Genomic DNA, 115343 nt, shown 5'->3' with positions numbered 1-115343 from the left:
AATATACGACCGCTTTTTTCGATAGATAGGGACAATTTATAAATCGTTGCGTTGTTTTTATATCCGCGATTGGCATACGCCCCTCGAACGTACCACTTGCCTGGGCTATCCTGATGGGATCTTTCAGCTTTGGGGATAGTACCGTCCTAGTTTCAAAATAAAAACTTAAAAGCTATAATCTACCCCAAAACTGATATAACCAGGCAAAAGCTTATATTCGGTGCTGGTATTATAAAGGTCTGTCAATTCAGCATTTCTGAAAAAGCGAGTATTGAAAATATTTTTTGCTGTCATGGTAAATCTTGTCCTATGCTGCCGCAATTCATAAGCTAAGGAGAAATCCGAGAAATAATAGGTCTTGGAATCCTGACCAAGGAAACTGCCAAAGCGATAGGATTCATTCTTTAGATTACACTGTATGTTTTTTCCCATATTCAAAAATACATTCAGAAACCCGCGGCTATTATGTAGTGTAGTTTTGCTATCTGAGCGATAAGTAATCGACTGCAGGGCGTAACCTGTGTAAATATTCAACCTGGATTTCCATGCACTTCTAAACGATAGTCCATAATCGTATGTCTCTGTATGGATGCGACGATTGCCCACCCCCACCACCAATGTTTCGTAATCTGCTGTATTTGCGCCTAAGTCCAAACGAAAATTTCCTCCTACAGCCTTCAGGTAGTAATTAAGATCTGCCTTATAATTGCTGCTCTTTTTGTTTTTGAGCAATACCTGTTGCACAAGGCTAAAATTGGGGTCTAAACTGCTTTCCGTACCCACATAATCAAACAAAATCTGATGTCCGACCGAGAGGTTCGCAAAAAAACGATCTGTCATACTGCCATAGGTATACATCAGCGTACCACCAGAACTGCTTAGCGTCGCTAGCTTATCCATTCCTCGAATAAAGTTTCGAACCCCTGTCGTGTAATAATGGGGAACGAGCTCGGTAAGTGAGGTATTCTGTTGCTGAAAATAGAGGTCGGTTTCCAGGCGCCCTTTTGGGTGGATAGCCCATTTCCCCGATAATCCAGGCGAAAGCAAGAGGTTATTTTTAGGTTTGGCTTCCCCAAAATCTGTCAACCTGTTCTGTACGAGACCTACATGCAAGCGAGGTGTTAATTCCAATTTATCTCGTTTAAAAGTGTACTTGGAAATAAAGTTTGTCTGGAACACATTTAAGTCCATCACATTAGAAAATCCCGAGGGAGAGACTGCTTTCCCCCCTAACTCATCTGGATTTGACAGCAAATCTAATTCTGTATTAAGCTGTTGCTGCTGGTAGGCCATATTGAATGCCAACTCAAAGAAGTCACCATTTTTTTTCCGGCTTACATAATGCGTAGTGGCACCCAAATACTGTAGATTATTTTCAATATGTTGTTTTACCGCACGGATATCTTCCCCCCCAAACAAGTCTTTATAATAATATTGATCGATACTGTAATCTACTGGCGATTGCTGGTTTATCCAACGTAGAGAACTGACCAGTACATCCCGCTCCGAAAATTTGTAGCTATAACTCAGATTGTGGTTGGTCAAATACCCCTTGCTTTTGGTCAGTTCCTCACTTTGTACACCATTGAACAATAATGCGCCCAAATCATTTTTCCTCAAAGAACCTAGTGTACCTGAATAGCTCAACAATGTACGCTTATTGGGCTCCAACTGCAGCTCCAGTTTCGTGAAGTAGTTATCGATGTTTCTGGTAAACTGATAATCTTCGATGTTGGTAAATTGGATATCCTCCAAATGATAGTTCTGCACGGTATTTCGGTAAAATGATTTTTTAGTAGGATTTGCAAAACCCAGCCATTTGATTTTTAACTGTGGGGTCGGATTTAAAATGGTATTCAATGACAACAACTTGTCGTTATTGAAATTGGTTCTTTTATAATCAAAACCAGGCAGATTTGGCGTATTATCTATTAAAGTGGGTGTTGTTACCCCCACACCAATCTGACCTGGTTCATCTGGAGAACCAGATTGAATGAGGTGGTTGATGCTGCTTACGGCATCCACTCCGTTATTGTTAGCAGCACCCAATAGATAATATTTGTTTTTCTTCCCAAAATTCATCAGGTTAGCACTCGCCTGATAATATTTTGGGCCTATGGGAACGACCTGTGCATCAACAGAGCCAAGCCACTGTGCCCTGCTTTCCTCCTTAAGTTGCAGATTTAGTGCAATCTTGTCCGAATTTTCAATACCTTTCAGCTGCTTATTATTGGAATACCGCTGCAATATCTGAATTTTTTCCAAGGGACGAACAGACATGCTTTGCGTCAGCAAGCGGTAACCCTTTTCGAAAAAATCATCCCCTTCCACCATCACTTTTTCCACTTCTTTATTACCTATTTTGATACTGCCGTCGGTACCCACCTGAATACCTGGGATCTTTCGAAGTAGATCTTCTACCGTACGCTCGTCGCCCTGTAAAAAGGATTTCACAGCAAGCTCAATGGTATCTCTGCCCCGACGATAAGGCCCTTTGGAGTGGACAATCACTTCCTGCAATTGTTCCATTCCCCCCGCTGATAACTGCACATCAATTAGCGTATCGGCCTGCGTTGCTGTGATGGAAAGGGGAACAGGCTTAAAGCTCAGCGCCTTGAATAGCAACGTAAATGATCCACTTTGGGCTGTTTGCACATGATATTTCCCCTGGCCGTCACTAAACGTATAAGCCAGCATTTTATTATCGCAATCACGCCGTAAATCAATACGTACCCCTCCTAAAGGTTTTCCTTCAGTACTGACGCTTCCATGGATAGCAACCTGTCCATATACGGCCATACACAACAAACAAAAGCTGAGTAAGACCGCTATCCGCTTATTGATGTTCCCATTCATATACTTGCTCTACACTACCCCTAACTTTTTGTTTCTCAACGCTTACGCCTTCCATCATTGGCATTTTGCTGTACATAATGCGCATTTGCTCTTCATTGAATTGGTCGTCTTTTTTAATAAACTCTTCCAGGCTCAATTTGGGCAAAGACTGAATATATTTATCATTTACGGGAATATCGCCAGTATAGGGATAATTTACCTCCTTCAAGTACCAATAGTTCGGATTAGCACTTTCGTTATAGAGCATCACGATAAGGCCTGGCAAGCCGCCAAATTTTGATGGTCCCACAGGTACGGGAATATCATTCGTATAATAAGCTACCAACGTAGTCCCTCGATAAGAGGCCGTTGCCTTATGGCATACATGTTTGCCCAATGTATCCACATCGGTGTAATCCGTATTCCAGACCAGTGCCGGGAATTTGTCCGTCACCAAATAGTTAACACCTTGAATGGAGCGGGTTTCTAACTGTTGGTCAGCCTTATTTTGATGGATCACGACCCTGTTATACCTCTTGCCAGAACCGATTGTTATCGAAAATGAAGATGCTACTTCATCGTCGGCATCGGCATCTTTATTGAGCTCTTGCTTACGAATTGGCATGGAATCTCGAACAGCAATCTTCACTGTTCCATCATAATAGACAGCTTCTTTAAAAGTAGCCATTGCCGATGGAATGTATTCATATACGGCATGAAGCCGCTGTGCAGAAGATAATCTGGAAAGGAACAGAAATAAAAAGAATATATAATATTTACGCATGATAATTTAGTTTAGAAAGACGAGGTGCAAGCCCCGCTTTTGTTTTTTGTGATAATGAATAAAAGTTAGTTGTTTGCAACCCAGTCATGCATTGCAGCAAAGAAACCAGCACAACCACTAGCCGACGATGCATAATCCGTGAAGACTGCGCTACCTAACAAAACGCCATCAAAGCTGTATATACTTACTTTAAAATTACACCGTACGAATACGGCATTCGTTTCCGTAGTTTCCTCGGTTACCCGAACGGTATTGTTCGCAAGGCGCTGGGAAGTTGTTTTCACAGATTTATTTCCGTTGACCATTGTTATCGCGGTCTTGGCCGAAGCAACAGATGATAGCATGACTACTGCTACCAAACTCATCATTAATCTTTTCATTGTTTTTAAATTTACTTGTTAAACCATGGTATGATTTGATGGCATACCCTTGTATATGACGGTAAAAATAAAGACACATTGAATTATTAAAATGATGATTAAATATCTGTAAATGGTCACTTAGAATTCGTAGCTGATCCGTTACTATTCGCAATGGGCTTGTTCACTGAATAACTAAAATTATGGAGCAAATCGTTATGAGATAAAAACGTTCAAAGCCCTACTGGATACCGATTAGGGGTGCAGTATAAACTGGACGTCAACTTCCCGCTTCTGCTTTTTTTGAATACCGTAGATGAATTAGCGAAAAGCTATATCAATCAGATTCGACAACGTGCAGACCGAAAATCTGAAGTGCTTAAATAGGATCCAATGGCCTTGGATGATCTGTTTTTATGAAATTTTCATTTTGGTCAAAAGAATATAGCGCAGAATTCCTGTCACTTAAATACTTGCCTTAAGATAAGTGTTTGAGGTATTTTATGCTTTAGTTTTACAAGATTAATGTTTCTTTAATCATGCAAAATCTTTTTCTAGCTATTACAATAAGTTCTCTTGTCCTATTTTGGTTCGCTGTAAGGCACAAACCTTCGACACGAGTTTATATTTTTTGGTCGCTCTTCATATCATTCGCTGCACTTGCAGGTCTCTTTATACAATTCCCCCCTTCTTTTGCCTTATTGCTATTCGGTACAGTTATAATAATAGCCTGGTGTACGGAGTTATTGACTAACATAAAAATAAATATGCATTTGCTTTTGGCGATCCATATCTTGCGTATTCCCATAGAATTTATTCTCTATTCTTTATTCAAAGAAAAAATGCTGGCGCGAGAAATGACCTTTATTGGCTACAATTATGATATAATTTTCGGAGTTACAGCCTTAGTATTTTTGATAATTGGCATTTTCTTTCGTAAAATTTTCTATTTCCAGATTTTCAGATTATGGAACATATTCGGTATTTGCTCAGTTCTAATCGTTGTTATTCTGGGAATACTATCATCCCCAATTCCCATACAATTGATCGCCTATGATCAGCCAAATATTGCTATGCTACAATTTCCATATGCTTTACTGCCCAATTTGGTAGTACCCTTGGTAATCTTATCCCATATCATACTGTTGAGGAATTCAGTTACATCAACATTTAGATAATACATAGTTGGAAGAGCCTCTTCGGATTTCTATTCCTGCCGACCGCCATCTTTAGGAATTTCAGGCAATTGCGCACTATGCCCATCAATTTTTTGTGCTGCAGCCATTGAAACTACCAAATCATTCAGCATAGTGCTTGCTGCTGTTGGCGAATTTGGAAGCAAGACCAAATTGCTTCTGCTATTGGCTCCAATGGCATTCAGCGTATCATAATGTTGCGTCACCACGATTAACGCAGAAGCTTCCTGTGCATTGATATTGGCCGCATTCAGCATTTTCACCGATTCTTCCAATCCCTTTGCAATCTCTCTTCGCTGGTCTGCAATCCCCTGCCCCTGTAATTTTTTAGATTCTGCTTCAGCTTTTGCAACCGCAACAATTCGTATTCTTTGTGCCTCAGACTCATATTCTGCGGCAGTTTTTTCGCGTTCAGCAGCGTTGATTCTGTTCATAGCATGTTTCACCTGTTCATCAGGATCAATATCTGTCACCAATGCTTTGATAATATCGTAACCGTAGCTTTGCATCGCATCCTGCAATTCACTTTTTACAGCAATGGCGATATCGTCTTTTCTTACGAAAACATCATCTAATTTTGTTTTTGGAACTTCAGCACGTACAACATCAAAAACATACGATGTAATCTGATTTTCGGGATTCTCCAGACGATAATACGCGTCTTTTACATTATCTCTGATTACCTGATACTGAACAGAAACTTTCATCTTAATGAAAACATTATCCAGTGTTTTGGTATCAATTATGACATCCAATTGCTTTATCCGAAGATTCAGCCGCTTAGCGATCTGATCCAAAAATGGAATTTTTAAATGCAAACCGGCATGACTTACTTTTAAAAATTTTCCCAGCCTTTCTATCACGGCCGCAGACTCTTGCTTTACCGTATAAAATGAAGCAAATAATGTAATAAGTCCAAAAAAGACCAAAATTCCTAAATATAGCATAACCTTAAATTTAATATTGGTGATCTACAAACTTACATGTTTACATTGTCATTCTTCTGCTACTTATAATTTTTCGATAAAGTTCCGAAACTCGGTCATCCATCCTAAAGATAGCCTACAGTACATCCTATGAGAGTCAACGGAGATAAATAATCCCAATATCATACACAAATTTCTCATTTTGATAGTATCAGAGGAAAGATTTTCTGTTAGTTTTGATAAGCGCTTGTGGTAGGCGCAAAATGATTAATTTGTTGTTGGGACGATAAATTCGTCCCACTTCACTCGCGCTTACAGCAGCTAACTTCGACCACATTTGTTATTTTCCAAATCGGTCATCCTTTTCTTCGATCATCTAACGGGCTACTTGTCTAAAAGAGGACACCTGCTCGTGGAAAGCGGATAAAAACTGCTCAAATTGATAGCAATAATACCCAAATTAAATGTAACAAAAATATAGACAGTCGGTATCTTAGCTATTATAAAAATAATGTCCTACCTATGATGTTAAAAATGCTGATCGTCGATGACAACAAATTAAATCACTTTATATTGGAATTCCATCTGCGGGAAATTGGATTATTTTCCAGCCTCATATCATTGTATAGCGGATCAGAACTGATTGAAAAACTAGAGGAATTGTGCCCGATTGATGGGAAAATTCTTATTTTCTTAGATATCAACATGCCTACTATGAATGGCTGGCAAGTATTGGATTTTATCGACCAATTTCATCTTAAGACCAATATTAGTATTATTATCTTAACATCGGAATCTTCCCCACAGACACAGGAAAGAGCGTTCACCTATCCTAACGTAATCAATTTTATCGAAAAACCGATCAATAGAGATAAGATCCTAAGTATACTTCCCTGAATTCTGTTGGCGTCTGTTTTGTGACCTTTTTGAAAAAGGTCAAGAAATTATTGGTTTCCGAAAAGCCCAAATTAGCGCTAATTTCTTTTAAAGTTAATTCCGGTCTTGTAAGATATTCTTTTGCTCTTTCAATAATGTAACTATCCAATATCTGCTTGGGACTTTTTCCGAAAACTTCCTTTGTCATTTTCGACAAAGTCCGCTTGCTTACCAAAATCTCATTTGCATAGAAAGCCATCTTCTTGTTGCTATGGTGATAACGTACAATAGCCTCGAAAAACTTATTCGCCCTTTCCTGGTTATAGTTTTTGACGATCTGCTCTTTTCTACTTTTTTTATTAAACACAAGGTTATAGTGTAGCACAACATGCCCCAACATGCTCGAAATAAATTTTTCTCCCAATACGTTATCTTCATTTTTCTGATAGCAACGGATCATATATCCCATATACTTGAGGTATTCCATTTCACTTTGGTCAAATTCAAAGCTAAATTCATTGCTTTTCCGATTATCAAAAAGGATACGTACAGTAGGATCCACGAACAGTACACGATTAAGAAAAAGAATTTCCATATCCCTCAAAATCTCTACTTCAGAATTACTTTTCAATTGAACGACCTTGGCAATTTGCCTATACTTACCTGGTCCAACATTTAAAAACCTCGAAATCGTCATGATCTCAAAACATTTAAAATATGTATCGCATTTCTCTGGTTCATCTAAAAGTTCAGAACCTGATATCATTAAATAATTTCTTTTATGCATAGGCTATCTTTCGTACCGACTTTATTGCAGATGTCCTACGCAAAAATTCACCACTTCTAAGACTTTTAATCTGCAAATTAATACCCATCAAAGTTTCATTGAAAATAAAAAGTAAGATACTTGAAATTACTGTTGAAATTTCAAACATCTTACTAGGGTATTAAACTGATCCCCTATAAGGTCATTACATAATTATCGATCACTTTCACTCTTTGACGCAAAAATGTTTTTAGCTTCGCCTTATTGAGCGCTAAATTGTTATCACCTGTTTTCCAAATATTGAAATCTTTCTTTTGAGAATCCCTAATCTGAGCGGCATAAATCTCGATGAATTGCATTAACTCTTCAAACTTTTGACTGCGATAATCCTTCCAGGTCTGCGTTAGTAATCTTCTTAGGTCCGGATCTTGGAGAAGATGCTGATAGAATTTGGATCCTATACGTTCGTCATCGTCCCTGATCAAGTTCATTTCTAGATAATTGAAATAGGTCCTTCCATGGTCTTCGCTGAAACCAAAACCGAAGTCGAAGTCCCAAATTGGTCCCATCGTATATTTCCCATTAACCTTTTTATGCATGTAAACGCTTTTAGGCTGATTGACCTCATTATTCCAGGCAAGCATATTAACAATTAAAAAATTAACAAATTGCTGTTTATCAAAAATCTCTCCATAATTATTATTTGGAAAACTCTTTTCATACAGCTTATCTTCAAATGACTGAAATTCAGCTTTCCAAGTACTAAATTGCTCCGGAGATTCTGGGTCCGGGTCTTTCAACATTACAGGAAGGTTGGCTTTTGCACTCCTAAATTTATAAGCTTCATCAAAGTAATTGTCTATTTCCCACAAAACGCCCCCATCTCCTAAATCTACCCTGTTTTCTTTCACTTCCACCTGTTGTGTCAAATTATAGTTTCCTCGATACTCGCCATTGACCGTTAAATCAACAGCGATAATATCGTTTGTATAAGGCATGCCTAATTGTTTGCCCATTTTCATTGCTACAGCGTTGCACATTAAGGTATAATCATTATAATTTGCCAATAAAACCCAATCTTTAGCTGCAGGGAGGCCAAGTACAATCGCCTTTTTATCCAATTTTAACCGATACGGTTTTTTAGGTTTGCTCCAGGTAGAGTTTCCTCTTCCTTTAATCTTTGTCTTTACTTTATCCATATTGGCGAATCTGCCATTACCAACAATATGAACCTCCGCATTGAGATAAGTATCTTTATCAACCACTTCGGCACTGCCTTCGATATTAATATAGATATGTGGCACACTTGCTTCAATACTTTTATCCAAGATTGGCAATTCTTCAACTTCTTTTTCCCCCGTTATGTCAGCAGGCTTTTTGGTGCAGCTTGTAATTATGATTGTACCTAGCATAATCCCGTAGATTCCTAACTTTATTCTATGTTTCATTTTCATAACATCATTTTTTTACGTTATACATTTGTTTTTACTATGCAGATCTTGCTGCTTTATTCTATCGATTTTGCCTCAAGGTGTAGCAACTTTGCACGTAATGCAGCTCTTTCACGCTCCAATATATTTTTTTCTTGTTCAAGACGCGCAATCCGTTCATACATCTTCACGCCGATATTCTCAAAATCTGCTCCTCCTGTCACCTTGCTTTCAGTTGCTTCCAGCATTAATTTTGCTTCTGGCAAAAGGGTTCTAATCCACGAAATTATTGTGCTTTTCTTTGCGACATCATATTTTTCTGTCGCTTCCTTCATCGTCATATTACCATAGACTATAGCAAATACGACATCAATTTTGGTTTCCCTATTCACTCTCTTGCTCTTCATTTTAATAATTGTTAGGAATGCTCCAAGCCATCAAAGAGCTCATCCCCATGAGCTAAATGATATGATGGTCTCTTGCGAGCAGTTAGATTTTTCCGACTTCTCATTGGCGCATGTTGGCAAAACTAAGGTTAGAAAATCTCCTGCACAACCTCAACTGAGCACATTTTCGTTTACTCAGAAAACTTTCTGCCAAATAGCAGATCAACATTTCCAACAAACTTGGAGCAATAGCGTCCAATAAACCATTTATCTCAAATGGTTCCAAAAACACTTTCCGGAAATAAATTATTGATTTCTTTTTCTATTTGGTTAACCCTACTGTCCCCCGCTTTCTTCAAGTTCCTTTTTAGTAAAGTGAACGAAGGCCGAAGGCGGAAGTCCAGTTTGATTTTTAAACGCTGTCGAAAATGTGCTTAATGAGGAAAATCCACACATCTCTGCAAGATGCGCCAACTTGAAATCAAGAAGGGTCGGATCGCTTTTGATTCTGCCGATAATATAGTTTATCCGATTTGTCTGCAGATAAGTGTAAAAGTCCATACTTCGATATTTCTGAACGATATAACTGGCATAGCGTTGATTGGTCCCAATACTGCTAGCGAGTTTTGCCAAAGAAGTCGTTTTATCAATAAAAAACAGATCGCGCTCCTCAAACAGAAAACCTTGATACAGCCGATCCTCAGTTTCTTTCGAAATATTAATTTCCTTGGCCTCTTTCTTTAATTCAATTTCCCGCTTGGAAAGGGCTATTGGATGACTGACAGAGGAAGACCCTGCATCAAGGGCCTGATCCTTAACATCGCGCTCCCTTAATTGATGATAACGCTTCTTATAATGGCGCTTTAGCAAGATCAAGTAACCACTAAAAATAATAAAACATAACACGACCAGAACAAGACCGACGATAGCCATCATATATCTATTTTCATAAATCTCTTTATCTGTGCCGATTTCGTCGATTAGACCATCGCTTATCTGCTGGGCTATTTTTGTACTATTATCCTTAATGTGTATCGCTTTAGCAGTATAGTCATTGGATAAAGAAAAATCGCCTCTCATTTTATAGTAAACGGCTTTTGTCTCATAAGTCAACATTTCCAGTTCTTCCACATTCTTCTCTTTCAGATAAGGATCGATTAAATTCAGGCACTGATTTGCCTTCTCTAAATCTTTTTTTGCGAGAGCTGACTCAGCCATTATGCGATAGATATAGGGCTTTAAGTTAGTTTCCATACCTCCCAGCTTTTTCAACGAGGCTTCAAGAAGAGAATCAGTCTTCTTGATATCTCCTATATGGAGTTCGCAAATGGCATTGAGCTGATCGTTTGTTGCTTTTATTAACAAGGCACGCTTATCTTCATTCCCTTCCATCTTAATATTAGAAGCCGCTTGGAGAACATACTTTTTTGCCTTATGGTAATCATTTTCGGCAACAGCATGAAAATACCATTCATGTGCTATATTTATCCTTGTTAAAACTTGTCTTTCCTTATCACTTTGCTTCTCATTTGCTTTCTCGGCCTGCACAAGGTAACGCTCAGAGACCTTCATCAATCCTAACCTTCGAAAAGTTGTTGACAGAAGTCCCGAAGTTACAGCCTGCCAAGAGTAATTAAGTGTCATCTCTGCAAGCGAATTAGCATTAATGGCGCTCTTGATCGACTTACTCATATCACCCTTATTTTCGTAGATCTTGGCCAAAAGCATATAGGATTTAATCTTTTGCTCATCACTTGACGCCACGGCTAACAAGGAATCGGCAACACGCTCAGCTTCTACAACATTGGTTGCAACCAGCGAAACATTCACTTCAATATATCTCTTGTCAAATTCATCTCCCTTGGTCTCCTGACCAAAAGTATAGTACTGACAAAACAATAGAAAAAAACAAATTATTAGTACTTTCTTCATAGGTTTCAAAACTTTGCTCAAATAGATCAACGCTTTGTTTCTCAAAAAGAGCTTGTTAAATAGTAAGTAACAGGATCGCAAGTAGGATGAGAACGCTGGCAACAACCGCCCACCAAAAACTGATCTTCGGAGACTTCTGCTGTCCAGTGGAGCTTTTCATTTGTAGATGGGCGTCGTTTAAGTTCACATAATCATAGTACGCTCGCAACTGGTTAGAATCTACAACAACATCAATAGCCTTCCTTACTTCTCTTTTCAATTGAAGCAGCGTGAGCTGTGAGGATAGATACCCCACTTCATTTCCCTTCAAATCACGACTCCCAAAAAAGTCCGCAAAGGCTTGATCTAAATCGTCAGCAATTGAAAATCCTTCATTTGAAAAATGCTTCTCGATTTCGAGATTTAGGTGCTTCTCGGTATCAATAAGAGTTAAAAGCAAAGCCTTTGGATCGTAGACAGTTGAACGCATCGAAAATTATGTATATACAAAGAGCCGGCAATCTACTAAATATCCTATAGATGACAAATTATATCACGCTGGATTAAAAGAACAAACTTACAATCAATTATTTAAATATCATTATTTTTTAAACTACTAAGATTTAATTAAGGCTACTTATTGTCATGAATACTTTTTTCAAAGTCCTCATCCATGTAATATCCTTTATTATTTTCTTCTCCGTCCACCATACGCTTTACCCCCCCACCGGCATTCATTTCCTCTGTATACAGCTCCTCATAATCCTTTGTATACATGGCGTTGGGAACAACATTGATATCAAAAATAATCTCCCGAAAAGGTGATTTTTCAAAATTACCGTATAAGGTGACATAATGTTTGACATAGCCTATGTTTTTTGCACTATTATAACTTAACGAGAGCAACCGCTCTTTGCCCGGAGGGACAGAAAATGCACCTGATTCACCATTAACTTTCAGGCAACCACAAGAAGTAATAATATCTGTGATTATCAATGGATTTTTCCCTGTATTCTTAATATTAAAAGACAGGTCTTTTTGCTGGCCAGCCAGTAAAGGGTAATAATGTCGCTGACTGTCTTCTACCACTATTGTTGTCTTCTTGTTTTTGACGTCTAAACAACTCGATGACAGGAGACTCATTAAAACACTTAACAAAACACTAAAATAACTGTATCTCATCGCAGGCAATAACCGAATTTCTGATTGTTCTATTTTTGTAGATTTTAATATATAGTTTTTCATTTTCATTGATCCTTAAATCCTTATTTAATATCATTAATCCATTTTCCTTGTCAAGATCGCTTGTGCTGATCCGATCAACAAAACGATCATTTACAAATATTTCTATCGCCTCTGGTGGTAACATTCGATGACGCTCGTTCAGAAGGAAGCGAATACTCAAATGCTGCGTCTGTTTAAAAGGACGAAAAAAAATCTTGTCGATGACAATGTCAGCTGAGCACTGAAACCATCCCTGGTTAAAATCCGACCGGAAGCCAAGTACATTGTCGAATAGGAAATGACTGTTTTCGTGTTCCCCGTCAGCCGATAAAACGCTTAACCCGGCTATTTTATTTATTTTATGAGGTCTCTCCAACTGATCTCGCCATTCATGGCAGTATATGCTCAGCTGCCCCTCTTCTTCCTTGTAGATGGACACACCTCCTTTTCCCTGATTTTTTTCCAGACCTAATAACGCTTCATTAATTGTATTCGCGATGACAAGTTCTTCATCTTTTATTTTCATAAATCCACCGGCCCTAAACCCTTGCTGATAGCAAATCTGCAATGAAGTATAATTCATCGCGGTTATCAGCTTAGCTAGACGTAATTTTTCTACTCCATTTGTCTGTGGCTCCAGACGCTTTATATCCTTGAATAGTTCCAGGAATTTTTCTGAATCAAAATAATTTCTCTTAGCCGTATAAAAACCTGTGTATATGTCAGCAGCGCTGTTTTCCTTTTCGGCTCTTCTTTCCAATTGTAGATAATAAGATGTTAGCAAGCTGGCAGTGACGGGATAAAATCTTTTGAAATAGTTGGTCACCAGCTTCTCTACCGATAGCTGCATATCAATCATCAATGCACTTAACACATAGGTTTTTACATCGTCGAAACTCGAGTAGTCATAACCACTCCCATTCATGAAAATTCCTTGACAACCCAATGATTGAAAAAATCGGAGGTGCGATTTCGTTCTGGATAAGACGGGATATGGGGTAAGGTAGTCATCAAAATTACTTACGTAGTCCCAAAGAAATAGTTGGTGTGATTGTTTCCGCCAATCATTTACCAGACTTGAAAATGCCTGCACATGTGCGTCATTGAGGTCAAGGTCCCCCTGCGTGGGCAGGTCAATCGTACTGATAAAAACGCCGACGTTCTTATTTGTTTGTGTCGAAGGGGCATTTTTTGTAGTCCGATAAGCCATCGTAAAAAAATGATGCGACGGATAGCGTGTTGCCAACCTGTTTAAAAGAGCAACAACTCCAGCAGTTGCCTCGCCAGGTTTATTGCCCAGCTTACGACATTTTGAACAGCTACATACCAGATCATTGTCATTGGGAGCGATCATAAACCATTTGGATTCGCTCACGCCATAATGATCGCTAATAAAGCGCTCCAGGGCTTGAAACATGGTGTTTGAAGAAAAACAATATTGCTGTCTGTTCCGTTTCCCATCGACAAGTGCATAGGCATCGGAAGGCAAATCCTGCGGAAGCACCTTATATAAATTATGTCCCCAGATTCCCCACTCGCGCTCAATACTATGCGTATTCAATATGCCAAGATTATTTTCATCTAGGTTCGGCAAAAAATGTGGCTCTCGGTAACGAAAAGCAAAGGAACCGGTCCTATCCTCAAAATCTATATATGCTGGCGGTAAGTCGGCAACCTCCAGTGGCTGAAATTTGCTGATATGATCGATTAGCATATAACTTAGCCATCTTAATACAGACCTATCTTTTCCGAAAATAGCAAGGCTATGGACTCCGTTTTTTATTTCAAAATCATGATCCATTTCAGGCACTACTTCCAGATAGATCCTTTCGCCATGATAATTGGACAAATTTTCATCTGAACGTATTAAATTCAAGCTTTTGGCTGCACCTGCACGACCGCTCATATGTTGGTAAAGGTAATCTGCCGCCACAGTGCTCTCTTCGTCTCCGTTGGATGTTATCAAAAACTCATCACGCGAAAAGTCTACACCTTTATCCTTACAAGATAGGTAAAGCGGACATAATAGCAAAACGGATAAAAAGAGTTTAAAATGAGACATGAAGCTGAACATAAAGGTTATACAAGTTTTTGTAATTGCTTCCATTGACAGTGCCTGCAGCTTGGAAATTATACCAAGTACCCATCATGCTTGCACTTACATTTTTCGAAAACGACCTGCCCACACCCGCACCGACCATCGCATTAAAAACATTGAAACTATTATATAGCTGATTGTTCAATAGGTCGGCATCCGGCGCGCTACCTATACTTCCAGTCGCTATAAGATAGTTTTTTCGGTTGTTCATAAAATACTGCGCCTTTGCAAGCACACTATATAGGTAAATACGCTCCCCTTCGCTGTCCAGCAAGTAGTTGTTCCATTTAGCTCCCAGACGAAAATCAGCAATTTCTTTCGTCAAGCCCACATTAAGGTTGAAAAGGTGCTGTCCAGTAAAAAATCTTCTATAACCAAGACCAACCTCTGCTTCCCAAGTAGGTTTCCACTCGTAAAGCCCTGCTGCATCAACAGCGATCTTTGCAAAATATTTGTTGGCAAGGGCAGCGTCAATTCGTGTTGAGAATTTAGTAGTCCAGGGTCTGCTCCACTCCACCTGCGCTTGTACCCCTTTACCTTCCTCCCTGCCTGTATAGTGTAAACGTCCCACATAGGAAGAACCATCCGCTAGCAAGCGTCCATATTCGAAAGAGGAAATTGAGGATATTCTATTATCATCACCAAATCTTGCACGTAAATGCGAAATGGCAATATAATTTTCAAAAGTTTTCTGCGCTAAATAATTGAGATGTGCTTTGAAATCATCCAATTCAAGGAGCGACGGTTCGTAGAACTTCTGATAGTAATACGCGGAATCAAAGTTTCGAAGACCTTCGAAAGCGAGACCTTTTAAATGCTTAAGATCTTTGTTGTCTTTACACAGTAATCCTTTGTCAATAACGGATAGCGCGGCCTGGTGATTCTTTTCATTGAGCAGCTGCTTAGCATACACCTGCGTTGTGCTAACAAACGTATTAACCAATGGTTCATGGTAAGGGCGTTTTTCCACCTGTTCATGAAGCATCTTCCAAGAATGAGGAATTTGTTCGGGCTGTTGGTTTAGTGCCTCCGCCAATTTAATTTTGAACTTAGGATCATCGTATTGTTTTTCGGCACGTTGTGCATACAGAAGCATCGCTTCCTGATCCTTTAACATAAAGCTGATATTGATCATATTGAGCAGTGCTTCTTGATTGGTGGGGTCAATAATAAGCCATCCTTTGACCAGTCGCTGCGCTTCAGGAAGCTTATAATCCTCACGCATACTTCTGACTATTGGTGAAATCATTTCGCTGTAACCACCGATATAACGTTGGCGATCTTCGGGCAATGACTTTGTTAGCACCTGCTCATAGGTCTCCAGCGCAAGCTTATATGCGCCCTGTTTCATGTAAATCTCAGATTTCTTTAACAGTAGATCTAGGTTATCCGGCTCAGCAGATAGCAAATCATTCAAGCTCAAAAGTGCTTCGCCGTAGCGTCCCGATGTCATGTAAGCGCCGTAAAGCCCACGTTTTGCAATACGTATAGATTCTGGGTCGCCATAGCGTATTGCTTCCTGCCAGTCCAGGATTGCCTCTGCCACATTACTCTCCAACACATTGTTCTTGGCCTCCTGAAGGCTGATTCCAACAACTGACTCTCTGAGTTCCGTATCTCCGGGATATTTAGTAAAGAGATATTTGGTCAACGCGGTTACCCTGGACTGATTTCCCATTCTTTTGTGAACCATAAGTTCTAGCATATCGATTCGTTTGCTACCGCCCACATGCACCTTGTGCTTCTTCAGCACTGCAAGTGCTTCGTCGTATTGTGATTTCGCTAGAAGGTCGTTGAACACATAATTAAAAGCTTCCTTGTTTTTTGGTGCTTCCTCAAAAATTTTTCCGTAAAGTGTTGCTGGTTCATTATTTTTAGCACTCCGTGCCGTTTCCTTTAGGAAATAGCGATATTGTTTCTGCAGCATAGGGATATTTCCGGCTCCACCTTTGATGCGGGCATTGAGGAGCGATAGAATCTCAGGATAACGTTGATCGTGCTCAAGGATAGCGATTTTCTTCTGAAACAGCGCATCACTTGCAGGAAATTGATGTAACGCTCGTTCAGTATAAACCAGGGCATTGGCATAATCTCCAACCTTAATGTAGCTGTCGATTAAAGGCATATAGTTCCAGTATTGAAGTGGACGCTCATCAATCATTTTCTTAGTCGCTTCAATAGATTGATCCATCTTCCCTTCCTTTTTTACCTGCAGAAGCCGCTGTTCGACCAGATAAGCCTGATCTTTTTTTAGCTGGCTATCCTCCGGATAGATTTGGGAAATCCGCTTGAGCAAGCGGTCTGCCTCCACATGATTACCCAGGTGACGGTAGAGCTCAATTTTCTTACGCCAAAGCCCTTTCCAATAGGGATTAACCTCCAACAATTCATTGACGTAGCAAATTGCACTTGAATATCGACCGGTCTCTGTTTCAACAGCTACCAACATATGCTTAGACTCGACATTTGCGGGCGCCGATTTGAGGGATTTGACAAGCTCATATCTTGCTCGGCTATAGTCCTTGCGGTGAATATAATATTTCCCCACAAGCATACGCATATCTGAATCCTCCGGATTTTTTTCGAGAATAGCATCTGCGATCTTCTTTCCCGTATCCCATTTCCCCTGTTTATATAATTCGTTTATTTCGTAGGCCTTTTCATTTCTATCAATTGTGGTCGATGCCCGCTGCCCGTAAGCAACCGGAGTGAAATAAATTGATGCTGAAAGAGCTAAAAGTAACTTCGTTTTATGGATATTTTTAAACATTATTAATTCATTTAAGCATTTTTTGTCTGAGAAAACCCCTTACGAGTCATATTTCCCCATTTGATATCTTTCCGTGTTAAATATTGTATATAGCCCCGCAAGGTGAAAATGATGACAAACGGGTGATATAATATCGGTTCAAATGCTGAGAATAATACCAGCTTGAGATATTCCCAAAAGTTCCGGTAAAGTTTTCCCAAAACCAGATCGTAGGAAACTGTGATAACAGATACTGAAAATCCAATAAGGTAGGCATACAGCAGCATCATCCAGAATGTATCGAAGTTGATCTGGTGGGTAATCAGCAGAAAAATCATGAATAGAAGACCTGTAAATTCGATAATAGGAGCTAGGAATTCGAACATGATCATATAGGGTAATACAACAAAGCCTAAGCGTCCATAATCCTTATTGAAAATCATTTTCCGGTGATCGACAAGAAACTGAAACAGGCCTCTTCCCCAACGGCTTCTTTGACGGTTCAATATGCTTAAATTTGGCGGTCCCTCAGTCCAACACAAACTGTAAGGACATTGAGCGATCCTATATTCACGATTATTTTCAAGCATATAGGCAGAAATCCGCGTAGTGATATCCATGTCTTCGGCATGCGAAGAAGAGTCAAAACCACCTACTGCAATAATCACTTTAGAATCAAATAGGCCAAATCCTCCAGAAACATTTGGAACAGCATTGATCATATCCCATCCCATTTTTCCTACCAGATAAGATCTTAAATATTCTGTTTCCTGAAATAAAGGAATCAAACTTTTCGGAGGTCTTACCCGTGTGATCTCGCCATTTTCGATCCGGCAGCCATTTGCCATACGCATGGTGGCCCCCACGGCTATGACCTGTTTTTCTGAATCCAAAATAGGGAGGACGATTTTACTGAGGCTGTCTTTAGCAAGAATACAATCAACATCGGTATTGATAAAGTAATCGTTCTGAACCACATTGATCCCGGCATTGATAGCATCCGCTTTTGTTCCGCCATTTTCTTTATCCAACACGATCAGCCGGCTATATGCTGGATTTTTTGACCGAAACACGCGTTTAATAGGTTTACAATTCACTTTATAAACCAGATAATACGGAACTTCTTCCAGCTCAAATTCCGTTAAAAGGATATCCAAGGTTTTGTCTCTGCTACCGTCATTCACGACGACAACTTCAAAGTTGGGGTAATCGAGATTCAACAGCGAATTGACACTATCCAAGATGATGACCTCTTCATTAAACGCAGGTGCGACAATAGAGACTCCTGGCGCCTTATCGGGAAACTCCAGCAAATAGTTCTCTTCCCGCTTCGTGTATCGATAGCGATAACGGAGGGTATTATAATAGCTCATTACCATAAGTACAACATAGGAAATACCCAATGTCGTGGCATAGAAATAAATGAGATAGGTAAAAAAATAGACCATCTTAAATAAATTTTAAACTGATATAACTAATCTTTCTGCAAACACTTGATTTAACAGTAATTTCTCCTTTTCACGCGACTGCAAAATCGCCTCCTCCTGAAGATGGAGAAGTAAAATTTCCCCTTCTTTTCCCTGTGCCTTGATGGAACGGGCGATTAACATTTTTAAATGATCATCGTCAGAAAAGCAATAGGTATCGGTTAAAAACGGGATGACTTTCTTGGATTTCAATTTGCCCATTGCTTTCACAATTGCCTCACGTACAATAGACGATTCAAGGGAAAATCGGTTGATAAGCTCTGAAATACCATCATTGTATTCAAGCTTCCCCAAGGTCAAAACAATTTGTGCGCGGATATCTCTATTTTCCTGCGTTTCCAACATTTCAAGAAGAGCAGGACAAGCTTCTTTTTGCTCAAAAAACTCTATTTCCTGTATAATGAACTGGATATAGTTAACATTTCTGGAATTATTAATCCAACGGAGAAGATTTGGAAGCTTAATTTCCCGCGAACGTTTCAACAATGTAGCATGAAGGCGCAATTTATCCAATTGTGTAAATGCTTCATCGAAATTCTCCTCCATAAAACGAAAGGGATTATAATTTTCCTGACTTGCATATAAATCTCGTGCGGTCTTTCGTAGATCTTTGTCTTTATGAAACATGGATTTGGAAAGAATGCCGCTGTTCACACCAATGTTGAACTCACCCACAACCTGTAAAGCCTCCCTACGTTTGGACAATCCAGGTGTACGCATACGCTTTTCCCAAAAACCCATGAGTCTGAGTGCTTCTAAACAATTTTTGTAATTAAGCTCATTTAGCCGACCGCTTTTGAATGACTCATTTTTTACGTGGAGAACGATATCGGTCAATGCATCCGTTCTCCATTTTTTTGATCTCGAAACATCGTAGTGTAACAGTTCTCGGATTTCATCCACATCATAGTTATTCTTTGCTGTCATAACAAAAGCCAACTTTTCATCGAAATGCTCACGAATTTTCCTCCGCTGTTTTTCCGTCCTGTTAATGCGATAGCCGATATAGAGTAATCGGACAATACCGAACAAGACAAGGCCCAATAGCCCCAATACCATGGCTGCGGTAATCCTTACGACCAATGGGTAACCATTGTACAAAGCTCCTATGTAGCTTAAATAATAGAGGTAGTAATCATAATACATTTTTTGTGTTATTTAAATTTTTAATAGATAATTATTGCTTGTCCTACAGCACAAAAACATCGTGATTGGAACGCTGATACAAAATTGATTATCCACAAAACAAAAAATGTCTCACTTTCAAATAGGTCGATTTTCCATAAAAACAAAGACAAAGCATTAAACAAAAAAACAAAACACAAAAACCACAATATCAATACATTAACTACCAAAATCAGCTTACAAAAAATAAGCAGATTTTCAGTGAAACTAAAATCTTAAATGGTAGAAGATTTCAGATTGGTTGAAAAAGAGACAATCTGAAAAAGACAAAATTTGATCCATGAGAAGAATCTCGACTGATAGCCAGCATATTTCCCATTCACATCGGATGAGACGGATCGTCGTTAGGCTTTTGTAGCTTTCGTTTCAATCCAAACGGTAAGGGACAGCATTGAAAACGGTTCACTTCGCGATCCTTTCAAATACAGCACAATTTTCCCTGAATACATATGGTTAAAGGATAAGGGTAATATAAAGTCTGATACTTGAAATTGCCTACAACCGAAATGACAAAGCCGTCATCTTCAAAGCGGTCGAACAAATAACGACGACATGAAATCCGATAAATTTTAAGAATATTATAAGGGGGTAAAATGGGACCGCTTTACCGGGTGCTCATGGGGACAGCAGTTATACCGAAAAAGCATAATCCTAGCGGCTAGATGCAACTCAAAGTAAAAAGAAAATAGATGGCTAGGAAGCAGTTTTGCAGAACTGTAGGGGTGTACAGCCAAATTCGGCCTGAAAACTTCTGTAGAATGAAGCTCGTGAATTGAATCCGCAGACAAAACTCAAATGATCAACTGTCGTTTGAAGTTCAGTATTTTTCAACTGTTTTGCTGCATAATTCACGCGAAGGTGGTTAATAAAGGCATTAAATCCTCTGCCGAACTCCTTTTTAAGGAACGGAGATATATTGTTCAGCGGTATTCCAAGCTGATGACTGAACTTCTCCTTATTAAGTTCGGTATCCAAATAAGCTTTGGTATGGATAAACTGTTCGAGCTGTCGACGATAAAGCTGTTCCCGTTTATCCAACGATGTTACATTCGAGTCAATATTTTCTATTTTACACAATAATGCATCGCTTACTGCGATGGTTAATGTGAGTTCTTCTGAATTTGTTCCCTCATATTGTCGCAGATAAGTGAAATAAAATATAAACAAAGACGAAAGGAACGTTAAAAAAAATGAAAGCACAAATATCTCATGGATAATGACATTTCTATAGTGACCGATCATAATCAGAATTTCTACAATGAGTAGAAATATAAATACGATAGGAAAATAAACTTTAATCCCATATCTTTTCATCAGCCTAAATAGATCTACACCCGTTTCCTGCTGATTTTTTAACCCCACATACGTCAGATAACTGGAAAAATGCACGAATGACATTAAGTGAACCAACAAGATGTCGTCAACATCAAATCCATCTAAGATCCACCATTTCAATTTTACAATACCAAACAACAATAAGCTACCGACAAATGGTATAAAGTGGAAAATAAACTGCCAACCTATATTTTTGGACTTTAAGCTACTTACCAACAATAAAATAGCGGGCCCAAACAGTAGCCCAAAGGGTAAGCAAAGGACCAAATAGACCTCGTCCGCTGACCAAATCTTTAAACCACAAATTAAAATTTGATGACATGCGGTAATTAGCAAGAAAATCATCAGGAATTTGTTGCATAACATCTGTCTTTTCGAACAATTCAAAAAGAGGAGATAGCCTGCGCAAAATAGCGTTATTATGGTTAGGGTCGTAACAAACATATCTTTTAGCGATCTTCTGAATTCCCTCCCTTTCATGGCGATCAGGCTGGAATTAGAATTGATGGCTAAAATAGAAAAATCAGTCAGTTAAACTTATCAAATATCCTAGACTTGTTTTTTCTGTAGCTATTCAACTACATCGCAACATCGAACATCAAATTTGACCAATAACTATCTTATCACGACCAAGTTTCAATTAATAATAAGATATTTCCTTAATAAATATGGAATTTCACCTGAAACCGCTATTGTTCCATAAATGTCGTATAATTATGGACAGCAATTGGCGCTTGGGTTTGCACATTAATTTCCCGCAATGCATTAATTATGGCTGATTTGCTATTCCAGATACGACCTATCTCATCAGCATCGAGTCCGATTTGAATGTTTGCTTTAAAATTATTCCTTTCCCAATTGGTACGCTGAACGATGGTTGGTATTGATGCTAATTCATAAGCCATAATGGTGAATCCGTTGATGTAGTTCATTGTATCGTTAAACCAATTGTATTTTTCGATTTCTGATGCCCAGCCGATAGCACTCATTTCATCAAACCAAGTTGGAATATCAGCCATTATTTCATCCTTTTCCATCCCATAATGTAGTAAGGTTAGCCTAAGATCTCGGTAGGTATCTTTCAATAAATACAAAAGTTCACGCTTCCTATGTATAGATGCTGCACTCCATTCTTTTAGCTGATGTGGCTCAAGATCCAAATGCAAACCTTGAAGTTTTGCATCTACATCGACGGAAAGATTAAATTTAACGTAATATTCCAGAATATAATCTATCATCATTTGACGATTTTCAGGATATATCCACTGTTCATTTCCGATTAGATAAATAGATTTTATGCCCAGTTGTTTAAGTTTTCTGTTCCATTTGGCAAGATTTTCTTTCTGTATCGGGTGTGCAGGAATTTTCGAATATCCGCCATATACCCGAGTAACTTTATTTTGAATATAGCTGTCAATGGTTTCCCTCATCCTGGCGTCATCCATAATCACATTGTTGATACCATAAGGACGTCTTTCAGAGCCCCAATGCCATATGCTAAGCTCCGGAACTTTGTTTTCCGGGGCCGGTCCCGGGCTAGTCCCATTCTTTCCCTCCTCTCCAGTACCTAAATTATCCTGTGATAAATCATTTTTTCCACAGGATATAATTGCAAAACTAATGAAAGCTATTCCTAAAATTCTATACCCATTCATTGATCGATAATTGAAACGTTTTCCATTCCCTCCTTTGGTAAACTTTCCGAAGTTTATAAAAATTTTTCACTTTACCTATAGCCTACAGTAAAATCACAACAGGCCGTTACGCCCCTTAGCGCGGAATTTTACAGGAATTGAATGAATAGAATTTATTCTGGTTGGATAATGACATAATGGATAAATTGAAATTCGGTTTTAATGCGTGTACGGATGCGGGCAATTGCTTCGGTAATATCTTCTGTATCAAGATCATCCTTAAAATCAATGATAAGCATCAGTATAACGTCTTCAGGAGACTGATAGGTAGACAGCAAGCTCCGACTTTCCCTGGCGAGAATAAACGAAACAAAAACCAACAGCACCCCAACAATTACAGAAGCTAATCCATCCAATTCGGGAATCTGCAGGGAATGGCTTAGCGACATGAGGATCATGACAATCAATAGTCCCGTCACTGCTGCTCCATCCTCAAAAACAACAAGAAAACTGGAGGGGTCTTTGCTTTTAATGATCGCATCCCACCAGCCAACCCCCTTTCGGGCTTTGTTGAATGCTTTTACAGCAATAATAAAAGAAGTACCCTCAAAAATAAGCGAGAGAATCAAGACGATATATTCCAGAAAGGATCTTTCATCAATTCGGGCTCCCGTATATGCATCAATCCCTGATAGATGGACAGCGCTCCACCCAAACCGAATATGAGAATAGAAAACACAAAGGACCAAAAATAAAGCTCTTTTCCATAACCAAAGGGATGAGACTGGTCGGGCGCCTTTTTACTACGTTTCAATCCATATAATATCAACAGCTGATTAGCCGTATCAACTGTGGAATGAATTCCTTCAGAAATCATAGAAGAACTGTTGGTAAAAGATGCGGCGATAAATTTGGTCAGCGCTATCAGTAGATTGACAGCAAGGGCATTATAAATTGATGTTTTATTATTGTCTAGGATATAATAGCCTCTATTTTTTGCTGTCCGCCATAAAATATTATACTTAAAATTATTCGATATTATTATTTTCAAACTGCCGTCACCCAATTTTTGTTTGCTTTAAATAGCTTCAAACATGGTTTAGTGCGATTTTTGTTATTTATCATTAAGATGACCCGTACATTTACCTTTTTTAAAGTAGTTTTATATCCATATAATTGTCTTTATAACACCATACGACATCTTTATGAACAGCTCCGAACAAATAGAACAATTACGAATTGAAAATCTCGAGCTCAACAACCGGATTACTGAACTAACTGACTTTATCGACAGTGCATCATTAGCACTACATTGGGTTAACCGGGAAGGGGTTATTATTTGGGCCAATCAAGCTGAACTTGACCTTCTTGGTTATCGTAAGGAAGAATATATTGGTTTCCCCATTGCAGACTTTCACACAGATCAGGATACCATTTCGATAATCCTACACATGCTTTTGAATAATCAACGTGTGGAGGATTATCCAGCAAGTCTGAGGTGCAAAAATGGAGATATAAAGCATGTTGTTATAAATTCCAGTGCTTTGATGAAGGACGACGAATTTGTCCATTCGATGTGTTTTACCAAAGATGTTACGGAAGCCGTACTTGCAGAAAAAAGAAGAGATAAACTCACAGCAATCCTGCAGGAGAAGGAAGAGCGACTTCGCCTTGCCATCGCCTCTACCGGACTTGGGACCTGGGATTGGGACGCTGCGAAAGGAATAGTTCAACTTTCCCCACAGGCTCAAGAAATTTTGGAACTTTCTGCCCCAATCCAAAAGAAAGAAGCGATGATAACGCTCATCCATCCGGCCGATCAATCCGCTATTTTCCAGCAAATGAAAGGGCTGAGCGAAAATAAAATGGACGGCCATTTTGAGTTTACCTGCCGCATTATAAGACCTATCACACATGGGATTGCCTTTGTAAAAATCACGGGATCGGCTTTCTTTAGCGGCAGCAAAGAATCGCGCAGGATTATCGGAGCGCTTATGGATGTGACAGATCAGAAAAAAGCGACAGAAAAAAGTGCCGAACTCGCAGCCATTGTTAACTCATCCTACGATGCGATTATCGGAAAGACACTAGACGGTATTATAACCAGCTGGAACGACGCTGCGACGAATCTTTTTGGTTATTCAAACGCGGAAATGATCGGTCAGTCCATCCTAAAATTAATTCCACGAGATAGGCATTCTGAAGAAGATTATATCCTGGGGCGAATGCGCATGGGGCATTCCATCAAGCATTTTGAAACTGTTCGGCAGACAAAATCAGGCAAATTGGTCGATTTGTCGCTGACGATATCCCCCATAAAAAACAATCTCGGCGAGATCATTGGTGTATCAAAAATTGCACGGGATATCACCGAAAAAAAGCAGGAAGAGAAGCGAAAAAATACGTTTATATCCGTAGCAAGCCACGAACTCAAAACACCGCTCACCACAGTCTTGATGAGTGCGCAGATGATGCAACAGCATGCAACTATATTTGGTGAAAAAAGTGCCCAGATAGGAACTAAGATCGAATCCCAAGTAAAAAAAATGATGCTCATGATTGCGGATTTTCTAAGTATAACGGAGGTAGACGAAGGTAAATTGCAACTTCACCAAACCACTTTTCAGCTTGACAAATTAATGCGGGACTGTATTAATGATCTGGAAACGAATCGGCACAGCATTGAACTGCGTTGCGATCCTACCGTTCATATTTTAGCTGACTGGCCCAAAATGGATCAGGTTTTTGCCAACTTACTTAACAATGCCATAAAATACTCTCCCCACGGCGGAACGATTATTATTGGCACGCAGATAATAGGCGAAAAAGTACGTATATATGTTCAGGATGAAGGGATTGGGATCGAGCCCAAACATCAAAAGAATATTTTTAAATCATTCTATCGGGTGGATAACCTAAATACTTCTAACATATCTGGATTTGGCATCGGCCTATATTTGGTCGCAGAAATCCTGCGAAAACATGGTTCACAGATACACGTTCAAAGCGCCAAGGATAAGGGATCTATTTTCTATTTTGATTTCCCGTTCACCTACGCTTCAAACTAAATAAATCTATAAGCCTACTGGTCTACATTCCAGCAGATCTACAGTATTAATATAGCGACTAGAGCAGCCCGACCTCACTTTGCCTAATAACTAACTCTTTTTGGGCAAATTGTAATTCGAGTTTTTTCTTGAATTGTTTCCAGTAGGCATGGTCGATTTCAGCAACCATGATTTCATAAACCACATTCTCGTCTTTAATTGGCTGTTTTTTAGGATCGACCCATATACCAATGGCAGGGGCACGCGTATAAGCTGTTATCCCACCAAAGTCTTTAATGAGCTGCTTACTAATATCCTGAAATAGTTGAGCGGAGAAGGGTGTTCCCGACGCATCGTAGAGTGGAAGAAAAAGTTCAATTTTTTTGATGGGCTGGCTGTTACTTTTTGCTTTTTCTATCGCCTTACATGCATCTTTAGCACTTAGAATTTCCAAAGGCTGGAAATTTTTGCCTTCCTGTTTATTATAATTTATGAAGAACTGTTGCAGTTCATCGAGCACGGTTTCAGGCAATTGGGCGACACGATGAATGTGACCAAAGACGGCTGAAGCCTCTGGCACAACCAAAAACCGGTCATTTTCGACAGTGTCGCCATCTTTATCCTGCTGTATCGCCTTTATTGCACCAATGATTCTGCATTTCAATATACAGCCAGGAAACGTCCCTTGTTCCGAAATAACGATAATATCCAAGGGGTCACCATCCTCTCCTACCGTGCCCGGGATAAAACCGAAATCATAGGGGAAAACCGAACCCAAAGGAAGGTATTTTGCTAGAACAAATCCGCCACATTTTGGCTCATAGTTGTATTTGGCATTTGAATTTTTAGGTGTTTCAACCGTGCAGAATATGTATTTCATCGTCATTTCTAAAATGGGTTTCGGCTCAATATCGATTTATTAAAACTAATGAGTTTTATAGTTGAACAGCAGCATCTACAATTTCGTTTACGATTTTATAACAAATTTAAAGCGCCTTGGTCTTTACACCTTTGTCTTTTTGATAACTTGCTCTACCCTTTCCAAACGCTTTCTCCAGGCCATGACTTGCGGTTCTTCATATCTTGGGAGGCCACCCTCCTGCATTAATCCCAGTACTTTGGCCAAACGCTGACTTAAGTCCGCTGTCCCACCGTTCAGCTTCTTCCATTTGCGCTGATCTTTCAACAGATCATTTTCATAGGCGGCGAGCGCCTTCTTTATCGTACTTAGCTCTTTCTTGTACATTTTCTGCCTATGATATACAATCATGAGCCGATTATATGCAGCGGTATGCAGCTTATCCTTTGCGATAACTGTATGATAGTTTTTGACAGCATCCTCCAGTTTGCCTTCGGATTCTAATAATTTAGCCTGTTTCATTAATTCGTTGATAGACAGACGTGCTGTGGATCTTTGATCAGCCATTTCAATTCGATTGTTCGAGACCATAAAACGCGGGTATGAGCCCGGATCATAAAGCGATTGCCTTTCCTAAGGAATCTCGATAGAAGGACAAGATTCAGCAAATAATAGTTTGTCAACTGATTACATCTTCCCTAGAACCTTTTCACACCGCAACTATTCCAGCGTTGCTAGCTGAAATTCTTCAGTACAATGTTAGCATTTTAAACGAATGCACAATTGGTTAAAACTAATTCCTGTATAGTTTGGTTTACTTTCTAAAATCTCAAACTTAATCATTTTAAAACTAAGTCATTATGAGCACTATTCTGATAAAAGATATCATTCAGCAATTAAAGGATGTGGAGCACGCCGATCTATGGATCGATGAAAATTTTGAAAAAAAATTAGCTACGGCGACCGAATCATCTGTTTATGAGCGTCCTATCCCAGAAATGCACAGTGTAGCGGAACTGATGTCGCATCTCATTGAATGGCGTAAGGAGGTTCTGAGCCGTTTGAGGGGAAATCCACGGGGACTCGAAATGAACGAAGCTAGGAATTGGCGAACGAATGACGAACTGAAGACAACAGGTTGGAAAAAGCTGTTGGAAGATTTCTGGGATAGTCAGCGACAAGTTATTCACTTTCTCAACGGCAAAGACGATTCCTTCCTCGAACAACCCTATAAACATGCGAATCCTGATTTCCCGCATAATCTCAAATACCTCCTGACAGGCCTTATCCATCACGATTTTTACCATCTGGGTCAGCTGGGTATCACCATTAAATTTTTGAAGCTAAAAGAGGTGTTAATGTAATATGAAATAGTTGTGTTGGTCATTTTTTTGAAACGATACTGTTTTGACCACTGTTTATCTAGAAATCAAAACTCATAAGATCATGAAAAGAATATTTTTGACCCTAGCAATTGCATTTTCTATTGTTGCTGTCCAAAGTTGCAGCAATGCAAATAACGACAGCAAAAAAACAGCCGACAGTATCAACGAAACAAAAGCACCAAAAAACATAGACGATAATAATACGGCAACGACGCCTGTTGCAGTCAGTGAAGACGATGCAAAATTCGTTACTGAAGCAGCGAACGGTGGCATGGCTGAGGTAGAACTTGGAAAACTGGCAAAGGAAAAAGGCCAGCATCTAGATGTAAAAGCCTTCGGCGAAATGATGGTTAAAGATCATTCCAAAGCAAATGATGAACTTGCCACGCTTGCACAAGCAAAAAATATCACGCTACCAGCCACCTTGGGTACAGATGAGCAAAATTTGAAGGATGAATTGTCCAAAAAGTCGCCCGGAGACTTCGATAAATCGTATATCGAAGATATGGTTAAAGACCATGAAAAGGATATCAAGCTGTTTGAGGACGCTAGTAAAAACCTTAAAGATACCGAGCTGAAAGCGTTTGTAGATAAAACTCTACCAACACTTAGAAACCACTTAGATCATGCTAAAAGTGTAAAAGATAAGTTGAAAGAATAGCAAAACACAGGGGCTGGTGTAGGATATTGGTTCCTGTCTTTCTTAATTACACCTCAACTGCCCCGACGATACGAAATCCTCCCCTCGGTATTATCGCGCTCCGATCTTTTTTTAACGAACTGTCTGCTTGCGTTTCTGACGCAATCGCCCCTATATTTGTCGTATTTCCACAGTATCTTCCTGGGAAATCGTAATGATATTTGTCATGTACATTTTAAATAAATTCGTTATGAACACACGTATCAAAACCAATACTATTTTTAAATCATTACTTTATATCATTATGATGATTACTGTTATGCAATCTTATGCCCAAATTAAACCCTCGGCTCAAGGTTTAGTACACCTTAAGGACAGCAAGGTATATTATGAAGTTTATGGTACTGGAAAACCGATTGTATTATTACACGGCGCTTTTATGACCATCAGCACCAACTGGAGTCAGCTCATACCCGAACTGTCAAAAAACAGGAAAGTCATCGCCATTGAGTTGCAGGGCCATGGCCATTCACCCTATTCTGATAGAAAATTTGACCACGCCATACTTGCAGCTGATGTTGCCAAAGTGATGGATTATCTGAAAATTGAACATGCTGCAGTGCTTGGCTACAGCTTTGGAGGGGCAGTAGCTTACCAATTTGCCATTCAGTATCCGAAGCGCTTAGATGAATTAGTCATTATTTCTGCTACCTATAAAAGTAAGGGATGGATGCCGGAAATTAACAAAGCCTTCCAGAACATGAAACCAGCATTATTTGAAAATAGTCCGATGCAGCAAGCCTATGAAACCGTTGCTCCCGACAAAACAAAGTGGACAAAATTTTTGGAACAGATGATCTCATTGGCACAGCAACCATATGATCTGGGAGACGCAAATATTGCCAAAATATCTTCACCTGTACTCTTGATTGCTGGAGACAACGACGGTCTAGACAAGATCGAGCTGGTAAAAACATATCAATTATTGGGCGGTGCAGTAGTTGGTGACTTTGGACAAATGCCGAAATCCCAATTAGCCATTATCCCAGGACAGGGCCATGTCAGTCTGATGAGCCAGACAAGTGTCATTTTAGGTTTCCTGAATAGCTTTTTAAAATAATCTACACAACAGATACTGTACTTATTGTTTCTCAAACTGCGCCGTCTTACCAATAACATCTGCTAAGGAAACACGAAAATTAAGATAAACAGGTTTTTCATCTGCTTCGGAATATAAGCCTTGAAATCATTTGATTGGCTAATGAATAGTGAATCAAATGATTTTCCCTATATTTAATCACCGTCATGCGACGAACATAATCGTTGACAGTTTGAAGGATAAAGAATGGTTAAACTACCTCAATCTTATTATACTAATACAAATACCATCTTCCTGGCGGAAGATCTGTTAGGAAAAGTTCTCTATACGCAAAAAGATGGCCTGGTAACAGCGGGTAGAATTGTCGAAACCGAAGCTTACTTTGGCATTATGGATAAAGCATCCCATGCATTTAACGGAAAGAGAACATCGAGAACCGAGCCGATGTACAAGGACGGTGGCGTCGCCTATGTATACCTCTGTTATGGTATTCACCATCTGTTGAATATTGTGACTTCTGTAGCAGACGATCCCCAATGCGTTCTAATTAGAGGGATTGAACCGTTGGTTGGCATTGACGTAATGGCATTGCGGAGACCCGTGCGGCCCGAAAAACCCTCCTTCTCCAACGGACCGGGATCTACGGCTAAAGCTTTGGGAATTGACGCTTCATTTAATGGCGTATTATTGACCGGTGATAGCATATGGGTTGAAGATCAGGGAATAAAATACAGTTCAGCACAAATCGGAAAAGCAGCACGAATCGGTATCGCTTATGCTCAGGAGCACGCAGTCCTACCCCTGCGTTTTTTTGTAAAGGACAGTAGATACGCCAGGAAGGGATAACATAATAATGCGGTTTATTGCTGAACTTTCGGGCCAGCCTGCTGTTTTTTGATTATTTTCCGGAATAGGATAAATTCTAAGATGGTGCTGGCTAGATAAATAATGGAGAACAGAAGCAGCATTTTTAACGGGTCAAGAACCATATGATATTTATAAAATCCAACCAAAATATAAATGATCAGTAAGACCAGGCACACAGCCGGTATTCCCGAAAATGTCAAAAACGATAATGCTTTATTACGGCGAATTTTTTCGATATGATTTAGAAAAAATAGTAAGGAACATAAAGTCACCGCGAAAAGATATATTGTTGAAAAACCCAAATTGACAATAATATCCAGAATAACGATGATTGTCTCCAGAAATCCCGTAGCAGCCGTATCCGTCTCTGCGATAACAAGTCGGTACAGTATAAATAGCGCGAAACTTATCAATACATTAACCAACCAAAATCTGAATATAATTTTTCCCATATTACTTCGTATTTTATAATTGCTGTTGCTGATTTCTTGGTTTTATGAATAATATAACCGAGATAACGTTTTGTTTATGCATTGATAACTCCTTCAAGTACGCTTACAAAGATATCAAGTTATTTTCTGGCACTGATACACGAATATAAAGTCAATCTCGGCGAATAGTAATTATTATGCCTTCCAATAAGCCTAACAGCAGATAAAAACGGTGCCAAAATCCCCCCGTCTATTATTCACTTTTAACGAACATCTTGCTAAAATTCAGAGCTTAAAACTAGCCTATTTTTGGAGGCTGTACAGATCAAGCACGGACATAGCACTGTTCAGGTACAAGAGGTGAGTCGCTTACATTCGAGGTCAATAGAGGTAATTTCACAAGCCTTTCCTGCAAATCGCATTTGCAACTAAAATTAGTATATTGCGCTGCAATATGGTGTAAATTTTAAATTATCCGAATCTATTGACTAAATACCCTAAAGCAATTAAATTCAAATATTCACGGCGCAAATACCAATTACGGGTACTTCGAAAATTATTGGAGTATCTTAAAGATGGTCATTTACATGTGGTAGCACCTCCCGGATCCGGTAAGATGGCCTTGGGGCTTGAAGCGAGCAAAAAAAGAGTTCGCTGGCGATAATTCCAAGACGTTATGTCTGGTACAACAAAATATTTTCTAATATAAATAAAATATGAAAATAATTTCTTCACTCCTATTGTTACTAGTATTTTCATCGGGATGCAGTCAAACCAAGCAAGAAGTCATCATAGAAAAATACCTCAAAAACGGTGCTTACCGCTATCACTATGATGCCGTCAATGCCGAAAAAATCATGCGGGAGGCTAAAGTCAATGCTGAACAGGGTTTTACAATAACGGAGGATGACTCATTTTATGAATCCTATCCGTATAAAGTAAATTGGCATATGGCAAAATGGACCATACCGAATTACGTAGAAAATTAGGATTCTACTCAAATTAATACTAATCGATCAGCGCTACAATTGCTGGATCTTCAGGATCTGTTTTTGGAGGAAAATGCTTGATAAGCCTGCCGTTTTCATCGATCAGATATTTCTGAAAATTCCACAGGACAGCAGAACTTTCTACGCCGTTCAAGCTTTTATTGGTTAACCACTGATAAATAGGCGCTTGCCGCTTTCCTTTAACATCAATCTTTGCTGCCATCGGAAAAGTTACGCCGTAATTCCGTTGACAAAAAGCAGCTATTTCGGCATCTTTACCAGGTTCTTGGTCCAAAAAATCATTTGATGGAAAACCTACAATGACCAACTTATCACTGAATCTTTTATACAAACGTTCAAGTCCCTCGTACTGTGGTGTAAACCCACATTTAGAAGCGGTGTTTACAACAAGTATCTTTTTACCTTTAAATTGCGCAAAATCGATGGACGAGCCATCCAACCCCTTCACTTTAAAATCATATAGCGTAGCTGACTTCAAGGCCATATCTACTTTAACATTACCATTGGTGAATAAATAATAGGCTACACCTGCGGCGACTACCGCCACGATGAATAAAATTATAAAGAGCATTTTTTTTATTTTTTTTTGAAACATGACAATCTATAGCTACACGAAACCAGCCCAACATCGTCTGAATTTAGGTCGATGAATACCCTTGGACCTAGGACCAAGGATGGTACATGACAACCTTGCCGACCAACGCTGTACAAGACAAAACGTATGCTGCGAAGTTTTATAAACGGTAAGCGCAACTTTCATTATAGATTAAAGTTACTAAAGAAAGTCTGGATTGAAAATGAAAAGTGCTTTTCTGATCGGATAATAAAACCCTATAAAAAACCGAATCTTCATAACGAAGATTCGGCCGTACTATTAAACTATATAAACCAATTGTGTTCGTTAAAAGTTGACTTATTGTGGGGAGGTTGGTCTATTATTGCAAAACTGTAGATCAGCAATATTACAGCAATTGAATTATAAAGCAGTAATTGATCTAAGCGATCTGACAAGATTTTCTTTCGAAAAAAGAAAACAATACGATCTAAATGCTGTATATTAAAGGAGCTCAATGGTCGATTTTTTTGACTACAACTATTTCTTCTTTAACAGAAGACCAAAAGTTCATTTGAGTAGTCGTTTTTTAACTCGAATAAATTAAACTAATATAAACACCAATCCGATTTTCTATGAAAATTACGTTAACATTAACCCTTATCATGTTTGTACAAGTCCTGTTTGGACAGAAGTCTTTAACGTCTCAATGGCAATCGGACACTACCCTAAGATCTCCAGAGTCCGTGTGGGTAGATGCCAAAAACAAAGTACTCTATGTATCAAATACGATTGCTTTCGAACCTAACACAACGGCATTCATCAGTAAACTGGATATGGACGGAAAATTTATCAAAAAAGATTGGGTGACAGGATTAAATGCTGTTTTGGGCATAGGAATCCACAAAAACCGGCTCTATGCAGCAGAAGCATTCGCTAAATCGATTGCCGTCATCGATATAGATAAAGCAAGCATCGTTAAAAGAATTACCATCGATGGTGCTGAGCTGCTCAATGACATTACAGTTGACTCAAAGGGTATTGTTTATGTGAGTGATACGCGACTTGGAAAAGTCTATCGCATTGAAAATGACGTCCCTATGCTATATGCCGAAAATCTCAAAGGTGCAAACGGACTGCTGGCTGTCGGCAAAGACTTGTATGTGTTATCGGATGGTGCTCTTGTTAAGATAGATCAGGATAAAAAAACCACTGTGATATCGAAAGGCATGGAAGGTGGATTGGACGGTGTCGTACAAATTAAACCCAACGAATTTGTAGTTTCGGGCTGGCAAGGACTGATCTATCATGTCAAACCTGACGGCTCCAATACGGTATTGATTGATACTCGGGACAAGAAGATAAATGCCGCCGATATCGGTTACGACAAATCTTCGGGTATGCTTTATGTGCCTACCGTTAGGTGTAACAGTGTTCAGGCATACAAACTGGACTAAATGATTTAATGGATATACAAGCAGATGAAGCTTTCCACGTTTACTCCTTATACCAAGTCATTTAGAAAGGCTTTTTTGATTATTCCCTTTTTCGTTATAATAGATGTGTTTTGCGAAATTGTACAACCTCGTCTAATGTCTATTATTGTCGATGACGGAATCTTGCATAAAGATATCAATTACATTTTGAAAATTGGATTGGCCATGATCGGGTTAGCTATCGTTGCCATCGTTGCCAATTTGTGCAACATCTATTACTCTGCACATGCATCTGTGGGTTTTGCGACGAATCTCCGGACTGCCCTGTTTCGAAAAATACAATCTTTTGCTTTTGCGGATACCGATTATTTCAGTTCGGCGTCGCTTACTACGCGGCTCACCAACGACACCAATATGATGCAGCAAGTCATGATGATGTGCCTGCGTATGCTCCTCAGGGCACCACTTATGATGGTTTTTGCCATTATCTTTGCGGTTTCTATAAATAAGGATCTGTCCATCGTGATGGCCATTGCGTTGCCTATATTGGCCCTAAGCATTTTCATATTATTACGCAAAGGGCTCCCCTTTTTTATCAAGATGCAGCAGGCGGTCGATCGTGTCAATAGTGTTGTGCAGGAAAATCTACTCAATGTGCGGGTGGTTAAAGCTTTTGTACGTCAAGACTTTGAGAAAAAGAAATTCGACAAAGTCAATTTCGACCTGATGGATGTTGCGACCAAAGCTTCAAGCATCGTTGTCCTTATTATGCCTGTCATGCAATTGGTGATGGGCTTGTCGCTTGTTGCCGTAACCTGGTTTGGCGGACAGAAAGTAATGACCGGAACACTTGCGCTTGGTGGACTGATGTCCTTTCTAAGTTATATCACGCAGATCCTTATTTCTTTGATGTTGCTCTCATTGACTTTCATGATGATTTCAAGGGCAATCGCTTCGGGTGATAGAATTGAAGAAGTTTTAGAGAAACAGCCTTCCTTAACGGATACGGTGGAAGGTCTCCAAAACAAATACGCTATCACAGCAGGACGGATCGCCTTTCAGCAAGTTACTTTTCGGTACAACAAACAAAGTGAGAAACCCAACCTCGACAACATTAGCTTCGACGTGAAGCCTGCGAATACCTTAGCTATCATAGGTGGCACAGGTTCCGGAAAGAGCACGTTGGTACAATTAATCCCACGACTGTATGATGTGTCTGAAGGTAGCGTGCTGGTCGATGGCATCGATGTCAGAAATTACCAGCTACAGGAACTGCGCAGCCAGATTGCGATTGTCTTGCAGCAAAATCAACTTTTTTCAGGAACTATTTTAGAAAATCTCAAATGGGGAAATGAGCAGGCAACGGATGAGGATATTTATGCTGCTGCCAGGATTGCCTGTGCAGACGATTTTATACGCTCCTTCCCCACCGGATATCACACGCTACTAGGACAAGGAGGCGTCAATGTTTCAGGAGGACAAAAACAACGCATATGTATTGCCAGGGCTTTATTGAAGAAACCTAAAATCTTGATTATGGACGACAGCACAAGTGCTGTGGACATCGACACCGACCGGAAAATACGTGAAGGTTTAAAAAATTATCTGCAGGATACCACACAATTGATTATTGCACAGCGTATTTCCAGCGTCATGCACGCCGACCAAATATTGGTCATGGAAGAAGGCCGCATTGTCGGTTCCGGATCACACGAGGTACTTCTGCAAACAAATACCATCTATCAGGAAATTTATCAGTCCCAACACCTGCAAAAAGAAGAAGCCTAATGAGTACATCAAACAAATCCATTCCCGTGAGTTTACCCGGCCCCGGAAGTTCAAGACGCATTAAAAATGAAAAGCCTCAACAGGGATTTAGAGCTCTATGGCGATTGATGCGCTACCTGTCTTCGCAACGGCTGATGCTCCTGCTGATTTTAATTTCACTTTTGCTGGGAACTGCGGGAACACTAGCGGGCAACTACCTTTTACGGCCTGCAATCAACAATTATGTACTTAAAAAAGATATTGTTGGTCTAGGACATATCGCCCTCGTCATGATCGGAATTTATATCGCTACAGGAATTTTCAACATGTTGCAATACCGGCTGACCATAAAAGTTGCGCAGAAAACGATTTCAAACCTCCGAAATGAGCTGTTCGACCGCATGCAGTACCTACCTTTACAGTTTTACGATACCCATCAACATGGTGATCTGATGAGTCGCTTCACCAATGACATGGATACCGTAAGCGACGCCCTAAATAATAGCATTACACAGCTTTTAATCAGCTCAATTACCTTGTTGGGGACACTCGGTCTCATGCTGTATATCAGCCCTATCCTATCTATTATTGCATTGATCATGATCCCACTGATGTTATATCTGGCGAAACTGATCATCAACAAAAGCAAGCGTTTTTTTGCCGCTAACCAAGCTGCACTCGGCAATGCCAATGGCTATGTAGAGGAAATGATCAGCGGACAAAAGGTGGTGAAGGTCTTCGGGCACGAAAACGCCGCCATCGAACAATTTGAACAGCTTAATCAAGTGCTCCGGGAAAAAGCAACAAAGGCACAGTTTTATTCTGGCATGATGATGCCTTTGATGGCGAATATGAGCACCATTAACTACGCGTTGACCACCATCGCAGGTGGTATTCTAGTGATCACACGTGGATTCGATTTAGGGGGATTAACTGCATTTTTACAGTATGCACGGCAATTTGGACGGCCTGTCAATGAGATTTCCAGCCAATACAATAGCCTACAGGCAGCGTTGGCAGGCGCAGAACGTATTTTTGCCGTTATTGATACGGCGCCTGAAAGTGAAACGGTCGATCCGCAGCCAATGCCGGCACCGGTGCAGGGCCAAGTGACACTATCGCATGTAAATTTTGGTTATGTACCGGAAAAACAGGTTTTATTTGATATCGACATCGACGTAAAACCAGGTCAAAAGATCGCTTTTGTGGGTGCAACTGGTGCCGGCAAGTCGACAATTATCAATTTGCTGCCTCGCTTCTACCCTTTGCTATCCGGGGATATTCTGTTAGATAAGACATCGATTTTTAAGCTGGATCGCAATGAACTGCGTAAAAAACTATCTATTGTATTTCAGGACACCCATTTGTTTACCGATTCGGTTATGGAAAACATCCGGTATGGCCGGCTCAACGCAACAGATGATGAAGTGATAGCGGCAGCGAAGCTTGCCGCAGCAGATAGCTTTATCATGCAATTGCCGCAAGGGTATAAAACCGAATTGACCAATGATGGAGCCAATCTGAGTCAGGGACAACGGCAGTTAATTAACATCGCCCGGGCAACTATAGCCAATACGCCAATCTTAATATTGGATGAAGCGACCAGCTCGATCGATACACGAACTGAAATCGCTATTCAGGAAGGTATTGACCGGTTAATGCAAAACAAAACAAGCTTCGTCATTGCCCATAGACTCTCAACCATTAAGAATGCCGACGTCATCTGTCTGATCGAAAAAGGGAGAATCACCGAGTTCGGTTCCCATACAGAATTGTTAAAGCAAAAAGGTAAATACTATCGTTTGTATATGGGACAGTTTGACTGATCATCCCGAAGCTTTAACACCCTACTTATTTCGTGAATACTATATCTATTTCGTGGCAGAGGATCTTTTTTGAAAAGTACCGCGGCTTGCAAAATACGAGATCATCGATTTTCTGAAAGATGGCTACAACATTCTGACATTTGGATACATCTGCCGTCAACCTTACAAAGAACTTTGTCTCAAGAAAAAAAAGATTATGAAAGTATTTATAACTGGAGCTTCGGGCTTCATAGGTTCAGCAGTTGTTCAAGAAATGATCGATGCGGGACATCAAGTAACTGGTTTAGCACGCTCAGAAAAATCAGCAGAGATAATCACCAATTTAGGTGCTCAGGTAATCCGTGGCGATCTTCAACACTTGGATATATTAAAACAAGCAGCTTCAAACGCCGAGGCCGTCATCCATACGGGGTTTTCCCACGATCTGATGTTTGCAAATGAATATGCAAAAGCTGCCGAAATTGATATCAATGCGATCAATGCCATGGGTGAAGAGCTGCTTGGTACACAAAAACCGCTTGTCATTACAGCGGGAACCTTGGGTCTACCACTTATCAACGGGTTCATCACAGAGGAAAGTACACTGCTAAATTCTCCAAGAGGTTCAGAACCTGCGGCAATGTCCCTGGCAGCAAAAGGTGTCCATGCTTCAGTGATTCGCTTACCACCCTCTGCTCATGGCAGCAGTGATCTTGGCTTTATGGCAGGCTTCACATCAAGCCTCATCCAATTTGCGCGCAATCATGGTGTTTCGGCCTATCCCTTAGATGGAAACAATCGTTGGCCAGCGGTTCATCGCTTGGACGCTGCAAAAGTTTTTTGCAAGGCGACCGAGAAGGCCGAAGTTGGGGCATTGTACAATGCTATTGGTGAAACCGGCATTAAAATCAGCGCAATTGCTGAACTGATCGGCACGAAATTAAATCTGCCTGTTACTTCATTACATGGTGAAGATATGGTTAAACATTTCCAATGGCTGAGCCATTTCATCACCTTCGATAGCCCGGCGACAAGTTTTGAGACACAGCAGCAATTAAATTGGTCGCCTACGCAGATCGGTTTATTGGACGATGTTCAGCAAAATTATTTATAAATTTGTTATATGCCACAAAGTCGAACACGGCGTATAAAAACGATCAGTGAATTTCATCAATTAAGAGGTTTGCCACAGCCAGAGCATCCATTGCTGAGTGTTGTGGAATATTCAAAGATGAAACGTTCTCCTTTGGATGATGCTTCGGCCTTATTGTTTGATTTTTATGTCATTTCCAATAAAAGAGGCATCGCAGGCAAAATGCGCTATGGGCAGCAGCTCTTTGATTTTGACAATGGTGTACTCGGCTTTATGTCGCCCAATCAATTGCTGAAACTGGAAGAAAATGACGCTGCTGCCAACGTCAACCGAAGCGGGTGGATGTTGCTTATTCATCCGGACTTTTTATGGAATACCACATTAGCGAAAACTATTAAAGAGCATGAATTCTTCGATTATTCGGCAAATGAAGCTTTATTTCTTTCAGACAGTGAAGAGAAAACACTTAACGATATTATTGAAAATATCCAACGGGAATATCGAGCAAATATGGACAAATTCAGCAAGAACATTATTGTGTCAAACCTTGAAACATTACTGAATTATTCGGAGCGTTTTTACAACCGACAATTCCTGACGCGCGAGAAAGCCAATCATCAGGTTTTAAATCGCCTGGAAGAACTGCTGAATGCTTATTTTTCGACAGAGAGCCTGATCGCACAGGGTCTTCCATCCGTTCAATATATTGCAGATAGCTTAAATATTTCCCCCAAGTATCTGAGCAGTTTGCTTAAGGTACTGACGGGACAAAGCACCCAACAGCATATTCACGAAAAACTAATTGAAAAAGCTAAGGAGAAATTGTCAACAACGGCACTTTCTGTTAGCCAGATCGCTTATGAATTAGGCTTTGAACATTCACAGTCATTCAGCAAATTGTTTAAAACAAAAACCAAACTTTCGCCTCAGGAATTTCGAGCAGGCTTTCACTAAGTTAATGAACGCTAACCGTTACTATCGAATGGCCATTGGATTCAGTAAAACGGTCCATCTGGGCATGGACATTATAATTTTATGGGCGAAGATCAAAAAAAGAAACAGCAGACCAAGCAATAGTTATTATCCGGTCTGCTGTTTGAATCGACAAAGCTTATTTTTCTTTATGATCTTTAATTGTATCTTTAATCGCTTTAGTTTCTTCGGCGGTCTTTTCACTTACTTGATCTTTATACTTATCAAATTCATTTGAGACCTTATCAGCCACATGGCCTGCTGTTTCGCTAATCGAGGATGACAGATGATCATACTCTTCTTTCACTTTATCGGCTACTTCTTCGTATGTGTGTTTTGCCTGTTCTTTGAGGTCCCTTGTTTTTTCCTTGATTTTTTTCCGCGTTTTTTTTCCACTATTCGGTGCCACTAATAGACCGACCAATGTACCAACTGCTGCTCCCGCCACCATTGCGAGAAGTAATCCCGTTGAATTATTTCTTCCGTTGCACATCTTTAATTTTTTTAGACAATCGTAATTAAGCATATATTTTCAAAATGATTATGTTGTTGAACTTCTACAAGAGCAAACAATAAAAGCAAAAAATTAGTTTGTCATATTTTAAATAATGTACAACAGGCTAGATTACAGCACCACATGAATCGAAAGGCGCTAAAGATGAGCGTTCAGAAATGGTCTGGATCAAATAGCTCTACTAGACTTGACTTTTCAGTTCTGACCCCAATCCATTGTTGATTTTCTTTTGTTTGAAGTATTGAAAAATGACTGCAATAATAAAAAGCACAAAAAGGACAAGAAGGGTCTGTCCAATAATTGGATCATTTATATCCTTTGCCAAGGGATGTCCGACCGGAACTCTGGTAAAGGTCTCATTAACAGCAGGCACCAGCGACAAGAAGAAACTAAATGACCATAGAAAATTCTCAAAATACTGAGACTTCGTACTACTTTTCTTCGTTGCGTGCAGCCAATAGGCCACCATTACAAGAACAAAGATGAAGAGCGAAAAAACATGTCCAGCATTGAAGCCGCCTTGTTTCGAAATCCCTAATGCCGTAACAGAAGTGATGGCTGTCGCATAAAAATATAACTTCCCCGATAATACTTTAAGATTGATCTTACCATAGCTGATAAATCCTAATACAGCGCCTAAAAGTGCTGTTACTCCGATAACTGTGTGGAAAACTCCTAAACCTGATAAATTCATTTTTCTATTTTTAACGTTGATAATTTCAAAAAAATGTTCCTGTAAGGTCGTTGTCACGCTTTCACGGCACAATCCATGGAATAACAACCCTTTAAAGGAACACTACAAAGTTGCGATAGAATAAGGAAAATGGTTTTTTGATTTCGTTCAAAGATTTGATGTTTTAGTTCAAAAAACAGGACCACAATCTTATTGGAGAAAAATTGGTCCCCTCGATCAAAATGGAGTACCATATACAAGTGGCCATTGGTTTTTAGTTGCTTTTAAGCTGTCGACGATAATTTGTTGGCGATATATTGTATTTGTCGCTAAAACTCTTTGTAAATGTTGTAAGGTCGTTAAATCCACAGTTAAAGGCAATTTCGGAAACACGCTGATCGGAAACCAAAAGGAGCTCTGCCGCCTTTTCGAGCTTCTTATTTTTGATGTAGCTGGCAGGTGTATCATGATATAATTTGGCAAACTCTCTTTTAAATGAAGAAACACTCAGATTATTCTGTTCCGCAAGCTGCTCAATAGTTAATTGGGAAAACAGATTGGCTTCAATAATCTGTTTAAACGAATAGGTATTTGAAGAAAAAAGCTGTGATAATATCACTCGTATGACCGACGCGTTTCTCGTTTGGGACAGGAGCAATATAATTTCTTTTAATTTGAGCACCAGTATATCTTCATTGATCAATGAAGGATTTTCAAAATAGAACAGCAAGCCTTCCACATATTTCTGGATCAGGAAATCATTGTCAATTTTTTCTTTTGATTGGTTTGAAATAATATTTTCAGGTTCAAGCAGCAACGAGGGCAACTCTCTATCGTAAACTTTCTTCAAGGTATCTGGATAAAAAGTGACGATTAACAGCTGACAATCACGCGTTGGATTCACATCGTGGATTCGCTTTCCAGAATTAATACAATTCAGCAATAAGGAATAATGTTTCGCAATAATTAGCTCTTCGTCATTTGCCTGGTATTGCATTTCCCCTTCCAGTACATAGAGGAAGCAAGCCTGTTCCGCTACTGGAAATTCAAATGTAAATGGTGCCTTCAATGCAATTTTTTGCATCATCGGTCTTCCAAATAGCTCATATTTTTTGTAATCATTTACCATTGTACCGCTCAATTTCTCAAATTTAACGATTGAGTTCCGTATAATTAAAATGACCGATGTGCAATCGAGTCTTATTTTTTAAAATTCCGTTAAAATAGATTCTTCCAATCGATGTATTTTAATTCGTTAAACACCTGTTAATATTAGTCTAAATTTACGTCTATTTTAACACCAAGATCTTTGCTGCTTGCCTTTAAAACATGATCTACCCAAATGCATAACATAGACTGTTTTCCAGGTTTGTTTTGATCCCAGTCTTCTTTCCAAACAATGTCTATTGTTTTCCCGTGATAGGCTAAGTTTCCGAGGTAAAAATAATCCATTTTGCCAGCAGGTATCAGCGGCTGAACCTGAAAGCTGTTGTGATGGGATGCCTTAAATCCAATGAGATCTGCTATGATTATGTCTGGATAGGTTGAATGAAAATAATCCTTCTGCCCACCAAATTGCTCACCGTCACTTGGTATATACCATTCACCGATATTTGGGTGGGCATAACCGTGAAGCCGTGTAAGCTTCATAATTTGTTCGTACAGGGTCTCTTTGTCCTGCGCAGTGATTTGATTTTTATAATTTCTTAAATAGTTGCTGTATGCTTTATAGACGACTGAGTTTTGAAAAGGCCATCCTCTGCCGTTCCAGGCATAAGCCTGCTCATTATAATAGGGATGTTGTCTTTCGGCCGTAGTCATTCCTTTATGGTTATTGAAACCTTTTTCGGAAGTAAACATCGCCCAAGCTACCTCATACTTTTTATTATCCTCACGCGGTATCATATTGAAATACCAAGGGGTGTAACCAACGGATTCCCGCACCCGCGCTTCGTAATCCCGTACACCATAGGCATTGTCTCCGGCTGTCAAGGTATAAAAAAAACCATCATCTGCATTCCAAAGTGTCCTGAGAAGTTTCCGCTGTATTTCCTGGCTTCTGAATTTATAGTAATCTGCTTTCGCCTTATTCTTAATCGAAGGATGATGTTGCTCTTCCTGTCTATAGAGATTGTACAATGCGTTGGTATTCCCAAAGGAATAGCTTCCAACGGATGGGCGCACCAGATAAAAATCAGGATAACCTTTGGTAAAGGCCAATGGAAAGTCTTTCGCCGCAGTCGTATTTGCAGCCTTGTCTGTCGTCCCCCAACCTAAATAAAGATCTCTCCATGTACTATCGCCATAAATAGCATAGGGCCCTTTACTCTCAATCAAGCCAAGCACCGCCGAAAGGCTGAATTCCATACCATCGTACAGATCCAGAATTTTGTACATGCCGTTGGTCTTCGCATCGGGATTTTTCACAGTGAATAGGCTATCCAAAAGGTGCTGGTGAGTCTCCATCGCTGGAAGCATCTTTTGTGTCCAGGCCTGATCGGGATGAATTTTTAAAAATGATTCAATGCCATCGACCATCCAACTGGAAAAATGAACACTTTCGGGCCGGCTCAAATGGGTTAAAAAATTGCCGTTTTCACGTTGATTTATTTTGGAAGCTGATCCAAGCATAAAATATTCTGCATAAGATTGAAGGTATTTGGGATCACGAAGCCAACGTACATCGTAAAACTGATGCGCTGTTGGGCAGGTAATCGCTCCACTCAGGGATCCCCAGGCGGGATAACCAAAAAATTCCGTTATAACCCAATATTTCTTTGAATCATATGGATCGTAATAATCCCGAAGATGCTTGCTGATCATCCACCAACGATAATTATACACGCGACTTAGGGTATCGTTGGAACTCTCAAAATACGGAATGTTATTGACCAAAAAGTCTTTGTTGTTGGATTCGTCAAAAGCTCCGTCCGATTTTGGCCGGTGCTCGAAAGCATTGAACTCCTTTATATTATCTGTTAGATTATTTTTCGCCACTTCCTTTAAACGATCAAGTTCAAGCCGATATATCGACTCCTGCTTTCCCGAAAATCGCCGATTACTGGAACAGGAAAAAAGAATCCCTAGAATCAAAAAGGCTGTGCTGCTTAAAACAATAGAATTTAAAAAAACGGAACGATGTTGTCTTTTCATATGGTTGTGTGGAATAGAACTGGAACGAAGACCTAATCAACAGAATTTTTATGACAATTCAGCATGGTGGAACAAATCGGCGTAAAATTGATACAATGTATCATATTGCAACAACCGTAATTTATATAAAACTCAGATATTCCCATTTTCACATAAAAAAGTATCTTTTTCATATTCTTTCTACTGCTATTCTAAGCTACATTTGTCCATAAGTAAACTTGACTCAAGAGAAGTAATTGCCGAAATGAATGGAGATGCCTATCTCATCATTTTAAATTTCTGAATTGATTCGATAAGAATACTGTAAAAAGAATCCTACAATACTACACTGAAAAACATTTTGTGGAACGACAGCGTCGTTCCACATTTTTAATTTATTAAACCGGTCTTTACCCCACCTTCTACGGTAGCCACTTTAGCTTGCTCACCGGCTTTTTCATGCTTAGTCTCCGGTAGTTCCTTCCGTTGTCATTTTAACTTTATGGATTGTACCATCTGGACGGTAATTTAAGGTATCTATGCATATCGAACGGCTAAAACTGCCTCCATCTGGATTAATTCCCCCATTATGGTAAATGAAATACCATTGATTTTTAAAAGGGACAATTGCTTGATGGTTCGTATTGCTATTGCCTGCTATTTCATTCAGAATTCCTTTATAGACATAGGGACCTTCGATCTTATCGGCCATGGCATAAGCGATCTTCTCCGGAAATTCCGTAGCATAACTCAAATAGTATTTTCCATTGCGCTTGTGAACCCACGGTGCTTCCGTAAAAGCTAGTCCTTCAAAATTCACCTGTTTTATTTCGCCATCAATCTCAACCATATTTTCTTTGAGCTTTGCGTAGTAACACTCGCGATTGCCCCAGAAAATCCAGGCTTGACCATCATCATCAATAAAAACAGCTGGATCGATACAAGCCCAGGAATGGGAAGAAGCAAAACAGTCTTTGTTGGTCAATAAGGGCTTTCCCAATGCATCGCTAAAGGGACCTTCGGGTCTGTCTGCGACAGCAACACCTATTCCGGACCAATTGGAACTGATGTACCAGTAATATTTTCCATTACGTTCGGTAACATGTCCTGCAAACGCATCGCCGCTTTCTGCCCACGTAAAATCACTTATGCGCAAAGACACGGGATATTCCGTCCAATTTTTTAAATCCGTTGTAGAATAAACGATCCAGTCTTTCATCTTATAGCCTTTCTGACCCCCTGCAAAGTCATGACCTGCATACAACCAAAGTGTATCCCCCTTAACTAATGCAGCCGGATCGGCCGTAAAATGATGCTTAATAATCGGATTTCCCTTTGCGGTAAAATGATACCGGTCATCCGCAGCCACAGGAGCTAGCAATTCACCAGGTACACCGCCCCATTTATTGTTCAGAAGACGAGACTCTTCCTTGCTGATTGAAATCACACTTCCATGTCGCGGATTAAAATTCTTATGAAAAGGTTCAGGTTTTGAAGAGAAATTAAAGAGATCGTCTGTGCGCTGAAATTCGTATCTTCCATTCGCATACAAATCGTACATCAAGATATAATCGTTTGTTCCATTCAACTTAAAAAGGCTCGATCCTTCGACAACAACAGAAGTGTCTGCGTAGGCATCGAGATACCGGAAGTCTTCTCTCCATGGTCCTTTTAGGGATTTACTTGTCGCCTGCTGAATTCCATTTTTCACTTCTTTTCCGGCAGCATCTTTTGTATTACCCTTAAAGAAAAAATGATATAGCCCATCTTTATAGACAATGTCGCCATCAATACCGCCAAATTTTGGACTGAACAATAAAGTAGGTTCCTTTTCAAAGCCACTAAAATCTTTATTCGCATAGGCCGCATAAAAATCAAGTTTATCATTCGCATGCGATTTCACCGTAAAATACACCAGGTATTTTTTTTCAGCCGGATCGTAGATCGTCTGTGGTGCCCATACCCATTTTACGTTCTTAAATTTTTTAGGGTATAACTTTGCCAGGTCAACAGAATTGTGTTTCCAGTCCGTCAGATTATCAGATCGCATCAGGATAATACCCGGATTACTTCCCCACCCATTCTTTACCGTAAACATATCAGTTGCGACCATATAAAATGACTTTTTGTCCTCTCCCCTAAGGATGTGCGGATCACGAATCCCTCCCGTTTGGGATATATCCGCCGATGACAAAATAGGTTTATTGTTATTTAATGCAACCCAGTTTTGCGCATCCTGACTGACTGCAAATCGCAATTGTTCTTGTGTATTTTTATCCCCCGAACCTTCAAAATATGCAAAAAGATAACCCGCCGCCTTATCTGCATTGTGTATTTTTTGCGCTACGGCATTGGTAAAACTCATTAATGCAATACTCAATACCCCTATTTGTTTTAGTTTCATGTTTGATCAATTTTTAGGTTTTTCTAAATGCTCATTTGCCAAGCAAACCTTATTTATTACACCTTAACCATGGATTATTTAATGTACAAATTCCAAATTATCTTGATCGAAGGGCTATTCAACACGAATTTAAATTTGCTCAAAAACACTTTTCCACGAAGCTGTAGAAGAATATGATACGAGGCTTACTTTTATTAATGTCAAATATACATTTATTATTTAAATAGGCGATATTTTTATGGTAAGTATCGTTTAAAACGGGACATTTTCCAGGGGTAAAAGTCTTGAATCCGAGATTGCTGCAGTACGATGCCCTATAATCTTCATATACGCTGGATTTTGTTCAAATGAAAAAAAATCGGACACACTTCGCTGTTTGATCAGCAGACAAATATCCCACTGCTCCTGATCGGGGCCTATCAGAAACTGGTCACCATGCCCAACAAAAAGTAGCTCACCGCCGCTTTCTTCCACAAAAGGTTTGGCTAGCTTTATATAATTCATGAAAGCATCGTATCCCGAAATTTCTTTGATTGGCGCAATCTCCGGAAAATTAGTATAGTCCGCGATTTTCCTCAACTGAATTAAATTGAGATTGACAATGGGGCCTTGGATATTTTTCAATGCCAGATTCCTTCCGGCTTCATAACTCGGATACAAATACGTCTTTCTTGCCATATCAATAGATACTTGTTGTTTCTCTCACTTTACTCTTCAACTCAGTTGCTGCATGATGTACGACTCTTTTATAATCAATGATTTTGTCGTTTTCAAATGGAATAATAACTGCATTTTCAAACAGGAAATTTCCCTCGCCCAATTGGTTCCAATCCGCCTGTAAGTTTTTGTTGTCAAATTGCCCCATGTTTAACATAAATCTGATTCTGTTGGAAAGAGCCGTTAAATTCAGGCTATCTGCGATATATGTTTTATTTTCGGCCTTATTGTAAATTGTTAACACTCCCATCAATGGTTTACTGTCCAAGAATTCGGCTTTCAGTTGTTTTTTATCTATTTTGTTCATGTGTTTTTAAATTAAAATTATAAATCTCCGCCCAATGACTTCAATTGCCCAGCAAAAATAAGGAGATCTGTTACGGCCATTCCGTCCAATAGCTTGTTGGCGATGTGCTCAGCTGTAACAGTCGCCTCCTTTAAAATTCGATCACCAACCGCCGTAAGCTTCACATAACTGACCCGGGCATCTCTATCATTGTGCTCTTTTACAACAAGCCCCATCTTTTCCATGGGGGAAATAATCCGTGTAATTCCTGAGGCTGTTAAACCGGTACTTTCAGCCAGATCAATTCGCCGTAGCCGCTTACCGGGAACCTGGCTTAAAATATGTAAGATCATAAAGTCTGTCAGACTTAGTCCATGCAAGCTCAACCCATCAAACTTTTTGGTGATGACAGATTGAACTTTTACAATGTTCAGAATCGTATTAATCGCGTTCATAGTATTATTGTTCTTGTTATTTGCACAATACTTGACAACTCAAGTATTATGCAAATATAATAGTTTTATTTAAATGCCCGAATAGAATAAAAGATTCTGCCAACAGCGCGGTTACACGACAGCGCAATATATCTATTTACCTTACGAGAGAAGTTGGTTGGTATAAAACTACACTTGGGTGTAGCCTTGATTGACATAATCTATAATATTTTTGGACAAATTCTAATCGACAGGAGGCTAAAGCCAACGATTTTCAGAATATGGAAAGGAAAGAATCCTCAAATATTAACAAATTTATTACCTATAACATAGTATAAACATGACAAATTGCAAAAACTGTGGGACAGATATAACGCTGAATTTCTGTCCGAAATGCGGACAGCCAGCGGTCCTTAAAAGAATTGATGTGCATTATATCGTCCACGAGATTGAACATGTCCTTCATTTCGAGCGCGGCATCTTGTACACGATTCGTGAACTCATTACCACACCCGGAAAAAATGTAAAAAAATATATTGCCGAGAACAGGAGTCGCCTGGTAAAACCCATTATTTTTATCATCATCAACTCGCTGATATACTCTGTAGTAAGCCATTTTTTTCATGTAAACGACAAATATGTGAGCTATTACGAATCCCAACATTCTACTACGGGTTCGATATACCTCTGGATCCAGGATCACTATGGTTACGCCAATATCATGATAGGATTGTTTATCGCTTTTTGGGCGAAACTATTTTTTAATAAATACGGTTTTAATTTTTTTGAAATTGTCATCCTGCTGTGTTTTATTTTGGGAATCACGATGTTGATCTATACTATTTTTGCATTAGTTGAAGGTGTAACACATACAGGCGTTATGGTACAGGCTAGCATCGTCGCTATGGTATATAGCGTTTGGGCTATTGGACAATTTTTCGCCCCCTACAAAATACCCAGTTATTTAAAAGCGCTCGCTGTTTATATTTTAGGGTATCTGTCATTTACTGTTGTCGTCGTTATTATTGGTCTATCGATAGACTTAATTTTAATGAAAAGATAGGTTATCCTCCTTTTTCCGTTCTTGTGAGACCTTTTACAATAGCATAACGGGTAAGTTTACGCTGTAAACTTACCCATCCTATTACTCGTTGCCTATTACAGATTATTTCTCAGATATCCCTGAAAATTATCTTGAAACTGAAGGCCGGACCCCAGTCTATATTTACTTAATTTATTGTTGAGGGTAAGTCCCCATAAAACGAATTCAGTCAGAAAATGGAGATCTTCGGGTTTCGTTTCCGGTTGGTATTGCTGAATTAAAGCATGGATAGGCTTCACTTGGTCCAAAACCTGCCCGTACGCCAAATCGTTGAGTTCATCAGATAATTCGATTCCTTCTGATTCCGAAAACCAACGAACAATATCATCGTAGGGATAACGCTCGTTTTCTCTTTCCAGTTTCTCAATTTTTGGGAATAAAATCGGGAAAAGGCTTTTAATCGCGTTTTCTATTAGCTGCACTGCAACGATACCCGCTCCTTCTTGCTCGCCTTCATAAACGAGCTCAACTTTGCCGGTTATCGCAGGCACAATACCCATAAAATCACTCAGCCGTACTGCCGTTGCTTGCGCCCCACTTCTGAGCATGCGTAATTCAGCGGTACTTAATAAGTTTTGAAATGCTGTAATGCTCATACGCGCACTCACGCCACTCTTTTCATCCACATATTCACTATTTCGTGCTTCAAAGCTTATCTGCTCAATCAATTCCCTAGCTAGCTCAGGGACGTATATCTGCTCCTTCTGGGCCGCTTCCAAGTTCGCCTCCTGCGCAGTAATTGCCTTTGCTATCTCAACCGATGCGGGGTAATGTGTAAGTATCTGCGATCCGATGCGATCTTTCAGCGGCGTCACAATACTTCCTCTATTGGTATAATCCTCTGGATTCGCTGTAAATATAAATTGTACGTCTAACGGCAAGCGTAACTTAAAACCGCGAATCTGAATATCTCCCTCCTGTAATATATTGAAGAGGGCTACCTGGATTCTAGCTTGAAGATCAGGTAGCTCATTAATGACAAATATAGAACGGTTTGCTCGAGGAATCATACCAAAATGAATCACCCGATCGTCTGCATAGCTCAGTTTTAAATTTGCGGCTTTGATGGGATCTACATCACCGATCAAATCAGCTACTGTCACATCAGGCGTAGCCAGTTTCTCCGCAAAACGATCGCCTCGACCAAGCCAGCTTATCGGTGTATCGTCGCCTTTCTCCTTCAGCAACTCTATCGCATAACGCGATATGGGGTTAAACGGATCATCATTAATCTCTGAACCTTGAACCACAGGCACATATTCATCCAATAAGTTGACCATGAGCCTAGCTAGACGTGTTTTCGCCTGACCGCGAAGGCCCAAGAAATTAATGTTGTGTTTGGAAAGTATTGCTCTTTCAAGTTCTGGAATTACGGTATCTTCATAACCATGTACCCCATTAAACACGGTTTCACCCGCCTTTATTTTTGTAATCAGATTCTGACGCAATTCTTCTTTTATTGTTTTAGGTTTATAACCCGAAGTTTTTAATGCACCAAATGTTGTAATCTTCGTGTAATCCATATATTCTTATCGTATTCTTTTTTTTCGATTTTCTTCGTAATCCTCAAAGATCATTTCACCCAGATCCCCAAGTCCCGTGTAATAAGCCTTCCCTTGATTTGAAGCTGTAAACTCGTCGACAAATTGCTGTAGATAAGGATCCGAAGCAATCATAAAGGTTGTAATTGGTATTCCCAACTTTCGAGCCTGTGCAGCCATACTATAGCATTTGCTGGTGATAAAAGGATCCAAACCCATAGGATTCTTATAGTAAGTGCCGTCCGGCATATTTAAACAGCTGGGTTTCCCGTCGGTTATCATAAATATTTGCTTATTCGCATGTCGTTTTCGCCTTAGTAAGTCCATCGCTAGCTGTAAGCCCGCGACCGTATTGGTATGAAATGGTCCAACTTGCAAATAAGGCAGGTCTTTTATCGCGATAGGCCATGCATCGTTTCCGAAAACAATGACGTCAAGTGAGTCTTTCGGGTAACGGGTCAAAATAAGTTCTGATAAAGCCATCGCCACTTTTTTTGCAGGAGTGATCCGATCCTCGCCGTATAAAATCATACTGTGGCTGATATCGATCATCAACACTGTACTCATCTGCGACTTAAACTGTGTATCTTCTACGACGAGATCATTTTCTGATAAGGCAAACTCACCTATCCCATGATTGATCTGTGCGTTTTTCAAGCTCTCTGTCAAAACTATTTTCTCCAGGCCATCTCCGTACTGATAGTTTCTGAAATCGCCCATATTTTCGTCACTCCTTCCCTGGTGATTAGTTTTATGATTGCCTGATTTTCCTTTCCTCATTTTCCCAAAAATCTGGTCCAAGGCATGCTGACGCAAAGCTTTCTCCAGCTTTGAGGTAATATCTACGCTACCTTCACCACCAAACTCCACTTTTTCCCTGATATAACCTTTATTCTTCAGATCCGTAATGAAATCGTCTATCGTATAGGCTGGAGTCGTCAGTTTGAACTCTTTATCCAATTGCCTAAGCCAGTCAATGGCTTCATCAAAATCACCAGAGGTATGGGGAATCAATTCTTTGAAAATGTCAAATAATTTATCAAAAGGCGTTTGAAACGGCTCTTCATATTGTTTGAAAAGAAAACCTTTCCTTCGTTTCGTGCTTTTCATGCATTCCTCTTATTAGTATGAAGAAGCTATCCAACTCGTGTATCGGATGCTTCATAGTATGAATTTACGAAATAATAATTTTTGTGAGCACCGTATGTCCATTTAACTTCAAAAACTGGCTATAGTATGACGCATAAAAAATAAGGTACACTAAAATTAATGGCAGTCTTGTTTACTTAGCCCGATTTTTTTGGGTGATAGCATAAAGCGCTATTGGGAAAGCGTAAAAAGCCACAGAGAATTGGCATTCTCTGCGGCTTCTTGATCTGGTTATTCCACAAATAGGATAGAATTACCTGAATAAGTACCAGCTTAATAGAGCAGTTCCAACGTCGGTTTATTGGCGGCAGCTTCCCTACTACTAAAAGACATATCATTTGTAGAAGAGGCCGCAGCTGTATTTAAAAATAGAAAGGATGCTTTACGATCAGTGCCGGTCAGCAATCTATTAATGGCCGAAGTGACGTCGATGGTCTGTAAACCTATCCCAGAAATAGGAATTTTACCGACAAGTACAGTATCCATTGGTGCATTGTTCCAATTAATGCTATTTTCCAACCAAGATGTCGTGGAGGTTGTATAAATATTAATAGTACGTTGTGGTGCTGTATTCACCCCTGCAACATACATTTTTAATTTTGCCGAACTCACTTTAGGTTTAGTAATCATCGCAATATCAAATTTAGCATATGCTTTACGCGCGTAAGATGTAGCGTCGGATTTGATGACAAGATCAGCTGTAGTTCCATAATTTGTACTCGCATAGCTACCGTTGCGGACATAGGCATCGGCAAGAGAGCTTCCAGCATTGGCTACAACAGCATGCTGAAACGCTCCAACATCTGGATTACCCAATGGCAGCGCATTTCCAGCGAAATCCTCTCCTCCATTGTTACTTATAAATACACCGGCATTAATGGCGGCCGAACTGGAACCGACATCATAACCTTTTGCAGCGTCAAGGCCGTTTCCACCAATTGGGTTGACAAACACCGGATCTTCATAGAAATTGTTGTTCCGCACGGTAGTTCCCCAGTTCAATGACGTAAATGTACTTGACGGAAATAAACAATTATTGTTAAACTTCAGCCCATTATCGGCTTGGGTGGATAGACTGCTAATGGTTGAGGTGGTATAAAAAATATTATTTGAAAATGTCGCATAAGGCTTTCCTGAACTCACGCCATTCATGACGTTAAACAGGCTGGCGGTTGGATTTTTAATATAGAATACATTATTATAAATCTCACGGGAATCGTATGTCGTTTTTTCGATCAAAAAGAGTTTTTTTAACCGTGTCGTACCGATATCGTTGACAGAAACGTTATAGCGAACTTTAATATTCTTAGACTGGTTCATAAAAAGCATAAATCCGCCGTTATTATCATGCGAATAATTGTATTCGAAAATATCTCCATCGGTTACTGAATTGGTATCATAGCCATCGGCATCGAACGCGACTCCATCGTTAGCGCCCCCGCCTGTCATACCGTAAACTTCATTATAAGCCACCAGCGTATTCAAGCTACCAATTGTCCAAATACCCGCATAATTTTCAGAGCCTGTGTTCATACATGCCTTATAGACCGTATTGTGTGTGATTTTACTTCCTCCCGTCACGCCGGACATAACGATTCCGTCGCCGTAGATATATTCAATCAAATTGTTATCGATAATAATATCTTTTGATCTTGCTGCCATAGCCCTATCGCCAGTAGTCCTTATCCCTTCAACGGAACAATTGGCTACGTGGCAACTTTGTACCAAAGCACCATATATTTTACCGTCTAAGATAATCCCGCCAGAGCTTTTGTTATAATTGGTCTGTCCATCGATAGCACCATTGACGTCGTGAACATAACAATTTCTAACGGAGACATTGCTAATTGCTGTTCCTGCAGAACTGCCTCCAACCACGCGGATCCCCGTAGCAGCATAACTTGTTCCGCTTGGGATTGTATTTGTCAGTTCGAGGTTATTTACCTCAAAATAAGACACCTTATTGAGGTATAGTGCATTTGATCCGTTTCGCTTTCCACCACCGTTGATAATCGGACGAACATCACCGCCATATTTGTCTATAATAATAGGAGCTTCAGCCGTTCCCGAATTTTTCATATGCAACGTGTCATTCCACACGCCACCACTCTTGAACAAAATACGATCACCAGGACCAAAAACCGAGGCATTAATTTTGGCCAGCGTTCGCCATGCTGCAGTTGTGCTCGTTCCTGTGCTATCATCGTTTCCGTTGGGATCTATATAGTAAGTATTACCTATACTTGCTAGATTCACCTTCGCTTTTGTTTTTAGTGATGTCGGAGAATCTAGTTGAACAGACTTTTGGCAGCTCAATAGCCCAATGATTCCAATAGAAATCACCATCATAAATTTTCTCATAATGCTGTTTTTAGTTTATAAATGTTATAATTCTTGCAGACGTATTCCTTATTCCAACGAATACGAATTGTATAATTTGATTAATAACATTAAATTATAAATAACTTGCCAACCACAGGGGGTAAAATCTGAAATAAAGAGGGGTAAAATTTTAAAGGCAGGTCAACATGTAGCCAAGATAAATCAATGCATCTTTTTATGCTGACCTACATCGATATAGAAGAAAATTTGATACTTTTAGCTAATAACTACAGCCCTTAAGAACAATACGATATTATGGAAATAGATCAGTATATCAATACACTTTCGGAAACGGAGCAAGAGGTCATCCGTCAATTCCGGAAAGCGATAACAGAAAATGACAATACCGTCTCTGAGAGCTTCGGAAAATTCATGTCAAACCCTAATGCGATTAGCTTTAATGAACAGGGCGTATTTAAATACGGGCTAACAGTCGCAAAGAATTACATTTCATTCCATTCCTTGGTTATCTATACTAACCCCGAATTAATGGAAGAACTAAAATTAAAATTACCCAAGGCTAAATTTCAAAAAGGCTGTATTAATTTCAAAACATTGGATGAATTTCCCGTATCCGTATTGGCAGAACATATTCAGGCTTCATCCAAAATAGATTTTAGCCCCATGATAAATCGCTATTTGAAAAAGAAATAAGTACCTGGTCAATTCCCAGCATTCTATTTATTCACTTTTACGCGCAACAATAGCATAGATCATCGGAATTTTATTTCCCAAATGGGCTATTCTGAATTTTTTAGGATCTAGTTCTGTCATGTTTTCAAAAATGGGATAAGGTGAATAGTCAAATTCGTTCAGGTCTTGAATGTTTAGCCCATGATGAAGTAAAGCTCCAACGACCTCACTCATACTATGATTCCAGGTAACATAGGACTGCGAAATAGCTGCATCTTTATCGGCATAGGTTCCCTGCTCGGTTTCAACAATTGGAGCAATGTTAAAATAATTATAGCCAATTTTATCAAAATTATCATCGAACATCCAGACAACTGGATGAAACTCGACAAAAACAAACTTCCCTTTCGGTTTCAAGAAACGTGAAATTATTTTCCCCCATTTATCTAAATCCGGTAACCAAGTAATCGTTCCATAGCTGGTAAAGACCAGATCAAATTGTCCGTCAAGATGATTCTCAAGCTCATACAAATCACAACAGATAAACTGTACATCTGCATTCGTTTCTTTCGCAATTTCTCGGGCACTTTCAATAGCCTTGTCGGATAGATCAACACCAGTAACTTTGGCACCAAGTCTACTCAAGGAAATTGTATCCTGTCCGAAATGACATTGTAGGTGTAATATTTTTTTTCCGCTGATATCACCCAATAACGCCAATTCGATTGAATTTAGCGAAGTCTCCCCTTTTAAAAATCCTGCTAGATTGTAAAAGTCTGATTTTAGATGTTTATCTGTTCTATTATTCCACGAGTGTTTGTTTATTGCGATGTAATTTTCTTCTGGATTCAAATCGTTCATTTGGTTTTTTATTAAACGGTTAATTACCGACTAAAGTACACTAAAAATTGAATACTATCGGATTCATCTTTTCCCCAATTTAAAAATAAGTGTTTTAAGAAATTAAGCTTGGTAAAAATTATCATAAAGGTTCTCTATATTTAAATCGATTATCCAATACATCCAAGTTTAAAAGGATGATGTATGAATAACACCTATTTACATGAAGAATAAATGACGATAAAAATATATAGACCAAAGAGCTTACTTCTAAAAAAATATATTGAATGCTTCTATGTACTTGAGAAAACTCACGAAGAAAAAGCGACGGCATATTTTACGTTTCCGAGCATTTACACCATAGTGACGATAAGTGAGCAGACCAAAACTAAGGTAAGCCCAAATGAGGTCATTACGAAGCATTGTCCGTCCAATTCGATAGAAACAAACCTTGTATGCAATTTTAATGAACCTGTTTTAGTGAGTTATGAGGGAAAAATAAATGAAATTACCACTTACTTCAAACCTCTTGGGATAAATGCTTTTATACCCAATGATTTAAGCTATTATAACAGCGGAACATTTCCTGATTTTAATCCGCACCTGGATTATAAAAACGCGATGAGATCTATCCTTTCCATTGATGACCAACACGAGCGAATCAAGGCCTTAGAAAATTATTGGATATCAAAATTTCGGGCATTTGAAAATGCATTGCTCGAAAACATAATCACCGAAATGCTAGATACAAGTAACCTCAATCAATCGATGTCAGAATTTTCGCTAAAAACAGGAAGATCGAGAACAACCATAAATAAGCAATTCGATCAACATATCTGTAAAACACCTTCCCAATTCAAAAAAATCATTAGATTTCGAGCTGCGATTCAAAGTCACCTCGAAGATGGCAACAAAATAGGTCTGTCTTATAACCTGGATTATTTCGATCAGTCCCACATGATCAGAGATTTTAAAAAATTAACAGGGTTTACACCAAAAACTTTCTTTTCCAAAATAGCTGATCTTGAACGGGAACAAATAAAATGGATTTTTATTTAGCAGGTTTACAAAAATACAATCACACTATTTTATTAAACAGTAACATTGCTCCATAATTATTTATACCATACGCTATGAAGCTTTTAATGTTACTTATGTTTTGTCCAATTTTTCTTGTGGCACAAGAAAAAACATCAGCCAAGCTTGCCACCTATATGCAGGCACAAGCCGATGTAAATAATTTTAGTGGAACAGTTCTTGTCACGAAAAACGGCGCGATTTTATTAAAAAAGGCCTACGGTTTAGCAGATTATGAATGGAGGATCAAAAATACGATCGATACGAAGTTTCAGTTGGCATCGGTCACAAAACAATTTACCGCGGCTGCTATTTTACAGCTCGTAGACAGCGGAAGATTATCGCTAAACGATAAACTCAGTAAGTTTTTCCCCGATTATCCAAAAGCCGATAGTATCAGTATCCACATGTTGCTGTCACACACCTCAGGACTTGCTATGGGTTTTAAAGAAATCGCATTAAGTAGTATAAGTAGCGATTCTGCTTATGCCGCCATCAAGAAAATTCCTTTCGAATTCTCACCGGGAACGAAAAGCGCCTATAGTAATATCGGTTATTATTTGTTAGCAAAGATTATTGAAAAGGTCTCAGGTGAGCATTACGCTACTTTCTTAAAGAAAAACATATTTGATAAAGCTGGCATGAGTAACACCGGAGTCAGTAATAATGATTCCATCGTCACGAAAAAGGCAAAAGTATATTATCCTAATGCAGAAGGTTTTATCCATAATCCCCATATCAACTGGGAGATCAACTTGGGCCACGACGGTATTTATTCAACCGTTGAAGATTTAGCCATTTGGGACAAAGCACTCTATGGAACGACGATTCTATCGGCAGCGATGAAAGGAAAAATGTTTACACCGTATAGCGCTGAAAATTGGGGCTATGGATTTATCATCAATCCATTTTACAATCACGGACATTATTTGATTGCACATGATGGCGGATTCTTTGGTACAATGACTTCTTTTAATCGATTTACTGACGACAAACTCTTTGTCACTGTCCTTTCCAACAACGGCTCCCCCGCCCATATCATCGGGTATGGACTGTCTGCGATTGCGCTGGGTAAAGAAGTAGAGCTTCCCTATAAACATTATCCCACCAAAATAGATACGACGCTGTACGATAACTATGCAGGTGAATATGGGAAAATACATATATTAAAAATTGCAGGCAAACTCTACTATAACGATGCGGATACTGAACTCATTCCCGAGTCTAAAACAAAATTTTTCAGGGCAGACGACAACGACAGAACAATCGAGTTTGTTAGAGACAAAACAGGAATTTACAATTCCCTTATTTTAACAAAAGGTGGCGTTAAGGAAGTTTTCCCAAGGACCAATAAAAATTAATGAACCCATATGCATGCTTTTAGCATCAAATGTGTAATCGACTCTTTGAAACCTTAAAGAAAAAAATTAAATTACGCCCTTATCAGTCCAGTGTTAAATAGTATACAAACTATCCTAAATTATAACATCGTGCAACAGACAGATCAAAATCCGGAGAAAGCTAAAAAGAGTCCTTTATTAAAGTCTTTTTTCGGATGCCTAGTGTTTATGGCAGCCTATCTCATCAGTTTTTTTATTTTTGATGCAGGCAACAATGTGAAGCTGAATTATATTATTTTTTCGCCGCTTGCATTTATACTGAGCTGGGTATTTTGCTATTTCTATCTGCTGTTAAAAGATACCAGTACTTTGAAATATTATCTACTGGGATGTATGCTGATAGCCTGTGCAATTATATATACAAATGGTATTTTTGATATCGATATTAGGATTCAAAACTTCTTTCACTCGTCGACACTCCCGAAAAAATACGGGCAATATCTCGATATCAATAACACCAAAAATAGATTTGGACGACATGAAATCATTCTTTTCAAGGCGAGTAGTAATCCTATTGATCAGTTTTTGACAAAGAACAACGAATTAATCATCCATAGTTTGAGCAAGGCTAAAAACGCTAACGATGCAGAACCAACCATCCATATGTTTTATAAATTGGACAAAAACGGCAAGCAGATCGATCAATATTCTTACACACAGGATGAAGATAAGGATACGGAGATTCTTTTCGAGGGCTATCTGATCAACATAGGAAAACATTACTTTCGTAGCTGGCCATTAGATGGTGATACCACAAAAAACAGCATTGAAATACGCAATGCCGATCTCAACTGGACTGCGGATCAACAACGCCAACAACTAGATGATATCGATCGTAAAGCACAGTATTTTCTTTCTGAGCGAATCTATGATTTCGAACACAGCAATTCGAAAAACTACTCAAAAAAAACGTATTTCATGGACGATAAATGGCATATATTCTGTGAAAATATATCGGATGATGGTAATTTAAATCTGCAAACTGTGTCTAGAGGGCGCACAGTAAATGACCTTTTCGGACACTGGGACAAGAATGAATGGGTCACGAATCATTCCCCCGCCAATATTCAATCGGTTTATTACCAAAAAATCAGGCGTATTCGCAATCGACAGGATGTGAACAGCGGAAAATATGAGCAAGGCGATCGTTGGCAAGGTTGCCTTTTCTCACACCTTATTGTCGAAAACGACACCTTAAAATTTAAAGATCATTTATATCTTGATGAGGAGTGGCATTGGTCTCAGATTGAAATCAATGGTAAGAATATTGGAGCGCTGACTTTTGAGGATACGGAACAATTTCATAACTATGGTTACTACTCAAATGCGGCTTTAAATTACCAGCTTTTCACCAGTCGACGCAATAGGCTTTATTTGATTAAAAGAATAGATCCTTAGCTTCATCCAGATAAATTAGGAAAAATAATAAGCAGACGAAATGCGGACTTGCTTTTTGCTATCCAAAATAATGACTATATTACATGAAATGAATTTTTGTAGAAATACATCCAATTTGATAGCCATTGGATCCTAGTGAAAATAAAATTCTGATATAGAAGGAAATAAAGCATATGAACAAAAAATATTTTTTCTACTTCATCCTCATTATCACCTTGTTCGCCTCGTGTGGTCTTATTCATAACCTTCCTGATTCGGCATCTCCCAATACTGGAGTAGATCCCAATTTATGGTATTCATTTGTGGATCAGAATGGAAATTTCTACCCCGATAATTGGAAGAAAAGTTATGGCATCCCCTCGAATAAAGCTGCTAGAGACCCTTATTCACTGATGAAGATTGCCACCGACAGAGGCGACCGCGAACAGTTACTCGCTTTTGAACGCGGTAACATGCTGCGTCTGTCAAAACGTATTGCACCCAAAAAACGTGTGTTCATTTTAATTCATGGCTTTAATGCCGATGAAGAATCCGTTGTAAAACAATATAAATATATTGCCGATCATATCGTTACAAATCCCAAAACCGACGAAATTATTCGCTTTTATTGGGATGGTTTACGATCAACCTCTCCGTTTCGATCTGCAAAAAACTGGTTTTCCGCAGCCTCCTTTAGCCAGATGGCCGGTGAATTTGGATTGAGACGTATACTGAATAATATGGCCGATAAAGATGTCTTCATTATCTCTCACAGTCGTGGAGCATCTGTGGTGATGAGTGCTATTTCGAATCCGGAATACAATAGTTCCTTTTCCGCTCAGGCCAAAGACATTCATAAGGTCGATATCGAGCGGGCAAAACCTTTATTGGAAAACAAAAACAGGATTACCTGTATTATGTTGGCGCCAGCCATAGGGCTTTCCGAATTTCAGTATACCGATACAACAACTAACACCAAAAAATTTGTGGAACTGAGCTCCCAGGTTAAGAAAATACATATCACCATAAATGGTACGGATAAGATGTTGAAGAAGTTTTTTGGATTCTTATCGAATAAACTTAATCCAACAGATCTGGGATATAAAGAGGAAAGTTTTAACGCACTTAAGAAAAATTATACCATCTTTTCGATGACTGATTTCACAGGAATGTCAAGCCATGACTTTAGTCGTTATATCCGAGATCCCAAATTCAAACAGATGCTTCGGGAAGAATCCATCCAAGTACAATAAGATGGTCGCTCGTCTAATTAAGTCAATAGGCTATGAATCGAAACTATTCGCTCAAAACGGCCATGGTTACTTACGGAAACAGGCAAGCGCCTCTTCCCATCCCTCAGAACGAGGCTTGGAACTCCGAGAGAATCTTTAATAATTCCATCTCTTTTGACTTCAACAATATCGTCCAAATGAACTAACTCGCCAGCTGCTACGGTATGTATAAAATCAGGGGAAACGATGGTCTTCGTATAATACCTTTTCCCTTCGCAGATGACTTCTCCCCTCGCCTTGCAAGAAGATCGTTCATGAACTGAACACCGCAATTTTAAAGGAATGTACTTTCTGATTCCTGTCTGTCTATTCCATATTTTATAGGCAGCCTCTTTCATACTCCATAAGAGCCAAACAACAATTTCAGGATCTGGACTGTTCACAATCAATAGTTGTTCCTGCTCATTAAATAGTTTTGAAAGAAAACCTCTACGTCTCCAATTACTCTCTTTTCTGGACTGAACCAGATCGATAATGTCATTACCAATCATTTTTCTTGTAACTTGCTTTCGATTATTTCGACTGCAGCTCCAACATTAAGCATACGCTCCATATCGGAATTTTCAATAACGATCCCAAATTGATCTTCGATATCCAGCACAATATCAACCAAATTGGCTGAATTAATTTGTAGATCACGCATAAAATCAGTCTCTTCAGTAAGTTTTTGGAAAGCTTCTTCGTTTGTTGTGTAGGGCGCTATAATTGGTTTTAAAGCACCGATCAATTCTTCTCTGTTCATAAATTTAGTTATCAAATTTTTTAAATATTAAACAGGCATTTACATCTCCAAACCCGAAACTTGCTTTGGCTATAATTTGGGGTTTGACATCAATTTGCTGTATTGGTACTCTTGATGGATCTATGAGTGCTGCAATCTCGGGATGTAAATCAGTACAATTACTGTTTCCGAATAAAAATCCATGAAATAACTGCAAAACTGTGGCCACGCATTCTATGCTACCTGCCGCGCTGAGACAATGCCCAGTCATTGCTTTTAACGAATTTATCCATGGAAAATCTTTCCCTTTACGCCCAAGTGCCTCAGTCCAGTTTTCTATTTCAAAAGCATCTTTGGCTGTTGCCGTTAGATGACCGTTTATAGCATCGACATCCCATTTGGAGACGCCCGAATTGTTTAGGGCCTCTTCAATGCAACGGCGTACAGCATCAGCGTTTGGAGCTGTCATACTGCCTGTTCCCCGTTGTCCTCCAGAGTTTACTTGGCCGCCCAATAACTCGCCATATATAACGGCATTGCGTGCTAAGGCACTTTCCAAATCTTCCAGTAGCATTGCTCCAGCTCCACTACCCGGGACAAATCCTGCGGCTGTTGCACTCATTGGGCGAGAACCTTCCGCAGGGCGGTCATTATATTGCGAACTACAGACACGTAGTGCATCAAAACCGCCCCAAATATAAGGCCCACTATCTCCAGTACTGCCTGCTAGCATGCGTTTTGCTCTTCCGGACCGAATCCGGTCATATGCCATTAGAATTGCTTCAGTCCCAGTAGCACAGGCAGAAGAATTGGTGGTCACCTGATTTCCGAGGCCTAATTTCCCACCTAAATATGCACTGACACCACTGTTCATTGTTTGAGCCACGACTGTACTACCTAATCTACGGATTTGCAGCTCATCAATTTTATAAATACTCTCGCGAAACTTATCAATACCTGATGTACCTGAACCAAAGACCGTTCCGCTATCCCAATCGGGGACCGAATTTACGGCAATAGGAAGACCTGCATTTGTCCAGGCCTCCATTCCAGCAATGACTCCGTACAAGATGCCTGTACTATTAAAACCTCTAAGCTCAAGTTCAGTGAAATATTGCCTTTTAAGATCATCTGATACTTGCGGCATTCCCGCAATCTGGCAGGAAAACTGTAGCTTTTCCAGCAGTTCATCATGTCTAATGCCCGAAACGCCATCTTTGATGGCCTGGGTAAAGGCTGGCACCCCCACTCCATTGGGCGCAACGACTCCTAGTCCAGTAATCACAACTCTCTTCATAGCTCCTCCGTCATCATACCTGCCAATATCCCTTTACAAACTTCCTGCCCGGCTTCATTCTTCATCGTAACGGCACACTTTAGTTTGCCAAACCTAAAATATATTTTTTTTGAAAACACGGTGACTTTCTCCTTTGGATATACTGGTTTTAAAAACTGTATTTCAGTAGAAGTCAACGCAATATACGAGCCTTGCATTAAGTCTTTATTGAGCAGAAAGATTCCCAAACAGGCCAGACCTATTTGAGCCATCGTTTCGATCAGAATAACTCCCGGGGTAATCGCTCTATCATAAAAATGGCCGCGATAAAAGTCCAGATCTTCATCAAAAGTATAGGTACCTGCAACACCTTCGTCATCGACTTGAATCAACTCATCGACAAATAAAAACGGCGCCCTGTAGGGCAATTTCGCTAGTATAGTATTCAATTCCATTGTTCAAAATGAGTAAGTTACCACTGTAATAAAACCCGCTGTGCTGAAAATCCCGGACCGAAACTCAGCATCAAGCCCAATTCACCGGCTTGAGGCTTACGTTTCATAATACGTTCAAGGACGTAGAGTACCGTAGCGCTCGACATATTACCATAGTCCGCTAGTATAGCCTTAGTATCTTCAATATCTTTATCAAATTCAGCAAAAATCTCCTCGATTGTGGCTACGATCTTTTTCCCGCCCGGATGAAAAATCATGTAATTAATATCTTTAATTTCCAGCTGGTTCTTTTTCAGGAATGGATGTATAACTGCATCAAAATGGGACGCAATCACATTGGGCACATCCACATCCAGTATCATCTGCATACCAGTGTTGGTCAATTTAAACCCCATAATGTCCTCCGCATCATAAAAATGATACATCTCCTGATCACGAATTACAGGGCCGCAATCTTCCTCATAGGATGAAAGCAGACAGCAAGCTGCACCATCGCCGAAAATGGCGGCACTGACCATATTCGACATCGAGAAATCTTCCAGCTGAAAAGTCGCTGTTGGCGCTTCGACGGCAATAACCGCAGCACGTTTACCTGGGTTTGCCTGAAGAAAATTTTTAGCATAAATAATACCTGAAACACCGGCAACGCAACCCATTTCGGTAACTGGTAACCGTACTATATCCTGTCGGAGTTTCATCCTATTAATAAGATACGCGTCTAGAGAGGGGATCATAATTCCAGTGCAACTGACTGTAATGATATAATCCAGAGACTGGGGGTCCCAGCCCGTTTGTTCAAGGGCCTGACCAAGTGCTTGCTCCCCTAGGGCTATCGCCTCCCGGCAATACACATTGTTTTTTTCTTCAAAAGATGTCGCCGTGAAGACATCAATCGGATCCATAATAGCATAGCGCCTGTCCACGGCGGCGCCTTCGAAAAGTTTCTTGATTTTCTTAATAAAACGAGGTTCCTGTCCATGAAGCCAAATATCCAATAGCGGAAGAATATCAGCGGTAGCACAAGAGTATTTAGGGAGTTGCTTGGCAACAGTTATTATTTTAACGTTCATATATTGGAAATTATCCACTGGTAGCGAAACGCCCATTTCCATTGGATGGTGTAATGTTCTAACCGTAATCTCTTGGCGAATTGTACAAGCTCAACCTTTTTAAACCCACGCAGTATGGAAACAAGCCCATCCACTTTTGTCATTCTATTTAACCTAAAAACAACAGCAATAGTTTGAAAAAGCCGGTAAGCCATTTTACTCCTTTGTAAATCGTTGATGACAACCCCCAACCTTGATACGTTGACCAGGCTACCTAGCAAACGAAGAATCGCATCATCGTCGAAATGATGTAAAGTAAGCGTACACAGAACAATGTCATACTTGACATCTTCAAAATTCGCTTCAAAGATATCTGCACACAAATAGGATATATTGGTATAATCTTTCGACAAATCCCTTGCACAATTTATTGTATAAGGGTTGGCATCTATACCGAGCAATGAAAGCTTAATATGATGTCTATTGCCATAATCGCTCAACATGCGAAGCATGTCCCCATTACCACAACCGATATCCACTATTGTTATTGTTTCATTCTTGTAGCTGGTTGACAGCAATTTTTTTACGCCATTCAGCGTAATGCTATTTCCGCCTAGAAAACGATTAATCTTTGCGATCCGATCCAGTGTGATGCGAAGTTCATCACCTTCCAGCCGAAAATCGTCCATGATCTCATTCTGCGATGTTCTATATCTTGTGTCTATCCCCATTTTATTGAGCTTGCATTTCCATGAGTTTGTTTTATCATCCAACTTAAGATTTTTGGAAAAAATACCGTAGCCTTCATTAAAACTGCGGTACCTATTTTATGGCGCAATACACCCGACAGAAGTCGTCCGATTAAAAGCCGTCTTCTAAAGGTTCCCTTCCATTGACTCACGTAGGACTGTTCCAATTGCTGGCGCGAATCGATATGACCATGGTAATAGTCCACAATAAGCTCGGACGCCATTTTTGCACTATGTATCGCCATCGCCATCCCATTTCCACAGAATGGATGAATAAGACCGGCCGTATCACCAATCATAAGCATATGGTTTTCTACCGCTGATTTCTGATCAAATGAAAATTGACTTATCGCAAGCGGCTTGTCAAAAAGCAGCCTACTCTGTTCAAAAAAACACTGAAGATGCCTATTTTTAGACAACACATACTTTTGATAATCACCTATATTTTTATACCTCTTGAACGTTTTTACATCGGCCAGATAACATAAATTTATCTGGTCATCTTCGACCTTAGAAATACCACAATAACCGCCTTCAAAATGATGCAAGGCAATAAGGTCATTCGGAAAATCGCCCGAATAGTGTGCCTTAACAGCCATCCACGGAGAGGTTTTTGTTATAAAATCGCGGGATAAGAGCTGATCCACATTGCTGCGTTTTCCATATGCGCCCAGTACAATTTTTGATCTTAATACCTGATCTTGAAACGAAACAGCAAATGTATCATTGCTAAAGGACACTCCTGTGACGGTCGCAATAACAATTGTACAACCCGTCCCTTTTACTCGCTGATATAATAGATCATCCAACGCGTAACGACTGATGCCAATTCCACCCAAGGGTAACCTGACCCTATTCATCTGCCCACCTTCTGTCGTGAACTCCAGCTCCCGAATATGTGTTGGACGTAGCGATTCAACATCCACTTGTAGCCAATGCAGATAGGGCAAGACTTCATTCGAAACATATTCGCCACAAACCTTATGACGAGGAAAATCATGTTTTTCGATTAACGTCACGCTGAATCCTTGCTTAGACAGATGCAATGCACTTGTAAGTCCAGCCAAGCCGCCACCTATAATAATCACATCAGGGTCCAATACCATATATCAAAGTTTGTTCTATATGAGTTTCATCTACAAAAAATCAACGTTATAAATCATGCTTCGGTCTCCTACATTGGTTGCCCCCGCTATTCAACAGACGATTCTTAATAAATCTGTTCACGACCTAGAATTTTCCTGCACAGGACAATATCATCCATCCGCTTTTATAAAAAGTCTCTCTGATAACAGCCCTTAGCGATAAATGGTTTTTATTTGACCGTAAAATAAAGAAGGTATCTATCTGGATTTATATTCACGGTCGACAAACATTTTATCCAGAAAAAGATACCTGTTCCGGAACTCTTCAGCAGAAGCTTTCACCTCGGTATTCAAATTCAAGATATTCATACGCTTATCTTTTGCTGTTGTTTTCGGCCAGGCTGGAAGTCCTTTTCCATTTGGATCACCCGTCTTGATAAAATTAACAAAGTACTGCTGACCAAGTTTCGAAACCTTGTAATCATCTTCTGTCCAGGCAAAAACATCATTACTCTGCAGATTTCCCAATAAATATTCGATATCACTGGCATGGAAAGCTCCCGGTAGGGGCTGTGGGCTTTTTTCCTTGTCTTCTTGTGCAGATTTCTTGCTAATTCCTCCGGCAAGCCCGGTTTGTGCATCACGATATGCCGGTTGCATGGGTGGCCGCGGTTTACCGAATATATAAACGAAGACTGGCTGGCCGCTATTCTTTCGTTGCAGGTCAAGCCATTTCCAAGTACTATACACAATAAAATTATCGCTAGCTAATGCAGTTGCCGATTCAATGACTTCTGCCTCGGTCTTCCCTGGATACTCCTTGAGCACTTCCTCAGCTTTAACACCAAACTGTGCTCTTACCAACTTCTCATAATTCTCCGGAGATGGGTAAGATTTACCCATGTAAGCCATATAGGGAGCTTCCGTGGAAGTCCAACCGGCAAGCAAGGGAACCTTAGATTGCTCCCCGGCTTCAAAAATAGCCAATGGAGATCGCGGCAAAAAATAGCCATCAACAATCAAACGGGTAGTGAAGGCTCCTGGCTCGCTGGCTTTATCTAGAAGTTCGGCCGCAGGAATTTTACGCAGTTGATCAAGACCTGTGGCATTTACCCGCGATGCAAATGCAACACCCTGTTGTTCCTGCTCAGTAATAGAGGCTGTACCATACCGTAAGTTAAAGACACTTCCGCTCTGACCGATAGCACGCGTAAACAACCCCTTGGATAGCGGACTAGTCATTTGAGCGGAAACAGACATACTTCCTGCCGACTCGCCACCGATGGTGACCGCATCGGGATCACCGCCGAATGCAGCTATATTTTTTTTGACCCAAACCAAAGCTGCATGCTGATCCAGCAGTCCATAATTTCCTGATGCATGTTTCGGTGATTCCTCCGTTAATGCTGGATGCGCAAAAAAGCCAAAGATACCAAGACGATAGTTGACAGTAACGACAATAAGACCTTCTTTGGCAAAACTTTCACCATCATAACGATTTTCAGATCCATCACCAGCATTGAACCCCCCGCCGTAAAAATAAACTAAAACAGGAAGTTTGCCTGAATGAAGGCTCTTTGGACGCCATACATTCAGGTAGAGACAGTCTTCACTGATCCCCGGCGACCGAAATCGCATATCCCCATAGATCGGTTTCTGCATCGGAGAATAACCAAAATGATCTGCTTTGCGGATGCCAGACCAGTGTTCAGCAGCTTGCGGCTCTTTCCATCTCAGATCGCCTACTGGGGGTTTTGCAAAGGGGATCCCTCGGAAGGACTCGACCCCGCTTGACAAGATAATCCCTTCTAGCACCCCCTCTTCAACCTTTACCTGTGGCATTTGGGCGAAAACAAACGATGCAACCAAAAGCCCAACAACTGTAAAAAAAATCTTTTTCATCATAACATTCATTTACAACTCTAGAGTTTTATTCTTACAGTTAAAATACAAAATAAAATCTATACCACCGTGATAGACTGGCATTTCACCGCAAAAACCTAAAGAAAATTTAACCAATAGACAAATACCTGCAGCAGCCGGATGCTTGCTTGCAGTGATCAACGCATTTAGTTGGTCAGCCAAATAAAAAGTAGCATAAGCCATTGGACAAGAATACATGTCCAAAATGGCTTACTACTTGCTGTGGTCAATATTTCGAGTACACCAATAAACTTTGACCTTATAATAGCATAGAAGCTAGTGTTATTATCCAAATCCAAAGAATCAAACTTCACTTTGTTCAGACCAAAAATGACAATGCGCCGCACCCAAGGGCTCTCAATTTTGGTATTTTTTACGTCATTAATCAGTTTAAGTTTCGCAAACGAATAATCAGCGACATTTTGTATTACATCGGGCTGATTTGATTGAAAAATTAAGAGTACTTTGTCAAATGCCGGAAGAATGAGATCATCCTGCCTTTCCTCCACGACAAGACTTGCAATCTTCGAAAACACATATTTGTTGCTGAAAATAAAAAGTAATACAGGTAGCAGGATCAATCCAATCAACCAAAGGAATTTAGCCACGGCTTGTACAGGACTGACTGTCGAAAAGAAAGCTTCATGACTAGCATTAAATTGTAAACTACCAACCACCAAATAAAGTAAAGTCGAAACAATAGCCAGCAAATAATATTTGACTAAAGTTTTCGTCCCCAATACGCTCAATTTTTTTAAGTACGATAACTGTGTTTTCATCTTGTTATAATTAATTACCCTAATTTAGCATTAATCGCCAAACATTGATCCGTAGGTTTAATTCTCGATTGTTTTCATTTTAAATCCGCCAGGAAAGAATTCTTATTCGTCATCTCCTTTTCTGCCCACCGATTTTCTCCGCAGAAATGTAAAAAATATTTGCGTAGCTAAATAACTACACGTATATTCGTAGTCAAATGACTTCAAAATGAACTTAAGACGAGATGTTTTCCAAGCTATAGCAGATCCAACAAGAAGAGCGATCTTACTTCTTTTGGCCTCACAAGCCATGACTGCAGGTGCAATTGCAGCCAACTTCAACACCGCAAGGCCGACAGTTTCAAAACATTTACAAATATTGACGACATGTGAGTTATTAAAGTCTCAACAAAATGGACGTGAGATATACTATCAACTCAACCCAACGAAGATGAAAGAAATTGCAGATTTCATCGAACCTTTTCGTCAAATGTGGGATGACAGATTCAATAAATTGGAAGCTATTATGCAAAACTACAAGAACAAATAATATGGAGGTAAAAACCAACGTCCAGGCTGAGGATAATAAACAGGAGATTGTCATTACAAGAGAGTTCGATTTACCTGTTGAACTGCTCTTCAAAGCATACGAGGATCCCGAAATTTTTGAACAGTGGATGGGAACCAAAGTCCTGAAATTGGAAAATAAAACGCATGGCTCCTATGCGTTTGAAACTTCCCATAATGGCCAGGTCATGTTCAAAGCAAATGGAACGATACACGAATTCCTGCCCAATCAACGTATCACACGGACGTTTGAAATGGAAAACAGTACATTTCCCGTACAATTGGAATATTTAACATTTGAAAAAATAGGTGCAGAACGTAGCAGGCTTCACATCCATATTATATTTCAGTCGGTCGCGTTTAGAAACCAGCTGCTACAGATGCCTTTTGCGCAAGGAATCAATATGGCGCACAACAGATTACAAGAAATTCTTTCCAAACTTACCTAAAGCACTACATTATGAATCCAAAAATTGAACATTTTTTTGAAAATGCGACAAGATGGAATGAAGAATTCAATCTGTTGAGAGAAATTGTCCGTGGCAACAAAACACTGCAAGAGGATTATAAATGGATGCACCCTTGTTATACATTTGAAGGTAAAAATGTCGTATTGATACACGGCTTTAAAGAATACTGTGCGCTGCTATTCCACAAAGGTGCATTATTAAAAGATCCCAAAAATATATTGATCCAGCAAACCGAAAATGTTCAATCGGCCAGACAGCTTAGATTCACCACTGTTGAACAGATTGAATCATTAAGAGAGGTGATATCGGCATATATTCAGGAGGCCATCGAAATTGAAAAATCAGGTAAGAAAGTGGACATGCGAAAAGCTGCAGATTACCCTGTACCAGAAGAATTTAAGCGCGCCTTACTGGAAGACCCTTTGCTCCAAAAAGCCTTTCAATCACTTACGCCTGGTCGGCAAAAAGGATATCTATTCTACTTTAACCAGGCAAAACAAGTGAAAACTCGCGAGGCAAGGATCGAAAAATACTACCAGCATATTCTCGATGGAAAAGGTGTCGATGACTAACATATTTATTACAGTTTATTCGCGATATAGTAGTCTATAAAGAGTAGATTTGTCTACAATCAAATAGACAGAACTAGACCAAGACGAACGATTATAGCAATTATCGTAATCCGGTATACTCAATTCGTCGACTCATATATCGCTGAATTCACATGAATAAAAAATTAGTATTGCTCCTCTGCGGCCTCTTGCCCATTTTTTCACAAGCACAGAAAAAGAACAACGCAACACAACGACCCAATATCGTCTTTATCCTGACGGACGATTTCACGGCCCAGGCATGGGGCGTATACGGTGGTATTTTAAAAGATTTTGTCAAAAATCCGAATATTGAAAAATTAGCCAGTCAAGGGGCGGTGCTAAATAATACCTTCTGTACAAATTCCATTTGCACCCCTAGCCGTGCAACCATACTGACAGGACAGTACAGTAATAAAAACCAAGTTTACACACTTGAAGATGCATTGGATCCCAATAAGGAAAACATCGCTAAGGATCTGCACCATGCAGGCTACCAAACTGCTGTTTTTGGAAAATGGCACCTGAAAAAAAGGCCAAGTGGATTTGACGATTTTAAAGTTCTTCCTGGGCACGGTGTTTATCATAACCCGACTTACCTCTCTAAAGACAACTGGAATGATAAAGAAGAGGCTGGCACACCTTACGAAGGCTATGTTGATGATATCACCACAACGATGAGTCTGGACTGGTTAAAATCACGCGACCCAGACAAACCCTTCTTTTTAATGTGTCATTACAAGGCGACCCATGAACCCTTTGATTTTGCTGAGCGATTCAAAGATTACTATAAAGATGTGGAGTTTCCTTATCCTCCTACATTTTTGGACTCAGGAGCAATCACGACTGGACGCTCTTTTGAAGGCCAACCCTTGGAAGAGCTTGGCCGCCGTTATGAGCAAGCTTCCGTTGGTCCCTTTTGGACATCTTATCCCGAGCTTCCGTTTTCAACAAAAGGAATGGACCCTTTAGAAGCTCGCAAAAAGATCTACCAAAAGTTCATCAAAGATTATCTGCGTTGCGTCGCTGGGATTGATGATAATCTGGGAAAAATTATGCATTACCTTAAAATCGCAAATTTGGACGAAAATACCGTTGTGATCCTAGCTTCCGATCAAGGTTACTTCTTGGGAGAACACAATTTCATGGATAAACGTCTCATGTACGAAGAATCACTGCGCATGCCTTTTGTAATCAGCTACCCCAAAGAAATCAAAGCGGGTAGTCGATTAGACGATATGATTCTAAATATCGATTTCGCTGCGCTATTTGCAGACTATGCCGGCATCAAAAAACCCGCTTACATCCAAGGTGAAAGCTTCCGGAATAACCTCAAAGGAAATACATCCAAAGCATGGCGGTCTGCCCTATATTACCGTTACTGGCAACATGCACCAATACGCCCTGCCCACCTTGGAGTCCGTGATGAACGTTACAAACTGATTTATTTTTACGGACAGCCCTTAGAAATGACAGGTAGTGATTCCAAAACAACAGCACCAGCCTGGGAATTCTACGATCTACAACAGGACCCCATGGAAACACACAATGCCATTCTGGACAAAAAATATGTCAAAGAAATTGCCCGGTTGAAGAAAAAGCTGACTAAACTAAAAGCCGAAGCAAGCGATGATGATGCAACAAGACCCGCTTTTCAGCAGGTCCTCAAGCAAGAACACTTAACCGTTAAATAATTAAATACAAGCGATGGATTTAAAGCATCTATTTTCGTTTATACCATTCTTATTTACCCTTGACGCTTCTGCAGCTTCCATTACAGATGGGAATAAACCGGCTCCACCTCCAAACACCGTTATTATTTTAATGGATGATATGGACCTGCTGCCAACCATCGTCAACTCAATTATAATAAAAACGGGGATCCAGCTTTGGATCCCCGTTTTTATTAAACGACCTCTGTTAAACAGCGGTATATCCACCATCAACTAAATAGTACCCTCCTGTCATAAAGGATGATTTATCCGAACTTAGGAAAAGAACCAGTTCAGCGACTTCCTCGGCCTTTCCCAAACGTCCAATAGGGTGTTTACTAATTAATGCATTGATATGTTCTTTATCCAACTTCGCCAATAAAGGGGTATCAATATAGCCAGGTCCAACCGCATTGCAACGAATATTTTTTTGACCATATTCTGCACCAATATTCTTTGTCAATCCCACAACAGCATGTTTGGCTGCAGTATAGGCACTTGACATTGGAGCAGCAACAGTACCATGAATGGAAGCCATATTCACAATAACTCCGCCTCCATTTTTTTCCATCGCCTCCAGCTGATATTTACAGCCATAAAATACGCCATTGAAATTAATATCGATAACTTTTTTCCAGCCATCTAGACTATACTCTCCAGTTAGAGCAGCCTCTCCCCCAATACCCGCGTTGTTACAGGCGATATCGAGCCGACCAAATGTTTTGACTGCAAAAGCTACCAACGTCTCATTGTCAGCAGGAGATGAGCTATCTGCTTTAAAGAACGCAGCCTCTCCTCCCAGAGATTCAATTTGTTTTACTGTTTCCTGGCCAGCTTGCTCATTGATATCTGAGACAACGACCTTTGCTCCTTCTTTACCGTAAGCCATTGCAACAGCCAGTCCGATCCCCGAACCAGCTCCCGTTACCAAAGCTACTTTATCTGCTAAAATTTTCATATGCTACAAATTTTATGATAAATACAATTTACTAAAAGCAACGCGGAATAAAGCAGAAGCGGACATTTACTTCATTTAAAACGAAACTAAAATGACATTTCTAGACGGGTTAGTTCTGTAGCTGCGGATATTTTTTATATAATCTATCCAAAAACAAACGCCCCATCAATTGGAGCTTGGCTTGCGTTTCAAACATACCTGAACCTGGAGAAATAATACCATGCGGCATACGCTGAACAGTGCCATAATACATGATATCGAGCCCATTTCCATTGAGGTCAAGATGCATTTTCTTAGGTTTCAAGCCCATAACGGAGCCCATACGCGTTACCTTTTCGGCATTTGTAATCTGCGCAGTCCGTGCATTGAGCAAGGTTTCATGATCGAAAACCAAATGGTCTCTCACCTCCCCCTCATCAAAAAATACGTAATGCAATTCGTTGTTGCTAAGCACCAGATAAGAAGCGTTATCCCGTTCATTGTACCGAGCCTTTACTCCTACAGCCGCCCAAGCAACAGTCTTCGCTGCTGTTGCCGCAGCCGAAGCAACTTTATCCCCAACCGTTGCAATATACGCGCATTGCGTAAAGGCGTCGATTGGAGCGCCGTTCAATTGTTTTCTTAATTCGCTAAATTCATCATTTAACAATTCATCTTTTACGCCTGGAGCTAGGCCAATCCCGGATTCACCTTCATATTTTTTGGCCATCTCCTTTTGCTTTTTCATCATCATAAGAGAAAAAAACACGCAAGCTACAACGATAACAGCAAAAATGCCGATGTACAACATCATAAAATAAAATTTAAAATGGGTTTATAATTCAATAAAAATCCAAAAAAGGAACAACCTAGTCAGTTTTCCTTTTTTTTAATATAATCGGCTACAAAAATTTTGCCAGACTAAAGAATTTTATCCGGGTAGTGAATATTATTTAATGCGGTTTGGTGCATATCCACCCAAATAGCGCTGTTTGACTGCAGTATAAGCCAATTTGGAGAGCTTCGCATGTCGGCATCGGCATCATTATTATAAACGGCCGGAAAATCAGACTCTTTGGCTCGAAGCAAAACGACGATCGTACCTGCCATAAACAAAGGAATATCACCCAAAACAAGATTATAGAATCCATCTTCAAGCAATCCTGGGCTAAATCGCTGTAAACTGTCGTAACTACGCTCCAATTTGCCAATCAATTTTTCCAGTTCATGTGGGTAGTGAACCTCAACATAAGACTCAAACAGCCTCGACCCTTTGTCGTAGGCGCCTGCTTTCATCAGGTTGAGTGCTTCATTTCTATACACCTGCAACCAACGATCTGACCCGAGATCATGATATTCCGCTGCCGCATCTCTACCATCCCGTTTCAGGGCCCAAAGTTTAAGCTGCTCAAGCCGCTCGGTGGTTTCCATTTCATTTTTTCCCATAAGACTACCGCTCCCGTTCCCTAAGCTCTAATTGTAATAGAATATCGCGCTTTTTACCTTCAATTAAAGATAAATTGCCAGCAACAAAAACGCCTTTCTGTCCTGAATTTTTGCTGATACCATATACAGTCGATTCATCATCAGGATCTGACGCCCCTTCGTAGCGAAATAAGTAGTCAATTTTATACTCATCAGCATGAGCCAACAAATCGTCAAATTCGATATTATAGTCTATTGTGTAACCTAAGTTGTTTAACTTTTCCAAGGCAACACTTGCAGAGGAGTATCCATGCATTCTTTCCATAGTTGATTGTTCTAAATCCGATCTAAATTCTAATTTTTATAATTTATTATAAAACGATTGACAAAAGGGTTTTGTTTTCCGCAAGTTGAAATAGTTTATTCAAAATCATATGTCTACTTTTGTGCTACCAAACACGATGAAATATGGCAAATCTAGCAGCACCAGCTTATCAGCATACACCTCAATTGGCATTTCAACGATTACTCGATGTCTTATATACCTTACGGATTGAATGTCCTTGGGATAAGAAACAGACCATGGAAACCCTTCGCCATTTGACGATGGAGGAAATGTATGAATTGACCGATGCCATTTTGGAAAAAGATTATCCCGAAATAAAAAAAGAACTTGGTGACGTCTTGATGCACCTTGTATTCTATGCGCGCATTGCCGAAGAAGAGGGACAGTTCAATATCGTAGACGTACTTAATGCAATCTGTGATAAATTGATTACGCGGCATCCCCACATCTACGGTAACACCAATGCCGATACAGAAGATCAAGTCAAATCCAATTGGGAAACAATCAAGCTCAAAGAAGGCAACACATCTGTTCTTTCCGGTGTCCCGAAAGGTCTGCCGGCATTGGTGAAGGCGTATCGTATTCAAGATAAAGTGCGCGGTGTCGGCTTTGACTGGGAAGATAAGAAACAAGTATGGGAAAAAGTAGAGGAAGAACTGGCCGAATTTAAAGCTGAATTTAATCTAGAGACAGCACTTCCAATGGATCAGGAAAAAGCGGAAGGCGAATTTGGCGACCTCTTATTCTCCTTGATAAATTATGCACGGCATATGGGTATAAACCCCGAAAATGCGCTTGAACGTACCAACAAAAAATTCATTGCACGCTTCACCTATTTGGAACAAAAAGCAGCCGAAAATAAGCAGCAACTGCAGGAAATGAGTTTAGCAGAAATGGACGTTTATTGGAATGAAGCTAAAAAATTGAAAAAATAAAGCAATTCCTATAAAAGGCGGGCAGCGACCGAATTTAATTCGACTTTGTCAAATTTATGCGTAAATTCGCAGCAATATGGAAACAGTTGTTAGCGGTATCAGAAGTACCGGAAAATTACATTTAGGAAATTATTACGGCGCATTGAGCAATTTTGTGAAAATGCAAAACGAATATAATTGCTTTTTTTTCATTGCGGATTTACATTCACTAACGACCCACCCCACTCCTCATGGACTTCAGGGAACGGTTCGCCAAGTTATTGTTGAATATTTAGCAGCAGGAATAGACCCTGAAAAATCGACTATTTACGTTCAATCAGATGTTCCAGAAGTCGCGGAACTCTATCTATACATGAATATGAACGCCTATCTCGGCGAGCTTGAACGCGCTACAGCTTTTAAAGATAAAGTTAGAAGCAATCCCGACAATGTTAACGCTGGTTTATTGACTTATCCGGTTTTGATGGCCTGTGATATCTTGATTCATCATGGTACAAAAGTCCCTGTAGGAAAAGATCAGGAACAACATTTGGAGATGACGCGGACTTTTGGTAATCGCTTCAATCGCTTATATAATGTAGATTATTTTAAAGAGGCATTTGCGTTCTCCTATTCTGACAAATTGGTGAAAGTTCCTGGACTTGCAGGCCAAGGAAAAATGGGTAAATCTAACGGTGAAGCTGATTGTATTTATCTATCGGATAGTGAAACCGTAATTCGTAAAAAGGTGATGCGCGCAGTATCGGATTCAGGCCCGACGGAGATGAACCAGCCTAAACCTGAAGCTATCCAAAATCTTTTTGACTTAATGAAGGTCGTATCTACTGCAGACACATTACAGCATTTTGATGAACTCTATAACAAATGTGAAATTCGTTATGGTGATTTCAAAAAGCAATTGGCCGAAGATATGGTCCTTGCCACCAACGATGTACGCTCCCGTATTGAAGAAATATCAAACGATGATGCATACATTGCTAAAGTTGCAAAAATGGGCGCTGAAAAAGCAAGCGAGTCCGCACGCAAGACCCTGAAAGAAGTTCGTGAGATTATTGGTATTAGAAGATTTTATTAAGCTAGAAATAATATGCACATAGCTATCGTTGGAAATATAGGTGCCGGCAAAACAACATTAACCGAAATGTTGGCCAGTCACTTTAAATTTGAACCTCAGTTTGAAGCTGTAGACAACAACCCTTATCTGGAAGATTTTTATTCGGACATGAAACGCTGGGCTTTCAATCTTCAGATTTTTTTCCTCAACAGTCGCTTTAGACATATTGTAAAATTGCAGGAAACCGGCATTGATATGATTCAGGACCGTACCATTTATGAAGATGCTTATATCTTTGCCGAAAACTTGTATGATATGGGCTTAATGAGCGCACGTGATTTTGAAAACTATAGTAATATTTTTCAAAGCATCATCCACTATATCAAACCGCCGGATTTATTGATATACCTCAAAGCCTCTGTCCCTACCCTGGTGAATAATATCCAAAAAAGGGGCCGTGATTATGAGTCTGCAATTCGTTTGGATTATTTGTCAAAGCTAAACGATAAATACGATAAATGGATCAATAATTACAAAGACGGTAAGGTCATGATTCTCGACAAAGACAATCTGGATTTTACCACAAACCCAGAGGACCTCGGAAATATCATTCAAAAGATCGAAGCCGAATTATTTGGATTGTTCGAATAATTACGATATCAAAAAGCCTGTAAGTCAATTGATTTTACAGGCTTTTTAATAAACGCGCATTTCCTCAGCCAATGATAAAAAATAAAAAATGAAATTTTTAGGTATTATTCCTGCCCGATATGCATCGAGCAGATTCCCTGGAAAACCGCTAATCGACATCGAAGGAAAAACGATGATCCAGCGTGTCTATGAACAGGTCAAAAAATCAACAAAATTAAACGAGGTTGTTGTTGCTACTGACGACCAACGCATCGCACAGACTGTACGCTCCTTTGGTGGCGAAGTCGTCATGACCGCAGCGCATCATCAATCGGGAACAGATCGTTGCGCCGAAGTCATAACGAATATAGGAGGCTATGATGTTGCCATCAATATACAGGGTGACGAACCCTTTATCGACCCCGCACAAATTGATCTTTTAGCAAATTGTTTTGAAGATACCACTACGCAGATTGCGACCTTGGTCAAGGAAATTACAGCAGAAGAGGAGCTATTTAATGTAAACATACCCAAAGTTGTCCGAAACACCAAAGGAGAAGCCATCTACTTCAGTCGGCAAACCATTCCTTTTTTAAGAGCCGTGGAAAAAGACCAATGGTTACACAGACAAACATTCTATAAACATATTGGAATATATGCCTACCAGGTAGATACATTAAAAGCCCTGACACAACTTCCTATTTCTATGCTAGAAGAAGCAGAGGCATTGGAACAGCTACGCTGGTTAGAAAACGGTTACGCCATTCAAACGGCAATTACAACGCATGAAACTGTCGCCGTGGATACAAAAGAAGACCTCGCTAAAATATTAAGACTATTTTTCAATAAATAGTAAAGCTTACCGGTGTTCGGTATAGTATAACGACCGGACACCTTCCAATAGAACCTGCTTATCCGAATCACTTAATTTGATCATCTGCTCTTTTGCTCTGATCAATTCATCCAATTGCAATTTGGTACTCACACCAACAAGTGCTGTTGCTACTGCTGCATTAGAAAGCACATAAGAAAGAGCAACAATCATATTGTCTTTTCCGATACGTTTGGAAAGATTTGCCAAGTTTCTCACGATATGGGCCACCTCTCCCGAACTATATTGGAGAAAAGGTTCAATAGGTTTGTTAATGAGAACACCTTTGGCTAATACGCCGCGTACGACGATACTTACACCCCGTTCTTCCAATAAGCTACTGATTTCTTCTTCAGGTCTTCTATCCAATAAGCTGTATTGCATCATAACTGAGGCCATATCAGATTTGGATAAAAATGCCTTAATAACATTTGGGCGAATTGATGAAAGACCGTAAGCACGGATTTTCCCTTGTTTTTTCAACAACTCAAACGCTTCAACAATCTCCTCTATCGGATCTTCTATCGTACCACCATGTAACTGATAGAGGTCGATGTAGTCCGTTTTTAGACGTGACAACGAACCTTCCACAGCCTTGATAATATAGTCCTTCGATGCTTTCCAATCCCAACCTGATCCATCTGCACGCCAAAGGTTACCAACTTTCGACGCCAACACAATTTGTTTGCGAAAGCTTTGCACACCTTCCCCAACGATCATCTCATTTAGCCCCTTATCGTAGAGGTCAGCGGTATCGAAGAAAGTGATCCCTTTGTCGTAAGCTTTTTGGATAATATCTTTCGATTGTTTGGACTGATTGCTTTTTAGCGACATACAGCCCAAACCTATTTCCGAAACGATTAAGCTTGTATTACCTAATTTACGTTGTTCCATCTGCGCCAATATCAAGCAATTCTACCTCAAACACCAATGTGCTGTTTGCCGGAATTTCACCTGTTGCCCGTTCGCCATACGCTAATCTACTTGGTATGAAAAATTTATACTTTGCACCCTTAGACATTAACGGGATTCCAATCTGCCAACCTTTGATCACCTGACCCAAGGATAGTTTCAATGGCTCCTTACGGTCATATGAGCTATCAAATTGCTTTCCATTCAATAAGGTACCTTTATAATGCACTGTTACCTCATCGTCACTTTTCGGTTTTGGCCCTTCGGTTTGACTTAGAACAAGATATTGAATTCCCTCAGCTGTAGATTTCATCCCAGGAACCTTTGCATTTTCGGCAAAAAATTTATCTTCTTCAGCACGGCTAGCAGCCTCTTTTTTAGCACGAACGTCCATGATTGCCTGTTGGATAACAGCTCTTCCTTGCCCCTCTTCCAATAGAGACTTCTCCCCTTTCAGAACATCCGAAATTGCTTTTGCAATGACATCTGACTTCAAATAATCGATCTCAATAGACTTTAGGGAATTTCCGATATCGGCACCAAATGCATAAGACACAGAATCGGCCTTCGTTTTAAGTTGATTTGTTGCACTTGGTTTAGTTGCGACGACCTTCTTCTTTGCCGTCGTGTTCGTTTTTTTTTGTTGAGCAAATCCTGTGACTGTCGTCAAGGATAATAGGGCTAATGCGATATACTTCATGTGTGTTTAACGGTGCTTCTGCACGATTTCATTTATAATTTCTTGCGTGATATTAGGGTAATCAACGTCAACCCTAGATTTACTGTTGAGCCAGGCTTCTATCGCCAGCATGTTCTTCTGTTTTAAACTCGAAATTACAGGCACTCCCATCTCTTCCAATGACGCTGCATTCAAATGCTGCTCATACTGGTTTTTCATTGGGATAACTAACAGTTTCTTTTTCAAATATAACGCTTCTGCCGGTGTTTCAAAACCCGCCCCACATAAAACTCCAGAAGAAGATGCCATACTATCAATAAAAGATTGGTTATTGATCGGTCTTATCGTTACATTTTTCATGTCAAATGCCTTTGAATTGTGTTTACTAAAGACATCCCATTTCACGTCCGGAAACTTCATCAAATGCTTTAAAAGATGCGCATCGTCATATGCGGGGAGGTAAACCGTGTAATGTCCCTGATCGGTGACATTTAATTCACGAACAGCATTGCGGATAACCGGTGGATAAATGTTCTTGCCGTACCGCTTGAAATGGAAACCATAGGAATGGGTAGACGGAGCATAATTTTTCATGATAAATTTGCCCAACATGTCACTATCTTCTGGCTTAGGGCTCGATGGATCTAAGGCAGCGATCTGATGGCTCAAGCCAATGCATTCTAAATCTTTTGAATGACAAGCCCAGGCAGAGATCGGTTCAAAATCATTGATCACCAAATCATAGTTTTCGATGGGTAAGCTCTTAATTTCATTCGTAAATTTGCGGATCGTCGAACTCATAAAAGTTTTCCACAGGTCTACCCCGCCGGATTTACCAAAGATAAAACTCAGCCCGTGATAACGGTATTTCACTTCAAAAGGTAATGATAGATCCGCTTGAATTCCACTAACCAAAACATCGACTTCCCCTAACTCCCTCAGACAGGGGACAATATCCATTGCACGGCTCAGATGTCCGTTTCCTGTCCCTTGTACGGCATACAATATTTTCATAATGACTGCATTTTGTGTCGGCAAATTAATCAATTTTAACGAGTATCAATATTATTTTATTGTTTAGTTATGTTAAGAAAATATAAATTAACATCAATAAAAAATGCAGTTAATCCATTTTTAATTTTCCTTTATGTATATTTAATATCAACAATTAATTAATAGCCAGTTTGATACCCCATGAAGTCTCTATTTTATCAGATGCTTTGCATAATCGCCATGCTAATTTTAACATCGTGGGGATTTTTTGCGCATAAAAAAATTAATCATTATGCCGTTTTCGCCCTACCAGCAAAGTTGGCAAAATTTTATAAATCCAATATCGACCTTATTACCGAAAAAGCGGTCGATCCAGACAAACGTTGCTTCACAGATAGCGCTGAAGGCCCGAGGCATTTTATCGATATGGAGGACTACCTTAACGAAAGTACAATTGATACCATACCCCTACATTGGTCACAAGCCAAAGAAAGATTTCAAGAAAGTCAATTGTTAAAAAATGGTATAGTACCCTGGCAAATCAACCTTACCTATCAAAAGCTTGTTAAGGCCTTTCAAGCAAAAGATTATAAACGGATCATCAAACACTCAGCAGAACTGGGCCATTATATTGCAGACGCCCATGTTCCATTGCATACGACTAAAAATTACAATGGACAGCTCACCAATCAACTAGGCATACATGCATTCTGGGAAAGCCGCTTACCGGAAATGTTTTCCGAAAAATACAACCTTCGCGTCGGAAAAGCGAGCTATATCAAAGATCCTCTACAAGAAGCCTGGGTTATTGTTTACGAAAGTAATCGCCTTGTGGATTCTGTCTTAACGATTGAAGCTGGTCTCGATCGTCAATTTAAGGCATCTCAAAAAAAATCATTTATTGAACGAAACAATCAACTGGTATGGACCTACTCTGATAATTATGCCAGAGCCTATCATGAAGCCATGAACGGTATGGTAGAAAGGAGAATGCAAAAAACCATCTTACGTGTTGCCTCCTATTGGTATTCCGCCTGGCTCGAATCTGGCCAACCCGATTTGACCAACATCGAAAAAATAAAAAGCACCAACAAGCAAGATCACATCGATATAACAGGGAAAAAGCGTATCGGTCGAGAAGAATGGATATAAGAAGGTTATAGAACACCACCCGGACTACCAATATTATTCGCGCCGGACTATTTGTTTTTTAATCTGCTAAGCTACTTTTGCAGCGTAAAATCTAGGAAAACATGTTGAATAAGAATATTACGTTAACAAAACTTGCACTAGTACTGAGTATTGGAGCCGCGACTGCGCAGATTAAAGACACAACCGCTTTGGGTGAAGTCATCATTAATCAAAATCGCTTACAGATCCCTTTTTCAAAACAAAGCAAGAACATCCAAATATTGACGCAGGAAGATATACAGAGACTACCAAATCGATCAATCAACGAATTGCTTAGCAATATCCCAGGAGTTGATATTCGCCAACGTGGACCATTCGGTTCGCAGGCAGATATAAGTATCGACGGAGGCTCTTTTGAACAGACGGCGATCCTACTCAATGGTGTTAAAATCACCGATCCACAGAGTGCCCATCACAATATGAACCTTCCGGTTCCGCTGGAGGCCATCGAGCGTATCGAAATCATTCGAGGACCAGCATCCAGAATTTTCGGCATTAATGCGCTAACTGGCGCCATTAACATCGTGACAAAAAAAATGGAATCGAATCAGATTAGCGCCCAAGTGTATGGTGGTTCTTCATTCAAAGATAATGAGCAGACAAGTGCAGGCAAGTATTATGGTAAAGGTGTTCAGCTTGGCTCACAGTTCTTAACCAAGCAAACAAGCCACGGTTTATATTTTGGCCACGAAGATTCGAATGGACAACGCTATAATACAGCCTCTAACAATAATAAACTCTATTATGACGGGACATATCAACCGAATACAGCCAATATGATAAAAGCCAATGTTGGCTATATCAACAATCAATTTGGAGCCAATGGTTACTATGCTGCACCGAATGACAAGGAAGCTTATGAACAGGTTAAGACAGCTTTCGCTTCCCTGCAGTCCAAGCATCAATTAACACAGGCATTTTCCATCAGTCCACGCATCAGTAACCGCTACAACGAAGATGAATATTGGTATTTAGGCAGAGAAACAACCAAAGGTAGGTCCAAACATTACAGCAACGTCTTTGGAGCTGAAATCAATGCCACATTGGAGCAAAGTTATGGTACATTTGGCTTAGGATTAGAAAGTCGATTTGAACGCATCAATAGCACCAGTATTGGCGACCATAACCGGGAGAATTACGGTGGCTACCTTGAATTCAAAACAGAGGCGATCGAAAAACTGATGATCAACTCAGGTGCCTATATCAATTATAACTCAAAATTTGGCTGGCAGGTATTTCCGGGGCTAGATCTAGGATATGATATCACCGAACATTGGAAGATTGTAGTCAACGCAGGTTCTAGCCAACGTATCCCTTCCTTCACGGATCTTTACACCAATCAGACAGCCAACGTCGGAAACCCCACACTGAGCTCTGAAAATGCCTATCAGATCGAAGGTGGTATAAAATACTTATCCAATCGAGTTATTGCACAAGCGGGCTATTTCCATCGAAGAATAAACGATTTTATCGACTGGCAAAAAGAGGATGCCAATACCGGAAGCGGAACGGTCGTTCCATGGAAACCGATTAATATTGGAAAAAACAAAATTGATGGATTCAATGCTTCATTCCGATATAATATCAATGATCCCAGCGCCACAACACGATACTTTACAACGCTAAGTTATAATTATCTCAATCCAAGCATAACACTAGCAGATGGGATACTATCCAAATATGCTATTGAGAGCCTAAGGCATCAAGTTATTGCCAACTTTACCATAAACTACAAGAATTGGATGTTCACTTCTGCCAACCGCTTTAATGAGCGTATCAGTTACAAATCTTATTTCATTGCTGACGTAAGAGGATCGTACCAATTCCAAGACTTAAATATCTTTGCCGATGTACAAAATATATTTGACAAGAGTTATATAGAAGCTGCGGCCGTTCCAATGCCTGGTCGTTGGTTTAGTGTGGGGGCAAAATATAAACTAAACTATTAAACCCGAGCAAATGGTGAAATCAATAGTCTTCCGATTTCGCTATTCTCGAAAAAAAAGTTCCAAATGGAATGACCATTTGGAACTTTTCATTGTGTCCTTGCTAAAAAGCCACGTAAGGTACGCCCTATTTAAGAAAATCGGTCAATAGCTTACTATTTCTTAGGAAGAACAGATAGAATTCCTCCAATGAGATGTTTTTGGAATTCAGGTTCGTCATAGGACTCATCGGTATGTCCAAGGCCGGTATAGAATACTTTTCCCCCGTCGTAGCTTTGGGTCCAGGAAATTGGATGTTGATCACCCATTTTTCCATTCTGGTAGCTTTTTTCATCCAGATTCATCAAAACATGCAGACCACCCTTTACATCCTTGAAGTTATACCACTCATCCTTGTGCCACCAGATCGGATCGAGGTGCTTGGTAGCTGGATGTTTTCTATCCAGTACATCAATTTTGGCTTTTTGTACTGCAGGATGAGACGCAAAATATGCCCCTACAAGACCATTATACCAGGGCCAATCAAACTCAGTGTCCGTCGCAGCATGGATACCCACAAATCCTTTTCCCGATTGTATATACCGCACAAATGCTTCCTGTTGCGCACTATCGAGAATATCGCCGGTTGTGCTCAGAAAGATAACGGCGTCATATTTGTTCAATCCCTGATCGGTAAACAGAGCTGCATCCTCCGAATGATCAGATTTTATCTTTTCTTTATCAAGCAATTGCTTAAGTACCTGCGCACCCTTTTCGATGCTTCCGTGTCTAAACCCTTTTGTCTTGCTAAAGATCAATACTTGCCTTTGTGCCTGAACAGCAGCTGATATCCCCAACAGGAGAAACAGAAAAACGAAGATTCTATTCATGATATAAATGGTTATTATGATGATTAAAGTTTAGGTTTACTATTTTACGAAACGAAATCGCGATAAAAATAGCTGTAAAGAAAAGCCGTGCATTCTCCCGATACACGGCTTTTCTGTTTTATTATGGTGCGATTAGCTCACGGTAAAAATCAAGGCTTTCAATAATATCTTCCTCAGAAACGTAGATATCATATTGACAACTGCCAATTTGGTCAAGCAATGCAAAACCGATCTGATTGGACAAGTTTTTCTTATCATTTCGCATCAAATCCAACAAGGCTGTATCAATGGATGAATCAAATGTATAATCTTTAAAGTATTTTCTGAAGGTTTGGATCAAATCGTTTAATTCATCCAAAGGCAGACCATTCAATTTATGTGATAGATACCCCTCACAAATCATTCCCGCTGCAATAGCTTCTCCATGTAATAAAGGTGAAGCATCATTCAACAAAGAGTATCCCTCAATAGCATGACCAATTGTATGACCAAAGTTTAATATTTTACGTAGTCCTTTTTCTTTCGGATCCTCAAGGATAACACGGTTTTTGATCGAAACAGAATGCTTGACCAAAGAATTGTCGATTTGATCGATCTCCAATGTTTTCACTCGCTCGTAGTAATCCCGATCGAAGATCAGTCCATGTTTGATTACTTCAGCAAAACCTGAGATTAACTGACGCTGATCTAAGGTTTTCAAAAACTGGCTCGAAATAAATACTGCTTGAGGTTGTGCAAAAGTTCCAATAATATTTTTCACACTGCCCATATCAATACCGGTCTTACCTCCTACCGATGCATCTACCTGGGAAAGTAAAGTCGTCGGAATTTGAATAAAATCCATCCCTCTTTTGAAAGTTGACGCTGCAAATCCCCCCATATCGGTGACTACCCCACCACCCAGGTTGATCATCAACGAATGCCTATCCGCTCCGAAATCGAGCATATTATGCCATACGCCAATACAGAAATCAATATTTTTATTTTCCTCGCCAGGATCTACTTCTATCACATCATAATTCGCCAAATTGGGTAAGGCCTGCTGAAATAAGGGTAAACAATTATCCAAGGTGTTGGTATCCACCAAGACGATGATCTTTGAGTAACTGCGCTCAGCTAAAAACGCCTCCAAAGAGGCCAACGTATCATCAAAATATACCTGATAGCCCAAACTTTCTATGACTTCCATTCTACGATTCTTTAAGGTTTAAGTTTTCTATTTACCAATATTGTTTAATATTACACCAATTTTATTTGCATCCCATCAAATTCAACAACATCTCCTGGTCGCAATTTGAGCCTTTTCCGGTAATCGACCTGCCCATTATACTTTACATACCCTTCCGCTACAACCCACTGAGCCATAGCACCATGCTCCACCCAATTTAAAGCTTTAAGTAACTGTATGAGCTGGATATATTCGCCCTCGATTTTAAATTCTTGCATTTCACAAAAATAGTGGTTTCACTGAGGAATACAAGAATTATCATCGTTTTAATGCTTAGTAAATTGCTACATTTGCCTTATTGCAAATAAAGATTATGATTGAGAATTCTGAGCCCAAGACATTATCCTTTGATAATACAGAGATTGCTTTTAAAAGTAAAAGCGATAAGGATTTGGAAAGAGCGTATTGGTTATTCAAAATAATAGCGAATAACTTCTTGACAAAAGTAGGTCCGTCAATGACCAACTTTGCACTGAACATCGGATTACCTATCCAGGGTATCATCCGTAAAACAATCTTCAAGCATTTTTGTGGCGGAGAGACCATCGAAGGTTGCGAAAATGCGATCAACGAATTGGGAGAGAATGGTGTAGGGACAATATTGGATTATTCCGTTGAAGGAGAAGAAACGGAAAGTGCATTTGACGCTTGCTGCAACGAGGTATTGCGCACCGTAGTCGCGGCCAGTAAAAACAAATACATTCCATTTTCAGTATTTAAACCAACTGGATTAGGCCGATTTGAACTGTTTGAAAAAGTCAATGCAAAGGAAGCCTTGACAGAAAGTGAACAGGCAGAATACCAACGGATGTTGGATCGTACCGATCGCATCTGTAAAGCTTGTCATGCAGCTGGTGTAAAAGTTTTAGTAGATGCTGAACATTCATGGATCCAAGATGCAATTGACGATATCGCTCGTGAAATGATGGAAAAATACAATATGGAAAAACCAATTGTATATAATACTTATCAATTGTACCGTAGTGATAAGTTGGCATCTTTGAAAGCTGACTTTGAATACGCCAAAGTTAGGGGATTTCACATGGGTGCTAAGATCGTTCGTGGTGCCTATATGGAGATCGAACGTGCTCGCGCTGCGCAAAAAGGTTATTCCGATCCCATCCAGCCAAATAAAGAAGCTTCCGATAGAGATTATAATGAAGCTATTGAATTTATCTTGGATCATCTGGACAACTTTGGATTAATGGCGGGTACACACAATGAGGACAGTAGCATGCTACTTGCAAAGGAAATTGACAGACGTGGTATCGACCGATCAATCGACCGTATTTACTTTGCACAATTATTGGGTATGTCTGATAACCTGAGCTTCAATTTAGCTGCACATGGCTACAATGTTGCCAAATACATGCCTTACGGACCGGTGAAAGCAGTGATGCCATACCTTTTCCGTAGAGCACAGGAAAATACTTCAGTCGCAGGAGCGACAGGTCGGGAGCTCGGGCTTTTGATCAAAGAAAAACAAAGAAGAAAAGCTAGTCGATAACGACTAGCTTTTTTTGTAATTGGCGCGCATCAAGTCCATCTACTCAAGGAACTATGCTCAAATGGTCTCCAAGCTCCCCCTACTTTTGAAAAGCACAAAAGCACTTTACCTATCACTCGCCTCCCCTTCGCACTTTTGAAACAAGCTAATTACAAAATCATTCCATATTCTTGAAACAATTATTTATGTTTGCAAACTTTTCCCTTAAAACAAAGTTCATACTGGAAGGGTGCTCCCGCGGAGCTTAAAAGAATATGATTTGAAATGGAAGAAAAACTTAGATTATTTGATCTTGCACGTCAACAGATGGGCAAATACCCCAATCTTGATATGTTTGCGCACAAAGTGGACGGCAAGTGGAATTATATCAAAACAGCAGATTTTCTTGAACAAGTAGACAACCTCTCCAAAGGGCTGATTGAACTTGGCGTGAAACCCAGCGAGAAAGTTGGTCTCATTGCCGGCAGTAGCATGGAATGGCATATGATTGACTTTGCAATCCAGCAAATTGGTGCAGTCGTGGTGGCCATCTATCCAAATATTACCGATACAGACTATCAATATATTTTTAATGATGCCGAAATCAGGGTCTGTATCGTCAGTAACAAAAGCTTGTACGATCGCCTGATGAATCTAACCGATTCAATCTATACATTGAAGTATCTTTTTTGTATCGCCGAACAGGAAGGAACACGCAGCTGGAAAGAACTTAATGATATAGGCTCCAATTGCTCCCCAGAAAAACTAGCAGCGCTCCGCGATCAGATCAAACCTGAAGATCTCGCTACCCTGATCTACACTTCTGGAACCACGGGCAAACCAAAAGGCGTCATGCTGTCACACAATAATATATTTTCCAATGTATTAGGTGCAGCAGAAATTACGCCCTGTAAGGCTTACGACCGCGGATTGACCTTCCTGCCACCCTGCCACGCCTACGAACGCATGGTTTTATATACCTATATGTATCTCGGCTTTACGGTCTATATCGCAGAATCTTTTGATAAAATAGGTGATAATCTGAAGGAAGTAAAACCTCATATCATGACCGTTGTCCCCCGTATTCTTGAAAAAGTCTACGAGAAAATCATGAAAACAGGCCACGATCTCACTGGTTTCAAACGAAAAGTTTTTGATTGGGCTGTCTCAGTCGCAGAAGAATATGATCCAAATCCTGAGAAAAGAAGCCTATCCTATAATCTCAAACTAAAGCTTGCCAAGAAACTTGTCCTTAACAAATGGTATGAGGCTTTGGGTGGCGAATTGCTTACCGTTGCCTCTGGATCAGCCTCTCTTCACAGCAAGTTAACACGTGCCTTCTTAGCTGCAGGAATTCCATTATATGAGGGTTACGGCATGACCGAAGCCTCACCACTCATTTCAGTCAATCATTATATCAAAGGTATTCGCATTGGCACTGTTGGACTTCCTGTACGTTTTGTTGAAATAAAACTCGCCGAAGACGGAGAGATATTGGTAAAAGGTCCCAACGTCATGATGGGCTATTATAAGAATAAGGCAGAGACGGATAAAACCATCATTGATGGATGGTTGCACACCGGAGATATCGGGAAGTGGGAAGATGAAAAATTCTTAAAAATCATTGACCGAAAAAAAGAGATGTTCAAAATTTCGGGTGGAAAGTACGTTATACCACAACCTATCGAAACCAAGCTCGTTGAATCTAAGTTTATAGAACAGGCAATGGTAATCGGTGACGGGATGAAATTTGCCTCTGCCTTTATTGTACCAAACTATGCCCATTTGTTGGATTGGGCCAGAACAGATGCTCCTGAACTTGCTACCATGGCAAAGGATGATTTTCTGACTGACCCGACTATAGTAAAAAAAGTCAATCAGGAGGTGCGCCGTGCAAACCAGCATTTTGGTAACTGGGAGCAGATCAAGAAACCAATTATTTTAACCGACGAATTTACAATTGAAAATGGAGAGTTAACACCAACCTTAAAAATGAAACGGAAGGTCATTCTCGAACATCATCAAGAAGAGTTCAATAACCTCTATCAAATGGAGATGGATTAAGGATCAACTGATCAAAATTTTGACATAGCACGCTATATTTATACAAGTAAAACATGAAATTATTAAAGGATAGAATCCTTCATGACGGTAAAAGTCTCGCAGGAGGCATACTTAAAGTAGACAACTTCATCAATCATCAAATGGACCCCGTATTGATGAAATCTATTGCAGTGGAATTTGTCCGCCGTTTTGCAGACCTCCCGATCAATAAAATCATTACAATTGAAGCAAGCGGAATAGCCCCAGCGATTATGCTTGGCTACCTTTTAGAACTCCCGGTTGTATTTGTAAAAAAAGCAAAACCCACGACCATGGCCGATATGTATGTGAGCCAGGTACATTCGTTTACCAAGAATAGAACCTACGACATCTGTGTCAGTAAAGAATTTCTTGCACCCGGCGACAATGTTCTTTTTATAGACGATTTTTTGGCCAATGGAAATGCTGCTTTTGGCATGCTCGATTTGGTCCAGCAATCAGGTGCGTCGTTATCAGGCATGGGGTTTATTATAGAGAAGTCCTTCCAAGAAGGGGGAAAAAGATTAAGAGAATTGCCTGATTTAAGAATCGAATCGCTAGCGCGGATAAAGTCGCTTGAAGTGAATAAGGTCAGTTTCGAAGAAGACTAGCAAAAAGAAAAGCCTCATCTCCCTAAAGATTGAGGCTTTTTTATTCAAACAACAAGATAAATTCTTTCTAGTCCCAACGGTAGTCATTGTAAAATCTTCAGGATGTCTGCTAATTGCAACATCTTTTACAATCCGGATATTGGCTGCTCCCAAGTTGACATTCAACATAAACGAAGGCACGTTTGATGAAAAATTCCAACGGCCATTGCGCATATACACGTAACCTCCTCTGTAAGGGTCATAGAATGTTTTGTAATCTCTAAAGTATACATGGTGTCTACTATCGTAACGATGTGCACTTGCCCAGGCTGGTGCTCCATGACGGTATCCTTTTCGGTATGACTTAGCTACTTCTTTATGATATTTACGGTCTTCTTTTTCGCGTTTTTCTAAATATTTTCGATATTCCTTATCCCTTTTCTCTTCATATTTTCTACGCTCTTTGTCCTGTTTCCATTCACGTTCATGTCCCCGATACTGAGCGGAAGATTGTTGTGGAGCCACTAATACAAGTCCTCCTATTGCCAACGCGAAGTATATCATCTTTCTCATAACAGTATAATTTAAATTTAAAAATTAATTTCACTCCGCCTGTGTTTCATTCTTTTTTACAAGCGTTTCTATGGGTATGACTTCAATGTTTGAACAAAGGTTTAATCGGTCAAGATGAATTTAATTTGTGCCGCAATATATAGAATCCATTATTCCAATTTAACGTATCTTTGTACCATGTCAAATACGGGATATATCACTGAAGATACCATTGTTGCATTAGCGACATCTTCTGGAACAAATGGAGCTATCGCTGTCATACGCGTTTCGGGTCAGAATGCCATAAAAATTACAAACGAAATATTTAAAGGAAAGAACCTGCTTCAACAAGCATCGCATACTATCCATTTTGGAACCATACGGGATGGCGAAGAGATTATAGATGAAGTACTTGTTTCTTTATTTGTAGCCCCGAACTCCTACACGAGAGAAAATTCGGTGGAAATATCAACGCACAACTCCAAATATATTATCGAGCGCGTTGTAAATTTACTGATCAAAAAAGGAGCACGTGCTGCTCGTCCGGGAGAATTTACCCTACGTGCATTTCTCAATGGTGGCATGGATCTATCACAAGCAGAAGCAGTTGCCGATTTAATTGCATCCAATTCTGCAGCTTCACATCAAGTGGCGATGCAACAAATGCGGGGCGGTTTCTCCAATCAGCTTAAATCCCTTCGTGAAGATCTCATTCACTTTGCTTCACTAATTGAATTAGAGCTTGATTTTTCGGAAGAAGATGTGGAATTTGCGAACAGGGATCAGCTAAAAAATCTAATCAACAAAATACAGGTCATTGTTCAAAAATTAATACAATCTTTTGAACAAGGTAACGTCCTTAAAAATGGTGTGCCTGTTGTCATTGCGGGGAAACCGAATGTTGGAAAATCAACCCTATTGAATGCTTTCTTAAATGAAGAACGTGCCATTGTTTCCGATATTGCAGGGACTACGCGTGATACTATTGAAGATGAAATTAATATTCATGGCGTCACATTCCGATTTATTGACACTGCAGGTATACGTGAGACGGCAGATGTTATTGAAGCAAAAGGAGTTGAGCGTACCCGTGAAAAGATGAAACAGGCACGATTGATCATTTACCTTTTCGATCCTACCCAGGACAAAGTTGAAGAAGTACAAGCTCAATTACCAGAAATCGAGCGACTACAAATTCCGTTTGTCACCATTATCAATAAATCAGATTTGCTTTCTGAGGCGCAAAAAGACGTTTACAATGTCCTTAATCCGCTCTACATTTCAGCAAAAGAGCAAATTGGCGTCGAGGAATTGAAAGACGAATTGATCAATCGTGTACAATTAGGAAATTTAAATACAGATGATGTTATGGTCACCAACATCCGTCACGTGGAAGCGCTACAAAAAACAGCAGATTCACTGGAACGCGTAATATATGGTATTGACAATCCGGTCACTTCTGATTTCCTAGCAATGGATATCCGCCAAGCGCTATATCATCTTGGTGAAATCACAGGAAGTGTTTCGACAGACGATTTATTGGATAATATCTTCTCGAAATTCTGTATCGGCAAGTAGATCATAGCCTTAATGATCGCGTGATACAACAAAGAGCAAGGTCCGACCATGGTCGGACCTTGCTCTTATTAGTGAAAAAAAACATACAAATCCAGCGCAGAGCAGAGCCAAGAACTAATTGGCTTCAAGTTGAATATCACCCGAAATTAGTCCTTCGCTTTTTGCCCTTACCTGTATTTTGCCTTTGTTTTTGCTCGTGACAATCGCCAATGCCTTACCATGAAAAGCATTGCGGGAAGCAGATTGGAAGCTCGTCAGATCCGTCGTATTGCCATTGTCTGTCGCCACAATTTTTGCACCATCTCCCTCCACCTCAAATTCGATTTTATCGTCTGCATAAGGAACGATCGTGCCAAACTCGTCCACGATATAAGCATGTACAAAGGAAAGTTCTTTCTTTGCCGAATTGAAATTCACATTTTCTGCAAACAATTGTATACGATGCGCTTTCGCTGCGGTACGGATCGTTTTACTTAGCAGTTTCTTGCCACCTTGAAACGATATTACTTCAATCTCCCCTGGTTTGAATTCAACAGCTTTAAATACAAGGTCGTACCGATCTGGGTCTTTGGACTGCTCCCTTATCCTTTTACCGTTCAGATAAAGCTCCACCCGGTCAGCCTGATTAAAATATACCACGATATCTACCCGATCACCTTGCTTCCAATTCCAATGAGGCAATACATGTAAGACCGGCTTTTCTGTCCAGACGCTTTGATACAGATAGTAGACATCTTTCGGAAATCCAGCTAGATCCACAATACCAAAGTACGAACTTCGTGCCGGCCAGGTGTAGGGTGTTGGTTCGCCGAGATAATCAAATCCTGTCCATACATACATGCCCGCAATATGGTCGTACTTTTCCATCAACCTCAAGCTTGTCTGATGATTTGATCCCCAAGGTGTAAATACATTGTCGTAAGCCGATATGTTCCTGTCTTTGTTCCCGCCAGAAAAGGGAATATCCCATCGTTCTGGCCACATGCGACTAGAATCATATGGCACCAAATCATACGTTCCGCGGCTTTCCAATGCCGAAGTACTTTCCGTTACGATAAACTTCTTTTCAGGATGATCTTGTGGGAAGCTTGCCCATTTCTTATGGTTATAGTTGTAGCCAATCAAATCTACCGCCGAACTCATCAGCACCGGATTGGCTTTGGAGAGCTCATTATTGGCAATGGTGGTCGGACGTGTGCCATCCAGACTATCGACGATTGCTGCCAGCGCAATCGGAATCGCTGCACCATCAGCTTTGGAATGCCATTGCTCCTGCGCTTCATTGCCCAGGCACCATATAAACAGCGACGGATGATTCCGGTCCCTTTTGATATGGTCAACAAAGTCCCGCTTGTACCATTCGTCCCAATATAAATGATAGTCATAGGGATTTTTACGCCCTTTCCAGACATCGAAGGTTTCACTCATCACAACAAAACCCAAGCTATCGCAGAGGTCCAAAAACGCTGGCGCCGCAGGATTGTGTGATGTCCGTATTCCATTCACCCCCATTTCTTTCATGATGCGAAGCTGACGTAATGCTGCAGATCGGTTGAATGCCATGCCCAAAGCGCCGAGATCACTATGTAAACAGACCCCACGGATTTTAAGCGGCCTCCCATTGAGCATAAAGCCCTGTTGCTGATCGAAGCTAAAATTACGTAAGCCAAATTTCGTAAGCTGTTCATCTACAACCCGACCATCAACAATAAGTTTAATCTTTGCTGTATATTGATAGGGATTTTCGATACCCCATAAGATGGGATTTTCGAGGACTATCTGCTGATCGAGGGGATGCAGACCTGCCTTGAGGGCGTTCAACGTAGTACGTTTACTCGCTAGAACAGCACCTTGAGCTGAAAGCACCTCTGTCAACAACATCATGTTTTTAGATGCCTTAGGGCTATGCTCAATTTCGAGGGTGAGATCCACGACAGCACGTTTCTCGCTGAGTTGCCCAGCCCTTATGAAGGTACTGTTGCTACCTATGGCGACGGGATTTCGGCTGATTAATTTAACATCACGATAGATACCCGAACCCGAATAGAAACGCGAATTGGGCTGATTCTTATTGTTTACTTTTACTGAAAGCAGGTTGTCCCTACCATCCCAGTATAAATAAGGGGAAAGCTCATATTCGAATCCGATATAACCATTGGGTCTTTTTCCCAAGAAATGCCCATTGATCCAGACTTCACTGTTTTCGTATACACCTTCGAATGCAATAAATATCCGTTGCCCTTGCTCAGCCTGAGCCAACTTAAACGTTTTTTGATACCAGCCTACGCCACCATCGAGGTAAGCAGCCCCGCTACCTGCAGGGCTGTTTTCTCTAAATGGCATTTCGATACTCCAGTCATGTGGTAGATCGAGCTTTCGCCAGCCCTCTCCGTTTCGTCCATTGCTATATTGCTGGATGCTGTCCAGTTTAAACCACCAGCCCCCATTAAAATCAATAACCTTTCCGGACTGTCCACTTACGGAGCCCGCGGTCGCAAATAAGAGGAAGAGCAGGATCATTATTCGGCTATACCCAGTATCAACTAATTGCTTCAGCATACATTTATGGGGTCTTATTGTTATCCTTGGCATCTCCGGCCAAACTCTCCTTGTAGGCCTTGCTGATAAAATTAAAGGTCAGCATGGCCGCTCCGTCGTTCGAAAGCACGGGATCTCGCAATACTCCCAGTTGCATGGTATTCTCGGTCAACGACATAATACGGACATCGCCCCAGTCGACGACGATCCCATCTTGTGGTTTTCCATGTAAAGGCGAAGCCCCCGTCATGCGGATGGTTTTCTTTTCGGTATCAATATTGAAAGTTCCCTTCTGGACTTTGCCCAGCATAGCATGGTTAACATGAATGTTTGCGCCACCTTTCAGGTCAAAAGTCATACTCCCATAATTGCCTGCCGGCATCAGCCAGCTATTGCCTTTCCAATCGGGTTCCCAGCTCCAGCTATCGCTGTTTAGGGGCGCAGCTGTTTTGTTGATGCTTCCCCACCAGTCACCGGTACCGTAAAAATACAGCGGACCTTTAAAGTAACGGGAGATACCGTCAGCATCTAGATCGAGATACCAGGTTTTCTCTTCCCCTGCCCCGCCCGTCAGTAAGGTCCAAGTCTCGTCACTGATAAATTCGGCATACATCTGATCGATTTTAAAGGTCACAGGCTCGCCGTAGACGATGCCACCACGCGTCTCGACACCAAATTTTACCGTGTAATCACCAGGGAAAGGCATTTTCAAGGTCACCTTTTTTTCCTGGCTCCGTCCCTGTGGATGCTCCCATAAAGCGGTGTATCTGGGATCCATCAAACTCGTTAAATACACAATATTGGGATTACTGGCATCATGTTCAATGGTAAACGCCTTACCCTTCTCTAACTGTGCCGATGTGACATCGATGTCCCCCAGGGTATAATTCTCCGGAGAACAGGCTCCAAAGAGTACCATCGCTACAAAGAAGCAGATGATATATGTGAATATCTTTTTCATGTTTATCTAGTTATAATTCAACTAATAGTAAGTCCTAGTATACCTATGTTTAGTTCCAGCCGGCATTTTGTTTCAGTACACCATTGGATAACGTAATCTGCTTGTTTGGAATCTGCATAAATCCTTTCGTTGTCAAAAAACGTTCCTTAGTCACGCTGACCTTCTCCGTCACCGAACCGCTAAGCACATCTTCGGTTGTTTCCAGTGTAGCAGCCGCATTATTTAACCCCTGCCGCAATACATCCCAATAACGGATACCTTCAAACGCAAATTCAAATTTTCTTTCCTTCAGAATATTATTTTTTGAAACTGTTAGCGGCACAAAATTGGTCTTGTACGCTCTTTTCCTTACCTCGTCAAAGTATTTCTGTGCGTTTGCGGATCCGAGTTCTGCCGCCATAAGCAAGACATCAGCATAGCGGATGACAAAGTAATCCTGGTCTTGGGACAGTTGCATATCCTTATCTCCACCTGTATTGGTAGTGCCATCCGGCAATGCCGTAGGGGCGTATTTTTTTATGGTGTAACCTGTATACTCACGCTGGTCTTTCAGGTCAAATCCGCTGATGTTCTCGCCATCGATATCAATAATTGAGGCGGTTTTGCGCGTATCCATGTTGTCAAACTCATTGAAGAACTTTTTGCTTACCGTACATGCACCCCATCCCTGACCATACGGAGACCAATTTTTACCGCGCAAGCCCAGGAAGACGACCCAGCGGTTGCCATCGATATACCCGCTATAATTCGAGGTATTGTTGAATTTCTGCGCAAATACCACTTCAACATTTCCCTTACCGGCATATTTGGAGATGTCTAGCGTATTATTGCTTGCATTGGGGATATAGCTCGCTGCCGGCCACAGATTCTTGAAATCTGCCACCAGCGCAAACTGGCCACTGCTGATAACTTCTTCCAGTCCCGCCAGGGCTTCGGCCTTGGAGACACCGATATCTTCACTGCCGTAATAGCCTGAATAAAATAGATAAACACGGGCCAGTAGCGCTTTAGCAGCAAATGGAGTTGCCCGACCATCATTGGTTGCCGCAGCTGACTTCGGGTAAGCTGTTGCTGGGATATTGGCAGCCGCAAATTTAAGGTCCGAAACAATCAGTTGATAAACAGCTTTGGGGTCCGACTGTGGAATATTCTCATTGGTCGGGCCCGTTAGCAAAGGGATGTTTTCGAATAGACGGACGAGATCAAAGTACATGGTGGCCCGCAGGAATTTTGTTTCCCCTTCGATACGTGCCCGCGCTGTTGTGTTACCTGAAAAATCAGTACCGTCCAATTTTCCCAAAAGTGTATTGCAGCGAAAAATCCCCGCATAGTAATCAGACCAGGTACCATCAAAGATATTATTGTCCGATTGGGATTGCGCAATATCAAAACGGTCTATTGCCTGAAATGCGCGACCGTCTGTTGTACCAGTTCCACCAAAACAATTGTCGCTTGCTACTTCTGCAGTGATATAGAAGGCCTGACTCCCATTGGAAGTCGTCCGTTGATAACCATCATAACAACCGACCAAGGCCATGTCAGCATCGGCTATCGTTTTATAAAAATTGCTTTCCAAAACGCTAGTCATAGGTTCGACATCCAAAAAACTGGATGAACATGATCCTAAGATTAAGGATCCAAATAACATGGAATGATAGATATAGCTCGTTTTTTTCATGATTTCTTGTGTTTAGAATTTAACATTTAGGCCAAATAATACAGTCCTTGGTCTTGGATAGTAACCGAGGTCGATACCCGATACCCAACCATCGGTTCCATAACCGATCTCAGGATCCATCCCATCATATTTGGTGAACGTAAACAGATTTTGACCTTGTACGTAGAAGCGGATCTGATTGGCATACTTCCATTTGATCAGCTTCGATAAGTCATAGCCTAAGGTCACATTGCTAATCCGAAGGAAGTCTCCATCCTGAATATAAAGGTCTGAAAACTGCCAGTTGACATTAGTTTCCGTAACACGGGGAATTGTACTGGAAGTACCCTCTCCCGTCCATCGCTCTAATATTCTTGTGGTATAGTTTGCCTGTTTATTGGCATGATTGCGGTAAGACTGTACAATTTTGTTGCCCAGGGAGCCGTAGGCATTGACCGAAAAATCAAATCCTTTATAATCTAGTCCAATATTAAATCCATAGGTGAAACTAGGCATGCCTACACCCAGATTTGTTTTATCCGAGGCATTGATAATACCATCGTTATTCTGATCTACATATTTCACATCGCCGGGTTTTACATCCGCTTGAAGAATACCTTTCCCGGCTGTTTTCCAGGCATCGATCTCGGCTTGGCTCTGGAACAGACCGTCTGTTTTATACCCCCAGAAGTAACCAATGGGCAGGCCATTTGCGGCACGATAAAATTCTTCCGAATTATCGTATAACATGGCTGTCTGTCCGTGGATAATTCCATCTTCAGTTGGTATTTGTCCGACCTTATTTTTGTTGTAGGCACCATTTACCCCAAGACGGTATTTGACTTCATTGATCCTGTCCGCCCAATTTAGTCCCAATTCTACCCCCGTATTCTTCACATCACCGCCATTGATAAAAGGAGGCAACGTACCGGTTGTCGCCAAAACGGGCGCTGTAACCAGCCAGTTCTTCGTCTTTTTGACATAAAAATCGGCCACAACATCCAGGCGGCTTTTCGCGAATTTGGCGTCAAATCCAATATTGGTCTGTTCGGAAGTTTCCCAGGTCAGATTCGGATTGGATAAGCGGCTCGGATAAGCACCGGCGATATTATTATTGCTCGTTCCAAAGACATAATGCGCTCCGGGGTTGGAGGACGTAATGCCTGTTGAGGTACTGATAGGTGCCGCATATTGAAAATCAGCGATATCCTGGTTACCCACTTGCCCCCATGAAGCACGAAGTTTAAAGAAGTTTACAGCCGCTAAATGTTCTTTAAAAAACTCTTCCGAAGAAATTACCCATCCTGCCGATACCGAAGGAAAATATCCCCAGCGATTGCTGCGCGAAAATTTAGAGGATCCATCTGCACGCAATGTAGCATTCAACAGGTACTTTTCCTTATAGTTGTAGCCCAGCCGTCCAAAGTACGAAACCCTACGCGTGATGTTCTCTGGTTTTCCAGACACGGTACGCGTTTCGACGACATTACCTTTTTCGTCCAGGTGTGCCTGGCCTGTGGTATTGTCCAGGTAAGCATGTGCAAAATCATTGAACTGCGAAAGCAGATTCCAGTTGGACCCCGAAAGGTAAGTTCCCTGGTAACGTAGCGATTCCATACCAACCATAGCCGAAAAACGATGATCCGTATCGATATCAAAGTCATAGGAAGCAGTATTTGTCCAGGTCAGCGTATGACCTTTGCTCATGTTCTGTGAGGTTGTTGTATGATCTTGGTTGTAGGTGTAGATGGAGAAGCGGTATAAGGGCGTAAAACTTCTGTATTCTGAAGCATAATAGTTGAATCCCAGCAATGACCGGACCTTCAAGCCTTTGATCGGCTCGATCTCCGCAAATACATCCGCCAGTAATTTTTGGCCATCATTGGCGTTATTCGAATTGGTCATCATCACCCCATATGGATTGCTGTCCCCATTGTACCAAGGTGAATTGGAGGTATCATTGAAAGGACTTCCGTACAAGCCATTGTCCGAGTACACCGGTGACAAGGGCGAAGTCGCAAAAGCACCGCGTAAGGTATTATTGTACTGGTTGCCTACACCGATGCCCCGATTTTTGATGTAGTTAAAGTTAAGGTGCTGACCTATTTTCACAAAGTTATCGAAGAGTTTATGTTCCGAGTTCGTACGGAAACCATAACGCTGATAGTTGGAAACATCTTTACCACCGACAATTCCCTCCTGACCAATATAGTTCATCGATAAGGCGTAGGTGGATTTTTCATTGCCGCCAGTCAGGGCAACATTGTAATTGTCCATTTTTGCATTATCCTTAAACATGTAATCCATCCAATTGGTATTGGCCAGACCATCCATGCTGTTAAAATCAATAACCCCAGCCCCCGAATTCAGCGATTGCTCATTCATGATCAGCTTGTACTGATCTGCATCCAGCAATTTTGCTTTACGCGAAACGTTCTGAATGCCTGTATAGCCATCAAACGACAGCACATTTTTTCCCGCAGCGCCCATTTTAGTGGTGACCAGAATAACCCCATTGGCAGCCTGCGAACCATAGATGGCGGCCGAAGCCGCGTCTTTCAGTACGTCGATAGATTGGATATCGGCCGCATTTAAGACCGAAATATCCCCTCCCGGAACGCCATCGATGACGTACAAGGGGCCTGAATTGCCAATTGTTCCCAGCCCCCGGACGACCACCTTCATATCTGCTCCCGGCTGACCGGAAGTTGATGTAATGGATACACCCGGTGCTTGCCCCTGAAGCGACTGCAGCGGGTTTAATTGATTACGTTTCTGCAGTTCTTCACCCTCTACCTTCAAGTTGGCTCCTGTATTCAATTTTTTCTTTTGTACACCGTAGCCGATAACCACCACTTCTTCAAGATCGGAAGCTTGCGGCTGCAGGCGGATCACCATATTGGGGCCAGTCACTGCAATTTCTTCGGTTTTGTACCCTACGTAGGTAACGATCAATACTGTCCCTGTGCTGGCCTTCAGTGCAAACTTGCCCGATTCATCACTGCTTGTTGAAATCTTCTGATTCTTTACTTTGATACTCGCTCCCCCGATCGGCAGTCCTGAATCAGCCGAAACAACCGATCCGGTAAAGGATTGTGCCCAGACCAAAGAGGTTACGCTGGTCATGACAACGACGGCCATGCCCCTGCTCAACAATTGTTTGCTTATCATATCTCTTGATTTATAAATTGGTTTTTATTATTTTAATTTGACCTGCAAGGCTTTACCGGCATAGGTTACCACTGTGGGTTTTGCTGGTGAAACATCCAGTCCAACGGCGTTGCTGTCGCTGACAAAAATGAAATTGAACTTTCTTTTGGTCAGCATGCCATCGAAATCACCCTGACGGTTGGCCACTGACAGCGTCTTTGTCGAATTGTCATAACTGAAATCAATGCGACTATATTTCCCTTTTTCATAATTATAGTTGCTTCCTTCGTCTTCATAGAGTGAAAAATGACCGTTTGCTCCCGCATAGACATAGACATCCAGTACATCCGGCTTTTTCTCGGCAGTATACTGCATGACCGGTCCAATAGGCAATATTGCTCCGGCTCTGACATAAACAGGGATACGTTCGTATGGTGCAGCAACAAGCAGATCCTGCCCACCTGTTACCATCTTGCCACTGTATAGATCATACCAGCTGGTTCCTTTTGGAAAGTGTATCTTGCGTGAGCTCGCACCTTTTTCAGTGACAGGACTGATGAGCAAAGATGGTCCCCAAAGGTATTGGTCATTGCGGTCGAATCCATCTTTGTCCTGGGGGAAATCCATGGCAAGTCCACGTATCATCGAATAGTCATCAAAAAAAGTCTTTGCGGCAAGACTATAATTATAGGCCAGTAATTTATACCGTAGATTGATCGCATAGATCATGCTTTTATAGGCCGGATGATCCACAGGAGCGATATTATACGGCTCGCGGTAGGGATATTGTCCATGCGCCCTGAATAAAGGCAAGAATGCCCCGTATTGGTACCAGCGGCTATTCAGCTCGCGCCACTCCTCCAAGTCCGCTGCATCAGGTTTGTGAAACCTATTTTCAACCAAAAAGCCACCTGCATCCATCGTCCAATAAGGTGTACCGGACATCGAGAAATTGATGCCCCCAGCAATCTGATCTTTCATGTCATGCCATCTCGAAGCAATATCGCCGCTCCAGGCCGCCGCCGCATAGCGCTGCTGCCCTGCAAAAAAGGATCGCGTCAGAATAAACACCCGTTTGTTAGGATCTGTTTCACGCTGGCCCTCGTAGATACCCTTGGCATTTTGCAAAGGGAACACATTATAGTAGCGAACAGATGATCCTATAGCTGGCTGAAAGACCGATTTACGCTCGTCCAGATCAATATTCGAGTGAATATCTGGCTCACTCGCATCCATCCACCAGGCATCGATCCCAATTTTGAAAAGATTGTTGTCCAACAATTTCCAGAACCCATCGCGTGCCGCTTTGTTGAAAGGATCATAAAATGTCGAGGTATAGCCCTTTCCGATCCAATCTTTACGGCCGTCATAAATATTTCGCGGATAGATCCATTTGTTGGCTTTAAATTCTTGGTATACGGAAGACTCTTCATTGATTTTGGGCCAGGCCGAAATCATGATCTTAAAGCGCTGATCATGCAGCTTCTTCACCATGGCCAGAGGGTCTGGAAAACGCTTTACATCAAATTTTTGGCTCCCCCAGTCGTTTTCAGCCCAGTAAGACCAATCCTGCACAATATTGTCGATCGGAATCTTACGTTTGCGAAATTCAGCCGCGACCTCCTCAATTTCCGCTTGTGTCTTGTAACGTTCTCTGCTCTGCCAAAATCCAAAGCTCCAAATCGGCATAATCGGTGCCTTGCCGGACAAGTGGCGATAACCTGCAATGACCTCATCCATTGATGCGCCCTGTACAAAGTAATAATCAATGGCATCTCCGGCTTCTGAATTAAAGGAAAATACGTTTTTACGCGCTTCTGGAATGGGGCTCTGCCAATTTAAGGTAAAATAAGATTCACCCCCATCAGGTATCCATTCCATTCGGATCTGGTAAGTTTTATCTTTCTGCAGGTCTCTTTCTATTTCAAAAGTACCTGCGTTCCAGGATTGCCGCCAGCGGTCAGCGACCTGCTCGCCATCAATCCAAACTTTCATATAACCTGAATATTTAAAATGCAGCACATGTTTGCCAGTATAGGGCGAAGAGAAATTTCCGGCATAGATGACTTTGCTTTCGGCCAGCTTTACGCTCTTTGGAAATTTGTGCTGATCTGTTAGGTAGCCATAGTCGATAATCGATTCCGGTCGGGATAGATACACTTCTTCGTCCTTGTTCCGATTTACATAGGTTGCCGTGAGCCAACCCGGCTCTCCTTCTTTTGACTGCAACTTAAAAGCATTTAAAGGCAATAACGGCCTCACGTCGCCCGCTTTTGTAATGGAGTAATTGTGCCATAAAATGCCATAGTTGTTAGTGGACAGTAAAAAGGGTATTCCGATTTCTGTATTGTACTGCAGCAGCGAAACCTGTTTGCCACGGTTATAGTTCATCACCGCATTCTGATGTTGGCCGAGTCCATAGATCCCCTCTTCCGCATGGACAATAAAGTCTTGGTTAATGTGATAAAATGCATCACCTTGATAACTATTGGCTAAAAAAGAACTTGAATTCCGCTTTGCTTCTTTAAGGATGGATTGCCCCTTAAGGTCAAAAAATTCCACTTTGCCGTTCATCAAGGAAACCACTGCCTGCATATTGGCCGTTTGTACATTTACCGTTGAGTCGGTCGAGCTTACCGCGAGTGATTTTACTTGCCGGCGCAGTGAATCGACGATCACTAAGCTCGTTTGTTCCGGTAAGACTGCACCAGCTGGAACAGCTGTGACACGCACAATCTTGTCGGTTACGACATCCAAATAAATATCCTGATCAATGGAGGTCTCCGAATTTTTGAAGCTGACCTTAATACCGGAAGGCATTTTTTCATAATGAGCTTTATTGGCTTGGCTAAATCCCTGCTGCACGATTGCGAAGAGCATCAAACCACTTAAAGCGTACGTTAAGTTGCGCATTTAAATAAGATTTATTGGTTATTATATTCCCTTGGTTATTACGCGTCCTTTCCTATTGAAAGAACAGATCAAATATAGAATGCAACCGGTTGTATAAAGGGTATATTTTGTTAACTTTTAGGGGTTATTTTGTTAACTTATGCGGGGATACTGGCGGAAAACACTATCGACAATTCACTTATTTACAAGCTTTTTCGATAAAAAGACGGCAGGTTACCAAATGCAGATTTAAAATATTTGCTGAATTGTTTCGGATTTCCGAATCCTACTTCATAAGCGATCTCAGCCATCGATAATTTCGAGTTCTGAACCAGATGCATGGCACGTTTGAGCCGAATATGTCGGATGTATTCCATCGGTGAATAGCCTGTGATGGCAAGCACCTTTTTATAAAGCCCTACGCGTGTGATGTTCATTCTTTTGGCAAGCAGTTCGACAGAAAGCGAAGAGTCACTGAGATCCTGTTCAATTTCCATTACCAGCGCACGGATAAATTGTTCATCAGCAGATGCGATATCGGGCTGCGTCAGATTAACATTAATCTGTTTTTTATACCGTTTTACCATTGTCTGTTGTTGATGGAGTATCTGCGCTAATTTTGAACGCAGCAGGTTAATATTAAAAGGCTTGTTGATATAGTCTGTAGCACCCGACTCCAAGGCTTCCAGTTCAATTTTCTGATTGACTACGGCCGTTACAATCAGCACAGGGATATGGACCAGCTTGGCCTGGGCCTTTATAAACCGGCAAAATTCCAGTCCGCTCTCTCCAGGGAGGCTGAGATCGGTGATGATCAGATTGACCTGTTGCTTGCTTAGGATCAATTTTGCATCATTGATGCTTTGCACAGCGTGGATTAGGTAGGCTGAACTCAGGCTCCGTTCCAGATAATGGAGGAAGTCGATATCATCTTCGACCAATAAAATAGCGGGTTTATCCTGCTTATTGCTTTCGACAGGATCGACACTCGCTTCGGCCTTATGTATGGGTAGCTGAACTTTAAAAATCGTCCAGTGCACATTGCTGCTCAGCGCGATAGTTCCGCCCAAGAATTCGACATAGTCTTTAACAATAGAAAGCCCAATGCCCGTACCCTGATTCAGTTTTCCATTGGGAACATCCAGTTGCATGTAACGTTCAAATACGCGGGCTTGTAGGTTTTCGGGAATCGCTGTACCCTGATTTTGAACTTCAATACGCAGCATCTTTCCTGTTTCGTGTTCAGTGACTTCGGCATTGAATGCCACAATGCCGGATACCGGGCTAAACTTGATTGCATTTGACATCAGATTGAAAATAATGCTTTCCAATTTGTTTTTGTCAAACCAGGATAGATAGGTGTCTGGAGCGATATTGACCTGCAGCGAGATCTGATTGCTTTGCGCTATCCCGGCAAAGGCATCAAGCATTTCGCGGATAAATCCCATGAGGTCCCCATACGCTTCGTTCAGCTCAAGCTCACTTTTCTCCAATTTTCTAAAGTCCAGCAGCTGATTGACCAATTTAAGCAGACGGTCTGCATTCTTCTTGATTAAGTTTAGGTCAGCTTTTTTTTCTGGATGCTGCTCTTCATCCAGCAGCTGCTGCGCTGGAGTTAGAATCAAACTGATCGGAGTTCTGAATTCATGACTTATATTGGTAAAGAAACGTGTTTTCAACGCATCCAGTTCCTTTGCCTGTGCAGCCTGTTCCTGGGCGAGGTAGAGTTGATTGCGCGTCTTGACACGTAGTTTTGTCAAATAGAAATAAGCCCATAGGACGATCAGTACCAGGCTGGCATAGAAAAGAAAGGCCCAAGCCGAACGCCAAAAAGGTGGCTGTATATCGATTGTTAGGAGCAGCACGCCCTCAGACCAGCTATTCGAATCGATGGCGTGCCGAATATACAAATTGTAGCTTCGGGTGTCTAGATTGGTGAAATTGGCGCGCATGGTTGCCGGTTCAAAATCAAACCATTCATCACTTAGACCAGCAAGCTGATATTGGTAGAGTCCATTATGCTGTTGCAGGTAGTCAAAGGTAGAGAACTCCAGCGAAATGGCATTGAGGTTGTAAGGAAGACTCAGTTCTTTAAGATTATTCAGGGCTTGATCGTAAATGACCCGGCCCGAAAATTCCTCACCTACGGCTATCCGCTTGTTAAATAAATAAAGATTGGACAAAAGCGGTAAGACCAGTTCACTTTCGCTGCTAATTTTCTTAGGGTCGATAAAATTGAATCCCTTTGGCCCACCAAAGACAAGTCTTCCGTCCCGCATTTTTAAAGCGGCGTTTTCATTGAATACATTCCCCTGAAGGCCTGATTCCCGTGTAAAATTGCGGATGATGAACTTCTCGGCCTGCCCTTTGCCGACAATCGCCGACAGTCCTTTGTTTGTTGAAGCCCAGATTCCCCCCTGATTATCGACCAAGAGCGCCAGGATCGCATCGTCGCTGAGTCCATCCTGCTGTGTGAGATAGCTTACTTTTGTACCGTCGATTACATGCAAGCCCTCTTGTGTTGCTACCCAAATACGACCAGTTTTGTCCTCTTTAATATCATAAATCAGATCATTCATAAGTTTCATGGGCGAACTGGATGTATTCATATAGCTAATCTTGTCGTCGGGAGCCAACAATGCCAAACCTGTCGCTGTGCCGATCCAGAGCCGTTTTTTTGAATCTTCAAACAAGACAGAGATATAATTGCTGTTAATGGTTTGTCCCTGCCGAGTATACGCTCTCGAAAACTGTTCTGTCTTTTTATCAAACAGGTACAAGCCAGCACTTAGGGTTCCTATCCAAAATCGATGTTGACTATCCTCGTAGATCTCCCATACACTATCGTCGTTCAACTTTCCAGGAGCCGAATCACGGTGGAAAACCTTAAAACTTTTGCCGTCGAATCGACACATACCACCTCGATAAGTTCCGATCCACAGCTTATCTTCCGTATCCAGCAATAAGGAAACAATCACGTTGGAGCTCAAACTGTTGGGATCCTGAGGATCATGCAGGTATTGCGTGAATGTTTTCTGACTGATATTATAATAGAGCAATCCCCCACCGTTTGTCCCGATCCATAGATTACCCTTTCGATCCTGTACAAACTTATTGACATCGTCAAAGGGAAGCGATTTAGGAAGCCCTGGATAGTTCCTGATTAAAGAGAATAACAACAGGTTGGGATGATAATAACTGATGCCACCTTTATAGGTGCCCGCCCATATGATACCTGACTTATCCCGATATAAAGCCGTTATGCTATTGTAAGGTAGGCTCCGTAAATCATATTTATCGTTAGCGAGGATCTGTACACTTTTTATTTTTTTATCATAAACATTGATCCCACCATGATCAGTTCCTAGCCAAAGATGCCCTTGATCATCTTGCACGATATTGCCTACAAAAGGATTGGACAGTTCTTTTTGGAGGTGTTGAATTGATCCATCTTTCGGGTCAAGCCAGTATACACCAATTGGAATGTCTTTTGAGAAAATCCATATCGCCCCTTCCCGGTCGGCAAATAGATTATAATTTACCAGCTTACTGCTGATCGGCAATAGGCTGGTTTTGGTACTTCGCAATGATTTGGTATCGATGTGGCCCAACAGGCCATTTTCGTAGATTACCCAGATCGTATGCCCTTGACCAGCTATCACATCAGCGATTCGGTTATTTTTTGTCAACGGCGATACAGTACGATAGGTTTTCTTTAGGCTATCGTACAAGATCAGCGAACGATCGCTATACAATAATGCGAAGGTCTGCCCTTCCAGCGGCCTTATCGTGTGTACGTCTTTGACGGGCAGCTTTAAGTGGGTCAGTATGGAATCAAGCTGCTGGACGATAATGCCTGAGTGCTGATCATACACATTCATCCGGTTGCTGGTGCGAATCCATACATTGCCTTCTGGTCCCTCAAAGATTGCGGAAATTGCATTTCCACTCAGGCCGGTACGTTTATTGGCGGAATAGCGAAAATTTGTGAATTGCGTTCCATCAAATCGGCTCAGGCCAGATTCGGTACCAAACCAGAGGTAATTGTACTTATCCCTGAGTGCACAATTGACATGATTATGGACCAGGCCCTGGTCAGAGGTTAAGGTTTTAAACGCATAGGTATTGACCTGGCTCCAAGCTGACGATTGCCCTAAGAAAAGGAGAAGAAAGAGTTGGAGATAAGCGAATAAAAAAGACTTAAGCTGCTGCATTGGTTATCATCTCCCCAATGATACAAAAATTGAGTAAATACAGCAAATCAAGTTGCTATTAATATAAGCTTTAGCATGAGCCCCATATTTTTTATCCTATAAACTAGGTTACCACATTGAGATCAAGTTCGTAAGTTAAACCTAAATAACACCATTTTTATAGGGATATAGCAGGGGGTTAACAAGGGTTTACCCCTGTTATACCCCTGTTAACCCCCTGTTACCCCCCAGTTAAACCCCTCCTACTGGTTGAACTCGTATAAATTAATTGATACGTTTAACCACTCTAAACAATCGTTAAAATCCAAGAAAGAAATTGACTTATAAGGAAGTGATGGAAAACGTAAAAAAAGCGAAACAACGCTACATAGAACGTGCAATATTAGTCATAAAAGACAAAAGCTAATGCTATAGGCCTGATTCATTTCGATAAATGATCCCTTTACTGAAATTGTTTAGGCCTATCTTTTTCTGCTGCTCTTGCGGCAATCTCATCAATGCGTTTTTTGCGGGTATCTGGTCTTTTGGCAAGAACAATCCATTGCAACATCATTTTTTTGACGGATTTACTCAGCCCAAGAAAATAATCTTTTGAACCAGCATAATGTCGAAATGCTTCATCCAGATCCTCGGGAATAATTAATTCTTCCACACTGTCCAAAATTGACCAAGAGCCATTTTCTTGTGCTATTTTTATAACCGCGTACCCCGCTGGAGCCATCAGATTCGCATCGATTAGTTTTTTAACTTTTTCTTTGTTAATTCTAGACCACGTGCTCTTTGGTTTTCTTCGACTAAATAATTGCATAAATGAATAGGCATCAATCGGCCTCCTCGTGCTATCAATCCAGCCAAAACACAAAGCTTCATCCACCAGCTCTGTCCAACTGACTACTGGTAGATTTGATTTTTTGGTATTACAGATCACCCAAATTGATTGTGCTATTTGATGATTGTTTTCGAGCCAAAGCCGCCACTCTTCCTTTGTGTTCAGGTAAATAGTGACTCTTTCTTCTGCATGGTGTTTTATCATTGTTTTTGTCGATTGGAATAGATCGAATTTATCTATTGTGAAAATACGACTTTTTCAAATGCTAATCATCACTGTTGTCCAAAAGGATATGGATAAGCCCAGCACATTTGTTAATCCAAATTGTTCACCAATATTTCCCTTCTTAAATTCTAAGAATGTACCTTTTTGGAACTAGGATAAGTATGACGAGTAGAACAATCTGTATGCAGACTGCGAAAAACAAAAAAGTTTGCATTCGAAAAGCAAGTTCAGAGACTCGTTTTGCGTTTCTGCGCCGTAAATCGATCTGATTTTTCAGCACATGCTTTTCACAGCTGTCAATATCAGTTCGCTGCTCTATTTTCCATTTTTCCTCACTTGCCAGATGATCACTTTTCGTAGGCGCCAAATCGATAGCGTCAAATAGGGTAAAAAAAAACCAGCAACAACCTATAATAGTAATTAAAGTCAAGCTAATCAGGATTTTCTTTATCATGCGTATTTATTTTTTTGCATTTCGTTTCAGATAATAAGCCCTTAAACAAATTGAGATCAATGCAGCAGTTAACCCCGAAACCAGAAAAGACGAAAACTGGAAAATCACTTCACCAAACGCTTTACTGTCGCCAAAACACTGTACGGAGTTTCCCCATGCATCCGTACCCATAGCTCCCTCATGTATACAATTCCGACAAGCCCAATATTCGGGAAGTATAATCCCAAGATAAATTGGTAAGAAAACACCATAACAAGTTAGAAGAATAATTTTTATTGCACGAACCAATTTCATATTATCTATCTACCTAAACCTTTTATTCGTTAAACACGACAATCGCCAATTTACGGTATTACAATAAGCTAAAAGATCGATAGTTTATATGTGTTGGCAGCCATTTATAATTCGTTAGGGATCCATCAATTTACACAAACGTTTGTGTATTCATTTTATTTGAATCTCTAATCCATTCTCCGTATACTCGTGATAACATTATAATCAATTATTCGAGGCTAACGTTCAAGCACACCTGGATCAACAATAAGACAGCATGAAGAGAACAAGTACCTTGTATTCTTATAGAAACACATGTTAAAACGCTATAAAAAATGAAACAGATTGGTTTAAAAATCAAACGGGAATGGAAGTTTCTTTCCATATTCGTCATCTGCTCTTTACCAAGCTTATTCAGCATGGCACAATCCAACACGCCGGTTCTCCGTATCGGTATCATGGCCGATATGCAATACGCAGACAAAACAGACCACGGTAGCCGGTTCTACCACAATTCTTTAATGAAAGTCGACACCGCTGTAGACTTCTTTAATCGCAATAAAGTCGATTTTTCATTGGTTCTTGGCGATCTTGTCGACGAAGGTCCAAAAGATCTACCTGTATTGTTAAAACATCTCTATCCTTTAAAAAAACCGATGTATTGTCTACTTGGCAACCACGACTATGTCAGCGTATCTAAACCAGATCTTCTGCACACCACTTTTGGGATGCCAGCTAAATACTACGCATTTACAAAAGGGAAATGGCGATTTGTTTTCTTAAATACGAATGCGCTCAGTGAATATGCCACAACGCCCAATTCAGCAGACCAACGTGAATGGAAAACCTTGGTGGGTAGCCTACAGGCAGACGGAAGGAAAAATACGCACCCCTGGAATGGCGGAGTTGATCATAAACAACTCCTATGGTTGCAAAACGAACTTGCCCAAGCGCGGAAAAATAAGGAGCATGTGATCGTATTGACACATCATCCCTTATTGCCAGAAAATGGTTATGAAACACTCAATAATAGGCCAGTTCTTGATATACTCTACAAATTCCCAGAAGTTAAACTGGTACTTTCCGGTCATAATCATAAAGGCAATTATGTGATGGTAAACAATATTCCTTTTGTAACCATGGAAGGTATGATCGAAACACCTACAAGCAATGCCTATGGTCTTTTGGAGCTTTATCCGGAAGAAATCAAAATCAAAGGCCAGGGTAGACTCAGTTCAAGAGTTTTTAAATTATCATCCAAATAAGGCTCAATCGGGCGATTAAAAAACTCGCCATAAATGAAATTTAAATAAAACACCCCCAACAGCGAAAGCCGTTGAGGGTGTTTTTTATTGAATGGGTTTAGTGAATACACTATTCTAGGGTTGGATTAAATGTTCCGCCCCAATCTTTATTCTGCTTGATATTCGGATTTTTATCAATGACTGATTGTGCTATTGGAAAGAAATAATAGGTATCTGGTACCAGGTTCACTTTGTTTCCTGTACTTGGCACCTGCAAGACACTATATTTAAACTGATTCTCTTTCAACGTGTATGTTTTGGCCAATGCATTTGCATCTTCCAGTTTCATTTCAGTTCCATTAGCATTGATCGCAATAGCTTCAACTCCATGCTTTGTCGTATTGTTTAGTATATTTAACTTACGTAACCGTCGTAAATCCCAAAAACGATGTCCTTCAAAGCAGAACTCAATATTACGCTCTGCTAAAATGGCTTCACGCATTTGCTCTTTCGTAGTCGCTGCAATACCATATTTATTATCCGCACCAGGTTCTATACCCGCTCTTTTTCTGATCTGTGTCACCAAATCTAAGGCTGTCGCAAAGTCTCCGGTTTCATTTGCTGTTTCAGCATAATTCAACAGGACTTCGGCATAGCGCATCAACACAAAATCCACATCATACTGGGTTTCCACTTCGGTCTGTTTTAATGATAATTTAGAGTTTTTTAAGATAAAAAATCCACTATATCGATCCAAATTGGAAGAAGGTGTTTTTGCGTTAGGGTTTATACCAAAGTCATCTAAAGCCGGAGCAATACCTACAGAAGTGTATTGTCGTTTGCCGGTCTTTCCTGAAACTTCATAAATCTTGGCATTCCACACAATGGATTTATCAAAACGCGGATCGCGGTTTTCCCAATAGGATTGCAAAAATTGATCTTCTGTCTTATAGTATTTGCCCGTTTGATCGGAATAAAGCTTTCCATCTTTCATTGGAAAAGTTTTTACAAATTCCCAGGATGGAACGGAACCCGCTGGCCCTCTACTTTCGGAGCCGGGTCGTACTCCATTATCCCAATTAGCGACTTTATTTGGATAAGTATTAATCACAGCAAAAACAACCTCTGGTCCTTTTTCAACCAGCGCAATATTGGAATAATCTGGAGTCAAACTATAGCCATCCGCTTTAAGTTGCTCATAAGCCAATTTATTCGCAGTGTTGGCCTCCTGCCAATAAGCATTTCCATAAGGATTGGAAGGATTAAACTGGGGTGAAGCTTTATATAACAATACTTTCGCTTTAAAAGCTGCCGCAAAATCACCGTCAACCTTTCCATAATCTGCCGTACCCTTGGCAATCGTTTTTGGCAGTAAGGAAATAGCCTGATCCAAATCTTTGATCATCAGATCAAAACACTCTTTTGTAGAATTGCGGGGTACATTAAGATCATCATTTTTTAAATCTTGAGGTACCGTAATATAAGGGACTCCACCATGAATCCTGACCATATTAAAATACATATAGGCACGGAGAAACAAAGACTGCCCAATCACCGCATTTTTGAAGTCCGCTTTTAGCACAGTACTTTCACCAACTTTCTGTATCGCCGTATTAATTTTTCGGATGGTTGTATAGTCCCAGGATTTGTAAGAACCGTTGTTGACGGTGACCGCATCCAAGGGGAAAGCGATGCCAATTAGTTGTTCCGAATTTCCATCCGCACCAGCGTTCCAGTTGCCAAATAGTGGATATAGATTGGCAAGATAGCCGTTGACTAGATTTGGATCGGCCCATACCTTGGCTTCATCCAGCGAATTGAGATCATCAATGTCCAGCACATTTTTACAGGAAGACATACACAGAGCCAACGCTATTAAAGGATAATATATTTTTTTCATCTTTTTTTCATTTAAAATTTAACATCAAGTCCAAACGTAAAGGTTTTCATGACTGGATAAGAATCATACAGCTTTTGTTCCGGATCATGGAATTCTTTCATCGGCGAAAAAACAAACAAATTGGTTCCATTGAAAAACAGGTTGACATCTTTTACACGGATCTTCTCGGTCATGCTTTTCGGCAATCGGTAAGACACGTTAACATCGCGTAAACGCAGATAGGCTCCATTTCTTATCCAGAACGACGAAGGAGCTGCACCAGACTCAGCCCAACCAGAATAGCCTGTTGGACGAGGGTATTTCGCATTGGTATTATCCGGCGTCCAGACATCGGAAGCCCAAATCGGGTAATATGGACGGAAAGTATCGCCATGCTGACGCATTCCACCACCTTCTTGATTGCTGATCATCCGATCATAAGCAAGAACCCCCTGAAATAATGTCGAGACATAGAAGCCTTTCCAGCTCGCATTGAAGCCAAACCCGTAATTGATGCGCGGAGAATTATTATCCGACAATAACTGCAAATCGTTATCATCAATTTTCCCATCCGGACCTCCTGAGTAGTTCGCCCCTTGAATATCTTTATATAAGATCATCCCAGGAAAAGGATCCCTTCCGTAGGTCTTAAATCCTTTTGCTTTCAGTGCGTCGGCTTCAGCCTGTGTCCTTACTAAACCCAGTGCCTCTAAGCCGATAATTCTATTTTCTGGCCGCCCAATTCTGGAACGAAAGTTCTGCGGTTGGCCGGCAGCATACGCCGGTTCCTCGTCAATGATATCCCAGCGGTCTTTTGCATAACCCAGATTCCCATTGAGCCCATAGGTCACCTCGCCCACCTTATCATTCCAGTTCAACGAAATCTCCCCGCCTTTGTAACTTCTTGCGGCATAGTTTTCAGGAGCAAGTGCGCGACCATAGTTATCCGGAACTTTCAGTGATCTTGGTCCTAGGATGTTCGTTTCCTTGCGTGAAAACAGATCTAGGCTACCGGTCAGCTTATTCTTAATAAATCCAAAATCCAAACCGAGATTGACGCTTTTAGAAGTCGTCCAAGTGAGGTTCTGCGTCGGTGTTGCACCATACGCAATACCATTGTAATAGCGATCTCCGAACATATAGCCACCAGAGCTGTAGTATTTTTCCAGATAGCCAAACTGACCGATTCGATTAGCATTTACATCCAAATCATTACCCGTTGTACCGTAAGAAGCTCTGAACTTCAAGTCTGATATCGTATTCTTTATATCCGTAAAGAAGTTCTCGTCCGATACACGCCAGGCTGCCGAGACTGAAGGAAAAAAGCCCCACCGTTTATCGCTAGGAAACAAAGGTGATCCATCGTAGCGGAAAGAAAACTCCGCAATATACTTATCTGCATAATTATAATTAGCACGCCCAATCACGCCGCGTCTTGAATCAATTGTTTCATTGGCAGTTGTCGACCTAAAGTTCCGATCTGTAGGATAAATAAACATCTGATCCAGGGCTGTAATCGGATTCTCTGCCCGTGAAGTAACGTACGTCCCTCCTTTTTTGGACTGCTCATAAACCAATGTCCCATCGACGGAATGTTTACCAAATTTGCGGTTATAGTTTAAAAACCAGTTTACCTGATATTCCCACAATCGTTGTGGGCTGTAATCCATGAAAGGCTGACTCTGACTAAAAGTAAAGATATTGATATTCGCTTCCGAAGGTGGGGCCGGTATAAAGCGGTTGTCATTTGGATTCAGTGAAGTAAAGGTGTAGTTTTTTTGAAAGCTCATATAGCGCTTGCGCATATAGTCACTGGCAAGATAACTCCCCACAAGTTTTGTCGATAGACCTTGTACCAATTTATCCAGCTTCAAGTTTAGGCTCATAATTGGATTGACCTGCCGCACTTTGCGGTCGATATAACGATCCCCGATGACCTGATCGATCACATTCCATGCCTGCCAGCTTCCCATAGGTGTCTGTACAGGATAAGCCGTTGGCGTATTGCTCGGTGTTCCGTCTGCATTCAGGTAAAACGGATACATCTTTGGCCAGTTGAAGGTAACACGGTAGAAATCGGATACATCAAAATCATCATCATTGGAAGATGTGCTAAAAGGCCAAAAAAAGCGCTTCGAGTTGGTCTGGTTAGCTGAAATATTAAAATCCATGCTAAAATCTTCGGTAATCTGCGCGGAGATATTGCTGCGCAAATTGAACTTCTCATGGTCCAAAGATTTATAGGATCCATTTTCTTTGCGGTAGCTCAG

At 40.6% G+C, this 115343-nt stretch carries 97 protein-coding genes (1 of these 97 cut by a window edge); 34 read left to right on the top strand and 63 right to left on the bottom strand.

What is annotated here, in order from left to right; translation table 11 throughout:
* Window positions 1-165: 165 nt before the first annotated feature.
* From AAH582_RS10045 to AAH582_RS10030, 4 genes are all read right to left on the bottom strand, one after another.
* Window positions 166-2856 (bottom strand): hypothetical protein, encoded by a 2691-nt coding sequence (locus AAH582_RS10045; protein WP_343322014.1) that lies wholly within the window; start codon window positions 2854-2856, stop codon window positions 166-168.
* Window positions 2837-3619 carry a GLPGLI family protein gene (locus AAH582_RS10040; RefSeq protein ID WP_053003943.1) on the bottom strand — a complete coding sequence of 261 codons (783 nt, stop codon included), beginning with the start codon at window positions 3617-3619 and terminating at the stop codon, window positions 2837-2839. Before AAH582_RS10040 ends, AAH582_RS10045 begins: the two co-directional genes overlap by 20 nt.
* A 65-nt stretch (window positions 3620-3684) precedes the next feature.
* Window positions 3685-3999: a hypothetical protein gene (locus AAH582_RS10035; protein ID WP_343322013.1), complete on the bottom strand. Its 315-nt coding sequence runs from the start codon at window positions 3997-3999 to the stop codon at window positions 3685-3687.
* Window positions 4000-5185: 1186 nt separating this feature from the next.
* Entirely contained in the window at window positions 5186-6121 is a 936-nt protein-coding gene (locus AAH582_RS10030) for an SPFH domain-containing protein (protein ID WP_343322012.1), read from the bottom strand.
* A gap of 501 nt (window positions 6122-6622) precedes the next feature.
* Between AAH582_RS10030 and AAH582_RS10025 the strand changes: the two genes are divergently transcribed.
* Window positions 6623-6997 (top strand): response regulator, encoded by a 375-nt coding sequence (locus AAH582_RS10025; RefSeq protein ID WP_084823296.1) that lies wholly within the window; start codon window positions 6623-6625, stop codon window positions 6995-6997.
* Here the strand turns inward: AAH582_RS10025 and AAH582_RS10020 are convergent.
* The 14 genes from AAH582_RS10020 to AAH582_RS09955 form a co-directional block, all read right to left on the bottom strand.
* Window positions 6963-7673 carry a helix-turn-helix domain-containing protein gene (locus AAH582_RS10020; RefSeq protein ID WP_197084146.1) on the bottom strand — a complete coding sequence of 237 codons (711 nt, stop codon included), beginning with the start codon at window positions 7671-7673 and terminating at the stop codon, window positions 6963-6965. The genes AAH582_RS10025 and AAH582_RS10020 overlap by 35 nt on opposite strands.
* A 263-nt stretch (window positions 7674-7936) precedes the next feature.
* Window positions 7937-9190: a CotH kinase family protein gene (locus tag AAH582_RS10015; RefSeq protein ID WP_343322011.1), complete on the bottom strand. Its 1254-nt coding sequence runs from the start codon at window positions 9188-9190 to the stop codon at window positions 7937-7939.
* Window positions 9191-9249: 59 nt separating this feature from the next.
* Window positions 9250-9579: a hypothetical protein gene (locus AAH582_RS10010; protein ID WP_046675956.1), complete on the bottom strand. Its 330-nt coding sequence runs from the start codon at window positions 9577-9579 to the stop codon at window positions 9250-9252.
* A gap of 315 nt (window positions 9580-9894) precedes the next feature.
* Window positions 9895-11490: a helix-turn-helix domain-containing protein gene (locus tag AAH582_RS10005; protein WP_343322010.1), complete on the bottom strand. Its 1596-nt coding sequence runs from the start codon at window positions 11488-11490 to the stop codon at window positions 9895-9897.
* 55 nt (window positions 11491-11545) lie between these two features.
* Complete coding sequence (locus AAH582_RS10000) at window positions 11546-11959, bottom strand: hypothetical protein (protein ID WP_046675954.1); 414 nt, start codon at window positions 11957-11959, stop codon at window positions 11546-11548.
* Window positions 11960-12102: 143 nt separating this feature from the next.
* Entirely contained in the window at window positions 12103-12612 is a 510-nt protein-coding gene (locus AAH582_RS09995; RefSeq protein WP_343322009.1) for a DUF1573 domain-containing protein, read from the bottom strand.
* Between the two features lie 19 nt (window positions 12613-12631).
* Window positions 12632-14755, bottom strand: coding sequence for a DUF4838 domain-containing protein (locus AAH582_RS09990; RefSeq protein ID WP_343322008.1), 2124 nt, complete (start codon window positions 14753-14755; stop codon window positions 12632-12634).
* Window positions 14742-17561, bottom strand: coding sequence for a tetratricopeptide repeat protein (locus AAH582_RS09985; protein WP_343322007.1), 2820 nt, complete (start codon window positions 17559-17561; stop codon window positions 14742-14744). Before AAH582_RS09985 ends, AAH582_RS09990 begins: the two co-directional genes overlap by 14 nt.
* 11 nt (window positions 17562-17572) lie before the next feature.
* Window positions 17573-18988, bottom strand: coding sequence for a glycosyltransferase family 2 protein (locus AAH582_RS09980; protein WP_046675950.1), 1416 nt, complete (start codon window positions 18986-18988; stop codon window positions 17573-17575).
* Between the two features lie 12 nt (window positions 18989-19000).
* The gene (locus AAH582_RS09975; RefSeq protein WP_046675949.1) at window positions 19001-20173 is read right to left on the bottom strand and encodes a HEAT repeat domain-containing protein; all 1173 of its coding nucleotides are present in this window, start codon (window positions 20171-20173) and stop codon (window positions 19001-19003) included.
* A gap of 732 nt (window positions 20174-20905) precedes the next feature.
* A complete protein-coding gene (locus tag AAH582_RS09970; protein WP_343322006.1) occupies window positions 20906-21892 on the bottom strand; it encodes a helix-turn-helix domain-containing protein in 987 nt (328 codons plus the stop codon).
* A gap of 344 nt (window positions 21893-22236) precedes the next feature.
* Window positions 22237-23202, bottom strand: a complete 966-nt coding sequence (locus AAH582_RS09965) for a hypothetical protein (RefSeq protein WP_343322005.1) — start codon at window positions 23200-23202, stop codon at window positions 22237-22239.
* Between the two features lie 152 nt (window positions 23203-23354).
* Window positions 23355-23810: a hypothetical protein gene (locus AAH582_RS09960; protein ID WP_343322004.1), complete on the bottom strand. Its 456-nt coding sequence runs from the start codon at window positions 23808-23810 to the stop codon at window positions 23355-23357.
* On the bottom strand, window positions 23807-24232 hold the full coding sequence (locus AAH582_RS09955) for a cation diffusion facilitator family transporter (RefSeq protein WP_343322003.1): 426 nt from the start codon (window positions 24230-24232) through the stop codon (window positions 23807-23809). Before AAH582_RS09955 ends, AAH582_RS09960 begins: the two co-directional genes overlap by 4 nt.
* Before the next feature lie 154 nt (window positions 24233-24386).
* On the opposite strand from AAH582_RS09955, the gene AAH582_RS09950 reads away from it, so the two are divergent.
* Window positions 24387-26249, top strand: coding sequence for a PAS domain S-box protein (locus AAH582_RS09950; protein WP_343322002.1), 1863 nt, complete (start codon window positions 24387-24389; stop codon window positions 26247-26249).
* A gap of 58 nt (window positions 26250-26307) precedes the next feature.
* On the opposite strand, the gene AAH582_RS09945 is transcribed toward AAH582_RS09950, so the two are convergent.
* Window positions 26308-27108, bottom strand: a complete 801-nt coding sequence (locus tag AAH582_RS09945; protein ID WP_343322001.1) for an inorganic diphosphatase — start codon at window positions 27106-27108, stop codon at window positions 26308-26310.
* A 123-nt stretch (window positions 27109-27231) separates the two neighbouring features.
* Complete coding sequence (locus AAH582_RS09940) at window positions 27232-27654, bottom strand: hypothetical protein (protein WP_156167736.1); 423 nt, start codon at window positions 27652-27654, stop codon at window positions 27232-27234.
* 293 nt (window positions 27655-27947) lie between these two features.
* Between AAH582_RS09940 and AAH582_RS09935 the strand changes: the two genes are divergently transcribed.
* The 4 genes from AAH582_RS09935 to AAH582_RS09920 all read left to right on the top strand — a co-directional run bounded on the left by AAH582_RS09935 (window position 27948) and on the right by AAH582_RS09920 (window position 31057).
* On the top strand, window positions 27948-28451 hold the full coding sequence (locus AAH582_RS09935; protein ID WP_343322000.1) for a DinB family protein: 504 nt from the start codon (window positions 27948-27950) through the stop codon (window positions 28449-28451).
* An 82-nt stretch (window positions 28452-28533) separates the two neighbouring features.
* Window positions 28534-29133 (top strand): DUF4142 domain-containing protein, encoded by a 600-nt coding sequence (locus tag AAH582_RS09930; protein ID WP_343321999.1) that lies wholly within the window; start codon window positions 28534-28536, stop codon window positions 29131-29133.
* A 229-nt stretch (window positions 29134-29362) separates the two neighbouring features.
* Complete coding sequence (locus AAH582_RS09925; RefSeq protein ID WP_343321998.1) at window positions 29363-30232, top strand: alpha/beta fold hydrolase; 870 nt, start codon at window positions 29363-29365, stop codon at window positions 30230-30232.
* 225 nt (window positions 30233-30457) lie between these two features.
* Window positions 30458-31057 carry a DNA-3-methyladenine glycosylase gene (locus AAH582_RS09920; RefSeq protein WP_343321997.1) on the top strand — a complete coding sequence of 200 codons (600 nt, stop codon included), beginning with the start codon at window positions 30458-30460 and terminating at the stop codon, window positions 31055-31057.
* Between the two features lie 14 nt (window positions 31058-31071).
* Here AAH582_RS09920 and AAH582_RS09915 read toward each other — a convergent pair whose 3' ends face one another.
* Window positions 31072-31530 (bottom strand): hypothetical protein, encoded by a 459-nt coding sequence (locus tag AAH582_RS09915; protein ID WP_046675940.1) that lies wholly within the window; start codon window positions 31528-31530, stop codon window positions 31072-31074.
* 695 nt (window positions 31531-32225) lie between these two features.
* Between AAH582_RS09915 and AAH582_RS09910 the strand changes: the two genes are divergently transcribed.
* Window positions 32226-32498: a hypothetical protein gene (locus AAH582_RS09910; RefSeq protein ID WP_343321996.1), complete on the top strand. Its 273-nt coding sequence runs from the start codon at window positions 32226-32228 to the stop codon at window positions 32496-32498.
* A gap of 19 nt (window positions 32499-32517) precedes the next feature.
* On the opposite strand, the gene AAH582_RS09905 is transcribed toward AAH582_RS09910, so the two are convergent.
* Window positions 32518-33090 (bottom strand): glutathione peroxidase, encoded by a 573-nt coding sequence (locus AAH582_RS09905; protein ID WP_343321995.1) that lies wholly within the window; start codon window positions 33088-33090, stop codon window positions 32518-32520.
* A 617-nt stretch (window positions 33091-33707) separates the two neighbouring features.
* Here AAH582_RS09905 and AAH582_RS09900 point away from each other — a divergent pair.
* The 5 genes from AAH582_RS09900 to AAH582_RS09880 all read left to right on the top strand — a co-directional run bounded on the left by AAH582_RS09900 (window position 33708) and on the right by AAH582_RS09880 (window position 40127).
* Window positions 33708-34529, top strand: a complete 822-nt coding sequence (locus tag AAH582_RS09900; protein ID WP_343321994.1) for an ATP-binding protein — start codon at window positions 33708-33710, stop codon at window positions 34527-34529.
* 24 nt (window positions 34530-34553) lie between these two features.
* A complete protein-coding gene (locus AAH582_RS09895) occupies window positions 34554-36296 on the top strand; it encodes an ABC transporter ATP-binding protein (protein ID WP_343321993.1) in 1743 nt (580 codons plus the stop codon).
* The gene (locus tag AAH582_RS09890; protein ID WP_343321992.1) at window positions 36296-38101 is read left to right on the top strand and encodes an ABC transporter ATP-binding protein; all 1806 of its coding nucleotides are present in this window, start codon (window positions 36296-36298) and stop codon (window positions 38099-38101) included. The genes AAH582_RS09895 and AAH582_RS09890 overlap by 1 nt, the downstream gene beginning before the upstream one ends.
* Before the next feature lie 196 nt (window positions 38102-38297).
* Window positions 38298-39194: an SDR family oxidoreductase gene (locus AAH582_RS09885; protein WP_343321991.1), complete on the top strand. Its 897-nt coding sequence runs from the start codon at window positions 38298-38300 to the stop codon at window positions 39192-39194.
* 9 nt (window positions 39195-39203) lie between these two features.
* Entirely contained in the window at window positions 39204-40127 is a 924-nt protein-coding gene (locus AAH582_RS09880; protein WP_343321990.1) for a helix-turn-helix domain-containing protein, read from the top strand.
* A 157-nt stretch (window positions 40128-40284) separates the two neighbouring features.
* Here AAH582_RS09880 and AAH582_RS09875 read toward each other — a convergent pair whose 3' ends face one another.
* The 8 genes from AAH582_RS09875 to AAH582_RS09840 form a co-directional block, all read right to left on the bottom strand.
* Window positions 40285-40638, bottom strand: a complete 354-nt coding sequence (locus AAH582_RS09875; RefSeq protein WP_343321989.1) for a YtxH domain-containing protein — start codon at window positions 40636-40638, stop codon at window positions 40285-40287.
* 202 nt (window positions 40639-40840) lie between these two features.
* Window positions 40841-41353, bottom strand: a complete 513-nt coding sequence (locus AAH582_RS09870; RefSeq protein WP_343321988.1) for a hypothetical protein — start codon at window positions 41351-41353, stop codon at window positions 40841-40843.
* Window positions 41354-41606: 253 nt separating this feature from the next.
* Window positions 41607-42419, bottom strand: coding sequence for an AraC family transcriptional regulator (locus AAH582_RS09865; RefSeq protein WP_343321987.1), 813 nt, complete (start codon window positions 42417-42419; stop codon window positions 41607-41609).
* A gap of 185 nt (window positions 42420-42604) precedes the next feature.
* Window positions 42605-44485, bottom strand: a complete 1881-nt coding sequence (locus AAH582_RS09860; protein ID WP_343321986.1) for an MGH1-like glycoside hydrolase domain-containing protein — start codon at window positions 44483-44485, stop codon at window positions 42605-42607.
* A gap of 442 nt (window positions 44486-44927) precedes the next feature.
* On the bottom strand, window positions 44928-46868 hold the full coding sequence (locus AAH582_RS09855) for a family 43 glycosylhydrolase (protein WP_343321985.1): 1941 nt from the start codon (window positions 46866-46868) through the stop codon (window positions 44928-44930).
* A 252-nt stretch (window positions 46869-47120) separates the two neighbouring features.
* Window positions 47121-47546 (bottom strand): hypothetical protein, encoded by a 426-nt coding sequence (locus AAH582_RS09850; protein WP_336828228.1) that lies wholly within the window; start codon window positions 47544-47546, stop codon window positions 47121-47123.
* A 1-nt stretch (window position 47547) separates the two neighbouring features.
* A complete protein-coding gene (locus AAH582_RS09845; protein ID WP_343321984.1) occupies window positions 47548-47892 on the bottom strand; it encodes a GIY-YIG nuclease family protein in 345 nt (114 codons plus the stop codon).
* A gap of 17 nt (window positions 47893-47909) precedes the next feature.
* Window positions 47910-48326 (bottom strand): MarR family winged helix-turn-helix transcriptional regulator, encoded by a 417-nt coding sequence (locus tag AAH582_RS09840; RefSeq protein ID WP_343321983.1) that lies wholly within the window; start codon window positions 48324-48326, stop codon window positions 47910-47912.
* Window positions 48327-48645: 319 nt separating this feature from the next.
* Here AAH582_RS09840 and AAH582_RS09835 point away from each other — a divergent pair, with 319 nt between their 5' ends.
* Entirely contained in the window at window positions 48646-49368 is a 723-nt protein-coding gene (locus tag AAH582_RS09835; RefSeq protein ID WP_343321982.1) for a DUF3667 domain-containing protein, read from the top strand.
* Window positions 49369-49463: 95 nt separating this feature from the next.
* Here AAH582_RS09835 and AAH582_RS09830 read toward each other — a convergent pair whose 3' ends face one another.
* The 3 genes from AAH582_RS09830 to AAH582_RS09820 all read right to left on the bottom strand — a co-directional run bounded on the left by AAH582_RS09830 (window position 49464) and on the right by AAH582_RS09820 (window position 54458).
* Entirely contained in the window at window positions 49464-50930 is a 1467-nt protein-coding gene (locus tag AAH582_RS09830) for a sigma 54-interacting transcriptional regulator (RefSeq protein ID WP_343321981.1), read from the bottom strand.
* A 6-nt stretch (window positions 50931-50936) separates the two neighbouring features.
* Window positions 50937-52058, bottom strand: coding sequence for a vWA domain-containing protein (locus AAH582_RS09825; protein WP_343321980.1), 1122 nt, complete (start codon window positions 52056-52058; stop codon window positions 50937-50939).
* 312 nt (window positions 52059-52370) lie between these two features.
* Complete coding sequence (locus AAH582_RS09820; protein ID WP_343321979.1) at window positions 52371-54458, bottom strand: DUF7594 domain-containing protein; 2088 nt, start codon at window positions 54456-54458, stop codon at window positions 52371-52373.
* A 276-nt stretch (window positions 54459-54734) separates the two neighbouring features.
* On the opposite strand from AAH582_RS09820, the gene AAH582_RS09815 reads away from it, so the two are divergent.
* Window positions 54735-55133 carry a DUF1801 domain-containing protein gene (locus AAH582_RS09815; protein ID WP_343321978.1) on the top strand — a complete coding sequence of 133 codons (399 nt, stop codon included), beginning with the start codon at window positions 54735-54737 and terminating at the stop codon, window positions 55131-55133.
* Window positions 55134-55160: 27 nt separating this feature from the next.
* Here AAH582_RS09815 and AAH582_RS09810 read toward each other — a convergent pair whose 3' ends face one another.
* A complete protein-coding gene (locus AAH582_RS09810) occupies window positions 55161-55973 on the bottom strand; it encodes a class I SAM-dependent methyltransferase (RefSeq protein ID WP_343321977.1) in 813 nt (270 codons plus the stop codon).
* A 213-nt stretch (window positions 55974-56186) separates the two neighbouring features.
* Here AAH582_RS09810 and AAH582_RS09805 point away from each other — a divergent pair, with 213 nt between their 5' ends.
* The 4 genes from AAH582_RS09805 to AAH582_RS09790 all read left to right on the top strand — a co-directional run bounded on the left by AAH582_RS09805 (window position 56187) and on the right by AAH582_RS09790 (window position 61059).
* Window positions 56187-57011 (top strand): helix-turn-helix domain-containing protein, encoded by an 825-nt coding sequence (locus AAH582_RS09805; protein ID WP_343321976.1) that lies wholly within the window; start codon window positions 56187-56189, stop codon window positions 57009-57011.
* 95 nt (window positions 57012-57106) lie between these two features.
* Window positions 57107-58390, top strand: coding sequence for a serine hydrolase domain-containing protein (locus tag AAH582_RS09800; protein ID WP_343321975.1), 1284 nt, complete (start codon window positions 57107-57109; stop codon window positions 58388-58390).
* A gap of 129 nt (window positions 58391-58519) precedes the next feature.
* Window positions 58520-59827 carry a hypothetical protein gene (locus AAH582_RS09795; RefSeq protein WP_343321974.1) on the top strand — a complete coding sequence of 436 codons (1308 nt, stop codon included), beginning with the start codon at window positions 58520-58522 and terminating at the stop codon, window positions 59825-59827.
* 173 nt (window positions 59828-60000) lie between these two features.
* Window positions 60001-61059, top strand: a complete 1059-nt coding sequence (locus AAH582_RS09790; protein ID WP_343321973.1) for an alpha/beta hydrolase — start codon at window positions 60001-60003, stop codon at window positions 61057-61059.
* 17 nt (window positions 61060-61076) lie between these two features.
* On the opposite strand, the gene AAH582_RS09785 is transcribed toward AAH582_RS09790, so the two are convergent.
* The 9 genes from AAH582_RS09785 to AAH582_RS09745 all read right to left on the bottom strand — a co-directional run bounded on the left by AAH582_RS09785 (window position 61077) and on the right by AAH582_RS09745 (window position 69135).
* Complete coding sequence (locus tag AAH582_RS09785) at window positions 61077-61589, bottom strand: 4'-phosphopantetheinyl transferase family protein (RefSeq protein ID WP_343321972.1); 513 nt, start codon at window positions 61587-61589, stop codon at window positions 61077-61079.
* Window positions 61586-61840, bottom strand: coding sequence for an acyl carrier protein (locus AAH582_RS09780; protein WP_343321971.1), 255 nt, complete (start codon window positions 61838-61840; stop codon window positions 61586-61588). The genes AAH582_RS09785 and AAH582_RS09780 overlap by 4 nt, the downstream gene beginning before the upstream one ends.
* Window positions 61841-61844: 4 nt before the next feature.
* Window positions 61845-63116, bottom strand: coding sequence for a beta-ketoacyl-[acyl-carrier-protein] synthase family protein (locus tag AAH582_RS09775; RefSeq protein ID WP_046675917.1), 1272 nt, complete (start codon window positions 63114-63116; stop codon window positions 61845-61847).
* Window positions 63113-63550 (bottom strand): 3-hydroxyacyl-ACP dehydratase FabZ family protein, encoded by a 438-nt coding sequence (locus AAH582_RS09770; RefSeq protein WP_343321970.1) that lies wholly within the window; start codon window positions 63548-63550, stop codon window positions 63113-63115. Before AAH582_RS09770 ends, AAH582_RS09775 begins: the two co-directional genes overlap by 4 nt.
* Before the next feature lie 17 nt (window positions 63551-63567).
* Window positions 63568-64620: a type III polyketide synthase gene (locus AAH582_RS09765; RefSeq protein ID WP_343321969.1), complete on the bottom strand. Its 1053-nt coding sequence runs from the start codon at window positions 64618-64620 to the stop codon at window positions 63568-63570.
* Entirely contained in the window at window positions 64617-65330 is a 714-nt protein-coding gene (locus AAH582_RS09760; protein ID WP_343321968.1) for a methyltransferase domain-containing protein, read from the bottom strand. Before AAH582_RS09760 ends, AAH582_RS09765 begins: the two co-directional genes overlap by 4 nt.
* Complete coding sequence (locus AAH582_RS09755; RefSeq protein ID WP_343321967.1) at window positions 65321-66454, bottom strand: NAD(P)/FAD-dependent oxidoreductase; 1134 nt, start codon at window positions 66452-66454, stop codon at window positions 65321-65323. Before AAH582_RS09755 ends, AAH582_RS09760 begins: the two co-directional genes overlap by 10 nt.
* 237 nt (window positions 66455-66691) lie before the next feature.
* Entirely contained in the window at window positions 66692-68338 is a 1647-nt protein-coding gene (locus AAH582_RS09750; RefSeq protein ID WP_343321966.1) for a carboxylesterase/lipase family protein, read from the bottom strand.
* Window positions 68339-68502: 164 nt separating this feature from the next.
* A complete protein-coding gene (locus AAH582_RS09745; protein ID WP_343321965.1) occupies window positions 68503-69135 on the bottom strand; it encodes a hypothetical protein in 633 nt (210 codons plus the stop codon).
* Between the two features lie 208 nt (window positions 69136-69343).
* On the opposite strand from AAH582_RS09745, the gene AAH582_RS09740 reads away from it, so the two are divergent.
* The 5 genes from AAH582_RS09740 (at window position 69344) to AAH582_RS09720 (ending at window position 72691) form a co-directional block, all read left to right on the top strand.
* The gene (locus AAH582_RS09740; RefSeq protein WP_046675911.1) at window positions 69344-69664 is read left to right on the top strand and encodes an ArsR/SmtB family transcription factor; all 321 of its coding nucleotides are present in this window, start codon (window positions 69344-69346) and stop codon (window positions 69662-69664) included.
* A gap of 1 nt (window position 69665) precedes the next feature.
* Entirely contained in the window at window positions 69666-70130 is a 465-nt protein-coding gene (locus tag AAH582_RS09735) for an SRPBCC domain-containing protein (protein ID WP_070568828.1), read from the top strand.
* Window positions 70131-70141: 11 nt separating this feature from the next.
* Entirely contained in the window at window positions 70142-70723 is a 582-nt protein-coding gene (locus tag AAH582_RS09730) for a YdeI/OmpD-associated family protein (RefSeq protein ID WP_343321964.1), read from the top strand.
* A 152-nt stretch (window positions 70724-70875) separates the two neighbouring features.
* The gene (locus AAH582_RS09725; protein ID WP_343321963.1) at window positions 70876-72435 is read left to right on the top strand and encodes a sulfatase family protein; all 1560 of its coding nucleotides are present in this window, start codon (window positions 70876-70878) and stop codon (window positions 72433-72435) included.
* A gap of 13 nt (window positions 72436-72448) precedes the next feature.
* A complete protein-coding gene (locus AAH582_RS09720; RefSeq protein WP_286803250.1) occupies window positions 72449-72691 on the top strand; it encodes a hypothetical protein in 243 nt (80 codons plus the stop codon).
* Here AAH582_RS09720 and AAH582_RS09715 read toward each other — a convergent pair.
* The 4 genes from AAH582_RS09715 to AAH582_RS09700 form a co-directional block, all read right to left on the bottom strand.
* Window positions 72662-73411: an SDR family NAD(P)-dependent oxidoreductase gene (locus AAH582_RS09715; RefSeq protein WP_343321962.1), complete on the bottom strand. Its 750-nt coding sequence runs from the start codon at window positions 73409-73411 to the stop codon at window positions 72662-72664. The two genes, AAH582_RS09720 and AAH582_RS09715, sit on opposite strands and share 30 nt — an antisense overlap.
* 109 nt (window positions 73412-73520) lie before the next feature.
* The gene (locus AAH582_RS09710) at window positions 73521-74204 is read right to left on the bottom strand and encodes a hypothetical protein (protein ID WP_343321961.1); all 684 of its coding nucleotides are present in this window, start codon (window positions 74202-74204) and stop codon (window positions 73521-73523) included.
* Window positions 74205-74311: 107 nt separating this feature from the next.
* Complete coding sequence (locus tag AAH582_RS09705) at window positions 74312-74836, bottom strand: hypothetical protein (RefSeq protein ID WP_343321960.1); 525 nt, start codon at window positions 74834-74836, stop codon at window positions 74312-74314.
* 4 nt (window positions 74837-74840) lie between these two features.
* Window positions 74841-75140, bottom strand: coding sequence for a hypothetical protein (locus AAH582_RS09700; protein ID WP_046675905.1), 300 nt, complete (start codon window positions 75138-75140; stop codon window positions 74841-74843).
* A 143-nt stretch (window positions 75141-75283) separates the two neighbouring features.
* Between AAH582_RS09700 and mazG the strand changes: the two genes are divergently transcribed.
* From mazG to kdsB, 4 genes are all read left to right on the top strand, one after another.
* Window positions 75284-76096 (top strand): nucleoside triphosphate pyrophosphohydrolase, encoded by an 813-nt coding sequence (gene mazG / locus AAH582_RS09695; RefSeq protein WP_046675904.1) that lies wholly within the window; start codon window positions 75284-75286, stop codon window positions 76094-76096.
* A gap of 76 nt (window positions 76097-76172) precedes the next feature.
* Window positions 76173-77171, top strand: a complete 999-nt coding sequence (gene trpS, locus AAH582_RS09690; RefSeq protein ID WP_046675903.1) for a tryptophan--tRNA ligase — start codon at window positions 76173-76175, stop codon at window positions 77169-77171.
* A gap of 12 nt (window positions 77172-77183) precedes the next feature.
* Window positions 77184-77801 (top strand): deoxynucleoside kinase, encoded by a 618-nt coding sequence (locus AAH582_RS09685; RefSeq protein WP_046675902.1) that lies wholly within the window; start codon window positions 77184-77186, stop codon window positions 77799-77801.
* 88 nt (window positions 77802-77889) lie between these two features.
* Window positions 77890-78633 carry a 3-deoxy-manno-octulosonate cytidylyltransferase gene (gene kdsB, locus AAH582_RS09680; protein ID WP_343321959.1) on the top strand — a complete coding sequence of 248 codons (744 nt, stop codon included), beginning with the start codon at window positions 77890-77892 and terminating at the stop codon, window positions 78631-78633.
* 6 nt (window positions 78634-78639) lie between these two features.
* On the opposite strand, the gene AAH582_RS09675 is transcribed toward kdsB, so the two are convergent.
* From AAH582_RS09675 to AAH582_RS09665, 3 genes are read right to left on the bottom strand one after another with little or no spacing between them, the layout of a single operon-like run.
* Complete coding sequence (locus AAH582_RS09675; protein WP_046675900.1) at window positions 78640-79545, bottom strand: aldo/keto reductase; 906 nt, start codon at window positions 79543-79545, stop codon at window positions 78640-78642.
* Window positions 79532-80263 (bottom strand): FKBP-type peptidyl-prolyl cis-trans isomerase, encoded by a 732-nt coding sequence (locus AAH582_RS09670; RefSeq protein WP_343321958.1) that lies wholly within the window; start codon window positions 80261-80263, stop codon window positions 79532-79534. Before AAH582_RS09670 ends, AAH582_RS09675 begins: the two co-directional genes overlap by 14 nt.
* Window positions 80264-80269: 6 nt before the next feature.
* Window positions 80270-81256, bottom strand: a complete 987-nt coding sequence (locus AAH582_RS09665; RefSeq protein WP_046675898.1) for a glycosyltransferase family protein — start codon at window positions 81254-81256, stop codon at window positions 80270-80272.
* Window positions 81257-81475: 219 nt separating this feature from the next.
* On the opposite strand from AAH582_RS09665, the gene AAH582_RS09660 reads away from it, so the two are divergent.
* Together AAH582_RS09660 and AAH582_RS09655 are read left to right on the top strand one after the other, a co-directional pair.
* Complete coding sequence (locus AAH582_RS09660) at window positions 81476-82387, top strand: zinc dependent phospholipase C family protein (protein ID WP_343321957.1); 912 nt, start codon at window positions 81476-81478, stop codon at window positions 82385-82387.
* 101 nt (window positions 82388-82488) lie between these two features.
* Window positions 82489-84375: a TonB-dependent receptor plug domain-containing protein gene (locus tag AAH582_RS09655; protein ID WP_046675896.1), complete on the top strand. Its 1887-nt coding sequence runs from the start codon at window positions 82489-82491 to the stop codon at window positions 84373-84375.
* Between the two features lie 152 nt (window positions 84376-84527).
* Here the strand turns inward: AAH582_RS09655 and AAH582_RS09650 are convergent, their stop codons facing one another.
* The 3 genes from AAH582_RS09650 to AAH582_RS09640 form a co-directional block, all read right to left on the bottom strand.
* Window positions 84528-85241 (bottom strand): ThuA domain-containing protein, encoded by a 714-nt coding sequence (locus tag AAH582_RS09650; RefSeq protein ID WP_046675895.1) that lies wholly within the window; start codon window positions 85239-85241, stop codon window positions 84528-84530.
* Between the two features lie 121 nt (window positions 85242-85362).
* Window positions 85363-86430, bottom strand: a complete 1068-nt coding sequence (gene aroB, locus AAH582_RS09645; RefSeq protein ID WP_343321956.1) for a 3-dehydroquinate synthase — start codon at window positions 86428-86430, stop codon at window positions 85363-85365.
* 50 nt (window positions 86431-86480) lie between these two features.
* Window positions 86481-86687, bottom strand: a complete 207-nt coding sequence (locus tag AAH582_RS09640) for an RNA-binding S4 domain-containing protein (RefSeq protein ID WP_070568728.1) — start codon at window positions 86685-86687, stop codon at window positions 86481-86483.
* Between the two features lie 95 nt (window positions 86688-86782).
* On the opposite strand from AAH582_RS09640, the gene AAH582_RS09635 reads away from it, so the two are divergent.
* The 3 genes from AAH582_RS09635 (at window position 86783) to xpt (ending at window position 90648) form a co-directional block, all read left to right on the top strand.
* Complete coding sequence (locus AAH582_RS09635) at window positions 86783-87976, top strand: proline dehydrogenase family protein (RefSeq protein ID WP_046675892.1); 1194 nt, start codon at window positions 86783-86785, stop codon at window positions 87974-87976.
* A 264-nt stretch (window positions 87977-88240) separates the two neighbouring features.
* Window positions 88241-90019, top strand: a complete 1779-nt coding sequence (locus AAH582_RS09630; protein WP_343321955.1) for an AMP-dependent synthetase/ligase — start codon at window positions 88241-88243, stop codon at window positions 90017-90019.
* Window positions 90020-90072: 53 nt separating this feature from the next.
* Window positions 90073-90648, top strand: a complete 576-nt coding sequence (xpt, locus tag AAH582_RS09625) for a xanthine phosphoribosyltransferase (protein WP_046675890.1) — start codon at window positions 90073-90075, stop codon at window positions 90646-90648.
* Here xpt and AAH582_RS09620 read toward each other — a convergent pair.
* A complete protein-coding gene (locus AAH582_RS09620) occupies window positions 90595-91200 on the bottom strand; it encodes a hypothetical protein (RefSeq protein WP_343321954.1) in 606 nt (201 codons plus the stop codon). The genes xpt and AAH582_RS09620 overlap by 54 nt on opposite strands.
* A 177-nt stretch (window positions 91201-91377) precedes the next feature.
* On the opposite strand from AAH582_RS09620, the gene mnmE reads away from it, so the two are divergent.
* On the top strand, window positions 91378-92757 hold the full coding sequence (mnmE, locus tag AAH582_RS09615; protein WP_046675888.1) for a tRNA uridine-5-carboxymethylaminomethyl(34) synthesis GTPase MnmE: 1380 nt from the start codon (window positions 91378-91380) through the stop codon (window positions 92755-92757).
* Between the two features lie 114 nt (window positions 92758-92871).
* On the opposite strand, the gene AAH582_RS09610 is transcribed toward mnmE, so the two are convergent.
* From AAH582_RS09610 to AAH582_RS09580, 7 genes are all read right to left on the bottom strand, one after another.
* Complete coding sequence (locus AAH582_RS09610) at window positions 92872-95316, bottom strand: glycoside hydrolase family 2 TIM barrel-domain containing protein (protein WP_343321953.1); 2445 nt, start codon at window positions 95314-95316, stop codon at window positions 92872-92874.
* A 4-nt stretch (window positions 95317-95320) separates the two neighbouring features.
* Entirely contained in the window at window positions 95321-96256 is a 936-nt protein-coding gene (locus AAH582_RS09605; protein WP_343321952.1) for a hypothetical protein, read from the bottom strand.
* Window positions 96257-96305: 49 nt separating this feature from the next.
* A complete protein-coding gene (locus AAH582_RS09600) occupies window positions 96306-97934 on the bottom strand; it encodes a RagB/SusD family nutrient uptake outer membrane protein (RefSeq protein ID WP_343321951.1) in 1629 nt (542 codons plus the stop codon).
* 12 nt (window positions 97935-97946) lie between these two features.
* A complete protein-coding gene (locus AAH582_RS09595; protein ID WP_343321950.1) occupies window positions 97947-101084 on the bottom strand; it encodes a SusC/RagA family TonB-linked outer membrane protein in 3138 nt (1045 codons plus the stop codon).
* Between the two features lie 27 nt (window positions 101085-101111).
* Entirely contained in the window at window positions 101112-103976 is a 2865-nt protein-coding gene (locus tag AAH582_RS09590) for a glycoside hydrolase family 31 protein (protein ID WP_343321949.1), read from the bottom strand.
* 182 nt (window positions 103977-104158) lie between these two features.
* On the bottom strand, window positions 104159-108169 hold the full coding sequence (locus tag AAH582_RS09585) for a hybrid sensor histidine kinase/response regulator transcription factor (protein ID WP_343321948.1): 4011 nt from the start codon (window positions 108167-108169) through the stop codon (window positions 104159-104161).
* A 442-nt stretch (window positions 108170-108611) separates the two neighbouring features.
* Window positions 108612-109202, bottom strand: coding sequence for a YdeI/OmpD-associated family protein (locus AAH582_RS09580; RefSeq protein ID WP_046675883.1), 591 nt, complete (start codon window positions 109200-109202; stop codon window positions 108612-108614).
* A gap of 1083 nt (window positions 109203-110285) precedes the next feature.
* Here AAH582_RS09580 and AAH582_RS09575 point away from each other — a divergent pair.
* Window positions 110286-111215, top strand: coding sequence for a metallophosphoesterase (locus AAH582_RS09575; RefSeq protein WP_343321947.1), 930 nt, complete (start codon window positions 110286-110288; stop codon window positions 111213-111215).
* A gap of 109 nt (window positions 111216-111324) precedes the next feature.
* Here the strand turns inward: AAH582_RS09575 and AAH582_RS09570 are convergent, their stop codons facing one another.
* Both AAH582_RS09570 and AAH582_RS09565 read right to left on the bottom strand, forming a co-directional pair.
* Complete coding sequence (locus AAH582_RS09570) at window positions 111325-113094, bottom strand: RagB/SusD family nutrient uptake outer membrane protein (protein WP_343321946.1); 1770 nt, start codon at window positions 113092-113094, stop codon at window positions 111325-111327.
* An 11-nt stretch (window positions 113095-113105) separates the two neighbouring features.
* Window positions 113106-115343 carry the 3' portion of a SusC/RagA family TonB-linked outer membrane protein gene (locus AAH582_RS09565; RefSeq protein WP_343321945.1) on the bottom strand. Its footprint extends 1008 nt past the window's final position, so only the last 2238 of its 3246 coding nucleotides appear in the window; its start codon lies beyond the right edge, outside the window; its stop codon occupies window positions 113106-113108.

It is taken from the genome of Sphingobacterium multivorum (genome assembly GCF_039511225.1).
GTDB lineage: Bacteria > Bacteroidota > Bacteroidia > Sphingobacteriales > Sphingobacteriaceae > Sphingobacterium.
The sequence above is the reverse complement of the archived record's forward strand: the minus strand, read 5'-3'. Positions and strand labels throughout refer to the sequence as shown.

Excerpts from the sequence above, each read along its gene's own strand:
- AAH582_RS09910 (WP_343321996.1), top strand. The coding sequence starts at position 32,226 with ATGAAAATAATTTCTTCACTCCTATTGTTACTAGTATTTTCATCGGGA.
- AAH582_RS09920 (WP_343321997.1), top strand. The coding sequence starts at position 30,458 with ATGGTTAAACTACCTCAATCTTATTATACTAATACAAATACCATCTTC.
- xpt (WP_046675890.1), top strand. The coding sequence starts at position 90,073 with ATGAAATTATTAAAGGATAGAATCCTTCATGACGGTAAAAGTCTCGCA.
- AAH582_RS09945 (WP_343322001.1), bottom strand. The coding sequence starts at position 27,108 with ATGAAATACATATTCTGCACGGTTGAAACACCTAAAAATTCAAATGCC.
- AAH582_RS09745 (WP_343321965.1), bottom strand. The coding sequence starts at position 69,135 with ATGAAAACACAGTTATCGTACTTAAAAAAATTGAGCGTATTGGGGACG.
- AAH582_RS09605 (WP_343321952.1), bottom strand. The coding sequence starts at position 96,256 with ATGAAAAAGATATTCACATATATCATCTGCTTCTTTGTAGCGATGGTA.
- trpS (WP_046675903.1), top strand. The coding sequence starts at position 76,173 with ATGGAAACAGTTGTTAGCGGTATCAGAAGTACCGGAAAATTACATTTA.
- AAH582_RS09980 (WP_046675950.1), bottom strand. The coding sequence starts at position 18,988 with ATGGTCTATTTTTTTACCTATCTCATTTATTTCTATGCCACGACATTG.
- AAH582_RS09575 (WP_343321947.1), top strand. The coding sequence starts at position 110,286 with ATGAAACAGATTGGTTTAAAAATCAAACGGGAATGGAAGTTTCTTTCC.
- AAH582_RS10035 (WP_343322013.1), bottom strand. The coding sequence starts at position 3,999 with ATGAAAAGATTAATGATGAGTTTGGTAGCAGTAGTCATGCTATCATCT.
- AAH582_RS09815 (WP_343321978.1), top strand. The coding sequence starts at position 54,735 with ATGGAAATAGATCAGTATATCAATACACTTTCGGAAACGGAGCAAGAG.
- AAH582_RS09865 (WP_343321987.1), bottom strand. The coding sequence starts at position 42,419 with ATGATGCAAAAAATTGCATTGAAGGCACCATTTACATTTGAATTTCCA.
- AAH582_RS09725 (WP_343321963.1), top strand. The coding sequence starts at position 70,876 with ATGAATAAAAAATTAGTATTGCTCCTCTGCGGCCTCTTGCCCATTTTT.
- AAH582_RS09770 (WP_343321970.1), bottom strand. The coding sequence starts at position 63,550 with ATGGAATTGAATACTATACTAGCGAAATTGCCCTACAGGGCGCCGTTT.
- AAH582_RS09740 (WP_046675911.1), top strand. The coding sequence starts at position 69,344 with ATGAACTTAAGACGAGATGTTTTCCAAGCTATAGCAGATCCAACAAGA.
- AAH582_RS10025 (WP_084823296.1), top strand. The coding sequence starts at position 6,623 with ATGATGTTAAAAATGCTGATCGTCGATGACAACAAATTAAATCACTTT.
- AAH582_RS09850 (WP_336828228.1), bottom strand. The coding sequence starts at position 47,546 with ATGGCAAGAAAGACGTATTTGTATCCGAGTTATGAAGCCGGAAGGAAT.
- AAH582_RS09885 (WP_343321991.1), top strand. The coding sequence starts at position 38,298 with ATGAAAGTATTTATAACTGGAGCTTCGGGCTTCATAGGTTCAGCAGTT.
- AAH582_RS09975 (WP_046675949.1), bottom strand. The coding sequence starts at position 20,173 with ATGTATTATGATTACTACCTCTATTATTTAAGCTACATAGGAGCTTTG.
- AAH582_RS09990 (WP_343322008.1), bottom strand. The coding sequence starts at position 14,755 with ATGTCTCATTTTAAACTCTTTTTATCCGTTTTGCTATTATGTCCGCTT.
- AAH582_RS09800 (WP_343321975.1), top strand. The coding sequence starts at position 57,107 with ATGTTTTGTCCAATTTTTCTTGTGGCACAAGAAAAAACATCAGCCAAG.
- mazG (WP_046675904.1), top strand. The coding sequence starts at position 75,284 with ATGGCAAATCTAGCAGCACCAGCTTATCAGCATACACCTCAATTGGCA.
- AAH582_RS09890 (WP_343321992.1), top strand. The coding sequence starts at position 36,296 with ATGAGTACATCAAACAAATCCATTCCCGTGAGTTTACCCGGCCCCGGA.
- AAH582_RS10040 (WP_053003943.1), bottom strand. The coding sequence starts at position 3,619 with ATGCGTAAATATTATATATTCTTTTTATTTCTGTTCCTTTCCAGATTA.
- AAH582_RS09705 (WP_343321960.1), bottom strand. The coding sequence starts at position 74,836 with ATGGGAAAAAATGAAATGGAAACCACCGAGCGGCTTGAGCAGCTTAAA.
- AAH582_RS09935 (WP_343322000.1), top strand. The coding sequence starts at position 27,948 with ATGAGCACTATTCTGATAAAAGATATCATTCAGCAATTAAAGGATGTG.
- AAH582_RS09985 (WP_343322007.1), bottom strand. The coding sequence starts at position 17,561 with ATGTTTAAAAATATCCATAAAACGAAGTTACTTTTAGCTCTTTCAGCA.
- AAH582_RS09610 (WP_343321953.1), bottom strand. The coding sequence starts at position 95,316 with ATGCTGAAGCAATTAGTTGATACTGGGTATAGCCGAATAATGATCCTG.
- AAH582_RS09620 (WP_343321954.1), bottom strand. The coding sequence starts at position 91,200 with ATGAGAAAGATGATATACTTCGCGTTGGCAATAGGAGGACTTGTATTA.
- AAH582_RS10000 (WP_046675954.1), bottom strand. The coding sequence starts at position 11,959 with ATGCGTTCAACTGTCTACGATCCAAAGGCTTTGCTTTTAACTCTTATT.
- AAH582_RS09825 (WP_343321980.1), bottom strand. The coding sequence starts at position 52,058 with ATGAAAAGCACGAAACGAAGGAAAGGTTTTCTTTTCAAACAATATGAA.
- AAH582_RS09830 (WP_343321981.1), bottom strand. The coding sequence starts at position 50,930 with ATGGATTACACGAAGATTACAACATTTGGTGCATTAAAAACTTCGGGT.
- AAH582_RS09820 (WP_343321979.1), bottom strand. The coding sequence starts at position 54,458 with ATGAGAAAATTTATGATGGTGATTTCTATTGGAATCATTGGGCTATTG.
- AAH582_RS09735 (WP_070568828.1), top strand. The coding sequence starts at position 69,666 with ATGGAGGTAAAAACCAACGTCCAGGCTGAGGATAATAAACAGGAGATT.
- AAH582_RS09810 (WP_343321977.1), bottom strand. The coding sequence starts at position 55,973 with ATGAACGATTTGAATCCAGAAGAAAATTACATCGCAATAAACAAACAC.
- AAH582_RS09950 (WP_343322002.1), top strand. The coding sequence starts at position 24,387 with ATGAACAGCTCCGAACAAATAGAACAATTACGAATTGAAAATCTCGAG.
- AAH582_RS10030 (WP_343322012.1), bottom strand. The coding sequence starts at position 6,121 with ATGCTATATTTAGGAATTTTGGTCTTTTTTGGACTTATTACATTATTT.
- AAH582_RS09940 (WP_156167736.1), bottom strand. The coding sequence starts at position 27,654 with ATGGCTGATCAAAGATCCACAGCACGTCTGTCTATCAACGAATTAATG.
- AAH582_RS09790 (WP_343321973.1), top strand. The coding sequence starts at position 60,001 with ATGAACAAAAAATATTTTTTCTACTTCATCCTCATTATCACCTTGTTC.
- AAH582_RS09750 (WP_343321966.1), bottom strand. The coding sequence starts at position 68,338 with ATGATGAAAAAGATTTTTTTTACAGTTGTTGGGCTTTTGGTTGCATCG.
- AAH582_RS09730 (WP_343321964.1), top strand. The coding sequence starts at position 70,142 with ATGAATCCAAAAATTGAACATTTTTTTGAAAATGCGACAAGATGGAAT.
- AAH582_RS10045 (WP_343322014.1), bottom strand. The coding sequence starts at position 2,856 with ATGAATGGGAACATCAATAAGCGGATAGCGGTCTTACTCAGCTTTTGT.
- AAH582_RS10015 (WP_343322011.1), bottom strand. The coding sequence starts at position 9,190 with ATGAAACATAGAATAAAGTTAGGAATCTACGGGATTATGCTAGGTACA.
- AAH582_RS09765 (WP_343321969.1), bottom strand. The coding sequence starts at position 64,620 with ATGAACGTTAAAATAATAACTGTTGCCAAGCAACTCCCTAAATACTCT.
- AAH582_RS09760 (WP_343321968.1), bottom strand. The coding sequence starts at position 65,330 with ATGGGGATAGACACAAGATATAGAACATCGCAGAATGAGATCATGGAC.
- AAH582_RS09895 (WP_343321993.1), top strand. The coding sequence starts at position 34,554 with ATGAAGCTTTCCACGTTTACTCCTTATACCAAGTCATTTAGAAAGGCT.
- AAH582_RS09870 (WP_343321988.1), bottom strand. The coding sequence starts at position 41,353 with ATGAATTTATCAGGTTTAGGAGTTTTCCACACAGTTATCGGAGTAACA.
- AAH582_RS09860 (WP_343321986.1), bottom strand. The coding sequence starts at position 44,485 with ATGAAAAGACAACATCGTTCCGTTTTTTTAAATTCTATTGTTTTAAGC.
- AAH582_RS09805 (WP_343321976.1), top strand. The coding sequence starts at position 56,187 with ATGACGATAAAAATATATAGACCAAAGAGCTTACTTCTAAAAAAATAT.
- AAH582_RS09685 (WP_046675902.1), top strand. The coding sequence starts at position 77,184 with ATGCACATAGCTATCGTTGGAAATATAGGTGCCGGCAAAACAACATTA.
- aroB (WP_343321956.1), bottom strand. The coding sequence starts at position 86,430 with ATGGAAGTCATAGAAAGTTTGGGCTATCAGGTATATTTTGATGATACG.
- AAH582_RS09875 (WP_343321989.1), bottom strand. The coding sequence starts at position 40,638 with ATGTGCAACGGAAGAAATAATTCAACGGGATTACTTCTCGCAATGGTG.
- AAH582_RS09715 (WP_343321962.1), bottom strand. The coding sequence starts at position 73,411 with ATGAAAATTTTAGCAGATAAAGTAGCTTTGGTAACGGGAGCTGGTTCG.
- AAH582_RS09845 (WP_343321984.1), bottom strand. The coding sequence starts at position 47,892 with ATGAACAAAATAGATAAAAAACAACTGAAAGCCGAATTCTTGGACAGT.
- kdsB (WP_343321959.1), top strand. The coding sequence starts at position 77,890 with ATGAAATTTTTAGGTATTATTCCTGCCCGATATGCATCGAGCAGATTC.
- AAH582_RS09670 (WP_343321958.1), bottom strand. The coding sequence starts at position 80,263 with ATGAAGTATATCGCATTAGCCCTATTATCCTTGACGACAGTCACAGGA.
- AAH582_RS09965 (WP_343322005.1), bottom strand. The coding sequence starts at position 23,202 with ATGAATGGGTATAGAATTTTAGGAATAGCTTTCATTAGTTTTGCAATT.
- AAH582_RS09900 (WP_343321994.1), top strand. The coding sequence starts at position 33,708 with ATGAAAATTACGTTAACATTAACCCTTATCATGTTTGTACAAGTCCTG.
- AAH582_RS09970 (WP_343322006.1), bottom strand. The coding sequence starts at position 21,892 with ATGATTTTCTTGCTAATTACCGCATGTCATCAAATTTTAATTTGTGGT.
- AAH582_RS09880 (WP_343321990.1), top strand. The coding sequence starts at position 39,204 with ATGCCACAAAGTCGAACACGGCGTATAAAAACGATCAGTGAATTTCAT.
- AAH582_RS09905 (WP_343321995.1), bottom strand. The coding sequence starts at position 33,090 with ATGCTCTTTATAATTTTATTCATCGTGGCGGTAGTCGCCGCAGGTGTA.
- AAH582_RS09665 (WP_046675898.1), bottom strand. The coding sequence starts at position 81,256 with ATGAAAATATTGTATGCCGTACAAGGGACAGGAAACGGACATCTGAGC.
- AAH582_RS09655 (WP_046675896.1), top strand. The coding sequence starts at position 82,489 with ATGTTGAATAAGAATATTACGTTAACAAAACTTGCACTAGTACTGAGT.
- AAH582_RS09570 (WP_343321946.1), bottom strand. The coding sequence starts at position 113,094 with ATGAAAAAAATATATTATCCTTTAATAGCGTTGGCTCTGTGTATGTCT.
- AAH582_RS09755 (WP_343321967.1), bottom strand. The coding sequence starts at position 66,454 with ATGGTATTGGACCCTGATGTGATTATTATAGGTGGCGGCTTGGCTGGA.
- AAH582_RS10005 (WP_343322010.1), bottom strand. The coding sequence starts at position 11,490 with ATGAAGAAAGTACTAATAATTTGTTTTTTTCTATTGTTTTGTCAGTAC.
- AAH582_RS09855 (WP_343321985.1), bottom strand. The coding sequence starts at position 46,868 with ATGAAACTAAAACAAATAGGGGTATTGAGTATTGCATTAATGAGTTTT.
- AAH582_RS09675 (WP_046675900.1), bottom strand. The coding sequence starts at position 79,545 with ATGGAACAACGTAAATTAGGTAATACAAGCTTAATCGTTTCGGAAATA.
- AAH582_RS09585 (WP_343321948.1), bottom strand. The coding sequence starts at position 108,169 with ATGCAGCAGCTTAAGTCTTTTTTATTCGCTTATCTCCAACTCTTTCTT.
- AAH582_RS09650 (WP_046675895.1), bottom strand. The coding sequence starts at position 85,241 with ATGAATAGAATCTTCGTTTTTCTGTTTCTCCTGTTGGGGATATCAGCT.
- AAH582_RS09640 (WP_070568728.1), bottom strand. The coding sequence starts at position 86,687 with ATGCAAGAATTTAAAATCGAGGGCGAATATATCCAGCTCATACAGTTA.
- AAH582_RS09700 (WP_046675905.1), bottom strand. The coding sequence starts at position 75,140 with ATGGAAAGAATGCATGGATACTCCTCTGCAAGTGTTGCCTTGGAAAAG.
- AAH582_RS09635 (WP_046675892.1), top strand. The coding sequence starts at position 86,783 with ATGATTGAGAATTCTGAGCCCAAGACATTATCCTTTGATAATACAGAG.
- AAH582_RS09710 (WP_343321961.1), bottom strand. The coding sequence starts at position 74,204 with ATGATGTTGTACATCGGCATTTTTGCTGTTATCGTTGTAGCTTGCGTG.
- AAH582_RS09930 (WP_343321999.1), top strand. The coding sequence starts at position 28,534 with ATGAAAAGAATATTTTTGACCCTAGCAATTGCATTTTCTATTGTTGCT.
- AAH582_RS09660 (WP_343321957.1), top strand. The coding sequence starts at position 81,476 with ATGCTAATTTTAACATCGTGGGGATTTTTTGCGCATAAAAAAATTAAT.
- AAH582_RS10010 (WP_046675956.1), bottom strand. The coding sequence starts at position 9,579 with ATGAAGAGCAAGAGAGTGAATAGGGAAACCAAAATTGATGTCGTATTT.
- AAH582_RS09785 (WP_343321972.1), bottom strand. The coding sequence starts at position 61,589 with ATGATTGGTAATGACATTATCGATCTGGTTCAGTCCAGAAAAGAGAGT.
- AAH582_RS09580 (WP_046675883.1), bottom strand. The coding sequence starts at position 109,202 with ATGATAAAACACCATGCAGAAGAAAGAGTCACTATTTACCTGAACACA.
- AAH582_RS09925 (WP_343321998.1), top strand. The coding sequence starts at position 29,363 with ATGAACACACGTATCAAAACCAATACTATTTTTAAATCATTACTTTAT.
- AAH582_RS09840 (WP_343321983.1), bottom strand. The coding sequence starts at position 48,326 with ATGAACGCGATTAATACGATTCTGAACATTGTAAAAGTTCAATCTGTC.
- AAH582_RS09780 (WP_343321971.1), bottom strand. The coding sequence starts at position 61,840 with ATGAACAGAGAAGAATTGATCGGTGCTTTAAAACCAATTATAGCGCCC.
- AAH582_RS09775 (WP_046675917.1), bottom strand. The coding sequence starts at position 63,116 with ATGAAGAGAGTTGTGATTACTGGACTAGGAGTCGTTGCGCCCAATGGA.
- AAH582_RS09595 (WP_343321950.1), bottom strand. The coding sequence starts at position 101,084 with ATGATAAGCAAACAATTGTTGAGCAGGGGCATGGCCGTCGTTGTCATG.
- AAH582_RS09835 (WP_343321982.1), top strand. The coding sequence starts at position 48,646 with ATGACAAATTGCAAAAACTGTGGGACAGATATAACGCTGAATTTCTGT.
- AAH582_RS10020 (WP_197084146.1), bottom strand. The coding sequence starts at position 7,673 with ATGACGATTTCGAGGTTTTTAAATGTTGGACCAGGTAAGTATAGGCAA.
- AAH582_RS09915 (WP_046675940.1), bottom strand. The coding sequence starts at position 31,530 with ATGGGAAAAATTATATTCAGATTTTGGTTGGTTAATGTATTGATAAGT.
- mnmE (WP_046675888.1), top strand. The coding sequence starts at position 91,378 with ATGTCAAATACGGGATATATCACTGAAGATACCATTGTTGCATTAGCG.
- AAH582_RS09630 (WP_343321955.1), top strand. The coding sequence starts at position 88,241 with ATGGAAGAAAAACTTAGATTATTTGATCTTGCACGTCAACAGATGGGC.
- AAH582_RS09995 (WP_343322009.1), bottom strand. The coding sequence starts at position 12,612 with ATGAGTCTCCTGTCATCGAGTTGTTTAGACGTCAAAAACAAGAAGACA.
- AAH582_RS09600 (WP_343321951.1), bottom strand. The coding sequence starts at position 97,934 with ATGAAAAAAACGAGCTATATCTATCATTCCATGTTATTTGGATCCTTA.
- AAH582_RS09720 (WP_286803250.1), top strand. The coding sequence starts at position 72,449 with ATGGATTTAAAGCATCTATTTTCGTTTATACCATTCTTATTTACCCTT.
- AAH582_RS09590 (WP_343321949.1), bottom strand. The coding sequence starts at position 103,976 with ATGCGCAACTTAACGTACGCTTTAAGTGGTTTGATGCTCTTCGCAATC.